Here is a 115,343-nt window from a genome sequence, read left to right as displayed (position 1 = left end):
GTTGCACATTTTCCGATGTGGTTAAGACGACCGTTTTCCTTGCCGATATGGCTTATTTCGCAGAGATGAATGAAGTCTATGGCAAGTACTTCCAAGCTCCGTACCCTGCACGCTCGGCTGTGGCAGTGAAGACATTGCCAAAGAACGGACTTGTGGAAATAGAGGTGATCGTCGTTAAAGCATAGCTCATGCTATCTTGATTATTAAATAGCTTTTCTATTATTACTATGACCTGCAAGACGAATACTTTAGGAGGCTTTGGGGTGGCTCTTGTTACTCCATTTACTTCTGACTATGAGGTGGACTATTCAGCTCTTGAGAAATTGATAGAGTTTCAGATTGCAGGAGGAGTAGACTTTTTGGTGACGTTGGGAACAACGGCTGAGACACCTACTCTTACAGAAGAAGAGCAGATCAAGATAGTTGCATTTGTACAGAAGGTAGTGGACAAGAGAGTCCCTATCGTTGTCGGTATGGGAGGGAATGCCACAAGAGAGCTTTGCAAGAAAATACGTCGTTTTCCTATGGAGGGCATTTCTGCAATACTCTCAGTGGCACCCTACTATAACAAACCGTCTCAAGAGGGGCTGTATGCACACTTCTCGGAGGTAGTAGAAGCATCTTCTAAACCTGTGATTCTGTACAATATCCCCGGTCGTACGGGTGTCAATATGCAGGTGGAAACTGTCTTACGACTCTCACAAGCGTTCCCTGACAAAGTCATTGGAATAAAAGAGGCTTCGGGATCTATTACCCAGATAGAGAGAATACTTAAACAACGACCGTCAAACTTTGCTCTTTTTAGTGGGGATGACAGCTCGACCCTCAGCTATATCTCTATGGGAGGAGACGGAGTGATATCTGTTATTGGGAATGCTCTTCCGAAAGAGTTTGGAGGATTGGTTTCTCTCTGTCGTCAAGGGAAGTTTGCCGAAGCTGCTCATGTGCAGCGGTCGTTGGTCGAGCTTTATGAACTCCTGTTCGTGGAAGGGAACCCAAGTGGTATCAAGAGTGCTTTACACTGCATGGATCTTATTGAGAATGTCCTTCGTTTGCCTCTTGTCCCTTGTACTCCGGTTGTTTATTCTCGTATTCGTCAGTTCTTGTCCCGGATGGGATATTGTAGAATAGACAATCCTTAGCTTCAAGTTGCGAGGCATCCTGTTTGAAACAAATGTGATGTAAAGCTCTTTTCATGTCGTGGGAAAGAGCTTTTTCTGCTGTTTTGTGATGATTTTACGTATGATTCCGGGGTTTTATTGCTTTTTTGTATCCATTGTTTCCCACTTGTAGAAAATTTGAGAATCGTCACTTTTTAGGGGCTCTTAAACAAATAGTTTTATCTATATTTGCACAGAAGCATCATCAATAGATAAATCCTCGCAATGCAGCAATGAATAAGAAGTTAGAACATTCCTTACAGTCAAGTGGAAAGAATCTTTTGCAGAAAAGAGAAATATTGGCATACCTGTTACGGGTAGGAAACTCTACCTTGACCAGTATCGCAAAGAATTTAGGATTGAGTCTGCCCACTACCAACAAGATTGTTATGGAGCTTTGCAAATCCGGCTGGATTGGGGATTGTGGAAAACTTGAAGCTGGTGGAGGAGGAAGACACCCGTTCCTATATGGCGTGAATGCGGATTGTGCGCATTTTTTGGGGATTGATTTCGGAGTCAATACCATCAACATTGCTTTGATGAACTTTGCCGGAGAGATTGTGGAGACATCCATGGAGATGCCTTTTCGCTTTGAGAATACAATGGAGTGTCTCCAGAATATTGTTGCGGAGATAAAGATATTTTTGGCTCGCCCGACTGTGGATCGAGATAAGATATTCAGTGTCGAGATCAATATGTTTGGTCGGGTAAATCCGGAGACCGGATATAGTTATAGCTACTTTAACTTCTTCAATGAGCCTTTGACTAACTATTTTAATGAGCACCTTGGCATAGAGACCTATATTGATAATGACTCAAGGGCGTGTGCTTATGGTGAATACATCACTCATTATGCTCCGATGGAGTCTAATATGCTTTTCGTAAATGCTGCTTGGGGATTGGGTCTCGGAGTTATCGTCAATGGTAAGCCCTACAATGGTAAGAGCGGATTTGCCGGAGAGTTTGGACACATCCACGCCTATGATAATGAAATCATTTGTCGTTGCGGGAAAAAAGGCTGTCTTGAAACAGAGGCTTCCGGAAGTGCCATACATCGAAAGTTTATAAACAGAATTCAGAACGGAAGTAGCTCTATTCTGCTTGCAGAAAAGAACTATTCTTCTGAGACAATAGAAAATGTATCGCTCGAAGAAATCTTGGAGGCAACTATAAAAGAGGATATCCTCTGCATAGAGATTCTTGAAGAGATCGGACAGGAGTTGGGAAAACATATTTCCGGATTGATCAATCTCTTTAATCCGAATGTTGTTGTTCTTGGGGGACTACTTTGTAAGACAGGAGACTATATCATACAACCTCTTAGAACAGCCATCCGAAAGTACTCTCTTAATATGGTCAACCAGGATACCACGCTCCGGAATTCACAACTCGGAGATATGGCAGGAGTCGTAGGAGCTTGTATGCTAGCAAGGCATAAAATTTTTACAGAAGGATTTTAAGGAGGTGCACACGTGTTAGGGCTTCTTCCCTATAATATCCGTAGAAGCAATGAGTCAGTATATTGTATCGGCAAGAAAATATAGACCTGCTACATTTAGAAGTGTGGTAGGACAGGATGCCTTATCAACCACTTTGAAGAATGCCATTACGGAAGATAAGCTTGCACATGCTTATCTATTCTGTGGTCCTCGTGGAGTGGGAAAGACTTCTTGTGCTCGGATATTTGCGAAAACAATAAACTGTACTAATAGGACTTCAGAGGGTGAGGCTTGTAACGCTTGTGAGAGCTGTAAGATGTTCAATGAACAGAGCTCTTACAACGTTATAGAGTTGGATGCAGCATCCAATAACTCTGTGGATGAGATGCGAAATCTTATAGATCAGGTACAAGTCCGTCCCATGACCGGAAGATATAAGGTCTATATCATTGATGAGGTACACATGCTTTCTTCATCGGCATTTAATGCTTTTCTTAAGACCTTGGAGGAGCCACCGGCTCACGCAGTATTTATTCTTGCTACAACAGAAAAATACAAAGTCCTGCCTACGATACTTTCGCGTTGCCAGACTTTTGACTTTAATCGTATTTCTGTTCCGGATATTGCTAACCATCTTGCTTATGTCGCCTCACAAGAGGGAGTATCTGCAGAGCCCGAAGCATTACAGACAATAGCCGTACATGCCGATGGTGGGATGAGAGATGCTCTTAGCATATTTGACCAAATAGCGGGCTTTACACAAGGAAATATCACGTACCAATCTGTTCTGGAAAATCTTAGGAAGTTGGATGAGGCTCTTTATTTTAGATTCTTGGCCTATGTCTTAAGAGGGGACTATCATCAATGCCTGCTTTTATTGGAGGAGGTTCTTGTCAAAGGTTTTGATCCTCTTCAGGTTATGACAGGACTCTCGGCGTTCTTCCGTAATGTATTATTGGCTCAAGACCCTAGAACGGCCTCCATGCTTGAAGTAATAGATAGTGTAAGAGGACGCTATATAAAAGCTGCACAGACTTGCTCCAAAGCCATGATTTGGAATTGTCTGAAAGTCTCTGTCGGCTATGAGGAGAAGTATAGACAGCTTTCCAGTAAAAGACTTTCTGCGGAAGTTGCTCTCATCAATATGTGTGCACAGAATAGTTCGGAACTAAATTCTTCTACAAACACACCTCCTCAGACAGATCAGAGAGAACCTTCCGGACGAGATACCTCGAGGAGTAATGTAGAACCAAATCCTGCACTGTCAACTTCCATATTGAGGGAGTCTCCTTCTCTTACATATAATACTCCCGTAACTCCTCCGCAAAAGCTTCAGAGGGAAGCCTATAAGAGCAAGTTTAGCTTCTCTATTTCTCATGCCAATCATAATGAAGAAAAGGAGCAGGAAAGTACATTGGAAACGGATCTGAGAGACAACACTTTTACAGAGGAACAGCTTATTAAGGCTTGGCAGAAGTTCGCAGGAATGCAGGATGGACGTATAATCCTTAAGAGAACTCTTATGGATTGTAGACCGAGTATCGGAAGTACTACCAAAGATGTCTGTGCTCTAACGTATAATCTTCAAAGCAAAATAGAAATAGAGCGAGTAAAAGATGAGCTTCTCATATTTTTACGGGAAGAGTTGTCCAATGACTATATCACTCTTTCCACGCTGCTATTGGATGGTCATAAGGATGCTATCCCGACGAAGATAGAAGATAAGTTGGAGTATTTTAGAAATATCGACTCGCGCTTTTCGGAAATAGAGGAATTGTGGAAGCTTGTGTTGGTGAGATAGAGCTTAGATGAATACTCTTACTATCCTTTATCTGCACGGTTTAACTTCTTCATATATGAGTTCTCGTGGTCGATTCTTGAGGGATCTTCTTCCTAAAGATCACATCCTTACACCGGACATCCCTCTTGATGCTCATGAAGCTCTGCATTTCCTTTCGGATATTGTGAATCGAGAGGAACCGGATGTGATTATAGGAAGTTCAATGGGAGGTTTTTTTGCTCATCAACTTCCGGCAAAGAAGAAGATCCTTATCAATCCTGCGTTTACAACATCTGAAGTGATGGGGCGTTATAAAGGACTTCGCTTGAGATTTTATCACGAGAGGTTTGATCCGGATGAGGAAGATTTTGAGGTAACAGAAGATTTATTGCTCTCGTACGTAGAGGTTGAGTCTGAGCAGTGGAAAAGAATTTCCGAAAAGGATATAGAAGCAACTTTCGGAATATTTTCCTTGCAGGATGAAGTTATAAAGCAAGACGATCTGTTTGATAAGTATTACAGAAACAAGATTTACATAGAAGCCATGCATCAGCTTTCTTATGAAGAGGTGGAGGCTTATGTTATTCCTGAGATTGAACATTTTAGATTATGCCAGAAATAGATATTCAACGAGCAACAAAAATTGTTCAGAAGATTTCCGGAAAAATTACTCCCGGACGACTCTTTGCCATACTGATTGCACTATTCTTACTTTGGCCCAGTGATGATAATTTGTACAATCAGATGAAGTACTATGACCAAATCAATGAGTTGGAGAGAGAGAAAGCAGAGTTACAAAAGCAGATTGCAACAGAGAAAGAGATGTTGGAGGAGCTACAGTTCGATAAGTCTGAGTTGGAGAGATTTGCTCGTGAGACATTTTTAATGAAGGCCCCCAATGAAGATCTTTACATCATAGACAGAGAGAAAGTGAAGAACTTATCAGGCTCGTAGATAACAATATAAATAATAGAGATATTCATGTCATCGGAAAAAAGAATGCCCAAAGGCTATATTGCCGTACTTTTAGGGACGTTCATTACAATGGGAGGAACGTTCCTTGTTTTTCTTGGATCTCAAAGCGGTTTTTTTATTTACACTTTTGGGGTGCTGTTACTATTGTTGTACTATTTTCTGTCCATTCCTAAGAGAGATAAAGATGTCTCTCCGACTAAACGACGTTTGCATCGTATAGGTTTTTTGGGGGCTGTGGCAATGGCTGTGGCTGCGTACTTTGTTTACACTGCATCGAATTTGTGGATGCTTTTATTCTGTATCGGTTCTGCGCTACATGCGTGGTATATATTTAGGGATGGCGTTAGAAGCTAAGCATATAAGATAGATTTCTTACCTTTGCAATGGTTGGTATTATTATTCTTTAATTCCTATTGAGCCATGAGTAGATCTGCAGATATTATATTTACAACAGAAAATGACAATATAAAAGTTCCGGGATTCAGGCGCCGTGTCATTACAAATTGGATTAGAGAAGTTGCGGAGTTGAAAGGTAAGCGTGTCGGGGAGATCACTTACGTTTTTTGTGATGATCGCTTCATAAGAAGACTCAACAAAAAAAGTCTCAACCATGACTATGAGACAGATATTCTAACATTTGACAACTGTGTAGACGATCTTCTCTTTGCTGATATTGTCATCAGTCTTGAAACGATTGATAGTAATGCCTCAATCTTTGGCGAACCTTCTTACCGGGAGCTTCTTCGTGTGATGATTCATGGAGTATTGCATCTTTGTGGGTATAGAGATGCCACAGAGGAAGAACAACAAACTATGAGACAGGAAGAAGATGCGGCTCTTGCCCTTCTTCCGGAAAAGTACGAAGATATCTGGACTAGGCGTTCTTGATATTAAAACGTTGCACGTTTTCGTGAACTTTCCCTCTTTCCCGATTCAATTTCAAGGAGAGGCTCCTGAACCTCCCGGATATGACAGCACATTTTTTGTGTTTTCTCTTGTCTTTCTATTGCTTCTTTTCGCCGTGATGTATGCGGTTCATCCCAACTACTCTCTTGGGAGTATCAAAGGAGCTTTAAGACTTAAGCCGCAAGATGCGCTGGGGGAAAATATATATGGCTTCTCCTTTGGGATGAAATTCTTTTTGGGCTTGCAAGGTTTTCTGCTGGCTTCTTTAGTCCTGTTTCTCTCCGTAGAGTCTTATCTTTCCGATCCTTTCTTCTCTACGTCTCGGTTCTTATTGATAGCCGCAGGGGCTGTCCTTATTTTTATAGTTTTTCATTGGATTATCAGGTCTGTTATAGGGGCTATCTTTATGACAGCAGAGACAAAGAGACTATGGCAGTTCCAGGAGTTTGTTCTGTTTACAACATGGGGAGCATTTCTATATTTGCCTTTTGCCTTATTCTTGAGCTGGAGTAGCAACAAAAGCAGTGCTATATGGCTCTTTTTAGCTCTATTTCTTCTTTACCGACTAACCTCCTTTTATAAGTCTTGGAAGTTAATAGAGTTTAATCTTCGTTATTCATTACATCTAATTTTGTACCTTTGCGCCTTGGAAATACTACCCTTTGTTGCTGTGTGGCAATTTATTCGTAGTATGAGTGTGTGATAATCCTAATCTTAAAAGAACAGGATACGACTTTAATGAGCGCAAAAATAAAAAGAATATTGGTGTCTCAGCCGGCACCGGTAACAGGAAAGTCCCCATATATAACATTGTCTGAGCAGTATGGTTTTGAGGTGGACTTTAAGCCGTTTTTCTCTATCCAAACGCTTGGAACAAGGGAGTTTCGTGATCAGAAAGTTAATATCTTAGATCATACAGCGATCATTTTTACCTCCAGAACAGCGATAGACCATTTCTTCAAGCTTACTCAAGAGTTGCGTTTGACAATGCCGGAAGATATGAAGTATTTTTGCCATAGTGCGGCTATTGCATCTTATTTGCAGAAGTATATTGTGTATCGCAAGCGCAAAGTGTTTTATCACGAAAGCGGGCAGGCGGCTCAGTTTCATGCTCTCTTGCTTAAGCACAATAAGGAGACTTACTTCATTCCCGGAATAGAAGGACTAAAGGAAGATATTGTTGCAGTATTGGATAGTAAAAAGATTCCTTATTCTACCAGTGCGATATACCGCTCTGTTCCTAATGGCTTTACAAAAGAAGAGATAGATGGGTATGATCTTCTCATATTCTTCAGCCCCAATGGCGTAACCTCTCTAAGGAGCAACTATCCTGAGTATAAGCAAAACAAACAGCTTCTTGCTTGTTTCGGGGAAGCTACTGCTTTGGCTCTTAGAGAAAATGGACTTGAAGTGAACATTGAAGCTCCGTCTCCAGAGTTCCCTTCAATGACTGCTGCTCTTGAGCACTACATTAAGAAGCATAAGTAAAACAGGTGTCCAAAGCTACATTCCCAAAGTCGCAACGTCTTTATCTTAATTCTCATAAAGAAAGGGTATTCTCTTCTCGTACCGGATTTGTAGCTTATCCTTTCAAGGTTGTTTATGCCTGTGGAAAAGAGATGGACATGCTTGCTCCCGTGGAACTGTTGGTAAGTGTTCCGAAAAAGCGGCTCAAGCATGCGGTAGACAGGAATCTTGTAAAAAGAAGAACCAAAGAAGCTTATCGTCTTCACAAGAACGAGTTGCTGGCTCAAGCCGAAAAGAGTTTCGGCCTTCTTGTTGCTTTTCTTTATATAGGAGATGGCATTTCCTCCTATTCTGCGATAGAGCAGGGAGTGAAGAAGGCTCTGCGGAAACTCACTGAGGTTTGTCGCTCTTTGGAACGAAAGGAGGAAACAGAATGATAAAGAAACTATTGGTGCAGATACTGCTTTTACCGATCTACTTCTATCGGAAGTGTATTTCTCCATATACTCCTCCGAGTTGTAGATTCTCGCCAACTTGCAGCACCTATGCCGTTCAGGCTCTTCGGAAGCATGGTCCGTTCAAGGGTTTATATCTTACCGTTCGACGCATCTTAAGGTGTCATCCGTGGGGTGGAAGCGGATACGACCCCGTACCATAGTCTTTTCAGGCGATAAAGATAATGCAATACATAGACAGCCATACACATCTATCGCATCTGCGACAATATGCAGATCGACCGGATTGTATGGCTCTTTTTGTAGTAGATCCCATACAAGAAGAGCTGCCTTCCGGCTCCAATTTCCTTACCATAGGCATACATCCGATGTCTCTTAGGCACGATTTGACCATAGAAGAGGGAGAATCCATTCTGCGTGAATACTTGCAGAATCCTAAGGGAAACAGTGTTGTGGCGATTGGAGAGATTGGTTGGGATAAACGCTCATCCATCTCTCTTGACGAGCAGACCGCATGGGTCGAAATGCAGTTGCGTATAGCGTCCGAGTATTGCCTGCCCTGCCTCTTTCACATGGTAGGTGGTTGGGACAGGCTGTTGTCTCTTGCATCCGTGAGAGGGCTCTTGCCCGATCCTCCTGCTTGGATTGTGCATGGGTTCAGAGGCAAGCAGATGCTTTTGGAGCAGCTTTATCGGGCGAGCATTATAGTCTCTCTCCGGGTCGTTCCAAGTGATCCCGGTATTCTATCATGGCTGAAAGAGAAGCCGTTCCTCTTGGAAAGCGATGAGAGCAGTCAGGACATCACGGATGTTTATAGTGTATTTGCCGAGGCTTTGGGCATCTCGATAGGGGATCTCAAGGCTCACATTTATAAAGCATTCCTTGCTAATATCCATATTTAACCTTAACTTTGTCCGAGTAAATACCTTATTGTGAATATTTTCATGTTTTTAGATCGAGGCGAAAGTCTTGGTCTAAATATTTTTTATACCTCATCCTTGTGGCGTGAGGTCTCAATATTTTGAAACAAACTTTATATTATGGCAGGATATACACTCCTTACGGAAGAAGGATACAACAAGCTTGTAGAGGAGATAAAGAAGCTCGAATCGGTGGACAGGCTTGATGTGATTAACCAGATTGCAGAAGCGAGAGACAAGGGAGACCTTTCCGAAAATGCAGAATACTCTGCTGCGAAAGAGGCTCAAGGGCTATTGGAAGCACGTATAGCTCAGTTGCGCTCCAAGTTGATGAATGCACGTATTGTGGATACATCTAAGATTGGTACGGACATAGTGCACATGCTGAATAAGGTAACCATAAAGAACAAAGCCAACAATGCTGTCATGACTTATACTCTGGTTTCGGACACAGAGAGCGACCTGCGTGCCGGTAAGATCTCCATATCCACTCCCATTGCTCAAGGTCTTGTAGGAAAGAAGGTCGGGGATGTAGTTGAGATAAAAGTGCCGAGCGGTACTGTAACATTCGAGATCATGAAGATTGAAATTTAAGCATACATATACATTAAGCCATATATACCAAGATGATAAATTTTGTTGAAGAACTCCGCTGGAGAGGTATGATCCATGACATGATGCCCGGTACGGAAGAACTCCTGATGAAGGAGATGACTTCTGCTTATGTGGGTATAGACCCTACGGCGGACTCTCTACACATAGGACACCTTGTGGGTGTCATGATGCTTCGCCACTTTCAGAGAGCGGGACACCGCCCCATAGCTCTTGTTGGAGGAGCTACCGGAATGATTGGAGACCCATCCATGAAAAGTGCCGAAAGAAAGTTGATAGACGAGGATACCTTGCGTCATAACCAGGAGGCAATACGCAAACAGCTGGCAAAATTCCTCGATTTTGAGAGCGATGCCCCTAATGCAGCCAAGTTGGTGAACAACTACGACTGGATGAAAGAGTTCAGCTTCTTGGACTTTATCCGGGATGTCGGCAAGCATATCACTGTAAACTACATGATGGCAAAGGACTCTGTAAAGAAGAGAATTTCCGGAGAGAGTGGAGAAGGGCTTTCATTTACCGAGTTTTCTTACCAGCTGATACAAGGCTACGACTTTACCTATCTTTACCAGCATGAAGGTTGTCGTTTGCAGATGGGAGGATCCGACCAGTGGGGTAATATTACCACCGGTACGGAACTCATTCGCCGGACATTGGGAGGCGAAGCATACGCTCTCACTTGTCCGCTTATCACCAAGGCTGATGGTGGTAAATTCGGGAAAACAGAGAGTGGAAACATCTGGCTGGATCCGAAATACACCTCACCGTATAAGTTCTATCAGTTCTGGCTCAATGTCTCGGATGCAGATGCCGCCAAGTATATCAAGATCTTTACATCGCTCACCAAAGAGGAGATAATGGCATTGGAAGAAGAGCAAGCGGCTGCACCTCATCTGCGTCCTTTGCAAAAGAGACTTGCGGAAGAGGTTACCTGTATGGTGCATTCGAGAGAAGCCTACGAGTCTGCCGTGGAAGCGTCTGCCATCCTTTTTGGAAATGCAACCAGAGAAGCACTTACCAAGCTGGACGAAGATACACTTCTTGCACTCTTTGAAGGTGTCCCATCTGCTACACTGCCCATGGATAAGATCAACGGGGAGGGTATCAACATATTGGATCTATTAGCCGATGAGGTTGCAATGTTCCCCTCTCGTGGAGAGCTTCGTAAGCTTCTAAAGAGTGGAGGAGTGAGTATAAACAAAGAGAAAGTAGAGAGTGAAGGGATGGTATTGACCTCTTCGGATCTTCTTGCCGGGAAGTATATCCTTGCACAGAAAGGCAAGAAAAACTACTTCCTTATCACTTTCGCTTAAACCATAAAGTAGAGGAGTCATGAATTATAAGAGAGTTATAGCAGCACTATTTGTGGTATCCGCTCTTGCTGTTGCTGCCTTGTTCGTCGGTTGCAAGAGTTCCTCTCCGCAAGAGACAGTCCAAACAATTACAAATGTGGAAGTATCACAGCTGGACAAACTATTGGAAGCAAATCCCAATATGCAGATTGTCGATGTTCGGACTAAAGCCGAGTATGATGCCGGCTTTATATCGGGAGCCATTCTGATAGATGTTACTCAGAACGACTTCCTGGAGAGAGCATTGAAGGTTCTTGATCCGAAAAAGCCCGTTCTTGTTTACTGCAGATCCGGAGGTCGTTCGCTCAGAGCTGCAAAGATGCTTTCTGCAAAAAACTTTACCATTTATAATCTGAATGGTGGCTATACGGCTTATGTCGCATATAAGAAGGGATAATAGCCGGATATTTTACGAGAAAATAAAACAGAGAATCGGGATTGTAATCTTTACGATCCCGATTCTTTTTTATCTCCTCTCTTGAATATCTGCCTCCTTCCAAGAACTATGCTAATAATACATTTACTGCTTTTATAAAATATCTATATTTGCAAAAAAGATAAAGCTTAATAACGAGGGCTGATTTCCAAACAATAGATGCTCTATACGTGCCGGTGTTGAAATTCCGACCGGAGAAATCGCCCCTTTAGTCTGATATTGCAGTATGAAAAAACTTCTTCTTTTACTTCTTTTCTGCCCCATGCTCTCCTTGATGGCACAGCACAACAGCTACAAGGTTTCGGGTCATCTCAAAGATCAGGCAGGAGAATCGCTGACCAATGCCATTGTTGTTTTCAAGAACATTCGGGATACAACACAGCTCTATCCGGCAGTATGTGATATTAAAGGATATTTTCGCCAGGAATTGCCACAAGGCAGATACCGCTTTCTGGTCTCTTATTTAGGGGAGCGTTACTATCCTCAAAACAATGCGGTAACCGTTTCAGAAAAAGAGGTAGAGCTGCCTCCGATCGTCATAAATTTGAGGTCGCAACAGTTGGACGAAGTGGTTGTTGTGAGCCGACGCCCGTTTGTGTCTTACAAAGGAAGCAATGCCGTATATAATCTGTCCGCCAATCCTGCTGCCGTGGGCGGAACTCTCTTGGATGGTATAAAGCTCCTGCCGGGTGTACAAGTGAATGAAAACAACAGCCTATCCATCTTCGGGTTTTACAATCTGACCGTTGCCGTCAATGGTCAGATACTTCGATTGTCAAATAATGAAGTGCATACCTATCTTGCTTCTCTCGGTATAGCCGATGTGGAATCCGTGGAACTCATCCGAAATCCAGGTCCTGAGTACGGCACACGTGTAGATGCAGTATTGAATATTATCACCAAGAAAAAGCCGAACGAAGGCTTTAACGCTTTTCTTTCTGCGGATATATCCTATCAGGCATTGCTGTCCGGCAACAGTCGTGTACGCCTTAATTATAACAAAGGAAATACAAGAAACTATCTTGCTTACCAATATTTCGACAATCGCCGAAAAGAGACACTGACAACATCCATAGGAGCCGATACAACCTCTGTAAATCCTTATCGGGGGCATGGTATCCAAATAGGATCGGAGTGGCAGGTATCTCCTCGGCATCTGATCGGGGTGAGAAGTTATCTTACCCTCTCTGACGAAAGATTGGAATACAATACCTCCAACAGGATAGATATGGATAGAAAAGTGGGAACGGTAAATCTTTTCCACTCTTCATCCGGGAAAAGGTGGAGCTGGAACAACTATGCGGACTACACTTTCAGCCTTAACCGTCGAGACTATTTTCACAACTCCGCCATCAACGGCGCATTGGAAGACCGGTATCATTACTTCAGGATCGCAACGGACTTCCTTTTCCGCTTCACCTCTACCATTAGTACTCAGTTTGGCGGTATCCGAAACGACAGCAGGTTTGACACCATGCCCCAAGACTCTCCCGATGGTAAGAGCAATGGCTATAAGGAGAGCAGCACTTCCGCTTATCTCTCTCTACGCTATCGCAAAGAGGCTGTAGATACTTATGCAGGGGTGCAACTCAACTATGACCAACGGGATAACCACTGGATCGGAATGGAAAAGAGCAAGGCGGATGCTTTCTTAAACTGGCAGCCTTACCTCTCTTTCTCTTACGACTTCTCCCGTAAGCATCGTTTTTCGACCATGTTGCAGACCTATTACAAACGCCCATCTTTCCGAGACCTCATGCCTTATGTCTCGTCCTCTTCGGGCTTTCTGTCGCGTGAAGGAAACCCTGATTTGAAAAACAGCACAAGATACAATCTCTCCCTCAGCTATACCTATTTGAGGGCGGCTATGCTGGAAGTGAGCCTGTCGGATGAGAAAAATCCGATCATCGAATACCTGAAGCCTCATAAAGGGGGCTATACTTTGGCTAAAACAAACCTTGAAAACAGCCGTTACTTGCGCTTTGTTGCCGGAGCACCGATACCTCTCATTTACCGGGAGAATGGTTTGCAGTGGTTTGCTTCAATCTATCTGGCATATCATCTTCAGCAGGATAGAGGTGTTGTGAACGCTGCGGATTACAATCGTCTGTTCAATGCCTACTATGTCCAACACAAGCAGTCTCTGAACCTGCCTGCCCAATGGTATTTCGATGCCGGGATTACCTATTACAGCCCTCTTTTTGTGGGAGTTTACAAGACAGAAAAACAGTGGTGGGTAGACTTTACTCTCAGCAAACGTATGGGCAGCTGGAAATTCTCCTTAACGGGATACGACCTTTTCAATACCAATATTGCCAGGGGAGAGATAGTGGGAATGAATACCCCGATCTCCTTTTCCAAAAACTGGCATAGCCCTAAGCTCACGTTCGGTGTGAGCTATACGTTCGGCAACAAAGAGCTTAAATCTTCTACCCGAAAGAGTGTCAATGGGGAATCTCGTCTGAATCAATCGGCAGACGAAGGTATAAGTGTCGGTTCCGGCAAATAGTAGAAGCACTATTCCGAAACAGGATAAAAAGAGATCTCAAGGCGGCTCCGACAGTGGAGTTGCCTTGAGATTTTTCTTTCTCCACTCTATTCGCTTCTTCTGCTATTATTAGCCCTGATGGCTGTGATGGCAGTGCTTCAAGCCGTAATCGGATGATAAAACAGTCGTAAACCGGTTAATATTTTTGTTTGTAAGTATATAGAAGTTGCTCCAAACCTTTTTGGGGTTCTTTTTCAAGTCTTGATGTGTAGCAATCGGAGTTTGAAGAGTGGAAGTCAGGGCTTGAATGATGGCAATCGTGCTTTGGTTTGGAGATGTGAATGCGTTGAGCGGAGAAAATGAATACGATAAAGAGAACTTTTGTACGCATTTATCCTCTTTTATGTCCGCACAGAAGAGAAAAAGGGGGAGGGGTGAGAGTGTGAGTATGGCTCTTTGCTTGTGATAAATATTCGTTATCTTTGTGAAAGGCAATGGCAGAAGAGCTAAAGCCTTGCAGGATAGAATTTAATTCACATACATAATCCATAGAAGATATCAGACATGAAAAGACTTGTCCTTATTCGCCACGGGGAAAGCCAGTGGAACAAAGAGAACAGATTTACAGGCTGGACAGACGTTGATCTTTCCGAGAAAGGCATAGAAGAAGCAATCAAAGCAGGTAAGGAGATGAAAGCTGCCGGATTCCGTTTCGGTAAGGCTTACACTTCATACTTGAAGAGAGCGGTGAAGACCCTTAACAATGTATTGGATCAGATGGATCTGGACTGGATCCCGGTAGAGAAGCATTGGGTGCTGAACGAAAAGCACTACGGTATGTTGCAAGGGCTTAATAAGGCGGAGACTGCAGAGAAGTACGGCGATGAGCAAGTACATATCTGGCGTCGCAGCTACGATATTCCTCCCACACCTCTTGACGAAAGAGATGAGCGTGCACCGCACAATGATCCTCGCTATGCAGGGGTAGACAGAAAGCTGCTTCCGCTTACAGAGTCGCTCAAAGATACCGTGGCTCGTATATTGCCATACTGGGAGGGTACTATCTTCCCGACTCTTAAAGAGCATGACGATGTTCTTGTGGCAGCGCATGGCAATAGCCTTCGTGGTATTATCAAGGTGTTGAAGAACATTTCGGACGAAGATATCGTAAGCCTTAACCTGCCAACGGCTGTGCCTTACGTGTTCGAGTTCGACGACAACTACAATCTGGTAAAAGATTATTTCATAGGCGATCCGGAAGAGATCAAGAAGCTTATGGATGCCGTAGCAAATCAGGGCAAGAAGAAGTAAAGATACTTTTATAGCTATCCGAAGCCATCGCAGAGCTGTTGCTTTGCGATGGCTTTTCTTATCTTTGTGTGGCTGTTTGTCGGCACTATCCGAAAAACCGAGTAGATGGAGAAAAAAAGTATAGTATCTGTGTTGGGGGCGTTGGGCAGAAGCTCTCGTACTCCTTTGGTGGTGTGGGGAGCCGTCTTGCTGTTTGCCTGCTTTAAGAAAATAGCAAGGGGGAAGTTTAACAACTATCGGATTTTCGAGAGGAGTTGGGACCACTTCCTGCAACATCAAGACCTGTATGCCTACTATCCGGCAGAGTATCACGACCGCTTCTTGTACGGTCCGCTCTTCACGTTGGTGATAGCTCCTTTCTCCATGTTACCGCCTGTTGCGGGTGTCGTGCTGTGGCTCATCGTGAGTACAGCCATGCTTTTCTATGCCATCAAGAGCATTCCCGGTCTCTCCATGTCCGGCAGGGCGGTGATCTTTTGGGTTACAGCCAATGAGCTGTTGCTGGGTCTTCTGATGGAGCAGTACAATGTCCTCATTGCCGCACTGCTGATTTTCTCCTATGTTTTCACTGTCAAGGAGAAGCCTTGGGCTGCTACGTTTTTCATCGCTTTGGGCTTTCTGACCAAGATATACGGCATTGCGGGGCTGTGCTTCTGGCTCTTCTCCAAGAAGAAAAAGAGCTTCCTGCTCTCCTTCTTCTTTTGGACGCTTCTACTCGGACTGCTTCCGATGCTTGGCGGATGGGATTATGCCGTGGAGCAGTACCGAAACTGGTTCTCGGCTTTGGGGGGAAAGAATACGCAGAATATGTTTGCTCTGATGCAGAACATGGGTCTGGTGGGAATGATTCGCAAGCTGTCGGGAGTCGAACAGTATAGCGACCTGCTGGTGATAGTGCCGGGGATGTTGCTTTTCCTCCTTCCGCTTCTTCGCTTCAAGGCTTATGAGAGTGCGCTGTTCAGGCGCTCGGTCTTGGCATCACTGCTGCTGTTTATTGTGCTGTTCAGCTCCGGAACGGAGTCCAACACCTATATAATAGCCTATCTCGGCATTGCGTTGTGGTGGATAGACAGAGACCGGAACAGCCGGTACCGTATATGGGATGCCGTACTGCTTACGGGAGCGATGATTTTCAGCTTTACCACCAGCGATCTGATGCCGAAAACGCTTAAAAATGAGATACTCCTTCCTTATGCCATAAAGGCTCTCTTCCCTTCGCTGATATGGTTGAGGTTGCAGCTCTCCCTGCTCTTCTCCTCTCGTTATCTGCTGAAAGAGAGAGCCTGATAGGGGTAAAGTGACGGCAAGAATATGAAAAAGGCACGTACCGGAGAGGTACGTGCCTTTTCTCTTATGTATCGGATGTTCCGAATGTTACTCGTTGTTGTTTCTGCGAGGTCTGTGTACGAATCGCTCTTGTCGTTCCGGTCTCTCTTGACGAGGAGGTCTGTTGTTGCCTTCGGGTGCTTTGTAACCTTCGGGTTTCTCCAACAACGCCTTTCTCGAAAGCTTGAACTTTCCGGTCTTTGGATCTATTTCGATCAACTTCACTTCTATTTCCGCTCCTTGTTGCAAACCGGTTTCTTCGATTGTTTCAAAGCGTTTCCAGTCTATTTCGGAGATGTGAAGAAGTCCGTCTTTACCCGGCAAGAACTCTACGAATGCACCGTAAGGCATCAGTGAGCTTATCTTTCCGGTGTAGACTTTATCCACTTCCGGAACGGCAGCAATAGAGTTGATCATCGCCAAAGCCTTGTCGATGCTCTCTTTGTTTGTACCGCTCACTTCGATGAGACCCATTCCGTCCACCTCTTCAATATTGACATTGGCTCCGGATTTCTCTTGTATGCCTTGGATGATCTTGCCTCCGGGGCCTATCACAGCACCGATAAGCTCTTTCGGTATGCGTAGATTGACGATGCGTGGAGCGTGTGGCTTGAGATCTTCTCTCGGTTCGGTGATCGTCTCCATGATCTTACCCAAAATGTGCATACGTCCCTCACGTGCCTGTGCCAGCGCATTTTCGAGGATCTCATAGGATAGACCGTCCACCTTGATGTCCATCTGTGTTGCGGTGATACCTTTCTCCGTACCGGTTACCTTGAAGTCCATGTCTCCCAAGTGGTCTTCATCGCCAAGGATATCCGAGAGTATCGCATAGTTTTGACCCTTGTTCTCGGAGATAAGTCCCATGGCAATACCACTGACAGGGCGAGTAATGTTTACCCCTGCATCCATAAGAGCAAGCGTTCCGGCACATACGGTAGCCATGGAGCTGGATCCGTTACTTTCAAGGATATCGCTCATCACACGCACGACGTAAGGATAGTCTTTCGGTATCATGCGTTTGAGTGCACGGTGAGCAAGGTTTCCGTGTCCGATTTCTCTGCGTCCCACTCCGCGTTGAGGGCGAGCCTCTCCTGTGGAGAACGGAGGGAAGTTGTAGTGTAGCAAGAATCTTTCCTTGCCGTGGAAGAGTACATCGTCCACCAGTTTCTCATCACTCTTTGTTCCGAGCGTTACCGTTGTAAGCGATTGGGTCTCTCCACGTGTGAAGATAGAGCTGCCATGAGGTCCGGGAAGGCAGTCCACCTCCGACCATATAGGACGAATGGTGCGCGTGTCTCTACCATCGAGACGCTTGCCTTCGTCAAGTATTGCACGGCGCATAGCCTCTTTCTCTACATCGTGATAGTAACGAGCGATGAGGGGAGCCTTTGTTTCGAGCTCTTCTTCTGTGTATTGAGCCTTGAACTCTTCCACTATCGCTTCAAATGCTGCTGCGCGTTCGTGCTTGGACGATCCGCTTACAGCCACGGCATAAACTTTGTCGTAAAGATCTGTTCGTACCTTTGAGCGCAACTCCTCATCGTGCTCTTCGTGGCAGTATGTACGCTTTTCGGTTGTGCCGCAAGCCTGCATAAGCTCTATCTGTGCCCGGCATTGCGCTTTGATCGCTTCGTGTGCAACCTTTATGGCATCCAGCATTTCTGCTTCGGATACTTCGTTCATTTCGCCTTCGACCATCATGATATTGTCGAGCGTTGCAGCCACTACCATGTCGATGTCTGCGCTTTCGAGCTGTTCAAAGGTCGGGTTGATAACAAACTTACCATCTATTCGTGCCACTCTCACTTCGGAGATCGGGCCGTTGAATGGTATGTCTGAAACGGCAAGAGCAGCAGATGCAGCCAATCCTGCAAGTGCGTCCGGCATATCTACGCCATCGGCTGAGAAGAGTATAACATTAACGAAGACTTCTGCGTGGTAATCGTCCGGGAATAGAGGACGAAGGGCACGGTCGATGAGTCTGGAAGTTAAGATTTCGTAGTCTGAAGCCTTACCTTCACGTTTGGTAAATCCTCCGGGAAAACGACCGAAAGCAGAAAACTTCTCTTTGTAATCTACTGAAAGGGGCATAAAATCAACGCCCGGATTGGCGTCTTTTGCAGCTGTCACGGTGGCCAACAATACGGTGTTGCCCATGCGCACCGTTACCGAACCATCTGCTTGCTTGGCGAGTTTGCCGGTTTCAATGACAATCTCTCTACCATCAGCCAGCGTGATGGTTTTTGAAATAGGTTGAATCATACTTGATTTGTTTATTTAATCTTTTATCCGCTGAATTATCGTACAAATGTAGCTAAATATTTGGTCTCCACCATGTATCGGTATCATTATTTCTGTTTTTGTACTCTGTTTCACGGTTTGTTGTGTACTATTTTTTGTGTTTCGGGGGAAAAAGGAAAAAACGAACCCGAAAATCTCCTCTCCGAATGGTGATTTTTATATATTCCATACCGATGTCTCCGGCTTATTTTTGCCCTTCTCTATTTTGATCGGAGGGGTCGTTTTCAGAGGGGTGCCGGATTTGTTAAATCAGCTCGTTTTATTAACACAAATTTCGATTTCTGTTAAGCCAAAACGCTAAACGAGCATATTCTTTCGGCTTAACGTGTTTAATTTTTCAACGAACACGTTTAGTGATTTCATTAAACACGTTNAAACGAGCATATTCTTTCGGCTTAACGTGTTTAATTTTTCAACGAACACGTTTAGTGATTTCATTAAACACGTTTACCGGATTCGATTAAAGTGTTTAGCTAAAACGATTAAAACACTAACAATCAATCGTCTACGTATTTTTGCCCTAAAATGCCCCTGAAAAGGCAAATTTCTTTATTAGGAAACGTTTACAGGAATAGATGTTAAAATTTACACCTATTGACGCGAAAAAGCCCCATCAAACGGACTGAGAAAAAATTTTTTGCGAATTCGCAATGGTTTGTAAGTGTCTTGTTTGTAGTGAGTTATGGGTTTTCGTCTGAAAGGAGAGTGTGAGCAAGAGAAATTTTGAGTGCTTCCGACGCAAAATTTTGGAACTCCGTTTTTATATAAAAGCTCCCGAAAAATGCCCCCTTTTTATGCTTCCCTTTATTCTTTTTGCTGTCACGGATTTTCACTTTATATAGCAAACACTATGGAAAACAAGAATTTTTGTTAGCTTTGCACATAAACCGTCTAAAAATGCCATTTGCATATGCATAAGATCTTTTACACTCTTTTCTTAATGCTTGCGCTATCTTTTTGGGGCGTGGAAGCACAGACAAAAGTGGAAAAACATACAGACACAGGCGGAAAAAAGTCGCCGGGAGTCGTCTATTCACTGCCTGAGACTAAGATTCGCCTGCATCTGCTGGTGGAGAAGAAAGTCTCTACTCCCGGAATCTACGCACGTTTCTCCAGACAACATTTAGGCTTAGAGGCTGTTTCGGTAGCCCGTACTCTGTACGAACTAAAGGGTATCCGGCTTGAAACCTATGGTGTACCCGATAGAGACAAGGTGTATCATGTTCAGTTCAAAGAGGGTAGCGTGGCTCCTTTTGTGATGCTGACGGAGGACGGATTGCTTTGTGCCATCAACACGGAGTACACTCCCAATGAGATACAACCGTTTGCAGAAGAGATTCGCAAGGCGGAAGAGGCAAATGTTCGTCGCTCCGAGCCATCGTTCTCTCCGGAATATCTGCAAGCCACATCCCCTCGAAAGCGAGCAGAGATTGTCGCTCGTGAGATACACACACTGAGAGAAGCGCGCACTTCTATCGTTAGTGGCGAAGCGGAACAGTCTTTTCCCGATGGGCAGGCATTGAAGTTGGCATTGGATAATATCAATGCTCAAGAGAGAGCGTTATCCGAGCTGTTTACAGGCTATACTACTTCGACGCTCGAACGGATCACCATAGATAACCTCTCCGGTGACTCTATATCCAACAGTGTGGCTTTCAGATTTTCCGAAATGGAGGGTGTACTGGATAAGGAAGATCTTTCCGGCGAACCGATCTATATGGGTGTGAAGATAGAAGATCAAGCTCCTGCTCTCACCCCGAAAGAGGCAGAAAAGGCGGAAAAATCGCTCAAAGGGATTGTCTATAATCGTCCCGGACGTGTGGAGATTACCCTTAGGAGAGATGGTAAGATACTGTTGCAAGAGAAGGTATATATCGCTCAGCTCGGAACGAAAGAGGCTTTGGCTCCGGCTCTTTTCAATAACAAAAAGCACGCTCCTGCCGTTATCCGCCTCACTTTCTTCCCTGCAACGGGAGCACTGGAAAGGATCTACGAGCAGTGATGCCCTCTTTCTTTCTCTTTCATAAATGAAAAAATCAATATTTATAAACTTATAATCCAATCACTTAATTTCAATGGGACAGAACGTAAAGCAAAAAACAAAGCATCCTAATGGGCTTATAGCGGCAGCTCTGGCGAACATGGGAGAACGCTTTGGTTTCTACACGATGATGGCTATCCTTGTACTCTTCTTGAGTGCAAAGTTTGGCTTGGCTGAAGATGAGGCAGGACTTATCTACTCTTTCTTCTATTTCGGAATCTACGCATTGGCTATAATCGGAGGACTTGTAGCAGACCGTACTCGTAACTACAAGAGAACGATCATCATGGGACTTGTCATGATGACTGTCGGATACGGTATGCTCTCTATTCCTACCACAATCACACAGGACTCGAAGACCATTATGCTCGTCTTTACCTGCGTGGCTCTTTTCGTGATAGCCCTTGGTAACGGTTTCTTCAAAGGTAACTTGCAGGCTCTTGTAGGGCAGATGTACGACAAGTCCGGCGTGGATAGCAAAACACGTGATGCGGGTTACACCATCTTCTACATGTTTATCAACATCGGTTCTATCTTTGCTCCTTGGGTGGCTCCTGCTGTTCGCTCCTGGTGGTTGAAGATTCACGGATTTACTTATAACGGTCAGCTTCCCGAGCTTTGCCACAAGTATCTCAACGGAGAAACGCTTTCGGACACTGCTGCTGCCAACTTTACAACATTGGCGGGAGAGGTATCTTTGAATGGTGCACCTGCCGATCTTGGTTCTTTTGCAGCGGAATACTTGCACGTTTTCAATACCGGATTCCACTACTCTTTCGGTGTTGCCATCGTGGCGATGCTTATTTCATTTGCCATCTTTATGCTTAACAAGAAGAAATTTCCGGATCCGGGAACTGCTGCGGTTAAGCATGACGGAAAACCTGCAGAGCCTGTTCAAGAGATGGATCCTGCAGAAGTACGTCAGCGTATAATGGCTCTTGGTGCTGTTATGCTCGTTGTTATCTTCTTCTGGTTCTCATTCCACCAAAACGGTTTGACGCTTACATTCTTTGCTCGTGACTTTACGAAGCTCGATCTGTTCGGCTTTGCCTTAGAGCCTGAAATGTTCCAGAGTGCGAATCCATTCTTCGTGGTTACTCTTGCACCTATGGTCTTGGCGTTCTTTGGCTTGTTGGCAAACAGTGGTTACAACGTAAGCACCCCGATGAAGATTGCCATCGGTATGGGACTTGCCGCTATCGGTTTCATACTTATGACCATGGGATCTTTCGATCTTCCATTGTTGTCAGAGATGAAAGAGATGAGCACCGAACAACAAAACTTGGTTAAGGTTACTCCTTGGTTGCTTATCGGTACATACTTTGTTCTTACTGTTGCAGAGTTGTTTATCTCTCCGCTTGGTTTGTCGTTCGTATCTCAAGTGGCTCCTCCAAAGCTTCAAGGTTTGATGCAAGGTATGTGGCTTCTTGCGACAGGACTTGGAAACCAACTCCTATTCATTGGTGCAATCCTCTACAAGAACGTTCCTCTATGGCTCACATGGTCGGTATTCGTTGTAGTATGTCTGATCTCCATGGTGATTATGTTCTCTATGGTAGGTTGGTTGAACCGAGTAACTTCTCAAAAGAAATAATTGATCATCCGGATAGATGCTTATCCTGACACATAACAGAGGCAGTAAAGCCTTACGGTTCCGTAGGTGGAGCCGTAAGGCTTACGCCGTTTTTATGAGTGTCGGCAGGGTTGTAACCATAGGAACTCTCCATTTGTCTGTTGCCGAAAGACTGTTGCAAAAGTCTCGGAACACCGTTTCGGCAGCTGTTCAAGAGTTCCTTCCCGCCATCAAAGAGCCTCTCTGTGAAGAAGAGGAACAGGAAAAGAGCATGGAGATACTCTGCACAGCATCTTTCGTAAACGAATCGGACTGTAGCACTGCTACCGTCTCATCATATCCATACCCACTTTTCGGCTTTTGTCGAAAGGTGGGTATTTTCTTATCCTATGTTTCACAATGACAAAGCAAGAGTATAGAGATTTCCCGGAGACCGCTTCCGAGTTGGCGCAAGAGATAGTTGCCGGTAGACGTCTTCGGAGTATAGAAGAAGTAGAAAAAGTAATAGAAAAGTATCCCATAGAGGAGCTTTATGAAGCGTGTCATACCATAACCCGGACGCTGCATGGGGACGGATTCGACACTTGTAGCATCATCAATGTAAAGAGCGGTAAATGTCCGGAAGATTGCAAGTGGTGCGCCCAGAGTGCGCACTACAATACCGGATGCAAGACATACCCTATACTCTCTCCCCAAGAGTGTTTGGAGCAGGCGCTGCATAATAGAAACAAGGGGATCAAAAGGTATTCACTCGTAGCAAGTGGCAGGCGTCCGAGCATGGTGGATACACTTCGGTATGCCGCCATATACAGGGAGATCCGAAAAGCCGAACCCTCTTTGCATCTTTGCGCATCGCTCGGATTGGCTACGGAAGATACCCTAAAGGTGCTTCATGAAGCCGGTGTTACCACTTATCATTGCAATATGGAGAGTGCGCCGTCCCACTTTATCACACTCTGTTCCACGCATACACAGCAGCAGAAAGAGGAGACCATTGCCGCAGCCCGAAAGGTCGGGATGAAAGTCTGTTCCGGAGGAATCATCGGCATGGGCGAGAGCAGACGACAGCGTATAGAGTTTGCTCTCTATCTCCAAACGCTTGGAGTGGAAAGCATACCCATCAATATGCTCCAGCCGATACCGGGAACACCGCTTGGAGATACCGCACTGCTCTCTGCCGACGAACTCCTTTTGGCGGTGGTGATTTTCCGTTTGGTCAATCCCACAGCCTACCTTCGCTTCTCCGGCGGACGTGCACAGATGGATAGAGAGACACAGAAAAAAGCACTCTATATCGGTATTAACTCCGCCATCACAGGCGATTTACTCACAACCACTGCATCTGTTACGGACGAAGACATGCTGCTCTTCCGGGAGATGAAGTACGATACTAAAGCAGAGACAACATGGGAACGATGAACCATTTATGGCAGGAAAGACTCCGCTGGGACAGGGATCATCTTTGGCATCCTTACACCTCAACCATAGACCCTTTGGAGGTTTATCCGGTGGTTTCAGCCAAAGGAGCTACCATTACGCTTGCGGATGGAACAGAGCTTACAGACGGTATGAGCTCCTGGTGGGCGGCTATACATGGCTACTCTCACCCGGTACTGGTGCAGGCTCTTCAGGGTCAGGCAGAGACGTTGAGCCATATCATGTTTGGCGGATTGACGCATGAGCCGGCTGTGGAGTTGGGCAAACTCCTGTGCGAGTCGGTATTGCCCAAAGGGATAGATACCATTTTCTATGCCGACTCAGGCTCCGTAGCCGTGGAGGTTGCCATGAAGATGGCATTACAGTATCAGCATGCCAAAGGGGAGCGACAGCGTACACGATTTGCGGCACTCTCTTCCGCTTATCATGGCGATACCTGGCACGCAATGTCCGTATGCGATCCGATCACCGGCATGCACGGGCTCTTTGCCGGAGCACTTACACCTCAATATTTCCTTCCGCAACCTTCCATCCCTTTCGGAGGAGCATGGAGCGAAGAAGCGATACGCCCTCTACAAAATCTCTTGGAAGAGAAAGGCGAAGAGATAGCCGCTCTTATCCTTGAACCGATAGTGCAGGGAGCAGGAGGGATGTACTTCTACCATCCCGAATACCTGAGACAGGCAAGAAGACTCTGCTCTCATTTCGGCGTACTGCTGATATTCGACGAAATCGCCACAGGCTTCGGGCGGACGGGCGAGATGCTTGCCGCTTATCATGCAGATGTGTTGCCCGATATTATCTGTATCGGCAAAGCCTTGACGGGAGGGTGCATGACGCTTTCCGCAACGGTAACCACCAAAGAGATAGCGGATATTATCTGTTCCGGAGAGGCGGGTTGTTTCATGCACGGGCCCACCTTTATGGCAAATCCTCTTGCCTGTTCGGTTGCTCTTGCATCTACCCGGCTGCTTCTCTCCAAACCATGGAGGGAGAGGGTCAAAGAGATAGAGCAGACACTCCGAAGCGAGCTATCCTCTCTTGCCGACCTTTCCACCGTGAAAGAGGTACGCTGTCTCGGTGCCATCGGAGTGGTAGAGATGAAACAGCCGGTAGATATGAAGCGGCTCATCCCGCAGTTTATCGAAGAGAAGATCTGGGTACGTCCGTTCGGCAGGCTCGTTTATCTCATGCCACCATTCATGGCGGTTACGGACGAGGAGCTGTTCAAACTGACCTCCGGACTCTCTAAAATAGTAAAGCAAAATGCAGTACAGCGATAGAATAGATGCCTTGAAAGCAGCAGGCACTTATCGTAAAATTCCTCAACTTAAAGTGGAGGGGAAATACGTATGGGCAGATGGTAAGAGGTATATCAATCTTGCCGGGAACGACTATCTCGGTATCTCCACCGATACAGACCTTAGAGATAAGTTCGGAAATCGGGTATTGGAGCTGCCTTTCTCCTCTTCATCTTCTCGTCTGCTCACGGGCAACTCTCCCGAACATGAGGCTTTGGAGGCGGAGTTGTCCCGGCTCTATGGCGGAAAATCCGCTCTGCTGTTCGACAGCGGATACCATGCCAATCTCGGCATTCTGCCTGCACTCTCCGATGATAAAATGCTCATCCTTGCGGACAGGCTGGTACACGCCAGCATCATAGACGGTATAAGGCTCTCCGGACGGGAGTTCCGCCGTTTCAAGCACAACAGTCTGCCCGACCTCGAAGCCCTTCTGCAACGCTTCGCTTCCGAGTTTGAGACCGTATGGATCGTGGTGGAGAGCCTTTACAGTATGGATGGAGACTTTGCTCCCTTGACCGATATTGTGGCTCTCAAACAGCACTACCCGCAGCTCCGTATCTATGTGGACGAAGCTCATGCCGTGGGTGCAACAGGCGAGAAAGGGCTTGGCTGTGTCGAGGATTTGGGGTTGTTGGATCAGGTGGATATTCTCATCGGAACCATGGGAAAGGCTCTCTGCAGTGTCGGAGCGTTTGCACTTTCCGGTGCGGAGGTGCGCGAGCTGTTGGTCTCTACCTGCCGACCGCTTATTTTCTCCACGGCTCTTCCTCCTGTCTGCACGGCATGGTCGCTTCATGTGGTGCGTCATCTCTCCGGTATGGATGCGCAGAGGGCGCATCTTCACCGCCTTGTTGCTCTGCTGAAAGAGCGTACCGGTCTGCCTCTCTCCTCTTATATCGTGCCGGTTCATGCCGGAAGCGAAGAGCGTGCAGTACGGATGGCAGAGGAGTTGAAAGCCGCCGGTTTCTTTGCTTTACCCATACGTAAACCGACTGTTCCTCCCGGTGGGGAGCGTGTCCGACTCTCTCTCTCGGCAGCTCTTACCGAGCAGGAAGTGGAGCTTTTGGCGCAAACTATTGTAAGGGTAATGCAGACCGCCTGATATATATCGCTTTAGAGAAAATGTTTTTGACACTATCACAAAATATTTTAATCACCTTAAAGAGTTTCGATGAAGCCGAACAGAGTTGTAAACCAAGCACCGGTTGGTGGAAATCACGCTTTGAAAAGAGCCAACCAAAGCTTGATTTCCACTCTTCAAAGTTCGACTTCAAGTTTTTAATCTGTTTAGAGAAGAAAACAGAGCCGTTCGGCACTTTTTCCGAACGGGCTCAAAGAAATTTATAAAAGGAACAGAAACAAGAGATCACAGAGATGAAGATAAAGCAGATCACGACTCCTCACTCCGGCAAAGCCCTTCTCTACTTCGGGGGATGGGGCTCTACGCCTGAATCAGTCGGGCATCTTTCCCTGCCGGACGGGACGGATTATTTTGCATTTTACGACTATCGGGAGGTCTCACCCGAAGAGCTGCCTCCGTTGGAGCGGTACGAAGAGATTGCCGTAGTAGGCTGGAGCATGGGGGTATGGGCTATCTCCGTCCTGCGAGAGTATCTGCCCGACAGAGCAAGGCTGATAGCCGTGTGCGGTACGCCTTATCCGATGCACGACGAATGGGGCATCCCGGATGAGATATTCCGCGCCACACTGACCAACTTGGACGAAATGAACAGAGAGCGATTCAATAGACGAATGTGCGGAGGGCGTTCTCTCACGGCTCTTTACAACAGCTTTGCTTCTCGCTCTACGGAAGATCTCAGAGAGGAGCTTACCTCTGTTTTCGAGCATCAATCCTCTCGTCTTGCCGGCATAGCTTCTCGATACGCTCCTGATAAAGCTCCCTCTCCGTTCCATCGGGCTTGGATTGCCGAGAAAGATCTTATCGTTCCCACCCCCAATCAGGTCAGATATTGGAGCCATGTAGGTGTGGATGCCAAGATTATCGAGGGCGTGGGGCACTATCCATTCCTCTCTTTCCGGAGTTGGAACGAACTTATTTATCCCTTGGCGGATACGAACCGATGAATAGCAGCAGTAACATAGACAAACAACTTGTGCAGAGACGCTTTGCCAACGCTCTGCACACCTACGATAAAGAGGCTTCCGTGCAGCAGCAGATTGTCCGGCACATTGCCGAACTGCTTCCTGCCTCTCTTCCGGACGGGGCTATCTTCGAGGTGGGATGCGGTACGGGATTTTTGAGCCGGGTATTGGCGGAGCGTTATCCTCTGCATCCGCTTCTGCTCAACGACCTCTGCCCGGAAGTGGAAGAGAGTCTGGAGGTGTACAGCGAGTTTATCCCCGGCGATGCGGAGCTTCTAAACTGGCACAACGATCTTGCAATGGTGGCATCGTCATCGTGTATCCAGTGGTGGCACCAGCCGTTGGGCTTTTTCTCCAAAGCATACGATGCGCTCAAGAGAGGCGGCGTGCTGCTCTTTTCGACTTTCGGACCGGAACAGATGCACGAGCTTAAATCCATCTTTCCCCCGGCTACACTCTCTTACGATACCGTTTCTGTTTTGCAGGAAGCCATGGAGCAGGCAGGGTTCAGGCATATCTCCATCCGTCGGGAGAAGACCACGCTCTACTTCGACTCTTTTCTTCTGCTCTTGAAACACCTCAAGCAGACAGGAGTAAACGGTATCCGGCAGGAGGAGAACCTTACCCCGGGAAAGATGCGAGAGATGGAGGAGGCGTACAGAAAGGCTTTTGCCAATGAGACAAACAACTTCAAGCTCCCCCTTACCTATGATGCAATATGGGGTAGAGCCGAAAAAATATAATCCGACCAGATGAAATATTTTAAGTGCAACGGCATAGACCGGCTTTCGGATCTCCTGACAGAGAAGGTCTATTTCGTTTCCGGCATAGATACAGACGCCGGGAAAAGTGTGGCAACCGGTTTGCTTTCCAAACAGCTGCTTTCGGAGGGCGTCAGGAGCCTTACTCAGAAAATGGTGCAGACCGGTGTAACCGCTCCGGTGGCAGAGGATATTGTTACCCATCGCCGTATAGAGGGGCGTCCCTTGCTGGATGAAGACCGGAATGGGAGTACCTGTCCGCTTCTGTTCAGCTACCCTTGCTCTCCGCACATGGCTGCTTCGAGGGACAGAAAACCTCCGATAGATACCGCTCTTATATCGGATGCAACGGCGAAGCTGACGGCTCTTTGCGACTGTCTTCTCCTTGAAGGAGCAGGCGGACTCATGGTTCCTCTCACGGAAGATCGCCTTACAATAGACTACATCGAAGAGCAGAAGATCCCTGTGATACTGGTTGCCACTGCCAAGTTGGGCAGTGTCAACCATACGCTTCTCAGCCTCGATGCTTTGAGACAAAGGGGGATAGCCGTGCCGCTATTGGTCTATAACAGACACATCGCAACAGATTGCGAGATCACGGAAGAGACACTCAGATGGCTCTCGCAATACCTTTCCCGGCACTATCCTGATACCATACTTCTGGAGATGGAGAGCATCGTTCTGTGAAACGGTATATTATAACTACTTTTGTATATAACATTACGTAAGAAATGAAACATAGGACAGAGTATAACAGAATGGGAGTCAGAGCAATCCTCGGCTCTGTTTTTCTCTTCTCCATAATCCTTTCCGGGTGTGTCAGTCATAAGAAAGCGTTGGAGCGGAAAGAGCAGCTGCATTACAAGAAAACCTATCACTCTCCCAAGCGAGAGATGCGTGCGGCATGGATTCAGACCGTTCACCAGGGGGAGTATGCACGCATGAGCGTGGAGGAGATGCAGCAAGACTTCTTGCGAAAGCTGGATAAGCTGCAAGAGCTTCGTTTCAATGCCGTCTTCTTTCAGGTTCGTCCGGAGAGCGATGCGTGGTATCGGAGCCGTCTGGAGCCTTGGAGCCGTTTCCTTACCGGCGCTCAGGGTGTTGCGCCTTCGCCTCTATGGGATCCGATGCGCTTTCTTATCGCGGAGTGTCATAAGAGAGGAATGGAGTTTCATGCGTGGATCAATCCTTATCGTGCCGCAGCCAATGCTTCTATTCCTCTTGCTCCGGAACATCCCTATTCCCGTAATCCGGAGTGGTTTGTGAGGTATGACAATCAGCTTTTGTACAATCCGGCTCTTGAGCAGTGCCGTCGGCACATCTGTTCGGTGGTGGATGACATTGTCTCCGAATACGATGTGGATGCCATTCATATGGATGACTATTTCTATCCATACCCTAAGCCTGGTCTTCCTTTAAGGGATGAAGCTTTTTTTCAAGCAGACCCAAGAGGTTTCGAGAACATCGCAGACTGGCGGAGGGATAATGTCAACAGGCTTATTAAAGAGATCAGCACCACCATTCGGACACGGAAACCATGGGTGAGATTCGGTATCAGTCCTTTCGGGATATTCCGAAACAAGCGCACGGCAAAGATGGGTAGCGAAACCAACGGACTGCAAAACTATGATGACCTTTATGCGGATATTCTGCTCTGGGATCATGAAGGCTGGGTGGACTATATCGTTCCGCAGATATATTGGGAAATGGGTCATTCGGCGGCTGACTATACTGAACTGGTTTACTGGTGGGGCAAGAACATCAAGCATGCTCACTATTACGTGGGACAAGATATAAAGCGTACCATGAACAAGCAACAGCTACACCCGAAGCTCTCAATGGCTGCGGAGGTGGCGCAAGGCAATGTAATGTGGCCAGCCAACGAGGTACTCTGGAATACCGGAGGGGTTCAAGATCTGCTCAAGAGGGAGTATTACAGCCACTATGCACTTATTCCGCCTTACACACACATTGCCGGTGATGCTCCGAAACAGATACGAGGCATCAAAGCACTCTGGACAGAGCAAGGCTATACCCTTACCTGGCTTCCGGACGAAAGCTGTGAGGGACTTCCTTCTGCACCTCACTATTATGTGGTTTATGCCTTTGCCGGAAAGGAGAAAATCAATACTTCCGATCCTGCACATATTGTGGCAGTCTGCCGAAGCCCTTACTACATTCTGCCATACAGGGATGGCAAAGAGAAGTTTACCTATGTGGTTACTCCGGTATCCCGTATGCACATTGAGGGTAAAGGGGTGAAGATTAAGGTTAAACTCTAACCCCGATCTTATTCAAAACTATGAGTAAAACATTACTGACCTATCAAAGAAGAGTCTCATCTCCCGTAAGAGTGGGAGATATTACTATAGGCGGCGATGCCGATATCGTTGTCCAATCCATGGCAAGCGTAGACACCATGGACACGGAGGCATCTGTCGCACAAGCCGGACGTATAGCGGATGCCGGCGGACAGCTTGTCCGTTTTACGGCACAAGGTGTACGCGAAGCCAATAATCTGAAAGCCATCCGTGACGGACTGCATGAGAGTGGCTACGATCTGCCTTTGGTGGCGGATATACACTTTAATCCGGCTGCCGCTTATGCTGCTGCCACCACGGTTCAGAAGGTTCGGATCAATCCCGGAAACTTTGTCGATCCTGCCCGAAAGTTTATCTCCGTCGAGTACAGCGAGGAAGAGTATGCGCGAGAGTTGGCTAAGATAGAAGAGGTATTCGGTAAATTCCTCGACATCTGCATTGCCAACGGAACGGCTATCCGCTTGGGAGTCAATCACGGATCACTTTCGGATCGTATCATGACCCGTTTCGGAAACACACCGGCAGGGATGGTAGAGAGCTGTATGGAGTATCTTCGTGTCTGTCAAAAGAAGTCGTTTCACGACGTGGTTATCTCCATCAAGTCGTCCAATACGGCAGAAATGACCACCACAGTGCGTCTCCTGGTAAAAAGAATGGATGCGGAAGATATGCACTACCCGTTACATCTTGGCGTTACAGAGGCCGGAGACGGAGAAGATGGCAGGGTAAAGAGTGCCGTAGGTATAGGTTCTCTGCTTGCCGATGGTATTGGCGATACGATCCGGGTATCTTTGAGCGAAGAGCCGGAAGAGGAAATCCCCGTGGCGGAAACGCTTGTCGCTTGCGCCAAAGCGATGGAGGAGGACAGCACACCCATATATATCTATGGAGAGGATGCGATGAGTTCCCCTCGCATAGCGTTGTTGCAAGGCAAGGTACACCCTGTTGTCGTGAGCCGTTGGCACCCTTCTCTTTTGACGCTTTCGGCTTCGGAGCAGCCCGACTATATTTTAACCGAAGGAGACATGGCAGATGTGCCGTCCGATTGGCAGGATAAAATCCTGAACCATAAGGATGGATACCGGGCGATGAACTGGGACGAACTCTTGAATATGCCGGATGAAGCCCTCTCCAGACTCTCTTCAAAGGATATACTTCTCGTTTCTTTCTATCCTCCGACAGTTGTCAGAGTACTCAAAGCAGCAGAGTCGCGTCTGAAAGAGCTGGCTCCGAACACTCCTCTCATCGCTCGTCTTGTGATGCCTAAGCAGGATCGGGGCAAACTCTATACGGAAGCAGGCTTCTATCTTGGCGGTTGGTTGCTCTCGCGTAACGGTGCCGGCTTGATGATGGATATAGCCGGAGAAGATCATACGCACCTCTCTTTCTCTCTTCTTCAAGCGAGTCGTCGCCGCATTACAAAGACCGAGTACATCTCCTGTCCGGGGTGCGGACGGACGCTGTTTGCATTGCAGTCCACCGTTGCGCGTGTAAAAGCTGCCACCGAACACCTTAAAGGACTGAAGATAGGAGTGATGGGCTGTATAGTGAACGGTCCCGGAGAGATGGCGGATGCCGATTACGGCTACGTTGGAGCCGGTCCCGGAAAGATAGACCTCTATAAGGAGAAAAACTGTGTGGCTAAAGGTATCCCTCAAGACGAGGCTGTGGAAAGACTTGTACAGCTCATTAAAGATTGTGGAGACTGGAAAGATCCCGACTAAACAGATGAAACAACAGACCATGAAACTGAACATAGAAAAGATAAGGGCAGACTTTCCTGCACTTGATACAACCGTTTACAACAAGCCGCTTGTCTATCTCGATAATGCAGCCACTACACACAAACCGAAGAGCGTCTTGGATGCCTTGACGGACTCTTATACCCACCGGAACGCCAACATTCATCGGGGAGTGCATCGCTTGAGTCAGGATGCCACAGAAGCGCACGAGGCGGCTCGTACCCATATTGCCTCTTTTCTCTCTGCACCTTCAAAAGATGAAGTGCTCTTTACTCGCGGAACGACCGAAGGTATCAATCTTGTCGCCTCTTGCTACTGCGAGAAGTTCTGTAAACCGGGTGATGAGATCCTTGTTTCCCGTATGGAGCATCACTCCAATATCGTTCCATGGCAGATGGCAGCGGAGAAAACGGGAGCGGTTGTCAAGGCTGTGAATGTTACGCCGGAGGGTTTACTCGATTTGGAACACCTTGCTTCTCTTCTCGGCGAACGCACCAAAGTGGTCTCTCTTTGCCATGCTTCCAATGTGTTGGGTACTATTAACCCCATCTCCCGAATAGCCCAAATGGTTCATGCCGCAGGTGCTATTCTCGTTGTGGATGGCGCACAAGCCGTTGCGCATACTGCGGTCAATGTGCAGGATTTAGGAGCAGACTTCTATGCCTTTAGCGGACATAAGATTTACGCTCCTACCGGTATCGGCATCCTTTGGGGCAGGTCGGATTTGTTGGAGAGTATGCCTCCGTATCAGGGAGGAGGCGAGATGATCCGTACCGTCTCCCTGGATCACGGCACCACTTACAACGACCTCCCTTTCAAGTATGAAGCCGGAACGCCCGACTTTATCTCCAGCGTTGCTCTCAGCGAAGCGGTCAGGTATGTCGAGGAGATAGGTTTTGCGGAGATAGCAGCATACGAAAAAGAGCTGTTGAACTATGCAACGGCACAACTCACAAGCGAGATTTCCGATGTTCGTCTCATAGGTACAGCTCCTCAAAAAGAGGCGGTACTCTCATTCCTTATAGGGGATCTTCACCCGTTCGATGTGGGGACTCTTCTTGATAGACAAGGCATTGCCATCCGCACCGGACACCATTGCGCACAACCTCTGATGCACCATCTCGGCATAGAGGGAACGATGCGAGCCAGCTTCTCGTTCTACAATACAAAAGAGGAGATAGATGTTTTCATCCACGCTCTTAAGCGTGCGGTGGATATGCTGAGGTAAGGAAGAAAAAAGGATTAAAAGAGCGAAAGAGATTGTCCGAAATATACTCCGGATAATCTCTTTTCTTTTGCTCTTTTGGGGTAAATAAAAAGCCTTTTTGGTGGGAGCTTTTATATAAAAACGGATAGCCTGAAAACGATTCCGAAATCCTCTTCTCCGAACCGATTTCAGACAGAAAAATTTTCTTTATACATCTAAGACGCTATATCTCAACCGGATAAGAAAAATCGAGAATTTGGAAAAATTTTTTTCTCAGTCCATTTCATGGGGCTTTTTCGCGTTAATTGGTGTAAATTTTAACGCCTATATCTGTAAATAAATCCTAATGCAATTTTGTGCTCAAAAACAGCAAAAAGAGGACAAAAAACCGCAAGAGGCTAATTGTCAGTATTATAAGTAAAAATTCTAAACACGTTAATCGAAACCGGTAAACGTATTAAATGAAATCGGTAAATACGTTTATCGATTTCGGTTAATACTTTAAGCCGACAAAATATACTGCTTTATCGTTTTGAGTGAACAGGTTTCGGAATTTGTGTTAATAAAATAGCCAAAATTTAACAGTTCGATCGTGCTCTGAAAACGACCCCTCCGATCAAAATAGAGAGCAAGAAAAAAGCGGGCATTTCTCGGTATGGAATATATAAAAATCACTTTCTTCCGCCGGCATAAAACGGGAGGATTTTTTCTCCACTCTGTTTCCCAAAACAGTCTCCTGCTTTTACCTTTTTTTCTTATCTTGCCACCATGTTAGGGCAGAGAGTGGAAAAGTGCTCTCCGATGCCTTTATATACACCACCTTTACAAGAATATTTTCCATGAAATCCAAGTTGATATTTTCTCTCGTTACAGCCATTCTCTATCCCGTACTCGCCGGAGGACTGGCTTATCTCTTAGCCTCGTTGGCTCGTGATCAGGGTGCGGACACTCCAAGTGCAGGTATGTTGCGAGGTTTTCTGCAGATATTCTTGTCGATATTCTTTTCTCTTGTTCTGTTTGTCGTGAGTCTGCTGCTTTCCAAACGCTGGTTGGATAGTTATGTTCCCGCTTTCATCGCACCGCTTATTATTCTTCTGATTTATTGGCTTGTCGGTACTGTTCGAGAGGTTATAAAGAGTAGGGGTACCCCTTATGTGGAGTATTATGAGAGCGGTGTCCTGAAAGAAGAGGGCAGGAAGAGAGGTCTTTATGGCGAAAGAATCGGAAAGATAAAGCAGTATAGACCGGACGGCTCTTTGGAAGCTGTGGAAACGTACAGAGAAGGTACGGTGGATGGAATGTGTCGTTACTATCATCCCAATGGGCAGCTGTGGGCAGAGGGGGACAAAATACCGGTGGATAAAGGGACCTATTGGGATCATATAGAAGTAGGAAAATGGCATTATTACAGAGAGAATGGCGAACCGGATGATGTTCGGAGCTATTCCCAGAAAGGTGTGCCCAAAAAGTCCAAAGCGTATAAGCTTTACAAAGATTCTGTCGGTCTGATACGCCGGATAGGAAGCAATGACTCTTTCTCCGGAGAGATGGATATGGTGCCTGTCGTCGAGAGCGGTATGTTCTTTCCGAGACACTACAAAGGGGCTGTGGTAAACGGAATGTTGAATGGCAATATTCGGATATACTGCAATACCGATGAGGGTTTTGTGCCGGTTTTTGAAGGCAGCTTCAAAGATGGAGAGCGGCATGGAAAAGTGAGACGATTCTATCTGGACGGACAGCTGGAAATGGATGGATACTATCTCAACGGGCTGTTGGAGGGAGAGTTGATCTATTACTATCAAGATCCGTCCGGTACTCAGCCTCACGGACAGATAGAGTACAGCTGCTATTACAATAATGGTGAAAGGAACGGCACAGCACGTTGGTACGAAGAGGATGGTACGCTCTCGGAAGAGGTTGAGTTCAGAAATGGTGTGCGTCACGGCATATCCCGTATTTACAATAAAGACGGATCTTTCGAGGAGTATATCTATGAAGAGGGCGAGCGGATAGAGGAGGAAGATTAGAGAAAGATTGTCGCGGAGTTGTCCTTGTGCCGGTCGGATATAGCCCGAACCGGATGGAACCGTATCGCAGATGTGTAAGATCTTCTTAAAGAAGAGCTATCCAACAGAGAATCAAAAAACTATTATTAACTTTGTACCATAATCTCTTGGAGGAGGATAGAAGAAAATCCGGCTCCGGGAAGCACCTTACGGAGAGACACTAACAGGGGTGCTGCTTTTAGATTTGGTATGAACAAAAACTATGGAAGTAGGAAGAGAATGAGGCTGGGGCATACACTTCCCAAACTTCTGCTTTTTATAATCTTTACAATCACGATCTCCATGCCGGCTCTCGCCATAAAAGTGACGGGAAGGGTATTAAGTGGCGAAGGAACAAAAGCTCCGCTCAAGAGAGCTTTACTCGTGATTAAGGGGTCTTCTTTGCGAACCATGACCGACGGCAACGGGGTGTACGAGATGGATCTCCCTGTCGGTCGTTACACTTTTGTGGTCTCTTATGTGGGGTTCAAGCCGGAAACACGTTTGGTTAATATCTCCGGAGAGTCCGCCGTAACACAGGATTTCATTCTCGAACCTCTGGATATCGAGATAGAGGAAGTGGTAGTAACCGGAACAGGGACAGAGCACAGACTCAGGAATGCACCGGTTCAGACGGAGGTAATGACCTCTCGAATGCTGAAGACATACGCCGGTAGGAGTTTGAGTGATCTGCTTTCGGGGTTGAGTGCTTCGTTCGACTTCTCTTCGTCGGATATGGGTTCGGGGATCTCTCTCGGCGGTTTGGGCAACGCTTACATCCTGATCCTCATAGACGGGAAACGCATTCACGGAGATACCGGAGGGCAGAACGACCTTTCGATGATCTCTGTTTCGGACATAGAGCGTATAGAGTTGGTCAAAGGTGCAAGCTCTTCTCTCTATGGCTCTGATGCCATGGCAGGCGTTATCAATATCATAACCAAAAAGAACTATCGAACAGCTCCGCTGATGCTTGAAAACAGCACCAGAGCAGGCTCTTATACCGATATACGGCAGAGCAATATGTTGTCTTTCAAGGTGGGTGCCCTTACTTCTGCCACACGCTATGCCTATCAACACACCGACGGATGGCAGAACAGCTCTCAAGAGCTTTACCGTAACAAACTCTATGAAGGCTCTACAACGCAGACGGTAAGCGAGTATTCCAATCACCGCATTCAGCAGGATTTCGAGTATCAATTCGGGAAAGATCTTCTGCTCTATGCTTCCGGGATGTACTATTATAAGAAGCTGCTTCATAAACCGGGCGCACCACGCTGGCGGACGTTCCACCCATTCTATCGGGATATGGCGGTAATGGCAGGAGCGCAGTATAGGTTGAACGACAAGAGTATGCTCTCTTTGGATGCCTCTTTTAACCGCCATGCCTACTTCTATTCTTACTACGAGCGGACGATGGATGAGTATTTCCGTAAAGAGATGATAGATGGCAAAGAGGTGCATGTACCGCATCACATCTTTTACTATCCCGGTCAGGAGAGTCGCGAGAGCGATCAACGCCGTTGGCTTGTACACCTTAAAGGGGTATTCGATCTATCTTCCAGGCATAAACTTTCCGCCGGTGCGGAGTATATCGGAGAGCATCTGATAGCTCCTCGAAGGCTTATCACAGACCGGGTTTGGACTTATACGCTCTCTGCTTATGCGCAAGACGAGTGGAATGTAATGCCGGATCTGAATGTAACGGCAGGTGTTCGGCTCGTGGGGCATCAGGCTTTCGGGATGACGGTTACACCCAAGATTTCGACCATGTATAAGATTGGCAATGTCAATCTTAGAGCTACATATTCCAATGGATTTAAGGCTCCCACACCGAAAGAGCTATATTACTTCTATGAGAGAGCCATGATGGGCAAGTTGCGTGTATATCTTGGAAATCAGGAGTTGAAGCCTCAACGCTCTCACTTTTTCTCCGGTGGGCTGGAGTACAGAACACCTAAAATCACGGCAGGAGCAACGCTTAGTCATAATCGGGTCAAGGATATGATTGCGCTTGTAAGGGTTCCGATTCCTCCTCAATACGGAAGCGATGAAGGCTCCGACTACGATGGCGCGATGCAGTATATCAATATGGAGAGTGCCGTGATTACAGATCTTGATCTCTCTTTCACCGTTCGTCCCATCCGCTCACTTGCCATAGGAGCAGGATACAACCTGCTTAGTGCACGGGCGCATCTCATCAACAACGAAGAGAGTGAGAAAGCAGGCAAACCCGTATTGGAGCATAGAACAATAGATGGAACGGCAACGCATCGTGCCAATATCCGTGCCACATGGGATAAGAAATGGGGAGACTATGCTCTCGGAGTGGGTCTGTATGGCAGAATACAATCGGAACGCTTCTATCGTGAGTACGGCAATGCTCCGGGCTATATGCTTTGGAGGCTCAACACGACGCATACATGGAAAAACGACCGAACAGGGCTGCTCTTTGAGGGATCCGTAGGTATAGATAACATATTGAACCATTACGAGCGTCATCCTTACGGCTATAACTATGGTACTACATCGCCCGGACGAACATTTTATGCCGGGCTGACCATAAGATGGGGCAAGGCTCAACGCAAGATGAGAAACTTGAACAGTATGATGGAAGAAGAGTAACACAATTACTTTATACCGAGAATAAATAGGAATACTAACATTTAACTTTTACACAGATCGTTATGAAACCATTACGTAATCTTTGGGCAGTGATGCTTTTACTATCTACAGCCCTCTTGTTTTCCTGTAAACAAGATGCTCCCGATGTGCCTCAATCTCCTGTTAAATATGAGAAGAAGCACAACACAGCCATTCTTCTTGTAACATTTGGCTCTACTTGGGACGATCCTCATACAACTTACAAGGCTCAGATCAACCAGTTCAAGAAGGAGTTTCCCAATACAGACATTTTCTTCTCTTTCACTTCAAAGACCTGTATCAACCGCTGGTATGCCGAAAAGAAAGAGCAGTTTATCACACCGGATCTCTATTTGAAGTCTTTCATTGACAAGAACTACGAAAATGTTTACGTGCAAAGTCTTCACGTCATACCGGGAGAAGAGTACATGCTTCTCAGGGACGGATATGTGAAGAGCCACTATAACTTCATCGTACAAGACCTTAAACCGGAAAGAAAACCTGCCGTTTGCGGTAAAGCTCTTCTGGTATCGGACGAAGATATTGAAAGTGTCGGAAAGATCCTTGTAGATGCTTTTGCCGAAGAGCTGAAAGCCGGTCATGCGGTGGCTTTCATGGGACACGGCAATCCGGTATCCGATTATGATCATGCCAATGCTTCTTATATCAAGATCGAAAAGAAGATGAAAGAGTATGCCAAGAAGACCTATAACAATGAAAATGTTTTCGTTGGAACGGTGGACTATCCGGCTATGCTTGTGGACTATGTTATGGATGGTCTGAAAGAGTCGAGCTGTAAAACAAAGACCGTTTACCTGCATCCTCTTATGTCTATTGCCGGTGATCATGCCAACAATGATATGCAAGGCGAGTACGATAAAGATGCTCCGGAAGACGAACAGAGCTGGAAAGTTCAGATAGAAAAGAAGCTTGGCTGGACCGTGAAGACCGTTACAAAAGGACTTGGAGACTATCCATCCATCAACGCTATCTGGATAGGTCATCTTAAAGATGCCATCAAAGACGCAGAAGAAGAGCAATAAGGCCTTTTTCTCACAACCGGTAATATAAATTACTTACAGGCAAAGCGGCCGCAGTGAAGAGGGTTACCTCTTACTGCTACCGCTTTGTCATGAAATACCAAATATGATGTTCAAGCAAATTGTTATAACACTAATCATTATTCTTTCCTGTGCAGCCACTGCTTTGGCACAGGATACTACGGCAAAAGGATACGTAATAGATGCCGATACGAAAAGGCCTGTCGAAGGCGTTGTCATACGTGTAAGCGGAACACTTGCCAGGGCAACAAGCAACAGCAAAGGCTATTTTGAGATACAGCGAGTCCCTTCGGATGCGGTATTGAAGTTTAGTCATGTCAGCTATCTGGCACGTACAATCTCGGCGGCAAAGCTATCCAAAGATCAAACCGTAGCCCTAACATCTTCAATGGTGAATATAGAACAAGTAACTGTTACAGGCACCGGAACACACAGACGAAACAAGGATGTTCCCATTCCGGTTACTGTTTTTACAGAAAAAGATCTGAAGAGACAAAACATCACCAATCTGAAAGAAGCTTTGCTCAAACTTATTCCATCCGTGACAGAAACACCTCTGGGAAGCATGGGATCCGTCATGACATTGAATGGTTTGGACGATAAATACATCCTTTTCTTAGTGAATGGGCAGAGACTCTTAGGCAGTGGATCTTCTGCTCCGGACCTTAGCAGAGTCAATCTTTCCAACGTTAAACGGATAGAAGTATTGGATGGAGCCGGTTCGATGATTCACGGATCGGATGCCATAGCAGGAGTAGTAAACATTATCACGAACGATATTCAGTCCGGAGTGGAGTTGGCTCTTAGCTCTTCGCTAAAAGATCACGGACGTCAGACCTATTCGGTTAATTTGGATGCAAAAGAGGGAAAATTCGGAAGCTATACTTCTTACAATAAACAGCTTACAGATGGTTGGATTCTTAATCCAATGGAAGAAGACAAAGAGGGTAAGCTTGTTCCCACGACCCGAATGGCGGTTATGGCATCCACAACTCACACGCTTTCTCAGCGTTTTACGTATGATTTCATGAGAGGAATGTCCCTGTATGCCGAAGGCTCTATTTCTCGTTTTATCCAAAACAGACCGGAGATGATCAATGGAACTAAAACGTCATACAACTACGATTTAGAGCATAAAAACGACTCTTATGCCTTTGGCGGACGATACGCAGTATCTCCAAAACTCTCTCTCTTTGCCGATTATTACAGAGATCACTACACCAGCTCTTACAACTACTTCCTTCCTGTGGGCAAAACAATCCGTCCGGGAGACAGTCAACTGCGTGTAGAGACTCGTTGGCACAAGGCATCCTTAAAAGGGATATACAATCTCAATCGCCAACACAAACTATCCTCCGGCATGGAGTACACCCTCGATGCGCTGGACAACTACTTCTCCACTTCGGACAAACTGAGAGAACCCGTAAGTACCGGAGCATTCTCTTTCTATGCTCAAGACGAAATGCGTTTTTCAAGAGCCTTTCAAGCGGTTGTCGGAGCAAGGGTTACACGCCACGATGTTCTCGGAAGCTATGTTACTCCGAATGCGGCAGTGATGTACACATTAGGGGATTTGAAGTTTAGAGGATCGTATGCATCCGGATATAAGACACCTTCTCTGAATGCCATCTACACCTTCAACGTTAATAAAGATGGTACTCTGACCATTGGTGATGAGTCTTTACGCCCGGAACGCAGTCAGTTTTTCTCTGCCTCGATGGAGTACGCAACTAATCGTCTTGCTCTATCTCTCGGAGCGTATGCCAACTATCTCAGAGATAAAATAGAGCTTGTGGCTTTTGAAGTAACTCCGGAAGAGTTGGCGCAATATCAAGCCAAGTATGGACCGGAAGTTACTCAAAACGTGGTGCGAAAGCGCAGTAACATAGACCGTGCAAGGGTTATGGGGCTCAAGGTTGGAGCAAAAGCATACCTCGGAGCCGGATTCATGTTGCAGGGCGACTACTCTCTTGTCGATGGCAAGAATCTGTCTGCGAAAGAGGGTGAAGACGACAGGCTGGACAAAACAATCCGTCATGCCGGAAATGTCTCCGCACAATGGACGCACTCTTGGGGTGGATACCATCTGAACGTAAACCTTACGGGAGAGTTGAGAGGACCTCGTTTCTCTTCTATTTATTCTCCAAGGATAGGGGATGCACCGGGTTATTCGCTTTGGAATATCAATACAACCCATACTTTTGAACTGGGTAAGCTGATACTGATGCCAACGGTAGGTATAGAGAATATCTTCAACTATGTGGACAATCGTCCCGGTTATCGTCATTATCTTAACGATAAAGGCAAAGGAGCCACAACGATGTCTCCTTATGCGACCATTACTCCGGGACGGACTTACTACCTCTCTCTCAGTGTAAGATTCAAGCAGTAAGGGAGGCATAGAGATTTAGACCATTCTCGGAATGGATCGGAGCGGGGATCGGATATGTATGGGGCATATATATTTCGATATCCGCTCTTTTTTTATTTCCATTACTCCCGGGTGTCTCTGCTTATGATCCACTCGGAGAGTGTAAGAGAAGGATGAAATGAATAGGTAAAAAAAGCAGACTGAACGCTTATATTGTTTCATCCGAACAGGTTAAGAGGTTAAAGTCAGGGTTTGATTTGTGGAAATCAAGCTTTAGGATTTGCAAATCAAGACTTGAATGGTGCCGTTCAAGGTTCGGTTTTTGGCAATTGGGTCTTGATTTCCAAGATTGTACGTATTTAAGACAATTTTTTAGAGTGATAAGCCGATTTTGTGAATGGGTTTAAGTTTTAGTCGGACTTGGCAGAAGCAAAAGAAGTCCGATATTGTGCATATTTTTGTAACCTTTTAATTTATAATTGTTTAGTGTCTGTTTTGGAAGATAGAAATGGGCAAAATCTGCCCTTAAACAATCATCCGGCAGGCTTGTTTCTTTCTTTCGTTATTGTTAAATTTGCGTAGACCTTCGCAGGGATGGGTTACCCTGCGTTCTAATATTGATGGCTATGCATAATAAACAAACTTATTGCGTCATACTTGCGGGAGGAGAGGGAAACCGATTCTGGCCTTATAGTCGCAAGAGTATGCCCAAACAGTTTTTGGACTTCTTTGGTTTGGGTGAGACACTTCTTCAGATGACTTATCGTCGCGTTTCAAAATCTTTTTCAACGGAACGGATTTTGGTTTCTACCAATATCAACTATGTGCAGATCGTGCAGGAGCAGCTCCCCGAACTGCCTCTCGAAAATATCATCGTAGAGCCGTGCCGCAGAAATACCACAGCCACGTGTGCGCTGGCAACTCTTCATCTGTTGAGTAGAGATAGAGATGCGAAGATCTGCTTTGCTCCATCGGACCACTTGGTATTGGATCACGACCTGTTCATAAAGACGATGAGGCAGGCATCTGCATACATTCACGAAAACGATAATGCACTACTTACGATAGGCATTGCACCCTCTCGTCCGGATGTCGGATACGGCTATATCCAAGTGGATGGTAAGGGAATGCCGGAAGATCCACTGGGTCATGTCTTCAAGGCAAAGACATTTACCGAGAAGCCCAAGGCAGAGATAGCGAGAATCTTTATCGAGAGCGGAGAGTTTTTCTGGAACTCCGGGATGCTGTTCGCAACCGGAACAGTCCTCCTCCAATCCCTTAGAGAGTATGCGCCCGAACTGATGGAGCGTCTAGAAGGACCGGACAAAGAGAGTCTGGCGCCCTATGGCACTCCCGATGAAAATGCCCATGTGGCAGAGACCTATCCCTATTGCCCCAATGTCTCCATAGACTACACGGTATTGGAGAAAGCGGAAAATGTACACGTCTTGGTGGCAGACTTCGGATGGGCAGACCTGGGTACATGGGGATCTGTCTACGAGATCGGGGAGAAGGATGCACGGGAAAATATGACACTGCATGCTTCTGTGCTGGAAAATGAGAGTCGTCGCAACCTCGTGGTGAGCGATACTCCGGGTCGTCTTGTGGTGATGCAAGGTGTGGAAGATCTGTTCATCGTGGAGAAAGATGAGGTTCTGCTCATCTGCAAACGAGGCGAAGAGCAGAAGTTGAAGCAGCTTCACTTGGCGGCGATGTCGAAAGGAAAAGAGTATGTATAACCTTATATAGAGAAGGAGAAGCTATGAAAAGGCTGTTTTTGACCGCATTGGTCGTTCTGCTTGCCGTTGCAGGCTTGTCTGCACAAGAGAGTATGGAAGTGATGAAGAGCTATGAAGGGGTCTACTCTTCCCCTCAGATTCCGATACAGCTCCATGTCTCCGTACGAGGAGAGCAGCTCACCGCTCAAGGTACGGGGCAACCCTCTTTCGAGCTGACCTATATCTCTCCTGCCCGATACGAGAACAGGCAGGCCGGGATCGTGATAGAGTTTGTTACGAAGGAGAATAAGCTCATCATGGAACAGAGTGGTATGCGCATAGAAATGACCCGATCCGCTGCCGGTTCTGCTACAAAAGTGGTGGTAAAGCCCGAAGTGCTCGACACTTATGTAGGGGTATATGGTTCGCCGAACTTCCCTGCAAAGATTACGATAAAGCGTACCGGCAACGACCTTACGGCTCAAGTGACATCGCAACCCACGGTGGCTCTCGACTGTAAGAGCGAACGTCTGTTCGTGAATGCCGCTTTGGGACTTGAGATAGAGTTCTTCCCGAAAGAGAAGAAGCTCGTTTTGAGACAGATGGGACAGACTTTGGAGATGAAAAGAGAAGAATAGCAAGGTACAAGCATGAGATATATCATGATGGTTGTGGCTGTTGCAGCCACATTTTATTCCCTTACTGTTCAGGCGCAGGATACTACTATCCTCCGCCTGAACAGGTTTTTGGAGATGGTGGAGCAGGAGGAGATGGTGATGGGAAATATTTCTGTCTTCCATTCTGGAAAGGAGATCTGCTCCAAGGCAATGGGGTTCAGAGATGTGGAGCATGGGGTAAGGGCAGATTTGGAAACACGTTATCGTGTCGGCTCTGTAAGCAAAACCTTCTGTGCGGTGGTGATACTGCGCCTTGTGGAAGAGGGCAAACTCTCTCTGCAAGACAAGTTGAGCCGTTTCTTTCCTGCTGTTCAAGGCTCCGAAAATATCTCCATAGAGCAGATGATGAGGCATAGAAGCGGTCTGAAAAACTTCCTTGAAACTCCCGACTATATCCACTGGAAGCAGCAGGTGCACACGAGAGAACAGCTGTTGGATCGCGTTAAGAGTGTCGGCTTGTCGTTCGATACGCCCGATGCAAAAGTGGAGTACTCCAACAGCAACTATGCCCTTTTGGCAATGATAGCCGAGCAGGTCTCCGGAAAGAGCTATTCCGCACTGGTGCGAGAGTATATCACTGATCCGCTGGGGCTTTCCGCTACTCGTGCAGAGGGAAACATCGAGCCGAAAGAGAATGAAGCGCTCTCTTACCGTAGAAGTTCGGAGTGGAGCTTTGCCGGCTATACCGACAGCTCCATTCTGCTTGGTGCCGGAGATGTGATCTCCACGCCAACGGAGCTGAACAAGTTCATTTCTGCCTTGATGAGCGGCAAGCTTCTATCTTCAGCCTCTTTGGTAAAGATGTTGGAGCTGAAAGAGAAATACGGCATGGGGATATTACCGCTCTATTTTAACGATAAAGTGGCTTACGGACATACGGGAGGTATAGATGGTTATGCCTCTGCGCTCTTCCATTTCCCGGACTCCGGCTATTCGTATGCCTATACATTCAACGGCGTGCAAGAGGATCTTTCGGTCGTTGTTGCTGGTCTGGTGAGTGCCATATACGATATGCCGTGGCAAAAGCCGCAGCCTGACGATCCTTCTACCTACTATCGCTACGAGGGGATATATGCTTCGTCCGACTTCCCTCTGCCCATATTCATTGGTGTACAAGAGGGTAAGCTCATGGCACAAGCACTCGGACAGTCCTCTTTCCCTTTAAAAGGTGCCGGCAAAGGGGTATTTGTCTTTGTCCCGGCTGCAATAAGAGTTATCTTTGAACTGGAGAAAGATGAAATGCTATTCCTGCAAGGAGGTTTCCAAATCAGGATGAAAAAGATGTCTAAATAACCATAAAAACAGAGCTGCTGTATGAAAAAGAAGAAGATTGTGTTCTTAACCGGAGCCGGAATGAGCGTAGAGAGCGGTCTTGAAACATTTCGAGATGCCGACGGACTCTGGGCAAAATATAGAATAGAAGATGTATGTACTCCGGAAGCACTGCGCCGAAACCCCGATCTTGTCCGTGAGTTTTATAACATGAGACGGGAGGAGATCGCGAAAGTAAAGCCTAACGGAGGTCATCTTGCCATAGCTGCGTTGGAAGAAGAGTACGATGTCGTTGTGGTTACTCAGAATATAGACGACCTGCATGAACGTGCCGGCTCCACGCAAATAGTACATTTGCATGGCGAAGCAATGAAGTGCGCCTCTCTCTCCGATCCTCATAACCCTCTTCCGTTACCGGAAGGACGGCTTGCGCTCACTGCCGATGATGTCGATGCCCGCGGTCTTCCCCTCAGACCTTTTGTGGTATTCTTCGGGGAGTCTGTGCCTATGTTGGATGAGGGTATTCGCCATGTTTCGGAAGCGGATATATTTGTCATCGTCGGAACAAGCCTGAATGTCTATCCTGCCGCAGGGCTTATACACTATGCCAAACCGGATACACCTATCTTTCTGATAGACCCGAAGGAGGTTGCGATGAGTGGATTGGAGTTTACTCATTTCCGTTGCGGAAGCAGTGAAGGCATGCAACTCCTAACCGCCAAACTCGAACAACTAAAACAACATTCGTAATATGATGAGATGGGAACAGCTCCTGCAAGATACGCGTCTGGGTATGGAGGACTATCATGTCAAGTCTGTAGGACGGACAGACTTTCAGAGAGACTATGACAGACTGATCTTTTCCGCTCCTTTTCGCCGTTTGCAGAACAAGACACAGGTATTCCCTCTACCGGGAAAAGTGTTTGTTCACAACAGGCTTACGCACAGCCTTGAAGTTGCTTGCGTCGGACGCTCGCTGGGTAACAATGTAGGACGTATTCTGAGGGAGAAATATCCTCAAAGCGAAGCTACATTCGAGGAGATCGGAAGCATTGTCGCTGCTGCCTGTTTGGCGCATGATATGGGAAATCCTCCCTTTGGACACTCCGGGGAGAGGGCTATATCTGCCTATTTCAACGAGGGGCACGGCGCAAAGTATAGGGAGGAAGTGATCAGTGAAGGCGGCAGATGGTCGGACTTTGGACATTTTGAAGGCAATGCCAACGCTTTCCGCCTGCTCACTCACAGCTTCAAAGGACGTCGCAGCGGCGGTTTCGCTCTCACGTACAGCACACTTGCATCCATCGTCAAGTATCCTTACCCTTCGCACTGTGCCCTTGCGTTGAGAAAGAAGAAGTACGGATACTTTCAGACAGAAGAGCAGACTTATGCCAATATAGCCGACCGGCTCGGCATCCCAATAGTGGAGGAAGATAACGGCATCCTGCTTCATGCCCGATACCCTCTTGTTTATCTGGTGGAAGCTGCCGATGATATATGCTACCAAATCATGGATATGGAGGATGCTTTTAAGCTGAAGCTGATAGACGAAAAGGAGGTCAAAGATATTATGTCCCGCTTCCTCAGCCCGGAGAAAACCGATAACGTGCAAAAAACAATGGACCGGGTGACGGACAAGAACGAGCAGATTGCTTACATCAGATCGGTTGTAATAGGCACTTTGGTAGAGGAGTGTACTCGTGTATTTGCGGAAAATGAAGAAGCTATCCTTGGCGGAACATTCAAGGGAGCACTTACCGATAACCTTTCGACCCAGGTACAGGCTGCTTTTAAGTATTGTGCCGAAACAGCAAAAACAAAAGTCTACTGTGCCAGAGAGGTTAAGGATATAGAGATGGCAGGTTTTACCATTTTTGCAGACCTCCTCGAACGGCTTATCATTGCTCAGAAATATCCTCAAAGAGCCTATTCTCAGCTTTGGTTTGGTCGTGTCCCTGAACAGTACAACCTCAAACACGCCACACTTTATGGCAAGATCCAGACAGCTCTGGATTATATTTCCGGTATGACCGATATATATGCACTGGATCTTTACAGGACATTGACCGGAATGAGTCTTCCTGCCGTTTAGACGAACTATGAGAGAATAGATGAAAAACCACATATTTATTCTGATACTGTTGCTCCCTTTCTTTTGTGAAAGAGTTCTCGGAGCTACTCCTCCGCAGTCTCAATGGAGTGGAGATGTCGAAGCATTTTCATGGCAGGGCGGACGGCTTTCGATAAGTCCCGAAACGCCTTTGAGCCAAGCATCAATATCTCACGACTTCTCCTGGAAAGGAAATGAAACTACATGGGTGATGCAGACTGCTTTTACGGGAGCACCTACCGGCAGAAACGGTTTTCGCTGGACGCTGTTTGCTTTGAAGAGTAACCGGAAGATGCTATCCTATCTCATTACATCGGAAGAGAACGGATCTGTTTTGTTGTTACAAGAGAGGAGCCGTTGGGTGTCAGGTGTGGATCAAAACGATGTCTCTATCCGAAGCCTGCTTCGAGTATCTCTCTCGCCGGCACAGATGGCTTGGCAGGAGCTGAAGATTGTGGTGCGCTATTCCGACTCTCGCCTCAACCTTTCCCTTTCCGGCGGTAATGTCGCCGAGCAGAAAGATGTCGAAATACCCGATGTGTCCGATTGGGAGATCGTCTCTACCATGACACTCGAAGCCTTTTATACGAAGATAAAACGCTCCATGCTTGTTTGGGATAATATCGAAGCGGGAGGAGACGAAGTATTGGATGCAGATCCTAAAATCGTGGATATGGGTTACGATCCGGAGGAGAGTGTCGCAAGACTCACTTTTACCGAATCTGTCGATCACTCTTCCGCCATGGCAAAGATTTCCGATGAGTCTGTTGCCGTATCTCTACGTGAAGGGGCAAAGCCGGAAGAGCTGCTGCTTCATTTTTCTCCAGCACTACTTCTTAGCCATACCTATACTTTAAGTATCGAAAATCTTCGAACAATAAAAAGTTCAAAGGTTTTTAATGTCAGTTTCACATTCTCTTTGGAAGATACGGAGGCCGTTTCATCTCTTCTCCTTTCAGAGTTTCTCACAAAACCTTTACCCGGCAAGGCGGAGTATATAGAGCTTTTTAATAGCTCTCATTCCGAGCTTCCTCTCTCCTCTTACACGCTATACTATAATAACACAGCCTATGAACTGCCGGATGTAAAAGTGCCTGCTCGCAGCTTTGTCGTACTTTATAAAGAGGGATTGCCGGCTCCTATTCCCGAAGCGATCCCTCTCAAGCGGTTTCCGACACTCGCCAACACACGTTTCTCCCTCTCTTTATTCTTGGAGGAAGAAGTGGATAGAGTGGTTTATGGAGACAATATAGCCGGGAAAGATGGGCAGAGCGTGGAGCGGTTGGATATTCTCAACCCACACAAGACATTGGCACAGTGGAGACCTACAAACTCTCCATCCGGAGGAACACCCGGTATGCCTCCGGCACAGCAACCTTTTGAAGAGATTGCCGTTTCCGATATTGTCATCAACGAAGTATTGGCACACCCTGTATCGGGAGGGGATGAGTTTATAGAGCTGTACAACCGTTCCGACAAAGAGATGGATCTGAAAGATTTGGCACTTGAGATACGCACCGGAACGGAGCTTAAAAACATCAAGAGCTTTGCGCTTTCCGATACCTCCTATATCCTCCCGGCTTCCGGTTTCATTGTTCTTACTCGCTATAAAAAGTCTGTCTCATCTTTCTATCCGCAGACAGATCCGAAAACATTGTACGAGAAGATGCACCTGCCTACACTGCCCAATACCATCTTCTCTCTGCATCTGCGTTCTCAAGCAACGGGTCAAGTCATAGACGAGATGCTCTACAGACGTCAGTACCTTGGTGTCTCGCCCAAGCCTCAAGCCGGAACATCTTTGGAGAGAACAAGTCCGGATGCATCCGGAATGGAGCCGACATCGTGGCGTGCTGCCCTTCTTTCTGCCGGGAAAGCCACTCCGGGTCTTCCGAACTCCGTATTGGGACTGCCGGCCGATTCCGATGACGGAAAGGAGCAAGCGTGGCCGAAAGAGGAGGTAATTCCTTTTGACGATATTGTGCGTCTGGTTCAAGCCTATCCGCAGAATGCTTCCGGCACTGTTTTCAGCCTTAGAGGCGTACCGGTTTTGAATATCCGGAAGGAGGCATTGCTTCTTTTTGTCGAACAGATAAAGCAGGGTGAAAACAAACACCATCTGCCGTCCGGCATTTACATCCTCCACATTCATTTGGATGGTCCGGAGGGGAAACATCCTGTCCGTAGCAGTCTTAAATGGCTCTCTCCATTCTCTTGATTTATCGTACGAAAAGGTAAAATCTCTATCCCTATCCGTTCTTCCCGTTCCGTTTCCCTAAATACAAGCCAATTTCAATGCAGCAACCTTTTCCGATATAATGGTATAAAGGCTTTGTCGATGCCGTTGGGGAGAAGAGTTGTTCACTCTCAAACGAGTTATTTTTCCTGTTCGTGAGAACCTCTTTCCCGATCTCTGCTGTGGATGATAGCTCTTAGTCCCATGAAATTAGGCATATTGACACCGTACTTTTCTCCGCTTGCTATCACATCTTCCAGCATTTGACGGATTTCATCAGGGGAGTGATTGATGTGTCCGTCAAATATAGACTGCAAAGCTTTGCCGGAATAAACTTTCTGCGCAAGAGGGATGAGAAGAAGCAGAGGTAGCTTTTGGAGTCTGTTAGTAGGCTCCACACCAAGATCCACGCCCCTTTTCACACAAATCTCAAAACCTTCTCGAATGCAGAATATTGTCTTTTTCAAGATCTCTCTATCCCGTACAAACCTTTCTGCACTTCCTGCACAAAGTACACCTGCAGAGAGTCCGGCAGCTACGGCATAATGGGAAATCAGCCAATCTGATATACATTTGTAGATGCGAGGTTTCAGGTTTGCTCTTTCGAGGATCTCTGCAAAGAGCCTGACCCTACCGCTTATCGTGCCATCTGCTTCCCCTATCGGTGTGTGTGAGAAAGTCATTCCGGAGATCGTTGTCCGTATTTCATTTTTGTTGCGTCCTCCTCCGACCATGAACGGGAAGCTGAAGAAATACTGCTCCGGACGCAGATAGGAGGCAATCTCATCGAAAGAGTCCCACAGGTTTAGAAAGAAGACGATGTTGGCTCTCCCCGAACGCTCTTTCAGTATGGGAAGTACTTTGGAGATTTGTAGCTTGTTGGTGGCTACGATGATGTAATCAAAGTCGTTGTCCGGAGAGAGTTCGTCTATCACATGAGGCTTGAAGATGACATCTGAAATCTTTTTCTCTCTTCGTCTGAAGTCTTCACAGATGATGTGTATGCCCTGTTTGGAGTAGAGCTTATGCTTCTCTTTGCGAACAAGGACCGAGATGTCGTGCCCTTGTAAATGGAGTTGCCAGCCGTACGTGCTACCTACAACTCCCGGTCCGTAGATGAGTATTTTCATGGAAAGGCCTGTCAGTGTCGTTCGATATGAACAAATGTACCCCAATAATAGGGCAGTTACAATCGCTAAGAATAGGGATTTTGGTAACATTTCAGGTAGATGACGAGGTGAATAAAAGCCTTTTCCTCCGAAAAGGGGAATATTCGGCACGCTTTTCAGAGCTTTTCACAACGCTCTCGCTATGCCTTTTCCCTTCACGGAATGAGTGAACGAATTAAGGCACAAAGCCATAGATTATATAGGCAGAGTCCGAAAGGTTTTGTACATTTGCAGTAAATACTAAAGAAAACAAACCATATCATGGAACTTTTACAATCATTTGTACAGCGTGCGAGCGGTAATAAGCAACGTATAGTGCTACCTGAAGGAACAGAAGAGAGAACGCTAAAAGCAGCGGACCGACTAATAAAAGATGGTGTAGCAAATATTATTCTTATCGGAGATGAAAAGGAGATTGCTGCGAAAGCAGCGGAGCTGTCTCTGAGCCATATTGCTCAAGCAGAAATCGTTAATCCTGATACTCACGCAGAGATGGAGAAGTACACCAACCTCTTATTCGAGCTTAGAAAGAGCAAGGGAATGACTATCGAAGAGGCTCAAAAGAAGGCTAAAGATCCGCTATATCTATCTTGTTTGATGATCAAAGCCGGAGATGCCGATGGAGAAGTAGCCGGAGCGAAAAACTTTACAGGCGATGTGCTTCGTCCTGCACTGCAGATCATCAAGACCGTTCCGGGTGTAAACACCGTATCGGGCGCATTCATCATGATCACTCCAGCCAAAGAGTATGGTAAGGAAGGCGTACTCCTCTTTGCCGATTGTGCCGTAACTCCAAATCCGGATGCACAGCAGTTGGCTCAGATTGCGGTATCTTCTGCTCACACCGCAAAGGATCTTTTGGACATGGAAGCCAAGGTGGCTATCTTGAGTTTTTCTACCAAAGGAAGTGCTAAGAACGAACTTGTGGACAAGGTGATAGATGCAACACGCATTGCAAACGAGATAGCTCCTCAGTTGAATATTGACGGAGAGTTGCAGGCAGATGCTGCTCTTGTGCCTAAAGTGGGTGAAATGAAAGCTCCAAACAGCAAGATAGCAGGACATGCCAATGTTCTTGTATTCCCTTCTCTTGAAGTGGGAAATATTGCATACAAGTTGGTTCAACGTCTTGCAGGCGCAGAGGCCGTGGGGCCGGTACTTCAAGGTATCGCTGCACCGGTGAACGACCTGAGCCGTGGATGCTCTGTGGATGACATCTATTACATGGTGGCTATTACGGCATTGCAGTCTATCGGCCTAAAGAGTGCCAAGTAAGCAGTTTCGCAATAGAAGAAATACATTACAATAATAGCGATATGAAAATCCTCGTATTAAATTGTGGCAGCTCGTCTGTAAAGTACAAGTTGTTCAACATGACCTCTAAGGAGGTATTGGCAGAGGGTGGAGTAGAAAAACTCGGCCTGCCGGGATCATTCCTTAAGTTCGTTGGGAAAGACGGCAAAAAGGTAATTCTGGAAAAAGATCTCCCTGAGCATACTGCCGCGGTGGAGTTTATTTTGTCTGTGCTTAAAGATAAGGAGCACGGTTGTATCTCCTCCTATGATGAGATAGAAGCTGTGGGACACCGTCTTGTTCACGGAGGAGAGAAATTCTCCAAGAGTGTCCTCATCACGGACGAAGTGATCAAGCAAGTTGAAGAGTGCATAGAGCTTGCTCCTCTTCATAATCCACCCAACATCAAAGGAGTGGATGCAATAAAGGCTCTTCTGCCTAAAGTTCCTCAGGTAGGTGTGTTCGACACAGCATTCCATCAGACTATGGAGCCGTTTGCATATATGTATGCTCTGCCATACGAACTGTATGAGAAGTACGGTATTCGCCGTTACGGATTCCATGGAACAAGCCACAGATATGTGAGCCAACGTGCTTGCGAGGTGCTTGGGCTGGATATCAACAAGACAAAGATTATTACCGCACACATTGGTAACGGAGCTTCTATCGCGGCCATAAAGGATGGTAAAGTGATGGATACCTCTATGGGACTTACTCCTACCGAGGGTCTTATCATGGGAACACGCTGTGGAGATGTTGATCCGGGTGCGCTTGCGTTCTTGGTCGAAAAGCTTGGCTTGGATGGTGAAGGCCTTAGCAATCTTATCAATAAAAAGTCCGGTGTTCTCGGTGTTACGCAGATCTCTTCCGACATGAGAGAGGTAGAAGCCGGTATCGAAAGAGGTGATAAGAAAGCGATATTGGCTATGGAAATGTACGACTATCGCATTAAGAAGTACATCGGAGCCTATGCTGCCGCAATGGGAGGTGTGGATCTTCTCATCTTTACAGGCGGTGTGGGAGAAAATCAATGGACTACTCGTGAAACCGTATGCGAGGGTCTCGGCTTCCTCGGATTGGAGATAGACAAAGAACTCAATACCAACATGAGAGGCAAGGAGATGGTTATCTCCAAGAAGGGATCAAAGGCAACCATCATGGTAGTGCCTACGGACGAAGAGCTCATGATCGCAAAAGACGTTCAAGCATTGGTATGATTTGCTCTCGTGTAAGCGAGAAGAGATAAAGATAAAGACCGGTATCTGTTTTGAGATACCGGTCTTTTTTTGTGCTGATGCTGCAATTTCCCAACAATTAGGTACGATCTCTTCCGCCCCAAATACCTAAAATTCGGGAGTCCGGCATGTATCTGAAATCTTTAAGTTTGCATTCCGTAAACAGTACACTAAAACATAATCTTTATGAAAAACAATCTCAAATTTATTTTCATGCTGCTTGCTCTTGTGAGCTTGCAGTCTTGCGACAAAAAAGGAAAAGGTCCGGATGGACCGGAAACAGGTCCATTCAATGTAGAGATAAAGACTCCTAATAGCTCTTTGCAAGAAGGAACCGTAGGCGAGTTCGTTTACTTCTCGTTTGTGAATAATAAAACAGTAGAGGTAAAGGCTGCCGATGTTGCATCGAGCAGTGAATGGGATATTGCATTTCTCGGTTTGGAAGGTCGTACAAATAGCGGAGAGAGCGGAAAAGGAAAAGGCTCCGTTTATATGACCAATACGAATGACTTTGACGGAATAGAGAGTGCAGAGCCATTTTTGAAAGAGACGGTTCTTTGGGAAGAAGACATCCGTCGCGAGATAGCACCCTCTGTAGTTATTTCTACCAATCCTCTTCTTGCCCAAGGTGGATGGTACACCAAGGATGCCGAAAGTGCTGCTTTTAAGGTGTCTGACCGAGTATTCATTATTCGTATAGCGAAAGAAAATCGCTACGTTAAGCTACAGCTCATAGAGGCAAAGGGTAAAGATGGTGCAGTAGAAAGTGTTCGTTTCAGATACGACTTCATCAAAGATAAAGGAGACAATAGCAAGCTGAAAATAGTACCACGTGAAAATGAGAAGGTTGTTACCGGAGAGGGTCGTCTTTCTGAGAAGATTTCAGAGCAAGAAGCCGGTACGATAAAGTATCTTGTCGTAAAGAATATGGCAATAAGGCAGGTCGACTTCTCTTTCATAAAGAATAAAATGAAAACATTGGAAGAGATAGACATGGCAGATGCAACATTTGATTTGGACTATGACGACTCTGTTTTGAAAGACAATAAGACCGTAAAGAAGTTCATTGCTCCACGCAATCTTGAGAGTGTCGGCAGGGGCTGGTTTGGCTATTGCAATCTTGAGACTATCGTCTTCCCTGGTACTTCTCTCAAACGAATAGGGGATGGAGCCTTCTGTGCTTCTCAAAAACTAAAGAATATTAAGCTTCCATCATCTGTGGAGAGTATCGAAAATAATGCTTTCTGGGCAGATATGGCATTGGAGCATATCATTATTCCTGCGGGAGTGGAACTAATACCGGAGGGAATGTTTCTTTCTTGTAGAAACTTGAAGAGTGTAACTTTCCTCGGTAAGATTAGAAGCATCGGGTACGATGCGTTCTCCGGATGTTCCAGTCTTCGTTCCATAAGATTTCTCACTTCTACTCCTCCTGCGTACGAAGGCTTCCCCTTTGAAGGTGTTCCATTTGTAAAAGATGGCAAGCAGTATTTCCGTTTTTATGTGCCTAAAGGATCGGCTCAAGCTTATCTTAAGTCGTTCAATGGCTTCAAGAAGGATGAGCTTATCGTTTTCTTCCAAGAAGATGAGAAGTAACAGTGTGTCAAAGGCCGGTTTCGCTCTTCTGCTGTTCGGAGCACTGCTCTTATCTCCCGGTTGTAGGGCGGATAAGCCGGAGGCAGAGGACGAAGGAGCGAAACGAGAGGAGTTTATCTCCAACGATCGCATTGTATCCTTTCTCAAGCAGCAGCTCGATAAGGAGGATATTGTATTTGCTCCGGTAGCGATGTACAGAGAGTACATCACACCGGACGAACTGAAATCCGAAAGAGATCAGATATGGATGCTTTGGAAAGAAGCCAATAAAGAGCGACTCGAAAAGTCCGGTCTGGCGGTCGAGCTTCCAAGTAAAGAGATCATCTGGAGTATCCCTCAGCAGGAGCGCATGAAGATCAAGTGCTTCCCGAAAGGGGATATGCCCGGCGGAGGATACCCTATGGTCATCAATCTTCATGGTGGTGGATCGTATCCCCAAACACCTTCGGAGTGGGGCTCTACCATCAATGAAGACGAGTGGAATGCGGCACTCTCGCTGAGCCGTCAGTACGACGATGCGCCATCTTTTTACTTTGTACCCCGTATGTCGGACGACCGTAAAGGTCGCTGGTACTACCAACCGCAGAGAGCTGCATTCCTAAGAGCTTATCAGCTGGCAGTGTTGAGCGGAATAGCCGATCCCGATAGAGTCTATCTGACGGGTATCTCTGAGGGCGGATACGGAACGCTTCGTCTGGCTCTGTTCATGCCCGACTACTTCGCAGCCGCAGGTGTTCTTGCCGCAGCGGAGAAGCCCTCTACGGAAGCTGTAAACCTTAGAAATCTTCCGTTCCGTATGGAAGTGGGCGCCAACGATTTCGGTTTCAGCAGAAACCTCTACGCATACAAGTGGAAAGACAGGCACGAGGAGCTTCAGAGAGAAAACCCTGCGGACTATGAGGGGATGGTGATCATCCAACCCAGCAGAGACCATCTGGGTACACGCTATTTCGATATGGCTCCTTGGTTTATCAAGCAGAGACGCCGGAGTAATCCTCGCCACGTTACCTACGAATACTACAACATATTCCCCGGAGGTAAGGTCGGCACGGGAGGTTATGCCAATGCCGTTTACAACTTGGACTTTCGTTCGCTCAAGCGTTCGTCGGATACAGACCGGATTCTATTCGATCTCGTGAAAGAGGGAAACAAGATAGAGCTGAAAACCAAAGAGATTGCCGGAAAGGTTACGGGCACACTCTCCATCTATGTAGACGATATAAACTTTGCCTTACCGGTGCAAGTCTATCTGAATGGAGCGTTGGTCAAAGAGACCAAGCTCAAACCTTCAAGAGGCGTTATGGCTGAAACGATGGCTCTCTTCGGGGATCCCAAGAGAATATATCCGAGCAAAGTGGAGATACCGCTCTGATAGAGCGCATCCCTTTTGCCCGATAATAGAACAGGCTACTTCGGAAAGGTTTCCGGAGTAGCCTGTTTGCTTCTATTTTACTCTTGAAAAAGGGGAAATGGGAGAGGCTGTTTTTATATATTCCATCCCGAAAAATGCTTCCTTTTTTCGGTCTCTCTATTTTGATCGGAGGGGTCGTTTTCAGAGCATGACCGAATTTGTTAAATCAGCTCATTTTATTAACACAAATTTCGATAGCTGTTAAGCGAAAATGGTAAACGAGCATATTTTGTCGGCTTAACGTGTTTAATTTTTCAATGAACACGTTTACTGATTTCATTAAACACGTTTACCGGATTCGATTAACGTGTTTAACCAAAATCATTAAAGTGCTAACAATCAACCGACTACGTATTTTCACCCTAAAATACCCCTGAAAAGGCAAATTTCTCTATTAGGAAACGTTTACAGAGAAGGGTGTTAAAATTTATACTAATTAACGCGAAAAAGCCCCATCAAACGGACTGAAGAAAAATTTTTTCCAAATTCGCACTGATTTATATTCTGCTCTATTTCAATCTCTTACGGCTATAGGCAAAAATCTCCACTCCCCAAAGAGAGGGAGCGGAGTAGTTTTGGAGCAGAATGTGAGCACTCCGTTTTTATATAAAAATACCGGCAAAAAGCCCCTTTTTTCGGGTCGTTTCGGAGCAGTTTTCGGAGACGATTTATACCGTTTTTATTCTGATTCGGAAGCGTGTCTTGCCATCCTCTTCCGTCCGAAGCGAATAGGTGAAGTGGTGTCTGTCCAACACCTCCATGATGAAGAGCAGTCCGATGCCCTGCCCATTGGGTTTGGTGGAGAAGAAGGGGTTGAATATCTTGTCCGAAAGCTCCTTTGATATGCCCGGCCCATCGTCGGTAATGACAATCTCCGGAGCAGGAGAGAGCGAGGAGGATAGCGTGATATTGCCATCGGTGCCTATGCTCTCCATGCTGTTTTTGAGGATATTGAGGATGACCTGCTCTATGAGTCCGTCGTCGAAAGAGGTGTTGAGCGGTTCGGGGGACAGCTCCAGATGGAGGGCAATGCGGTTCTCGCTGAACTGATGCTCCATGAATAGAGCACACCGTTTCAGCAGAAGATTGATGTCCGAAGTGGCAAACTGTGGTTGCGGAATGCGGACAACATCGGCAAACTGCGTGATGAAACGGCTCATCTGCCTTGAGCGGTGATTGCAGCTGTCGAGTACCTCCACGAGGTCTGCCTTGTCCGGCTCTTCCTGCAAAATGTCATGCAGGCTTTGGAGAGTGGATGTGAGTCCGGCAGTGGTATTGTTTACCTCATGGGCTATCATGCGTATCACTTTGGAGTAAGCCTCTTTTTCCGCTTTTCTCACCTCGTCCGTGAGACTCTCTATGAGGAAGAAAGGCTGCTTGAATCCCTGATTCTGAAAGGTAAGATGAGAGCATCGCAGGATGGCAGAGCCGGATGGCTGTGCCGTAATGGAAGATCCCTGCGGAATGTCGGACAGGGTCAGCGTGAAGAGCCGTTCGGCTTCTTGCAGCTTCTTGCCCAGTATCTCCGTCTCCGTCTCTATGCCGAGCAGGGAGAGCGAAGCCGGATTTACACTCTTGATATTGTGATCCAGATCCAGTATGATCACCCCCATGGGAGAGGCGTTGATGAGCAGATCGAGCAGTGAATTGGCTTCTCTTACTTGCAACCGCTCTTTGCGCAGCTGCTCTATCATTTCATTGAATATCGCAACAAGGTTATCGGCATCGTTTTGCCCCACCGTGGCAAGTCTTGAGGAGAAGTCTTGCGAGCGCAGAAGGTTCATCCCGCTGTCCAGAATGTGCAGAGGCATCACGATGCGTCTGAAAAAGAAGATGAGCAGAACCAGCAAGAGCAGACCGTTGATACCGAGAGCAATGAGCGACCATGGTGTTCGGGTCTCGGCATAGAGGGCTGTAAAGAGAATGGTGCCCATGACCAACAGAACCAACAGATAGTAAGAGAGTCTGTAACTCATAAGGAAAGGAGGAGGTAAGATTCGGTTAGTACTTGATGCCGTAGCGGTCGAGCCTTCTGTATAGTGCGCCTCTGCTTATGCCGAGAGCCTTTGCCACACGGGAGAGATTGCCGTTGTATTCCGTAATTTTCTGTCTTATGGTTTCGGCTTCTATCTCTTCGAGTGTCTGCTCGGAAAGCGGTGGGGTGTCCGGCAGATACTGCTCCTCTCTGTGCTGAATGTCTCCTTTGTCCAGAACGGACTTGCCGGAGATGAGGATGGAGCGTTCGATGAGGTTTTTCAACTCCCGAACATTGCCGGAGTAGTGCAGGGAGGAGAGAAAGCTTTCTGCTTCCGGAGTAAAAGATACAGCCGGCAGACCATTGGCTTTGCATAGCTTCTGCGCAAAATGTTTTGCCAGAAGAGGGATGTCCTCTCTGCGTTCTCTCAAAGGCGGTACACGGAGTACGATGAGGTTGATACGGTAGTAGAGATCTTCTCTGAATGTGCCGGCGGCAACCATCGAAGCAAGATCGGCATTCGTGGCACTCACTACACGTATATCCACTTTGGTGGGTGAGCTTTCGCCCAAAACCTCAAAAGTCTGGTCTTGCAACACTCTCAGCAGTTTCACTTGAGAAGCCAAGTCCAGCTCTCCGATCTCGTCCAGAAAAATAGTTCCCTTGTCTGCAAGAGCAAACCTGCCGGTACGGCTTGCCACGGCATCCGTAAAAGCGCCTTTCTTGTGTCCGAACATTTCGCTCTCAAACAGCGATGCCGAGATCCCTCCAAGGTTTACCTTGACAAAAGATTCGGAACGTCGCTTGCTGTTGAGGTGTATAGCTTCGGCTATCAGCTCTTTCCCCGTGCCGCTTTCTCCCGTTATGAGGACAGAAGCAGTGGTAGGAGCTATGCGTGCAACGGTCTGAAGCAGTTCGATGATAGCAGGCGAGTGTCCGATGATATGGTCGAAGCTGTGTTTTTTGTCGAGCTGCTGTCTGGAGGAAATCTCTTTCTCTCCCGTTTCCGGTCTGTTCAGCTCCAAAGCGTTACGTACAGACTCCAAGAGCTTATAGTTGTCCCACGGTTTCGTTACAAAGTCGAACGCTCCTGCTTGCATCCCTTTCACTGCCAGTTCTATGGATCCCCATGCGGTCATCAGTATGACCGGTATCTCTTCCCATCTCTTTTTGACCTGACTCAAAAGGAATAGCCCCTCGTCTCCGGTTGTGGAGAGAGAGAAGTTCATATCCATTAAGATAAGGTGAGGAGGCTGTTCTTCTATGCAAGAGAGAGCAGCACGTGGAGACTCTGCCACAGATACATTGTAGCCGGCTCGCTTGAGAAGCAGGGATAGAGAGGATCGAATGGCACTGTCATCGTCCACAACGAGTAGGTGAGCGGTTTCCATGAAAAGGGAAGATATTTTTGTTTTAGGAGAGATTGCCGTCCGACTCCGAGCGGTGAAGTCTCTTTTTGTAGCGTAAAGCACAGTCGCGGATGAAACTTTCTACGTGTCGCCTTAGTTTCTCTTCGTTTATGCCGGCGAAGGGGAGCAGTATGGCACTCTCTTCGACGTCTGAAAAGTGTCTGTTGATAGCCGTGCCGTAAAACACCAGCTGCTTTGCGATCTGTACGTAAGAGTTGATGAGCGGAGGGATGTTTATGCCGTATTCTCGAACGAGACGGTTCACGGCTTTGTAGTTTTCCTCAAAAGTGTCGTAGTGAAGTATCTCGGACAACGCTTCTACCGGTGTCGTGTAAGGAACTTCTTCTATCGGGCGGACAAGCTGTTTGGGGTCGGAGTAGTATTTGGACAGGAGGAAGATGATGATGTCACGGCAATATCTGTTGTACCCTTTGTACATGGTAACCTTGCCGAAGAAGTATCGGTATTCGGGGTAAAGCAGTGGAAGAGCACCCACACCGTCCCATAGGTTGTCCAACGCAAATATTCCTTTTGAGGAGGAAACAGAGCTGTCGGGATGAGTGCTCTGGCATGAGAGGGAGACGAAAGAGCGTCCCAGCTCTATGGTATAGGGCAGATAGTCCGTGATGAACTCTTGTGAGAAAGAGAACATGTGCGCACTGGCAAGATCCGGAACACCATCGTTTGTCGGGACATGCTCTCCACAGATGAATCTGTACCCGCCGAGTATCTTCTCTTCTTCCGGATCCCAGACGATGATCTGCTTATATCCCCCTTCGTAATCGAATCTGTCTGTATCCGTTTCCAGTCCGCTCCCTCCGCCGTAATACCGGAAAGCCTCCTCTCTTAACCTGCCCACTTCTCGCATCAGATTGGGAGCTTCGTGAGCTTGAAAGATATAGATCTCGTTGTCTGCCCTGTTGGTCTTTCTGAGCAACATCTCCGGCCTCAGCTCCGAACGGAGAACGGACTTTTCGATAGGGGGAATGATTGGTTGCATCTTTATTTAGAGATAGAAGGTAAGCGGTAGATACTCTCTTTGATCTGATCGGAAAAGGCTTGATGTTTGCTCTTTTCGGAAGGGATCTGTTCGGGGAATATCGGAGGAGCCACATAGATATTGAATGTCTTGTGTCGCCCTTTGAACATCTCGTCGGGAAGCAACACCATTTCGATATTCAGCTTAATGCCCAGCCCTTGACGCCATCGGGCATACCTGTAAAAGCGTGGAGAGTTGGCGGCATCGAAGAATAGCGGAACAATGGTAAGGTTGTGCTGCTGCGCCAATCGTAGGAAAGAGCTTTTCCATTCCGTATCTCGAATCTCTCCTTTACCATTTTGTCTCGAACAGAAACCGGCAGGAAAAGTGAGCCCATGCCTTTTCTCTTCGAGAGCTTGAACCATCATTTCTCCAAGTTTTCTGTTCTGAACACCATGTTTGTTTACGGGAAGGAAGATGTCTCCAAACTGAGGAATGGACATCAGAAGGTCGTTTACCGGAACGAATAATCTACCTTCAAGCAGCTTGCCCAACCAGGCAGTCAGAGCGATTCCATCCAGTCCGCCAAGCGGATGATTGGATACAAAGAGCAGCTGTCTCCCTTTAAGTGCCGTTATCTGCTCTTCTCCCGAAATGTTGAGAGATATATCGAATGCTTTCAAGAGCCTGTTGGCATACTCCACGCCCCCGATATGGCCTTGGAGTTGGAGCATCTCATTGATCTCCTGTTGGTGTATGAGCCTCCGGAGAAAAGAGATAAGCGATTTGGGAATCCAGCCTTTATACTTACTCCTTATTATGTCTTTGATCTCTATTTGAGGCGTCTTCATGATGGGATTTATTCGGCATGAAGATTTTTCAGAAATGCACGAGAGTCGATCTCATCTTTACGTAGCTGCTCCGCCAATGCGTCCAAAGAGTAAAATTTGATGTCTGCTCTCAGGTAGTGATAGAATAAAATCTCTACCTCTTTGCCGTAAAGATCTCCGGAGAAGTCGAATAGAAAAACCTCCATACGGGCATTCTCGTCGTGCCCCAACGTGGGTCGCTGTCCGTAGTAAGACATTCCGCCATATCTCGTACCCTCTACAATCACCTCGGATACAAAGATGCCTTGAGCCGGCACAAGCTCATGCTCCGGATCTATTTCGATATTTGCGGTGGGATATTCTAAGCTTCGTCCTATCTTGCTGCCATGTTGTACAATCCCTTTGACGCTGTATGGTCTTCCCAAGAGACTCCATGCTTTTGCAAAGTCTCCCGACTGAACGGCAGAGCGAATCACCGATGAAGATACCTTTATATCGTCTTTGTAGAGAGCTTCATGCCGGATAACCGGAATTGCCCAGCTGTCTATATAAGCCTGTGTCTCCTCTTGAGTGCTGAAACGTTTAGAGCCGAAATGATTGTCATAACCCATTACCAAAGCTGTCGTATTGCATTTGTCATGGAGTGTTTGTGCGAAATCTTTACCCGTTATAGCTGCAAGTTCGGGCGTGAAATGGAGCATCAGAATAAAGTCCATCCCTTGTTGGGAGAGGAGCATTTCCTTATCTCTCCTGTCGCATAACAGTAGCGGCTTTTTCCTGGAAGCGCTTCCGACTACGGTGAGAGGATGCTCCGCAAAAGTTATCACCACACTCTTTGCTCCCATTTTTCCGGCTTCCGTGCGAACTCTTTGGAGAAGATCCTGATGTCCTAAGTGGACACCATCAAAGAAACCCACTGTCGCAACGCTTTTTGATCCTTGCAAGCATTGCGATAGTTCTTCTATGCTTTGTGCTATTATTGTATTTTCAATCTGTTTCATTCCTATATACTATCTGGACAACCAGTGTAGAGGATTTTGTTTGCTGCGCTCTTTCCAAAGCTGGAAATGGAGTTGGCAGGCTCCTCCTAACTCAGGATCAGAATATACCGAACCTATTTTCTGTCCCGTGGTCACATGATCTCCTGCTTTTACGTAGACATTCTTGATGTTGCTGTAAACAGTGAGATAGTTCCCATGCCGTATTATGATGGTGTTGTTATAGCCATCGACCACAAAAACCTTCGAGACTGTACCATTGAATATCGCACGAGCTTCTGCCCCTTGAGGTGATTCTATGTCTATGCCGTTGTTGTTTATCTGTATGGATTTAAGTTCACTGTGATTTTGCTGACCGAACTGACCCACTATCTTATACTGCCCTGTAACCGGCATCGGTAGTTTTCCTTTATTGCCGGCAAAGGAGTTGGAGAGCAGACGTTCATCTTTTGTCATCGCATATCCTCCCGATACTTCTGCCCTGCGTTCCTCTGTCACAGGAACGGTAGCGGTAGTCCCTTTCTTGGGAGACTGTTGTTGTCTCTTTTTTGCTTCTGCTGCTTTTCTCGCTTTTTCTTGTGCAGCGGCAACTTCTTTCGCTATCTGATTTTGAATCTGGCGGTCTAAAGTCTGAGCCTGCTGCTTCTTCTTTTTCAGATTAGCCTGAATATCTTTCTGTTTCTTTTGGAGACGACTTACCTCTTTCTTGCTCTCCTCCTGGTTGGCAAGCAGACGTTCTTTTTCTTGTTCGCGTGTAGAGAGCAACGAAGCCTTTTCTGCCCGTTGGGTGTCCAGCTCTTCCTTTTTCTTTTGCACCGAAAGCTGTATGGACTTCAGCTTTTCTGCCTCCTCTTTCTGCCAGTTGGCATAGGTTGCCAAATATCTCAACCGTCTGAACGACTGCCTTATATCCTTTGCAGAGAGCAGGTAGAGCAGCTGGTCTTTAGCCCCTCTCCGACGGCTCATAGCCTGAAGACTTTTGACGTAAGCCTGCTGCCTGTGCGAGTGTTGGGTGGTCAGCGTGTCTATCTGACCGGTCAGGAGGATCAGGTTTTTATCTGCTTCGTCTATCTCTTGCGTTAGTGTCTCTATCATTTGTTTCCTTGTCTCTATCTGCCGATTGAGTAAAGCCAAACGATTCTGACTGCTCTTTGTATCTTTCGATGCTTTCTTCAGCTCCTTGTTCAGTGTATTGATCTCTTCCTGCATCTTCTTACGCTGCGATTCCAACTTTCGCACCGTAGCCGATTTCCTCTGATTTTGTGCCGACATTCCGATAGGAGACAGCACAACTAATAGAGCTAAAAAGAGTTTGAAAAGCCCTCGAAACATACTCTGGTCTATTTTTGGAGTTCTTTTATCATGGATATTACTTCTGCCCAACTCACACTTCTGTACCCTTTAGGAATATCTGTGCTTGGTGCTTCAGCCGGAAGTTTTTCCAAAGTCTTGTCTAAAGTGAGTGTTACCAAGCTTTGCTCTTTGACATCTCTATCCGGATAGGTTTTCAGTGTGATGATTTTAGGGAAGAAGATGTCGCTTTGTCCCACCGGTTGGTAACGCTCATAGAAGCAAGAGAGAACCCGTTCTACTTTTGAGCCGTAGTAGATATGTGCTTCACGTAATCTTGGTGCCGGTAGAGGAGAATAGTCCAAACGGACAATGATCTTGCCCTCTTTCTTTGTCAGGGTAAAGCCTGAAGAGTTTGGGACATACTCCATACCGTCTATCGCTTCCGCACCCTGCTTGCTTGGCGTAAACGGTTGGGCGAGGAGCATACACTGCAAAGCCGCAAGATCCCAACCTGCAAAAATCTGGGAAAAGATATTGGTAGCCACTCCCACACTTGTTCGGAATGCCTGTTTATTGAATCTGTCCACCACCAGAAGCTTTTTCGGTGTGATGGTGAGCCTTCCCACCTCAATCAGTCCAAGAGGTCTCACCGACAGGGAAGCATATTCATCTTTGGAGACGTGCAGTACACAGCGAGAGGATACATTGTTTTTGTCGGTCTTGATGGCTATTCCGCCTCTCCCCTCCAGCTTTTCAACCTTGGGTTGATTATTGATTGCGTCTATTGCCATCTGCCTGTCCGTGATGAACGGAGAGGTGAGTGGTTTATCTCCGGACAACTTCCGGAATATACCGCAACTGCTTAGAAGAGTTACTGCTAACAGTACGCTGCTCCAGCGTATCATGCTATTTTGCTTCATATTGTTCTTAAGAGTATTACAATGCAGCCTGTTCTATCTTTTTCTTGATCTTCTCACCATCTTCCGCCCCGGCTTTCAACGCATCCTGCCAAGCTTTTACGGCATTCCCCTTGTCGTTGAGCTTCCATAAAATATCCCCATAATGATCCAGCAACACACTGCTTACTTCCTCCTTGCTGTTCCTTATGGCACTTTCGATATAGTACTTCGCCAAGCCATAATTTTCGCGTAAGTAGAGTATCCAGGCGTATGTATCCAAGAAAGAGGCATTGGATGAGTCTATCCGTATAGCTTCACTTGCGAGAGCCTCTGCCCGTTCGATGTTTCTGTTGGAAGTGGCAAGGGCATAAGCATAGTTGTTCAGCAGCAACGCATCTTTGGGCAGATAGCCCAATGCCTGCTCGTATCGTCTCAGAGCTTCATCCGTTTCGCCTTTCTCATTGAGTAGATCGGCGGAGACAAAGAGCAGATGACCGTAGAGGAAAGAGCCTTTGTCTGCCACTTCCAGCCCTTTGTTGGCTACTGCCAAAGCCTCATCCGGCTTCTCCTGTTCGCCAAGAGCCAGTACGTTGTAGATGTAGAAGTCCGGTCTTGTAGGGTGTGCGGCTCTTCCCTTTTCCGCTATGCGTATCATTTCCGCCGCATTCGAGGCGGTCATTGCTTTCTGAATCATGTAGCTGTAAGGCTTCATGTCAGATGCTCCGCGCTCGATGAGTTCGGAATATATCGCCTCTGCCTTTTCCGTCTTATCCTGAGCGATGTACATGTCGGCAAGGAAGAGCGCGATGGAGGAGGTCTGCTCGTACTCCTGCTTTATCTCTTCAAAAAACGGAACAAACTCCTGCAGAAAAGAGACATTCTCTTTCGATACATAAGGGGCGAGCATAGAGATAAGCTCGTCAATGGCTTGAGGATCTATGCCATCCGTTCTGAGCAGTGCTCCGAACTCTTTCTTTGCCTCCTTATAGTTGCCATCTTTCAGCGCAAGTCTCGCTCTTGTGAGGATTATTTCCGGGCTCTTTCTCAGCTCTTTCGGGATCTGTCCGAGGTACTTTACAGCCTCTTCCTCCCGTCCTATCATGTTCAGATACGCCATCATGGAGAGATAACCCCTCAGCTCCATAGGGTGTTCCGAAATGTACCGGCTTATCTCTTTGAGCCCCTCATCCTCTTGCTTGTTCAGGGCAAAGTTTTGAGCAATGCGGAAGGTAATGGTTATCTCATCCGACAGAATGCCGTTCATCTTCCGGAGATAGAAGATACTCTTTTCCGGCATCCTTTTCTGTTCGTAGAGCCGAGCCATTGAGTCCAACACCTCCAAGTCTTCCGGCGAATTTTGCAGCAGCTCTTCGCCCACCTTCAAGACCAGCTTCTCGTTCTGCATAGCCATGGCAATCCTCAGGAGTGTCTGTCCCAAGAAAGGATCTTTATTGCTCAAGTCATAGCTTTTCAGCAGGTATTCCGATGCAAGGTTGATGTTGTTGGTGCGGAGTGCAATGTTTCCAAGCTCCACGTATGCCGCGAGATTGGTGCTGTCCAGCTCTATTGCCCAGTGCAGGTGATTGATTTTAGCTCCAAGGTCTTCCTCGTCCAGCAGGAGAACCGCACGGTTTGCAAAGATTCTGCTGTCTGCCTCCTCCGCTGTGATTACTGCTCCGCTTTGAGCCGCAGAGTGGGAGACCGCTCCGAAGAAACAGAGCAACCCCAAGAGCAGTGTAGTGATATATGATAATGTGAGCTTATAGATCATATCTGTGTGTTGTAGTCCAACCCTCTCTTGTTCTTGTTTCGGAAAGAGAGGGAGCACTCTTGTTGAGAACAACCAAAGTTAGTCAAAATCGCGCTATTAGCCAACGCCTCTCTCTTACGATCCACTCTCTCCGGAGTAGAGAGCGTTTTCTCCTTTTTCGGGAGGAAAGAAAAAAGAGTCTGTACGGCTATTTCTTCGGACTGCCCGTTACGGAAATTTTTTGTTTTTCACGGTCATTCGGACATCATAAAAAGGAATGATTTTTTCCCTCTTTGTTGCCCCATTTTTCCCTCAAAATGATCGAGCTGTTGTCTGGAGGTTTTATATAAAAATGGAGGGACAAAAAAGGGCTGAGGGAGGAGCGGTTTTTCTTTCTCTTTTTTGTCGTTCGGCTCGAAAATATGGCTCAATGATTTGGGCGTCAAATGGATATGCAAAATCGTGAGTTTGCGATTTTTTCTCCTCTCGATCGGTTTTAGGGGCTGTTTTTACGTTAATAAAGTTGAAATTTTGAAAGGTTGAGAGTGAAGATTTCTTAATGTTAAATTGCGCCCAAAACGCCTCCAAAAGTATCATATTTTCGGAAAATGCTGATAATCAATGTGGAAGCTGTTTTGGCTAAACACGTTAATCGAATCCGGTAAACGTGTTTAATGAAATCGGTAAACGTGTTCATTGAAAAATTAAACACGTTAAGCCGACAAAANTAAACACGTTAATCGAATCCGGTAAACGTGTTTAATGAAATCGGTAAACGTGTTCATTGAAAAATTAAACACGTTAAGCCGACAAAATATGCTCGTTTAGTGTTTTTGCTTAACAGGTATCGGAAATTATGTTAATAAAATAGGGTGAATTTAACAGTTTGGTCGCGCTCTGAAAACGACCCCTCCGGAGCAAATAGAGAGAGGCTAAAAAAGTGAGCATTTTTCGGTATGGAATATATAAAAATGAGTGTCGGAGAAGGGGCTGTTTCGCAAGAAATTTTTGGCTCTCCCGCTTCCTGTTTTTAGCGAAAGAAGAGAGGCAAAACCGGGAGCACAAGCGGACAACTGTCCGTTCGGAGTGTCCGTTTTCGGAGCAAAGTGTCCGATAATGGACACTCCCTATTTGTTGTTTGTTTTGTATATCAGTTGGTTAGCTGTTTTGGCATACCCATTGCTCCTATTTTGGCAAAGTGAAACAAACAGAAACAACGAACAGAATATGGATCGTGTAATATCAAAGACAGAGCGCCAAAAGGTGCAGAGAAAAAAGTGGTTGAAGTACGGCATCATTGCAGTGCCTGTGGTTGTGGTCATTGTGCTGTTGGGCATTTGGATGAAACCCTCCGTGGATATGAAAGATATTCTTATGGCTACGGCAGACAAAGGTAACATAGAGGTCTCCGTAAATGGTTCGGGCAGAGTGGTGCCGTCCATAGAGGAGGTGATCGTAACTCCCATTTCGAGCCGGATATTGGAAGTCTACAAGAGAGGAGGAGATTCGCTCGATGTGGGTACTCCTATCTTGAAACTGGATCTTGCCAGTACGGAGACGGAGTACAACAAGATGTTGGATCAGCTTGAGATGAAGAAGTATGAGATCGAACAGCTCAAGGCTCGCTCTCACAGCAGTCTGAGCGACTTGGAGATGCGTGTAAAGGTGGGAGAGATGCAGACTCGCCGCAAACAGGTAGAGATGCGGAACGAAAAATATCTGGACAGCATCGGAGCCGGTACACAGGATAGAGTGAGAGAGATAGAGCTAAGCTACAATGTCTCTACCCTCGAACAGGAACAGCTCCAAAAGCAACTTGCCAACAGCCGAACCGTAGCCGAAGCAGAGCTTAAAGTGAAGATGTTGGAGCTGCGAATCTTTCAAAAGAGTGTGGCAGAGATGAAGCGCGTCTTGGATGATGCCCAGATCCGTTCGCCCCGTAAGGCTGTGCTCACTTTCATCAACACTCAGGTGGGAACACAAGTACCTGCCGGAACGCAGGTGGCAATCATATCGGATCTTTCTCATTTCAAGGTCGAGTGCGAGATTGCAGACGCTTACAGCGACAGAGTACGCACGGGATCCAAAGTGATAGTACGTGTCGGCAAGACATCGCTGACCGGTATCGTGGGCAGTGTAACCCCGATGTCCAAGAACGGTGTAATCTCTTTCATGGTTCAGCTGGACGAGGATGCCCACTCCGTTTTGCGCTCCGGTCTTAGAGCGGATGTGCATGTGCTCACTTCGGAGAAAGAGGATGTGGTGCGCATTGCTAACGGTACTTACTACGCCGGTGCAGGTATATACAATCTTTTCGTGCTGGATGGCAAGAACACTCTTGTACGTCGGGAGGTCAAGCTTGGAGAGAGCAACTTTAGTCATGTAGAGGTTGTTTCCGGGCTTCAACCGGGGGACAAAGTGGTGGTGAGCGATATGAAGCAGTACGAAAACAGGAGTTCACTCTCTCTAAAACAGTAAGAAGATGAAGCAGCTGATAAGAAACATCAAACAGAACAGAGTGCTTTACGGCATACTCATAGCGAGTTTTTCTATTTCGATAGCCTTCTCTATGGTGGTTTACATGATCTATTTCTTCAGCACAGGAGATATAGGGATAGAGAACAATAGAAGTCGTATGCTTTTCTCAGATGCAGGTAGAACATATAAGAAAGAACCGAGATCGGATATCAATACGGGTATATCTCTTGATCTTGCAAAGGTATTGTACGAAGATCTACCCGGAGTGGAGATGGTGGCATACAACAGTTGGGCGCTTTCGGAAACAACGAAACAGGCAGAGCAATGTATATCCAGATCGCACGTTTCGGGGGTAGCGGGCAACGAAACCAGCGCTATGGTAAAGCTGGTAGATCCAACCTTTTTCCGAATGTATGAGTTCATATTTTTGAGCGGAAAGCCTTTTGATGCAGAGCGCAATAAGGACGAAGATAACGATGCTGTGATCTCCGATAAGTTGGCAAAGCATCTGTTCGGTTCGGAAGATGCTGTTGGGAAATATATCCGACTCAATATGGGAAAAGAGATTAAGGTCTCCGGCGTAGTAGAGCAAGTTGGTGCACTCTTCTCCAATGCTTATGCAGAGGTTTATTTGCCTGCGGTTCATCGGCGGTTCAGTCCCGAAAGAAGTGCAGAAGGGACACGTGGTCGTTGTTTGGCAGTGCTACTTCTGGAAAAGGGGGCATCTATCAAGCAGGTAACGGATATTGTTGAAGATCGTTTGGCAAAGCATAATGCGACTCTTTCCGAGTATGCTGTGGAAGTGGGACTGAAAGATATCAAGGGAAAGATGTTGTCTTTCGGAGAAAATGGTACAGCCAGACTGATAGTAGCGCTACTGCTGGGTATTCTTGTGCTTGTCCCTGCTCTGACAATGAGCAGTATGGTTTCCACGCTGGTGGAGAAGCGCAGGGGAGAGATCGGTGTGCGTAAAACCTACGGCGCAACAGTGGTGAAAATCGTGAAGATGCTCATTTGGGAAAATCTCCTGATGACCATGTTTGCCGGCATTATAGGCATCATCCTCTCTTTTATTTTGGTCTATCTTTCCAAAAACTGGCTTTTGGCAGGTATGGCAGGTACGATGGATGTCGATGCTTTACAGATTCCGGTAAGTGCCATTTTGAGTCCGAGCGTGTTGCTGGTCCTCTTTGGGGTTTGCCTTCTGTTGAGCTTACTCTCCGTGGTATATCCGGCATATCGTTATGCTAAAGCCGAAATCATACAAACCATCAAATAGAAATCTGACACAGTTATGAGACAACTGATACATAAAATGTGGAATGAGCGTCGCTCCAATGTGGCTCCGGTCGCAGGGTTGTTTATTACATTCATTCTGATGTGGTACTGTATGGACATATTTTATGTCTCGATGAACTCCCTGCTTAAAAGTAGCGGATACAATATAGATCACGTATACAGAGTGGAGATGAGAGCCAATAGGACATTCTCTTATGAGGGAATGGATATGGAGCAGATCAATGAGATAAACCGTAAGAATGCGGAAAGAATACTCTCCAGACTGCAAGACATCAATGGCGTAGAGGCTGCAACGCTCATAATGGGGACTACTCCTTATACGGGAAATATGTTTCAAGCCTATGCTTTGGAGCAGGATACCATGCTTACGGAAGCTAAAGTGATCTATACGACAAAGGGCTACTTCGATACGTTCGGAGTAAAAGTGGATAAAGAGATGCTCGAACATTGGGGAGAAATAGCACCGAGATATGCTGCAGTAACTCCCGAACTGGCTCATGGTGTATGGGGAGAAGTGGATGTAAAAGGACGTCTATTCAAAGACTTTTACAGTGTGCAATACAGCCCTACAGACGAATATCGTGAGATGAACAAGTTTACGGTGGGAAGCGTGATCCCTTCGATGAGGCTGGAAGAGTTTGAACGTTTCGAGCCTTTTGTGATAGCACCCATGCCGCTGTATATGTATATGCCGTCTGCCGACTTCTTTATCCGAGTACGTTCAAAAGTGGACAGCGATCACTTTGTCGAGGACTTCATGAACGAGTACAGGCGTGAGTTGAGTCAGGGACCCTCTTATCTCAACAACGTGGAGGCACTGAAACAGACACGAGATACTTATAACCTCTCTAACGGGAACACGTTGGTGATGCGTGGGGTGCTGTCTGTGATGATCTTTTTCCTCCTCAACATATTTCTCGGAATAGGTGGAATCTTTTGGTTCCGTATGCAAGGACGAGTAAAGGAGATAGGTGTAAAGAAGGCGATGGGTGCTACCAATGTGAGCATTGTCCTTGAAGTGATGGCGGAGGTAGTGTATATACTGCTTTTCGCAGTCCTGCCTGCCATCGTGGTCTGTGCCTTTTTAGCTTACAACGATATTATTATCACCATAAACGATCTTATGGATAATAGCATCGGAAGATTCGGTATGGCTATCGTTCTGACCTTAGTGGCATTTTTGATTATTTCTATTATTGCCGCAGCTATCCCCGCTACAAGGGCGATGAGAATACTTCCGATAGATGCTCTTAAGGAGAAAGAGTAAATGTAAAACAAGAACAGAATAATAAACTATAAAACTAAAAACAACATGGAAACAAACACAATGATCCGTCTTACAGGCATCAACAAAATTTACAGAACAGAAGAGATTGAAACATTGGCACTGGACAATGTGAACTTGGAAATAGAAAAAGGAGAGTTTTTATCCATTATGGGACCTTCGGGATGCGGTAAGTCCACGCTTTTGAACGTGATAGGTCTGCTCGATAAACCTACTGCCGGTACGGTGGAACTGGTCGGAAAGAAAACCGACGGGCTTTCGGACAAAGAGCTTGCCCGCTTTCGCAACCAACATCTTGGCTTTGTCTTCCAAAGTTTTCACCTTATCAACTCCCTCAATGTGCTGGACAACGTAGAGCTTCCTCTCCTTTATCGTGGAGGCGTATCCGGTTCGGAACGCACACGATTGGCTAAAGAGGTTTTGGAGAGAGTGGGTCTCAGTAGCCGTATGAAGCATCTTCCAAGTCAGCTATCGGGCGGACAGTGTCAGCGTGTAGCAATAGCTCGTGCATTGATAGGCAACCCCACTATTTTACTTGCGGATGAGCCGACCGGTAATCTCGATTCCAAGATGGGTGCAGAGGTGATGTCGCTTCTTCAAGAGCTTAATAGAGAAGACGGACGTACTATTGTCATGGTAACGCACTCCGAAAAGCAGGCAGAACAAACCCATCGGATCGTTCGTTTCTTCGACGGTAGACAGATACAGTAAGCCTAACCATTAAACCCACAGACAATGATCAAGCAATATATTAAGCACGCTTTCCGCCTGATAAAAGAGGCTCCCGTGCTCAGCACCATCATGATTCTTGGAACGGCTCTTGCTGTTTGCATGCTCATGATAAAGTTTATGGTGCATAGCGTGGAGACCGGTTCGGTCTATCCCGAAGTGAATAGAGATCGCACACTATACATCTCTTATATTAAGTCTATCTACAAAGATCCGGAGGGTAAAAACGGAGGAGAGAGCAACGGAGGCATAGCAAGATTTTTCGTTGAAGAGATTCTCAAACCTGTCGAAAGTGCAGAGGTTGTGGCATCGTACCTGTTCAGACAGGACGGGACACCGTTCTCCGCTCCCGGTTCCAAGAATAATGCTCAAGGTGTAACACGGGGAACCGATGCGCAGTTCTGGGATGTTTTCCGCTTTAAGTTCATCAGCGGATCGCCCTTTACGCAAGAAGATTTCGACAGCAGGCTTGCTAAGGCGGTGATAGATGAAGATATGGCTCGTAAGGTGTTCCAGACTACCGATGTGGTCGGACGCGAAATCCTTATCAATTTTAGCCCTTACACTATTGTGGGAGTGGTGGAAAACGCATTCGAATTGGCGCAAGATGCGTATGCCAATGCCTGGTATCCCTACTCCGTAGAAGATTTCCCTGAGACAACAGAGCCTTCCGGAAATGTGATGGTTGCCGTTATGGCAAAGAGCAAAGCGGACTTTCCGGAGATAAGAGCAGAGGTAGAGAAACGGATAGAGCAGTTCAATGCCGACAAGAGTCGCACTCACAGAGTCAGTTTAATGGAGCAACCGGACGACTTTTGGGTACACTTCAACAGGTCTGCATCCAATATCCCGCCCGATATGAAGGAGGTAAACCGGACAAACATCGTATCCATCCTGATCTTTTTGCTTATTCCGGCGATCAATCTTGCGGCGATGACCTCTTCCCGTATGCAGAAACGATATGCGGAGTTAGGGCTTAGAAGATCTTTTGGAGCAACGAAAGGAGGATTGCTCAATCAGGTTCTTTCGGAGAGCTTTATACAGTCCCTTTTAGGCGGTATCCTTGGATTTCTCCTCGCCGTAATCTTTGTTTATCTCTCAAGCAATACATTGTTTCAAGGCAATTATTATACTTATTCCGATGGAGTGGCGCTACCTGTTTGGAACATCATATCCGTACAAGCATTCCTGATGGTACTGTTGTGCTGCTTTGTGATCAACTTCATTTCCACTTTCATACCGGCATGGAGAGCCACTAAGAAGCCTATTGTAGAATCCTTATCACTCAAGAAATAGTCATGATAAAGCATCAACTTAAAATAATGTGGAATGAGCGCAGACAGAATATTGCCATCTTCCTCGAACTTCTTCTGGTTCTACTCTGCTTTTGGGGCATTATGAATATATTTTACAACAGGATTTCGGAAGCACTAAAACCGACCGGATTCGATACTGCCCACACTTATCGCATTTTTCATAGCATCTTACCCAACACCTCTCCGCTTTATATCGCTCCGGAGAGCGATGGTTATCGCACCTATGCAGCCAGTATGCTGGAGGTGAAAAACCGCTTGAAGAAGTTGCCAGAAGTGGAAGCCGTTGCTATTTCGATGCACTCTACGCCTCACATGGGTAGTAACCGTATAACCACTTTATCTTCCGATTCTCTGCATGTACAAGATTGGGTTATGGTCCGTGGCGTGGAACCGGAGTTTTTGGACATCTTCAGGATTATGGACGAACAAGGCAGTACGGAAGCCTTCAAGAGAGCTCTTCGAGATAATAAGCTGGTCATCTCCAAAGGTCTGAACGAAGCTTTAGTTCCGAATAACGTCAATCCGATAGGTCTGGAGTTGAAAGAGAGCGATGGAAACATCTTTGGCATCGTCGGAGGAGTATCCGGAGACCTCAAGCAGAATACCTTTTATTGGTGGAACACCTCTCTCTTTCAGCTGCTTTATCCTACCGAAGAGGAGTTTATCTCCTATGGAGACCATCCGAATCTCCCGTATCTGGAGATCTCTATGCGCATCAAACCTTCTGCCGATCACGCTTTCAAGGAGCGTTTTCTCAAGGATATTGCTCCCACGCTGCACAACTGTAACCTGATCGTTTCCGATATAAGGAGTTTTGCAGAAATGAAAAGCAGCTTCGATGCTCCGTATATAAAGCAGATGAAAAACTATGCTTCCATCGTCATATTCTTTGCCATCAATGTTCTGCTTGGTGTTATCGGTGTCTTCTGGTACCGTACAGACCAGCGCAAACATGAGATGGGCGTTCGGATGGCACTCGGAGATCGTGCGGCGGCACTGCTTCGCCGCTATATCGGAGAAGGGCTTCTGCTTTTGCTTTTCACCATTCCTTTTGCTCTTCCACTCTCTTACGGCATCTCGAAGCTGGGGTTTGCCTTCTGGTGGGATACCATGACTTTAGAGCGTTTCCTATGGGGATTCGGGTCGGCTTACCTGCTCATGATGCTGATGGTAATACTTGGCATCTGGATTCCTGCCCGTAAAGCAGTAAACATTCCGCCATCCGTCGTGTTGAAAGAAGAGTAATAACAACCTCAAAATACGCAGTAATGAAACAATACTTCTATCATAACTTTTTCATTTGCGTTTGTATTGTGCTATGCGCCATCCTGCCTGCTTCCGGGCAGGATGTGCAAGCACAGTCGGACTCGATAGCGCAAACCCTCACACTCGAACAAGCCATAGAGATGGCACAAGCCCAAAGTGTGGATGCCGTAGTGGCGCTCGACCGTCTGCGTACAGCCTACTGGCAGTACCGCACATACCGTGCAGAGCTGCTGCCGGAAGTGAACTTTACGGGAGAACTGCCCAACTACAAGAGCGGCTATAACCTCTATCAGGAGGGAGACGGCAGCTACAAGTTCGTCCGCTCCCGCCTTTTGCAGGCAAGCGGATCGCTCTCCATAGATCAGAACATCCCTCTCACCGGCGGTCGCATCTCGGTGGTCTCCTCGCTGGAGTATGTCCGTCCGTTCACGAAAGCCAATCACTTCCTCACCATTCCGGCAACCATCACGCTGGTTCAGCCCATTCTCGGCTACAATGCACTCCGTTGGCAGACCAAGATACAGCCTGTAAAGTATGAAGAAGCCAAGGCTGCTTATCTCGAAGAACGGGAGAAAACCACGATGCGGACTATCAGCCACTTCTTCGAGTTGCTGCTTGCAGACGAAAATCTGCGCATCGCAATCCAAAACAGAGAGAACGCCAAAAAGCTGCACGAAGTGGCTAAAGCAAAACGGGAGATGGGGCAGATCTCGGAGAACGAACTGCTACAACTGGAGCTGAATCTGCTTCAAGCCAACGGGAAAGAGACGGAAGCACGCTCGCTCAGAAACGGCAAGCTGTTCCGCTTGAAGTCTTTTCTCGGCATCACCACAGACGGAGACATTCTCCCCGTAGTGCCTGCATCGGTAGATGCCAAGCGCATCCACTATGGCGATGTACTGGCTAAGGCTCACAAAAACAACTCTTTCGTGCATCGCATCCGCCGTAAACAGCTCGAAGTGGACAGCGAAGTGGCACGCGCCAAAGGCGAACGCTACAAAGTGGATCTCTTTGCTTCGCTCGGATATACCGGACAACACGAACAGTGGAGAGAGGCATACGGCAATCTTCAAGAGAATCAGATCGTACAGGTAGGCGTTAGGATACCTCTGCTGGACTGGGGCAAACGAAAAGCAAGAGTGAAGATGGCGGAGAGTGCCCGTGATGTGATGCGCTCGCAAATCAAGCAAGAGACTCAGCAGTTCGACCAAGATCTGTTCCTTTTGGTAGAACAGCTCAACAACCAAGCACAACAACTCCACATCGCACGCAGTGCCGACCGCATCGCCGAAAAGCGGTACAAGACCGGTATAGAGACCTTCATGATAGGTAAGATAAGCACTCTGGAGCTGAACGATGCACAGAAAGCCAGAGACGAAGCACGGCAGAAACATATCTCCGAACTCTTCTTCTACTGGTACTACTTCTATCAAGTGCGCAGCCTGACTCTCTTCGACTATATCAAAGAGAGCGAAATATCTTACGACGCAGACCTGTTTAAGCGTTTGTAGGAAAGTGGGGCAGAGAGATTTCTCCTTCTTCTACGGCATGGAACCTGTCCGCCAACATGGCAAGGAACAGAGAGATCTGCCTGATGGCTTCCATCGTAGAAGGGGAGACTTCGTCCCCTTTCAGCCGAAGGGTCATATATCCATAGACGGCGATATAAGCGGTCTCTATCTCTCCGACGGGCTTGGACGACTTCTGCTTTGTACGCAGATGAACCAAGTGGGGAAGGGTTTTGTAGAAGAGTGCGGAGTAGATACCTTGCGTGGGATCTTCCAGCAAAGCCTTATGGAGTAAGCCGAGATGTTCTATCAGTTTGGAGAGCTGAGGCAGGTGTCCTTCCGCAGTAGCTCCGGACGCTATAAGCTCATCGCGCAGAGAGAGATACCATTGGAGTGTCTCGGACTGTAACGGCTCTTCCAGCCGGTATTGGTTCTTGACGTAAGAGGTGATCGCCTCGGTGTCGAGCTTCAGTGCGCGCAGAATATCTTCTACCTGCCACATGTAGAGGATGTATTCGGAGATATTTTCTTTTCGTTTCTTTCGAGCTACTATCATGGGTATGGATAACGGTTGGTCTCGGTGCAAATGTAGAGAAAATATGTCAGAGATAAGAGCCGGTTTCAAGTGCACTTTTATATAAAAACGGAGTGCTCACGCTCTGCTCCGAAACTGCTCCGCTTTCTCTCTTTTTGGAGTGAAAATTTTTGTTTTGTGTTGTAATGGTTTGAAATAGAGTGAAATATAAATCAGCGCGAATTTGGAAAAATTTTTTTCTCAGTCCGTTTGATGGGGCTTTTTCGCGTTAATAGGTGTAAATTTTAACACCCGTGTCTGTAAACGTTTCCTAATGAAGAAATCTGTCTTTTCAGAGGCATTTGGGGGCAAAATGCGTAGAAAGCTGATTATTAGTATTTTAATAGTTTTGACTAAACACTTTAATCGAATCCGGTAAACATATTAAATGAAATCGGTAAACGTGTTCATTGAAAAATTAAACACGTTAAGCCGGAAGAATATGCTCGTTTAGCGTTTTTGCTTAACAGGTATCGAAAATAGTGTTAATAAAATGGGCTGATTTAACAAATCCGGTACCCCTCCGAAAACGACCCCTCCGATCAAAATAGAAAGCAAGAAAAAAGGGAGCATTTTTCGGTATGGAATATATAAAAACAACGTGTACGAAACGGTCTCCGTACACGCTGTTTTTATGGGTTGAATATGGCTCTCAAATCACCCTTAATATGACCGAAATGATTCCGATGATACCTATACAGAGTTTGATAATAGGCCATACAAAACGGGTATTTCTCTTTTTATTTCCGAGATTTTGCTTTTTGAGCCTGGAAATGTCCGAAATGGAAAGAATAACCAACAGAATGGCAATGATGAGTATGCCCGCCAAATAGAGTGTCATACCTGCAGAGTGTGAAGTGTGAGACTACTTGGTGGTTTGCACTTCCGGTGTCGACACTGCCGGCTTATAGCCTTGAGGGGTGGTGTCCGACATGATCTTCTTCTCTACCAACAAGCCGTCTTGGAAGATGAGATAGGTGTAGGTGATGAGTAGATTGGAACCCTCATACTGGGTGTGTCTGTACACCAATGTCTCTATCACTTTGCCCTCTTTATCTTTGTAGAACTCTGTGCCTTGAAGACTGCTCTTCATGGAGCGCAGCTGGCGCAGTACGTCATTCTTCTTGGCTCCGTAAGAGATGGCATCCATCTTGCTGGCGTAAGAGGGTCCAAATATTCCGCAACCGCTCAGACCCAACGTGCAGGCAAGCAGAGCCGCTGCAAAAAAAGTTTTTTTCTTCTTCATATATATAGTGTTTGTTTTCTCTTCTGTGCTTTGGGATTATCTCCTGCGGGGATGTGCGGGAGGCATCGGACGTCTTGGTATAAACATTCCGGGACGGGATACCTGCTTCTCCACAAGGATGTTGTTCTTGAAGATGAGATGTATATACTGCACGGAGAAGGGAGTATCTCCCTGATTGTCTTTATAAGTGAGTATCTCTATCATGTCTCCGTTATCGTCCCGGTAAAACTCCTGATTATCGAACATCATGCTTATGGGACGCAGACGCCTTTGAGCTTCTTGCTTGGTGATTCCGGGCGGTAGATCTTGAAGATCTCTGTATGCTCTCATCATGGAACAGCCGCTCAACAGAAGCGCAACAACGGCAATCAGTGCCATCAAAATAACTTTTCGGTTCATGGTTTGCTCCTCTCTGTGTCTTATGGTTTTTATTAAAATCCCCCATGTAAACAGGGGTCGAAGCAAATTTAGATAAAAGCAGACAGAGAAACAAGCCTTTTACTCTTCCGGCTGAGGCAGATATTGCTTATAAGGTTCTCCGAATGATGCCAACTCCCTAACGAGAGAGGAGCTGACGGAACAGAGTTCGGGGGCGGAGAGAAGCAGTACGGTTTCGAGGTTGAAGTGCTTGCGGTTGAACTCTGCCATGTTTCTCTCATACTCCATATCCGCTACGTTGCGTATTCCACGTATCAGCAGAGAAGCCCCATGCGCTTGGGCGAAAGCACCGGTAAGTCCTTCATAAGCCACGATAGAGATGGCCGGAACTTTTGCATAGATGCGGCGCAGGGTCTCGACCCTCTCTTCCACGGAAAGAAAAGGCTGCTTGTTGCGGTTGATACCTACGACAATGATGAGCCGGTCTACTATCTCCAGTGCCCGTAAGGCTATGTCGTGATGTCCGATGGTATAGGGGTCGAAGCTTCCGGCATATATCCCTGTTCGGGGATTCGGTGTAGAGAATGCTGTATCCATATCCGTTGGTTAAAAGTTATATTTGACATCCACAAGCGAAAGCCCTTCGGCAGGGGCGGACATCCCTGCTGCCGAGCGGTCTTTCTGTTCTAAAATATTTCGTATCCCTTCCGGAGCCATCTTTCCACGCCCTATCAAGAAGAGTGTACCCACGATGGCTCGTACCATATCCCTTAAAAAACGGTCTGCGGTAATCTCGAAACGATAGCCTTCGCCCTCTTCCCGTACCCACTCTGCACGTTTGACGGTGCAGATATTGGTCTTGACATCCGTGTGGAGCTTGCTGAAAGAGGTGAAATCCTGCTTTCCCAACAGAAACAGAGCCGCTCGGTTCATCGCTTCTATATCCAAAGGGTGGTGGACAAACGTGGAGAAGTGTCTCAGGAACGGGTCTCTGTTGAAGTGGATACGGTAGTGATAGGTGCGCTCGACGGCATCGAAGCGGGCGTGAGCGTCTGTGGCAACTTCGTATATCCGGTAGATTGTAATGGTTCTTGGGAGCAAGCGGTTGATCTTATGCGCATCGAACGGGAGGGTATCCCCCTCAAAGTCGAAGTGTACCACCATTCGGGCGGCATGAACTCCGGCATCCGTGCGTCCGGCACCAACGATGCTTACTGGCTTTCGTGCTATCGTGCTCATCGCTTTTTCGATGCTCTCCTGCACGGTGATACCGTTGGGCTGTATCTGCCAACCCGAAAAGGAGCTGCCGTCATAGCCCAACTCCATGAAGTATCGCTTTATAACCGGTTGCTCTTTCATCTTGTTATGCTTGTTCGCACTCTTCCCGGCGACGCTTTTCTTTCTCTTTTTCCTTTTTGCTTAAAGGCAAAATGAGGTTGAGCAGCACGGCAACCACGGCAGAAAGCCCGATGCCGGAGAGAGAGAAATCGCCATAAGAGAACACCGCACCGCCTATACCGATGGTGAGGGTAATGGAGATGATCACCACGTTACGGGTATTGGTCATGTCCAGTTTATGTTGCATCAGATTGACGATGCCGGCACTTGCAATGGTTCCAAAGAGTAACAGCATGATACCGCCCAGTACAGCCGGAGGAATGCTCTTGAGCAGCGCGCTCACTTTACCTATCATCGAGAAGACGATACCGGTAACAGCTGCTATGCGGATCACTACCGGGTCTGTTACTTTGGTCAATGACATCGCACCGGTAACCTCAGAATAGGTTGTTACGGGCGGGCCTCCGATAAAGCTTGCAGCTATACACGCCAGTCCGTCTCCGAGTAGAGTGCGGTGAAGTCCGGGGTTCTTGACGAAATCTTTACCGGTTACCGTATTCACTACATATACATCGCCGATGTGTTCGATAACGGGAGCTATCGCAACAGGAATCATAAACAGAATGGGTTCCCACGCAAAACCTTCGTAAGGAATGAATTGAGGAAGTCCGAACCATGGGGCTGTTGCAACGGCAGACAGATCCACTCTTCCGAGAGAGAGGGCTAAGAGGTAGCCGACAAGGATACCACAGAAGATAGGAATCAGCTTCAGAAGACCTCGTGTATAGATTGTAACAAACACCGCAACGGCTAAAGAGACTATTGCCAACAGCCAGTCCTGATTCGCCATATTCACTCCGGCAGAGGAGAGACTCAGTCCGATGAGAATGATTACCGGACCTATCACGACGGGAGGAAAGAGTCGGCGGATCACTTTAAGCCCTTGCCACTTGACCAGAGCACTCATAATGAGATAGACCGCTCCTACTCCGACGATGCCGGAAATGGTACCGCTCAATCCATAAAGCTCGGTGGCTTTGATAATGGGAGCGATAAAGGCAAAACTGCTACCGAGAAAAATTGGCACGACGCCCTTGGTAACGAGGTGGAAGATGAGTGTTCCTATCCCGGCAGAAAAGAGTGCCGTGGAGGGATCAAGCCCTACAAGAAGAGGAACTAAAACAGTAGCTCCGAAAGCTACGAATAGAAACTGAACACCGACAATGCACTTGCGCGGAGTGCTGAGTACGATGGGTTCTGTGGGTTGGTTCATTCTGTTTACAGGTTTTTAATATAGATGTTTACAAAATTAGTCAATTAGCCATACTCTGCAATATGACACTCGTTCAGCTCTGCCCTTGCAGTCGGGAGGCATAGAGCCGTAAGTGTTGTTCGGCGACCCTTGTGTAAGAGTAGCACGATACGGCTTTCTCTCTTGCGGCGGAACGCATTGCCAGATACTCCGAAGGTGGCAGCAGAAGCATCTGTTCTATCTTCTTTGCCAGATCCGAAGGGTTGGCATACTCTGCCAAAAAGCCATTCTTTCCCGGCTGTATCATTTCGGGTATTCCTCCGGTCTCGAATGCCACAACAGGTGTACCGCAACTCAGGCTCTCCATGACAGTGCAGGGGAGATTCTCAAACAGAGACGGAACCACCAGCATACAGGCAGAACGGTAGAGTTTGATCATCTCCTCTTCCGATCCGATGTACCCATGAAGAACCGCCGGAAAGGTTTCCAGAAGAGCAGAAGCGTGAGGAGAGAGCTTTCCAAAAACATCTACCACCACGTTCATCTCCTTTAGGGGCAGGCGATGAAGAGCAGAGAGCAGTTCGTCGAACCCTTTTCGGGGGTCGTCTGTCTGCACTGCGCCCACCACTATACGCTTCTGCTCCAAAGAGAAAGAGGCAGGAGGGGAGAAGCTGTCCGTGTCTATCGCATTCGGTATGGTGGTTATGTCGAGACCTTTTGTGAGTTCGGAAGCTCTTGCTTTCCCGGCAATCCATTCGCTGCAACAGATAAAAGAGGGACGGAGAACGGGGTATATCCTCTGCTTCCGGCGCCATACACGCTTCACGAAAGAGCTCTCCTTGCCGCTCCAAGGCGATTCGTAGCTGTTCGGATCGCCCAAATGTGGAGACACTGCGGTGAACGGCCACATGTCGTGAGTGGTCCAAAAAATCGGCTTTCCCGTACTCGCCAGCCGTTCCAATCCTTTCAGGGAGAGCATCCCATGGTTTATCCAGTGCAGATGAATTACATCCGCCCACTTCACCAAAGGGTGCGACGAAATGTCTCTACCCCATAAAGCCGTGGAGATATGGAAGATCTTATCTCTGCGGAAACCGTTGTGCAGATAGATCTCTGCACGTTCCGCCATAAAGTTGAACCGGTCTGCAACGCTTTTTTTCTCCAAAGAGAGAAACGCCACATCGACATCCGGCATCATAGAAAGAGCATCTCTCAGACGGCGTGCAGCTATTGCCGCTCCACCACCTGAGAGATGCGTATTTACGATGAGGATATTCACGGTCTCGAAGCGTCGTTACAGCTCTTCGCTTTTAGCCCTACTCTTCGATCCCAGATAGCCGCCATGATGACGCTTGGAATACTCCGAATATGAAAATCCGATGGCTTCCATCACGCCCACAACGAGAAGATCGCCCATGACGGTCATTACCGTTGTGCTGGTCGTAGGGGTCAGTCCGAGCGGACAGACCTCTTTAGGTGATCCCGTATGGAGGACGATGTTGGCATTTTGAGCCAATACGCTCTCCGTATCACTTGTAATACAGATGTACGGAATACCCGAAACAAGCCTGCGAGACAGCTCCACGAGTTCGAGTATCTCTCTTGTCTTGCCGGAGTTGGAGATAAGAAGCATCAGGTCATTTGGGCAGACTATTCCAAGATCCCCATGCTGTGCTTCGCTCGGATGCAGAAAAAAGGCGGGAGTACCGGTGCTGCTGAATGTCGTAGCCATGTTTGCCGCGATCTGTCCTGCCTTACCCATACCGGACGTAACCAGTTTACCTCCATTGGTATGCACATGTTTAAGTATAAGATCTATTGCCTCCTGATAGCACGAACCCAAAGGAATGTTTCGCACAGCACGAGCTTCCTGTTCGAGTATCTCGGAAAGGTTTTCTATTGTAAGCATAGCGGTTATTCTTCTATTGCATTTATTAACAAGAGTCAAAGATACGCCATTTTTCTCATAGCTTGTTTCCGCTTACGGCTCTTCCGTATTCGTTCGAGAAGGAGTAAGGCTTGTCTTCTTCCGTTGTTCCCCTTTCTCTGTTGGGTTTGTTGCTCATCTCGAAAGAGATCTCACCGCCTTTCAGCAGCTGCGAATAGGTCAGGAAGTTTTTGTTCCATACTTTCCCGTCCACCGTCATACCATATATATAAGGAGTGTCGGACGTGTTGCCTTTTGCATTCAGAAGCAGTCTCCTGCCATTGGGAAGAGCGATTTTCACTTTCGGGAAAATCGGAGAGCCCAATACGTATTGCTCGGATGCAGGAGCTACCGGATAGAATCCGAGTGCGGAGAAAACGTACCAGGCAGAAGTCTGACCATTGTCTTCATCACCGCAGTAACCGTCCGGTGTGGGCTTGTAAAGCTTATCCATCACTTCACGCAGACGGCTTTGCGCCTTCCACGGTTCGCCGATATAGTTGTAGAGATATATCATGTGTTGTATGGGCTGATTACCGTGCGCATAGTTGCCCATATTGGCTATCTGCATCTCCCGAATCTCATGAATCACAAAGCCATAATAGCTCTCATCGAAGACGGGAGGCGTAGAGAACACGGAGTCGAGCATAAGACTCATTTTCCTGTCTCCGCCCATCAGAGAGGCGAGACCTTTCGGATCATGAAACACAGACCATGTGTAGTGCCACGCATTCCCTTCCGTGAAAGCGTCTCCCCACTTCAAAGGAGAGAACGGTGTCTGAAAAGTACCGTCGCTGTTCCTGCCTCTCATAAGGGATGTTTCGGAGTCGAACAGATTGCGATAGTTCATGGCTCTCTGTGCAAACGTGTTCAGAAGAGACGCTTCCCACTTTAGTTTTCTTCCCAGCTGCCATATACACCAGTCATTGTACGCATATTCCAGCGTGCGTGCTGCACTCTCCTTTATCCCAATATCGCACGGCACGTATCCCAGCTCATTGTATGCTTCCCAACCTTTGCGCCCTGTGGACGACACGGATGGATGCACTGCATTGGCGCCGTGTAGCAGTCCGGCTCGGAGTGTGGCGGTATCTTTCACCATGACTCCCTTGAGATAGGCATCGGCAAGGACGGATGCAGAGTTGTTGCCCACCATGCAGTCTCTATGTCCGGGACTTGCCCACTCCGGAAAGAATCCGCTTTCGCGGTAGCTGTTGAGCAGACCTTCCTGTATCTTGATATTCTCTTCCGGATAGAGGAGATTAAGTAGCGGAAAGAGAGAACGGAATGTATCCCAAAAGCCGGTATCGGTGTAGAGATAGCCCGGAAGTACCTGTCCGTTGAACGGACTGTAATGGACGATCTTTCCTTTCGGGTCTATCTCGTAAAATCTTCGCGGAAAGAGGAGAGAGCGATAGAGTGCGGAGTAAAATGTGCGCCGCTGGTCGGTGCTGCCGCCCTCTATCTCTATGCGACCCAATAACCTGTTCCACTCCGCTCTGCCACTGTCTTGCACCTGCTCGAAGCTCTTGTCTGCCACTTCCAAAAGGTTCTGCGCCGCCTGCCGTGCGCTGATGAACGAGGAGGCTATCCTGATCTCCACCTCCGGAGACTCTATCTCCACAGCCACTTTGGCGTGTCCCGCGACATCCGGCTCTATCTTGCGAATGCTCTTTATCGGTGTGGAAAACTTCAAGGTAAAGTGGCAGGCAAAATTTTCGGGTACGCCTCCGCTGTTTTTTCGTGAGATTCCTTGCAGCGTGTAAGCATCTTTCTGCTCTATGAGAGAGCCGGAGTCGAAAGCATCCAACAGCAGCCAACGGAGCTGTTCTGCCCTGCTCTTTTTCGGATAAGCTACTCTGAATATCACGGCTCGTTCCGTTGGGGTCAGCTCCACAAAGGTGTCATGGGAGGCAAGATATACGCTATAATAATAGGGTGTAACGCTCTCTGCCTTGTGCGAAAACCATGAGGCGGAATGCTCGGTATCGAAAAGCGAGTACCACTTCTTCATATCTTCCGCCCCCTCTCCGTGTGGAGCAGGAGGAGCCATCAGGGGCATGATGAAAAACTGCCCGTAGTCGTTGATCCAGGGACTGGGTTGATGGGTCTGTTTGAAGCCTCTTATCTTGTGAGCCGTATAGGTGTACTGCCAGCCGTCTCCGGGCTTTCCGGTCATCGGTGTCCAGCTGTTCATGCCCCAAGGTCTGCCTATAACCGGATAGGTGTTCCCCGAACTGAGTTCAAAACTACTCTGTGTCCCGATGAGGGGAGATACATAGTCTACGGGAGATTGTGCCGAAAGATCGTAACCGGCTATGTGGAAAAGGAGAATTGCCAGAGTGGCAAAAAACACTTTGGAATGTTTCATGTCTGTAAAATATCTCCCCTAAAGGTAGAGGAGTTTGACGAAAAAAGCAATATCCAAGTTCTACTAATTTCTCTGTGAGTAAGCCGGTTACAAATGCTTACAGCCTTATCCCATATTTAAGGATGTGTATGCAATTTGCTTTTAAGCTGTTCAAGAGTTCTTTTTATCGTGTTAAAAAAGAGGATTGAAGTTTTATGAATCTTGAAATCAAGGCTTGATGTTTGCAAATCAAAACTTGAGTCCTGCTTCTCAAGGTTTGACTTTCAATATTCAGCTCCTGATTTGTAAATTTTAATGCGTTCAGAGGAAGAAACAGACAGGTTCGGAAGAACTTTTGAACGGCTTCATCAAAAGAGTTCAAGCCGTCTTATCGTGGCTCTTTCGGGCTATCGCTTTCTTTCCGGAAGGCTTCCGGCGGAGTGGTGCAAGAGAATTACCGAAAAGCAGGTATGTTTGTCTAACTTATTGTAATAGAGTGTTCTGTATCTTTGATACAAAGCGATGACCTCTCCATCGGTACAAAAACGGACAAAATGTTGTTTTTCTGAAATATTAGTACTAATTTTCGGAGAAAGTCGCAGAGTTTTGCCCGACAGAAGAGGGCATTTTGGCTCTGAGACATATAAAATAAGCTATTATAATTTCAAACCATCTTACATAAGGACGTTATGAAAGTGTACCAAACCGAAGAGATTAAAAATATCTCTATACTGGGCAGTTCAGGCTCAGGTAAAACCACGCTTGCGGAAGCAATGCTATTTGAAGGCGGTGTCATTAAGCGTAGAGGAACAGTGGAAGCAGGAAATACTGTTTCGGACTACTTCCCGGTAGAAAAAGACTATGGATATTCTGTGTTCTCTACGCTGTTTTCAGTAGAATGGCAAGGTAGAAAGCTCAACTTTCTCGACTGCCCCGGATCCGATGACTTCGTAGGTGCAGCGGTTTCTTCTCTTAGTGTTACAGATACGGCTCTGATGGTCGTAAATGCTCAGTATGGTATAGAAGTGGGGCTGATCAATCAGTTCCGTTATACAGAGCAGTTTAAGAAACCGGTGATCTTCATCATCAACCAGCTTGATCATGAAAAAGCCGACTTTGATAACAGCGTAGCCCAGCTGCAAGAAAGATACGGCTCCAAAGCCGTTCCGGTACAATATCCGGTAACCGTGGGTACAGGCTTTAACGAGATCGTGGACGTCCTTAAGATGAAAATGTACCGCTGGAAACCGGAAGGCGGTGTACCCGATGTGCTCGACATACCCGAACAGGAGCAGGAAAAGGCTATGGCTTATCACCAGGCATTGGTGGAAGCAGCAGCAGAAAACGATGATGCGTTGATGGAGAAGTTCTTCGATCAAGGCACACTATCGGAAGAGGAGATGAGAGAAGGTATCAGACTGGGGCTTGTATCTCGCAGCATCTTCCCGATATTCTGTGTAAGTGCTCTTAAAGATATGTGCGTGAGACGTACTTTGGAGTTTCTTGGAAATATCGTTCCATGTACAGACAAGATGGAACCAGCTATTACCAATGAAGGTGAAGAGGTAAAAGCAGACTCTTCAGGCCCTGTAAGCCTTCTGTTTTTCAAGAGTGCCATAGAGCCTCATATCGGAGAAGTGGACTACTTCAAGGTGATGAGCGGTACGGTGAAAGAGGGCGATGACCTCATCAACGCAAATAAAGAGAGCAAAGAACGCATCACTCAGCTTTATGTGGCAGCAGGAGCAACCCGCGAGAAAGTGGCAGAGATGAAAGCCGGAGATATTGGTGCTACCGTTAAACTGAAAGACGTGAAAGTGGGACACAGCTTGAACGAAAAGGGCTGCTCTTATACCTATCCCGAAGTTCAGTATCCGGAGCCGAAGTATCGCAGAGCAATCAAGGCTGTGAACAGCAGCGATGCGGAAAAACTTTCGGAAGCGCTCACTCGTATGCACTCTGAAGATCCGACATGGATAGTAGAACAGTCCAAAGAGTTGAAGCAACTTATCGTGCACGGACAGGGAGAGTTCCACTTGAGAACATTGAAGTGGAGACTCGAAAACAACGACAAAATTCCGGTAGAATTTTATGAGCCAAAGATTCCATACAGAGAAACCATCACCAAAGCCGCTCGCGCAGACTACAGACACAAGAAACAGTCGGGTGGAGCAGGTCAGTTTGGCGAAGTGCATCTTATCGTAGAGCCATACGAAGAGGGAACCCCTCTGCCTCAAAGCTATAAGTTCGGCGGTCAAGAGTTTAAGATCACTCCCAGAGATACTCAAGAGATTTCTTTGGACTGGGGTGGAAAGCTTGTCTTTGTGAACTCGATCGTTGGTGGAGCCATAGATGCGAGATTCCTTCCTGCCATATTAAAGGGTATCATGTCTCGCTTGGAGCAAGGCCCTCTTACCGGTTCTTATGCGCGCGATGTAAGGGTCGTGGTATATGATGGAAAGATGCACCCGGTGGATAGTAACGAAATATCCTTTATGCTTGCAGGACGTAACGCATTCAGTGAAGCGTTCCGCAATGCCAACCCGAAGGTATTGGAGCCGATCTATGACGTTACGGTCTCTGTTCCTGCAGACTATATGGGAGATGTTATGAGTGATCTTCAGACTCGGAGAGCCATCATCATGGGTATGAACAGTGCTGCCGGATATGAAAAGATCCAAGCGAAAGTTCCTCTTAAAGAGCTTTCCAGCTATTCGACATCGTTAAGCTCCATAACCGGAGGACGTGCAAGCTTCACAATGAAGTTCTCAGGATATGAGCTTGTTCCGACAGATGTACAAGAAAAACTTCTTGCAGATTATGCTGCAGAGAAGGAAAAAGACGAATAATAGAAGTTTGCTATGATTTTTGAGAGGGAGCTGCTCTGCGAAGAGCAGCTCTTTCTTTGTTTACGAAAGTGAATGTAAAGAAAGTCATAAAAATACGCTATCTTTGTCTTGTTGTGTTCGTTCCTATCGGAATACAGCAGTACCATGATCGAAATTTATCTAACACAGTAAATTGATATGACAAAAAGAATTATTCTATCTGTTACTACTCTTGCTGTAGTATCTCTTTTGGCTTCATCGTGTGCGAAGCTGAAGCCTCTTCAAGCTCAGTACGTCAATGTGGATCCACAACCACTGGAACTGACAGCCGGAAAGGTGCCTGCTCAGGTTAATATCTCTTTCCCAAAGAAATGGTTTGCAAAGAAAGCACAAGTGAGCATCATTCCTGTACTAAGGTATCAAGGAGGAGAGATGGCGGCGGCACCCGTAGCCTATCAAGGTGAAAAGGTGCGTGGCAATGCTACCGTAGTGCCTTACGCTTCTGCGGAAAGAGTGGTGTTCCATACGGAATTTGACTACAAGCCGGAGATGCAAAAGAGTGATCTTTTCCTTACATTCCGTGCAAAGGTAGGCAAGAAAGAGGTGCGTCTTCCGGATGTAAAAGTGGGCGAAGGCGTTATAGCAACAGAAGCATTGGCTTCTACGGAGTATGTTACTCCTGCCATCGCTCCCGATGGATTCCAACGCATCATCAAGGAAGCGCATAATGCAAACATCCTCTTCCTTATCCAACAAGCCGGTCTTCGCCCTACGGAGTTGGCAAAAGCGGAAATGAAGGAGTGGAAGAGCATCGTAAAGAATGCCAATGATGCAGCAAACAAGAATGTAAATGTAGAGGTACGTGCTTACGCTTCTCCTGATGGAGCTTTCGATTTGAACGAAAGACTTGCGGGTCAACGTGAGAAAAATACGACCAACTACCTTAACAGAGAGTTGAAGAAGCAACGCATCAATGCTCCGGTAGCTGCTCACTACACGGCTGAAGACTGGGAAGGCTTTAAGGAACTTGTAGAGAAGAGCGAAATTCAGGATAAAGATCTTGTCCTTCGTGTTCTTTCCATGTACACAGACCCTATCCAGCGCGAACAGGAAATCAAGAATATTTCTGCTGTATTCCGCCAACTTGCAGACGATATCCTGCCTCAACTTCGTCGTTCTCGCTTGATAGCGAATGTTGAGATTATCGGAAAGAGCGATGAGGAGATCCTTTCTCTTTCTCAAAAGAATCCGGCTGCTTTGAATGTGGAAGAGTTGCTTTACTCCGCTACTCTTGTTCCGACTGCTGCAGAAAAGATGAATATCTACAAAAAAGCTACTGAACTTTTCCCTAATGATGCTCGTGCATGGAATAATATAGGTACTATCCTGTATGCTTCTAAAGAGTATGCAAATGCTGCGGAATACTTCAACAGAGCATTGGCAGTGGCTAAAGTGAATGGAAAAGATCTTGCAGAAGCTCAGCTTAATACCGGTCTTCTTGCTTTGAGAAGCGGAAACGTGGATCAGGCAAACAGCTTGTTCAGTGCAGCAACCAATGTACCTGAAATGGCTGAAGTGATGGGGTTGATGCAGATCCGTCAAGGTAAGTATGCCGAAGCTGCCAAAACACTTTCGGGATACGCTACAAACAATGCAGTGGTAGCTCAAATCCTTGCAAACGACTACAATAAAGCAGCCGAACTTATCGCTAAGATTTCCAATCCGGATGCAAAGACTTTCTACTTGAAAGCTCTTGTTGCTGCTCGTACAGATAATGCTTCTGTTGTGGAAGAGGCTCTTAAGGAAGCTGTCAAGCTTGATCCTTCCATCGTGAAGACAATCGCAATGGATCGTGAGTTCTCTAAATATGCGGCTAATCCGTTCTTCAAGTCTATTCTCAGATAATAGGACAAGATAGGGAAACAGATTTCCCGATATACAGAATCGCCCCGATGTATTCATCAGATACATCGGGGCGATTTTTATTTGCTTTTCGCAATATTGGTGTTAAGGAAAAATGTACTTCTCGTACAGGTTTTATTTCTTAAGGTAAATGATGCGTTGATTCCTGCTTCCCCTAAAACGCAACGTGGGATCGAACTCCTCTTGGATAAAAGGCCCATCTACCAGTACATCTATATATTTCAGTGGAAGCGATAGCAGAGGATCATTGGTGAGCTGTTCCAATGTATATCCGGTATAAACCCAGATATTCATTCCTGTCTCCTCTTTCAGACGGGACAGGAGAGCCTCCAATCCGACCGGATTATAGAACGGATCTCCTCCGCTTATAGTGATACCGTCAAGGAGAGGATTCTCTTTGATCTCTGCAATAATATCGGTAAGAATGGAGTCTGTAAGCAGTACCCCATTGTTGGGATCCCAGCTCGCCGGATTGTGGCAGCCTTTACAGCGGTGAGAGCAGCCAGCCAAGTAGATAGAAAAACGAATACCTTCACCATCTGAAATAGTCTCTTTGTATCTATTCAGAAGGTGAAGGTTGTATTCTTCTATCGGACAAGGCATCTCTTCAGTCTTATAGTTATTTGGAGTGTTTCACTCTGTCGTGCTCTTCTGCCTGCTTGGCAGAGTTCCAGCTATCCAAAGATCCGGTAAGGTATCCCGTAATACGTCTTAGCCTTGCAATGTTCTCACCACTGCACACAGGGCATTTCGCATATATTACACCTTTATAGCCACACTTGTTGCATGTATCCACCGGGTGATTGATAGAGCCATAGCCGATACCCTCATCGTGCATTGCCTTGACGATCTTAAGAATGCCGGAAATGTTTTTCTTCGCTTCTCCGTCAAGCTCTACATAAGTAATGTGTCCTCCTCTCGTGATGGCATGGAAAGGTGCTTCTTTCTTTATCTTTTCAAAGATGGTTACAGGCTCTTTGACATCTATGTGGAAAGAGTTCACGTAATAGTCTCTGTCGTTCACGCCGGCTATTACCCCGTACTTCTTTTTATCCATACGAGTAAATCTACCGGAGAGTCCTTCTGCCGGAGTAGCCAGTACAGAATAGTTGAGTCCATACTTCTTTTTGTACTCTTCTACCACTTCATTCATCACCATGACAGCATCATATAGAGTCTGCCAAGCCTCCTGATTGTGCGCATGCCCCTCTCCATATATTGCGATCATTGCATTGTGTCCGCCAATGAACCCGATACCGAGAGTTCCGCTCTTTATTACCTCTCCTACCTCATCATTAGGGTCTAAACTGCCACCGCCTTTCCAGACATCATTACCCATCATGAACGGATACTGTCTTGCCAATGAGCTTTTTTGATATTTATATCTGTCGTACAGCTGTTCGGCTATCATTTCGGAAGTCTTTCGTACTCCTTCGAGGAATATCTCTTTTGCCTCTCTGCGGATGGTGTGTTTATCCGCTCCCGGATTATTTTCTTCCGCTTCCCTTATCGCCTCTATTGCCAAACGAGGCATATTGAGAGAAGTAAAAGATAGGTTCCCACGTCCGACGGAACTCTTCTCTCCATGGAGATTTTCAAATACTCTTGTTCGACATCCCATTGTTGCCACTTCGTAGAGATAGCGTTTGGGATCATCGGTATTCCATTTCTCATGTTTATTGAACGGAGCATCCAAAAATACAAAGTTGGGGAAGAGAGCCTTTGAAGTGGTACGACATGCCTCAATAAGCAGGTCAAAGTTCGGAGCTTCAAACTCCATTTCTCCGCTGAGAGCTTTTGGAAAGTCAGCCAAAGCCTTCGCGCAGTCTTTTTCAGAGTAAGAGACACCATCTTTAACCTTAAAGATCTGTATCGGGAATATCGGCACTTCTCCATGTCCAAGCCCTTCCATTGTTGCGGAGAGCAGTTCTCTCATCAGCAAACGCGCTTCCGGAGAGGTATCTGTACCGTAGTTGATGGAGCTGAAGACCACTTGATTTCCTCCACGAGAATGCATCGTGTTAAGGTTATGTATGAATGCCTCCATCGCTTGATGGGTTTCACGTATGGTCTTATCCATGGCATGTTGCCACGCTTTCCTTACACCTTTCTCATCTATACCCTCAATCATGGAAAGTATGGAGGCAATAGCTTTCTCTTGCTCCTCTTTCTTCTCCTGAACGGAAATGTGCTGTTCTGCAAGCTTTTGCTGTATCTCTTTGCGTTCGATCTCCTTCCCGCTTTCCAAAGAGACTATCAGCTTCAATGTCTCTGCAAGATGCTTTTGGAAAGACTTCCGTACTCCTGGTGCCATGAAATAGTCAAAAGCCGGGATGGATTGCCCTCCATGCTGTTCGTTTTGATTGGTTTGGAAGATGATTGTTGCAAGTGTTGCATAGCTTTGGATGCTTTGTGGAGTTCGGATACTGCCGTTTTTGGTTCGGAATCCTCTCTCATAGAGATCCTCCAAGTCGTACTGCAAGCATGTTGTGGTCTTGGTCGGGTAGTAGTCCAAGTCGTGAATATGAATGTCTCCATTCCTGTGAGCGCGTGCATATTTCACGCCCAACAGATATTTGTTGGTATAATCTTTGGTAACCTCAGAAGCAAAAGTCATCATCTGACCTGCGGGTGTATGAGCGGACATATTCGCATTGCTCAGATTGATATCGTTCTTCTCAATCTTAACAATGCCGTCCATGATTTGCTTCATTCCGGTTCGTTTATCGCGCTCGACATTTCTCCACTCGCGATAGATGATATATTTTTTAGCCACGAAAGGGTTATGTACCATCAGCTCATGCTCTACAAGGTCTTGTATCTCTTCTACTCCCGGATCCTCTTTAGTGATTTTCATACAGACCTGATCCACTATATTACGGATAAGATCTCTGTTTTCGCAGAGACCGCAAGCACGGTAGGCTTTTACTATTGCCTCCTCTATCTTTTGTGGTGAAAAGGGTTCCTTCTTTCCATCTCTCTTAGTGATGAACAATGTTGCAGATGCCATGTTATATTGGGTATAAGTACGTGATTTAATGAGAGAGCCGTTCATATAAATGCACGGACGCTCTTTTTGGTGTATGTAATAATTTTGTCTCTTTCGTTACAAAGGTTTTGCCCTCAGCCTTCGGATTTATTCTTTCTGAAGGCTTTCCAAATTTAGAAAAAATATTAGAGGAAAACAAGCCGTAAGTAAGGATAAAAATTCCTTTTCTGAGCCGTTATCAGAAATACCGGCATTATGGCTCTGGTATAAAAATATCTACTTCTATTTATAGCTGCTTTTATATGGATTATTTCCCTTTTTATAGATATGCGGAAAGATGAAAGCAGGATTATTTTCGGTCTTTTCTCTTTCGCCGGAAAAGCATAAAAGGGTTGTGATTTTTCTAAAATCTTTAGAGGAAAGAGTAGAGAAGAGGATTTTAGTTGGTTAATTGTGAAATAAATATTTGTCTATCCGGAATAAATCTTTAATTTTGGGGCCGGTGACCACACATATCCTTAAGTTTGAAAACGCGATTATAAATATTAATGTTTAACCTTTTTTATTCATGACAACAAAGAAAGCTATGAAAAGAATTCACATCAATGGTCTGTTGACTTTGGTTTTTTTGTCGATTTTTGCTCTTACATCATGTAAGAAAGATCCGATTTTGGTTACCAATGTTGCGTTGAACAAGACATCTCTCCAGCTCTTTAAGGGAGACACGGAACAGCTTACTGCAACCATCACTCCTGCGGATGCAGAAAACAAGGAGCTTACATGGACATCTTCAAAAACGGATATCGTATCTGTGGACAAGACCGGTAAGGTAACAGCCATTGGATTGGGTGAGGCAGAAGTGAAAGCAACAGCAGGTGGAAAGTTTGCGATATGTAAGGTCGTTGTGGCAGCAGTGCCTGTATCGGGTATTACCTTGGATAAGGAAAATCACGAGATGACTATTGGTGAGGAGGTGGTGCTTAAGGCTACCGTGACTCCGGATAACGCAGAAGACAAAACCGTAACATGGGATTCTTCCGACAAGGCGGTGGCTACCGTGGATAACAATGGTAAAGTGGTTGCAAAAGGAGAAGGAGAAGCCACTATTACAGCAAAGACCGGCGATAAGAGTGCTCAGTGCAGAGTCAAGGTCAATCCTATCTTAGTGGAGAGCGTTACTATCAGTAAGACCTCTCTAGAGTTGGTTGTAGGAGAAAGATTGAAACTTAGTGCAACGGTCCTACCGGAGAATGCAACGCACAAGACAGTTACTTGGACTTCTTCCAATAAGAGTGTTGCTACCGTTACAGAAGCAGGTCTTGTGACCGCAGTGGCAGCTGGTACTGCAGAGATTACAGCAGCAGCCGGAGGCAAGACAGCCAAGTGTATCGTTATCGTAGAGCTTCCGGTAAGACCTCCAAGAGTGGGAGACTTTTACTATGAAGACGGCTCTACATCCGATCAGATAGATAATGCCAAGAAGATTATCGGCATTGTATTCTGGATTGGTGATGCTACCAAGCAAGATAAAGCGATGAAGAGAGACTTCCCTAAGTGTACCAACGGGTTGGTTGTATCCCTAACAGAAATACTACAATGTCAATGGCAAGAGAATTACAAGACCTATAACAATACTGTGGGAGCTTGGGTCGAAGCAAATGCCAAGCAATATGAAACTCCCGTGACAGCAGAAGACGATGTTTCGACCAATCTTAATAAGACTGTTGGGTACAATAACTCTAAAGCTTTGGAAGCATTCAACAATGCTCCGGAAAATTCTGCATGGCCTGTAACAGCAATTGTTAGGCTCAAAGAATTTGCTGCGGCAAATCCTGTTCCTGCAACTACAACAGGATGGTATCTTCCATCTCCTAAAGAGCTTACTCTGATGTGTCACGGTCCATTCAGTGGAAATATCAGGTTCTTGGCCAATAAAGACAAAGAAGTAATGAAGAAGATCAATGCAGCTCTTGATAAAATTGGAGCAGTGGGAGTTCAAAAACTTACAGAGAATACTTATCGTTCCAGCGCAGAACGCAATAATAATATTTCTCAAGGCGTATTGTTCTACAACTCTTCCTTGCAGGGGCCTGCAAAGGATGCTCTTCTTAAGGCTCGTCCTATCTTTGCCTTCTAATGACAAACAGAATTTAATCTCTCTTTTCAGGAAAGAACACTTTTAATAATAGTTGTCCTGATTGGAAAGAAATATAAAAAGAGAATCGGCGGAAGATCTCCGGAATGGATCTTCTGCCGATTTCTTTTCCTTTTACTCTCCTTTCGTACTAAGGCTCCAATCCTCTGGGCAACACCTTTGCCTGCTCTATCCACTTGTTCACAACGGTAACAAGAGGAGTGCGTTTGACGATATTTTTTTTGTCGTTTACCTCTGCCATCTTCTGCACGATATATTCCGGATCTGCACTGCTTAGGTTTTTCATGGAACCGATGCCTATTATGACTAAAATAGAAACATAGTCTGCTCCTATGCCGTTCACGCGTAGGAGATCCACCATATTCGCCCATTTAAGGATGCGTCTCTCATCTATTTTGGTCTGTTCCGAGAGCTTTTTTCTCATTATTCTGGTTTTACTCGCCCTGGAGAGAGCCATAGTATTTTCGATGCCTGCCTTGATCAGTTTCTGTTTACAAGCAGGCTCTATGGCTTTAATCTGTTCCAACTTGTAGTTTACCATAGGATGCGGTTCTTTTTTGATTTGTTAATATTCAAGGGATTACAAATATAACTACTACTTGTCAATATTCAAACTATTATTTTCTCTTCTTTCTCAAATTATAGGAAACTAACTCGTTGAGAAATGTTTGGTTATGAGCATTATCCTCTCATCTTTGAATGAAAATCCGGATGGAGAATCAAAAACTCGTTTATAAGTATTCAAAAAAAGAGTTTATCGGTAATAAAAGAGTATCTTAACCTTTATAATATTAAAAATCAAGCCTCGATCCGTGCAAATCAAGGCTTGAAATGCAACAATCAAGGCTTGAACCGTGCAATTCCAACCTCGATTTTGAGTTGTGAATCTGTTCAGCGAGAAAAAAGATCGTGTTAAACCTAAGTTGTTAACGTGTTCATTTTATGATCTAAAATCATCTTGGATTTGGAAATAATAAATCTAATATATAATTTTGTGGTATTAGGTAGTGATATTGTATGGTTTAATCATAAAATTTACTTCATTTAATCACTACTATTTGTGGTTCAAAAAACTTAACGGCTTATGCGCAGCAAGCAATCTCTATCTTACCGAGTACGCTCTCTGATACAGAGTTTACTTCCTGCTTATGGCTCCAAGGTGGTGGCGATACTCCTTCTTGGCGTAACGTTTGGGTTGGGAGCATACCTGGTTTATGCTTCCAAAGCTTACAGCTACCTCTTAGACGACCCGAAGGTGTGCGTCAACTGCCACGTCATGGGCCCCTATTATGCTACATGGCAACACTCTTCGCACATGCTTGTGGCTACGTGTAACGACTGCCATGTCCCCCATAACAACGTTCTGAACAAATACTATTTCAAGGCGAAAGATGGCTTGAGGCACTCTTACGTGTTCACTATGAGACAAGAGCCGCAAGCTATGCAAGCCATCACCGCAAGCCGTGAAGTGATATATGACAACTGTATCCGCTGTCATACCCAACTCAATCAGGAGTTTGTCAAGACCGGACGGATGACCCGTAAAGAGCTGAACCATGGCGATGGCAGAGCTTGTTGGGACTGTCATAGAGACGTGCCTCACGGAGGGAAGAACAGTCTTTCATCTACCCCTTCAGCCCTTGTACCTTATCCGGAATCTCCTGTTCCGGAGTGGTTGAGAAGCAAGATGGACGAAGAGAAAAACAAGAGATAATAACAAACGGATAGAATAAGAAAAAAAGATACACCCATGAAAGAAAGAAAAAGACTGAAAAGCTGGCAGGGTTGGGTTCTGTTTATATCTGCCATGGTTGCGGTTTTCTGTTTAGGTTTATTGGCTGCATCCATTACGGAACGTCGTGCAGAGGTCCGGTCGATCTTTGCCAATAAGAAAGTGGAGATCGCTCCGATGGAAGCTCGGAATGCACTCTTCCAATCCAACTATCCTCGTGAGTACGAAACATGGTTGCAGACAGCAGATACATCGTTTGTTTCCGAGTTCAACGGAAATAAGTTTGTGGATGTGCTGGCACAACGTCCGGAGATGGTGGTATTTTGGGCAGGATACGCATTTTCAAGGGAGTACGGGAGTCCGCGAGGGCACTACTATGCCATCCATGATATGCTCCACACGTTGCGTACAGGTAGTCCGGGTGTAGACGGAATGGATGATATACAGCCGTCGACCTGCTGGGTATGTAAAAGTCCTGATGTTCCGAGAATGATGCAAGCGATAGGCATCGGGGAGTTTTACCAGAAGAAGTGGAGCGAGATGGGCAGTGAAATCGTCAATCCGATAGGCTGTGCCGACTGTCATGATACCGAAACAATGGATCTTCGTATCTCTCGCCCTGCACTCATAGAGGCTTTCGAGAGAATGGGAAAAGATATTACCAAAGCCACTCATCAGGAGATGCGCTCTTTGGTATGCGCACAGTGCCACGTGGAATACTACTTCTACAAGGAGAACAAATACCTCACTTTCCCTTGGGATAAAGGCACAACAATGGAAGATGTAGAGAAGTATTTCGACGAAATAGAGTACTACGACTACATCCATGCCATAAGTAAAGCTCCTATCTTGAAGGCTCAGCACCCCGACTATGAGATAGCGCAGCTCGGCATACACGCTCAAAGAGGTGTGGCTTGTGCCGACTGTCATATGCCGTATATGAGTCAGGGTGGTGTGAAGTTCAGCGACCACCACATACAGAGTCCGCTCAACTATATAGACAGAACGTGTCAGACCTGCCACCGTGAAAGCGAAGAGGTGCTTCGCCAAAATGTCTACGATCGTCAGCGTATGGCAAACGAAATCCGGAATAAGCTCGAAAAAGAGCTTGCCGCAGCTCATATAGAGGCGAAGTTTGCCTGGGATAAGGGAGCAACCGAAGAGATCATGAAACCGGTGTTGCAGTATATCCGTCAGGCGCAATGGCGTTGGGACTATGGTGTGGCTTCGCATGGTGCTTCGTTCCATGCGCCTCAAGAGGTAACCCGTATATTGTCCAACGGATTGGAGAGAGCGCTTCAAGCAAGGCTCGCAATCTCCAAAGTGCTTGCCAATCTCGGCTTTACCGGAGACGTTCCTATGCCTGACATCTCTACCAAAGAGAAAGCACAGCGTTATATAGGGCTTAATCCTGAAGAGCTTCATGCCAATAAGAAGAAGTTCTTGGACGTTGTGGCTCCTGAGTGGATAGAGAAAGCGAAGCAGCAAAAACGCATCTGAAAATAAGACAGATCCTCTCTCTCGCAAGAGCAAGATCTGTTTACAAAAAGTATAGAGTAGAGATCGTATGGCAGATGTAGCATCTTCTATGCGGTCTCTATCTGTTAGTATTACACACGGATACCTATATATATAATATTATGTGGAAACAACCTTGGGGATATCGTGAAGCATTTGCTATTTCTGTGGCTCTTGTTGTCATCGGTGTGCTGTTTCATTTCATACTCGGACCTATACCTGCTCAAGGCTTTGCCTATCCTTTCAATCTGATAGGAGGCATCTGGGTCTTTTTCCTCTCCGTTCTTCTTGCCGTTCTTGCACGTAAAAAGGTTCGGATAGCCACGTTTCTGACCGGATATAAAATGTCTATTGCCGCCATTGCAACCCTCATGGCAGTCTCTGTCATCATGGGTCTGACGAAGCAGATAGAGCTTTCGGCAGCCTCCGGAGAGGATTTGAAGATGCTGGTACACACTCTCGGCTTCAGCCATATACTCTCTACGTGGTACTTCCTGGTAAGCTATCTGCTTCTGCTGATACTGCTTGGAGGTGCTACCTTTGCATTTATCCTTAGAGGGCGGAAAAGGAATATGACATGGGGCAGATACGTCTCTTTCCTGCTGAATCACTTAGGACTCTACATAGCACTCCTTGCCGGAGTGTTGGGTGCTCATGATCTGAAAAGATACCGAATGCAGGTGGATACTTCTACCAATATGCCCGAATGGAGAGGAACAAAAGATTTCTCTTCCGAGCTTTACGAGCTTCCTCTGGCGATCGAGCTGGAAGCCTTCGAGCTGGAAGAGTATCCTCCCAAGCTGATGATCATAGACAGCAGAACCGGCGAGACGCTTCCTTCAGGTCATCCATGGCATCTGTCGGTGGAGGAGACACCATCTTCCGGAAGAACGGGAGCGTGGAAGGTGGAAGCGTTGGAGTATCTCCCTTACAGCTCACCCGTGGTCTCGAAAGACAGTATTCACTTTGTGGAGTTTGGCAGTACGGGAGCGGTGCATGGCGTTAAAGTACGCGCAACGAACAGCAGCACGGGTGAGGAGGTGAACGGATGGGTTACGTCCGGCAGTTATCTCATTCCGTTCAGAGGGCTATCCCTGCCGGACAGCTTGAGTATCGTTATGCCGGATCCGGAGCCAAAGCAGTTCCGCTCCAAAGTCTCTATTTACAGCCCCGGAGGCGGATATGTCAAAGGCGAGATTTCAGTGAATCATCCCATAAAGTTTGAAGGCTGGCACATCTATCAGCTAAGCTATGATCAAGAGATGGGAAGGTGGAGCAATGTTTCCGTATTCGAGCTTGTAAAAGATCCGTGGATGCCTTTTGTCTATGTCGGACTGCTATTGATGCTGCTGGGAGCGGTATGTCTCTTCATTCTGCCCCAACCCACTTATGTACCTTCAACTAAAGAGAACGAGCTATGACTACTTGGAACGATATGATATACTACGCTCTCCCGACCGTGTTGCTGGCTGCATGCGGTGCATGGATGGCTTTTAAGGAGAAAAGAAACGGAGCGCTTGCTCTTTCCATACTGGCTCTCATTCTGTTCGGAACCTATATCGGGCTTATGTGGCACTCCCTCGAACGTCCGCCTATGCGTACCATGGGGGAGACGCGTCTGTGGTATTCGTTCTTTGCACTGCTTGCCGGCATTATCGTTTACCTGCGATGGCACTACAAGTGGATATTGGGATTTTCCACCATTCTTGCTTCTGTTTTTATTGTGATCAATCTGGTTCGTCCGGAGATCCACAACAAGAGTATGATGCCGGCACTGGAAAGTCCGTTCTTTGTACCACATGTCATCTCCTATATGTTCTCTTACGGCATGCTGGGGGCGGGACTTCTGGTTGCTCTCTATGCCTTATGGATAGAGAAGAAAAAAGGAGAAGCGGATCACGCACTCCGACTGATGTCCGTATCGGACGGGTTGGCTTACACCGGGCTTGCCTTTCTGATGATCGGTCTTCTGTTAGGAGCTTTTTGGGCAAAGCTTGCATGGGGACACTATTGGAGTTGGGATCCGAAAGAGACATGGGCTGCCATAACGATGCTTGCCTATCTGCTCTATATCCATTACCGGCTTAGCAGACCTCGTAAACTGGCTACGGCTCTCTGGCTGCTGCTTTTCTCTTTCTTGTGTTTGCAGATCTGCTGGTATGGAGTCAACTTCCTCCCATCGGCACAAGGCATAAGCATTCACACCTATGGGTGATGACGGATTTATCCGGTACGGTGGATGCGATGCTTAGAACCATTCTTTATATCGGCTGTGGCAGCTTCATCGGGGGAGTGATGCGCTTTCTTCTTTCCCGATATGTGCAGGATGGCATCGCCGGAGCTTTCCCTTGGGGAACGCTGGCTGTCAATCTTATAGGATGTCTCCTGATGGGACTGCTCTACGGCACGATGGAGCGAGGGAATATAGGCGATGAGAATCTTCGCCTCTTCCTTACGGTGGGAGTGTGTGGCGGTTTCACCACATTTTCGACCTTTGCCATGGATGGTTTTATGCTGCTGAAGTGGGAGAGTCTGCTCCCTTTGCTCGGCTATCTTGCCGTGAGTGTGGTCGGAGGCATCCTGCTTTTCTTTTTGGGCTATACTCTTATAAGGCAGTTTTGAAATGGCGAGAGTGATTTTTGTCTGCCCGTTTCCGTCTTTCCTCTTTCTTGATTTTATATATTCCATCCCCAAAAATGCTCACTTTTTTTCGGCTCTCTATTTTGATCGGAGGGGGCGTTTTCGGAGGGGTGCCGGATTTGTTAAATCAGCCCGTTTTATTAACACAAATTTTGATTTCTGTTAAGCCAAAACGCTAAACGAGCATATTCTTTCGGCTTAACGTGTTTAATTTTTCAGTGAACACGTTTACCGATTTCATTAAACACGTTTACCGGATTCGATTAACGTGTTTAGCCGAAATCATTAAAGCGCTATTTGCCAGGTTTTTATGCTTTTTTGCTCCAAAACGTGCATTAAAAGGTAAATTTCTTTATTGGGAAATATTTACATATAGAGGTGTTAAAATTTGCATCTATTAACGCGAAAACAGCCCATGAAATGCACTGAGAAAAATTTTTCTTCGAGAATGAGATTTTATCGTATCGATTTTATTCTTAGCGTTTTACTCTAAAACGACTTGGCGAATTTACCCTCTCTACGCCAAAAATCTTCTCTCTTGCTCTCGATTTCCAGCTCTCCGTTTTTATATAAAAAGACCGATGTGCTCCTCTAAAAACACATCGGTCTTCTGCCTTTTTTCTAAAACAATTTTGCCAAACCCAACCGGTCTACAGACGTACGACTTTTAGTTCGGAATGGCATCGGAAGAAAGCCCGGTCCGCAACACTCTTGACAGACTTGGGAAGGTAGACCTTACGGAGATTGGGACACGCTTCCACCGCATAGTCTTCGATAGTTTCCGTTCCCTCTTCAAAGTATAGCTCTTCCATTCCTTCGTGTCCGAAGATAACGTTTTTACCGACACTCTTCATGGGTTTCATCTTAACCACTTTCAGACGATCCGGAATGAAAAAAGGCAGATTGGACTTGTCTCCTTTGATATAAATAGTGCCTTTATACTCCTCAAGGTGAGGGTTTTCCGGATCTACGAGTATCTTCTCTACATTTTTGCCGGACTCCTTGAGATTGAGTTGGTCTGAGGTGCCGAGCATTTTGATGTTGCGACCAAGGTAGATCTCTTTTACAGATTTCGGCAGATGGGTCGGATTGAAACTTCCTATCTGAAATCCTCCCACGCCATAAGGCACAACAAGTTTTTCTCCCGTAAATGAATCTTGAACGCTACTTATAGTAAGCTCCCTTTTTTCATAGGTACACACGAACTTCTCATCCCGGAAGAGAGGAAAGTCCAAGCGTTCCGGTAAAAGAAAGTCGAACCTTTTGGGATCGTTCGCATCGTAGAAAATGCCATTGGTTGCATCTGATACAAACCATTTGCCATCAAGCAAGACATAGTTCCACGCATGCCCCAATGGATTTCCGAGAGTGTTGAAGCGAGCCAGGCCGTTTACTATCGGGGCATAAATCTTCTGCGTATGACAGAACACTTTTAGGAGATTGGAGTATCCCTGACAGATAGCCACTTTGTGCTTGAAAGTGGTGTAGGCGCTGTTGTAATCCGGTATGGAGGGGTCGAAAGTGTTGCCATACTTGACGTTTTTCCGAATCCAACCGAACAGAAGATCGTGCATTTCTCTTTGGTTTTTAGGTTGCTTTTCTGCCACGAGCTTATCGGCAAAAGCCTTTATCTCGTTCAGCTGAGCCTCTGTAATCCGGGTCTCTCCGAGAGGAAGAGGCTCATCGAATGTCATATTTGAGAGCAGAGCAAAAACTCTCTCCGCCGGAGAACCCGTAAGAATGCGTGAACCATCCGGTTTTGGGAAGAGATCTGTCTGCGCCGGAGGGTCATTCTCTTTCGGTTTTTCCGGTTGCTCTACTTCCGGATCCTTCTTCTCGTTCGGGCGAAGGGGATCTTTCCGGCAGGCTGTAACAACAAGTGTGCCCAGTATCAGGAGTAAAAGTAGTCTTGTTTTGTGCATAAATGTCATATTATTTTTCTTTATCTTTTTGAGGAACAGTTCTTTATATATTGTTAAAGTCTTGTCTTCTTCAATCATGTGTGTTGTAGAAAAAGACAAGAATAATATCGGGTGCGAAAATAAAAATTATAGTTCATACACACAAGAATATCATTCGGGACACAACAATGCTTAAAGAGAGAAGTTTGAGAGCAAAAGCAAGCCGTAATACACTCTTCTTTAATAGATTTATTTCATATCTTTGGCGATCGGAGTCAAAAGTTAACCTTTTGCAAAAGTCTGAATCTATTAACATTGAAGTAAAATATTATTCACAGATCTTCGGATCTTAAATCTCCATGTTGGCATGAAGCATCGACACTTTCTCGGAACGGCTTTCGGTAAGAGAGGCATACTCTTTTCTCTAAGTCTGTTTCTTCTATCTCTGTGTTGCTTTGAACCCATCGCGGCACAGAGTAAAAACTGCAAACAGAGGATAAGCGGTTATGTTTATGAAAAGGGCTCGCAAGAGATCATCATCAGGGCAAGAATAAAAGAACCACAGCTAAAGACCGGAACATTGACCAATTCGTATGGTTTTTTCAGCCTGGAACTCCCTTGCAGTTCTCAAGAAGTAGAGGTTTATTCTGCCGGCTGTCAGCCTCAGACGATCCGACTGACGGGAAAAGATACCGTCATCAACGTCTATCTCGCACCACAAGAGCTGGATGAGGTTGTGGTGGTCGGAAGAAAAAACGACTCCGAACTGACCGGCTCACGAATGGGCAGTATGGAAGTGCCTCTTGAGATTATCCGCAGAGCTCCTGCGCTTCTCGGAGAGGCGGATCCCCTGAAAACTATACAGCTTCTACCGGGTGTACAAGCCGGGATAGACGGTAGTGCCGGCATCTTTGTACGTGGTGGCGGTCAGGACGAAAACCTTTTCTTGCTCGATGGAGTCCCGCTCTACAATGTGAATCACCTGCTTGGATTTTTCTCCGTATTCACTCCGGAAGCGATCAAGAGAGTGGATCTCTACAAGGGTAGTTTCCCATCGAGATTCGGGGGAAGGCTTTCGAGCGTTGTGGACATCAGAACAAATGATGGGAATATGAGAGAGTATCACGGTACGGCAAGCATCGGACTGATCTCCTCCAAGCTGCATTTTGAAGGGCCTATCGTCAAAGATAAAACCTCTATTCATGCTTCCTACCGCCGGACTTACGCGGATCTTTTGGCACGTCCATTCATGACTCAAGACGAGAAAGGCGGATACTACTTCCAGGACTTCACGTTGAAGCTGAACCATAGATTCGGAGACAGAGACCGGTTATTCCTAAGTCTGTATGGTGGAGACGATAATCTCTACACCCACTTCGAGCATAGCATGAACAGGTATCAGTCGAAGTCAGACAGTGAAATGTCTTGGGGAAATATCGTCTCTTCGCTTAGATGGAATCATATATTCTCTTCCCGACTCTTCTCCAATACCACAATAGCCTACTCCAGATACAAACTCAGGACGTCAAATAAAGAGAATGAGTATGTGATAACAGATGGGAAATCTGAGCTGACCAACGGATATCATCTGCAGTTTACTTCGGGTATAGAGGACCTTTCTGCCCGTATGGATATGGAGTATTACCCCGTGCATAACCACACCATTAAGTTTGGAGGGGAGTATATCTATCATACTTTCAAACCGGAGGCGTTGTCGTTTGACCCCGTAAAGCAACAAGACCCGGAAGATGCCGATGTTTTGAAAGCTCTTAATCAGAGTGCAAAGCCGATACGAGCGCACGATGTATCTCTCTATGCAGAGGATGAGATGAGACTGCTGTCATGGTTGGACGGTAATGTGGGCGTGCGTTACTCTATGTTTGGAGTGAACGGAAAGCTCTATCACTCCTTAGAACCTCGCGCTTCCGTGAGGATAACCCCTACAGATATCTTCGATGTCAAGCTCTCTTATACGAAGATGAGCCAGAACATTCACCTGCTAAGCTCTTTCGGTCTCAGCATGCCTACGGATCTTTGGGTGCCTGCCACGGAACGGATAAGCCCGATGAGTGCAGATCAATATGCTTTGGGTCTCTACTCTGATGCGATAAACGGATGGAGATTGTCTACCGAAGGGTATTACAAGACCATTGATAATGCAATAGAGTACAAGGATGGCGCAATGTTTATGGGCTTCTCTTCGGGATGGCAAGAGAAGGTAGAGCAAGGCGAGGGACGCTCTTATGGTGTCGAAGTAATGGCACAAAAAACAGAAGGAAATCTTACAGGCTGGGCAAGCTACACTTATGCCAAGAGTGAAAGAAGATTCAGTCCCAATGGAATAAACCAGGGAGCCTGGTTCCCGGTGCAGTTTGACCGCAGACACAATTTCAATATCGTTGCAACGTATGCTTTCTCGAAAGCTCTGGACTTAACGGCTACATGGGAGTATAGATCCGGTGGAAGAGCTACGGTAGGTATCGGTATGACGGAATATATAGCGAATCAATCCACCGGACATTACGGCGATTATTATATAAATCACTTGGACAACGGAGGAAATCGTATTACCCAAACACCTCTTGTAACATCAAGAAACAACTATCAAATGCCTTCGACTCACCTGTTGAACCTTTCGCTCAACTACTACGTTAAGCATAAGAGAGGCAAAAGTCAGTGGAATTTCTCTGTGTACAATGTCTATAACAGACGCAACCCAACCTTTTTATTGCTCCAAACAGGAGCAGGAAGAATAGAGAGAGAAAAGACTGCGGTTCCGATGTTAAAGAGAGTCTCCATTCTGCCAATTCTTCCATCCATATCTTATACGTATAAATTCTAATTCGTCATGAAAAGTATATATTATCATCTCAATAAGCTCAAAGTCGCGGCTCTAATCCTTCTTTCAGTAGTGCTATTCAGCAGATGCGTGGATGAAGTCCCTATGGATATTTCCGGTTATAAGGAAGAGCTGATAGTAAATGCCATATTCGATACTTCTTTGAGCAACCACTATATATATGTATCTCGTACGGGACTTTTGAATCCAATCCCGGAAAAAGAAGCAGATGTAAAGCTGTTCATTAACGATGTACGGGTGAAAGATCCGGTGCCACACACGGTTTATCGTTTGTTTCATAAGCAGGTGTATCGCCCTTGTTTCCTAAGTACAGAAAAGTTTAAGCCGGGAGATCGTATCAGATTGGAGGTAGCAACAAAGGATGGAAAGCATCAGACTGTGGCGGAAACCGCCATCCCGAAAAGCGTCGGCATAGATAAGATAAGTTGGGAAGAGCCGGTAGTAGGCAAGCAACATGGTACGCTGTACACCACAATGACGGATCCTAAAGACGAGAAAAACTTCTATCAGCTGCGTTTTGCCGAAGAGGGAGTCTTTGAAGACAAGCCTTATCGAAGGATTTTAAGTCTGAACCATTCGCAAGAACCGGTCATGAATGATGGGAAGAGCACCACAACCACAAGTGATGAAGACTCTTACTTTAGCTCTCCAAACAATAACATGGGTGTGTTTTACGATAAATGGCTGAACGGAACATACACTCTAAAGTCCGGAGTGAGAGTGGCACAGATCAGACCCGGAGCAGAATATTATGTGCTTTTATCCTCCATTACTGAAGGATTTTACTTTTACCTTAGGGCTATAAATACGTTGGAGTCGGAGGATTTTATCGAAGGACTCACTACACCTATCATATTGCCCAGCAATGTCAAAGGGGGAAAAGGATACGTAGCAGGGGTTGCCACCGAGCGCATTCAGTTTTCAAAAAAATAATGCGTATCTTTGGTATCTATATCATCCATCAAAAACATTAAAAGAAATAGAACGAATGAAAGGACGTGTTCTCATTATAGGTGCAGGCGGTGTCGGTACCGTTGTCGCCAAGAAAGTAGCAATGAACAGCGATGTCTTTACGGACATTATGCTGGCAAGTCGCACAAAATCGAAGTGTGATGCCATCGCTGCAAACATTAAAGAAGCAAAGATCAAAACGGCTCAGGTAGATGCGGATAGCGTAGAGGAGTTGGTAAAGCTGTTTAAGGAATTCCAGCCGGAGCTTGTCATCAATGTTGCTCTTCCTTATCAGGATCTCACCATTATGGATGCATGTCTTGAGTGTGGCGTGAACTATCTCGACACTGCAAACTATGAACCGATAGACGAAGCGAAGTTCGAGTATCACTGGCAATGGGCATACAAAGAGAGATTTGAGCAAGCAGGGCTTACCGCAATACTTGGTTGTGGTTTCGATCCGGGTGTTACCGGCGTATTCACAGCGTATGCAGCCAAGCACCATTTCGATGAAATCCATTACCTCGATATCGTAGACTGCAATGCCGGAGATCACAAACGCCCCTTTGCAACCAATTTCAACCCGGAGATCAACATTCGCGAAATCACTCAGAAAGGCAAATATTGGGAGAATGGTCAGTGGGTAGAGACCGAACCGCAAGAGATTCATCAGCCTATTACTTACCCTGAAGTGGGTCCGAGAGAGTCTTATCTTCTTTACCATGAAGAGCTGGAGTCTCTTACTAAAAACTTCCCGACCATTAAGCGAGCACGTTTCTGGATGACTTTCGGGCAGGAATATCTCACACACCTTCGCGTTATCCAAAACATCGGAATGGCGAGCATCGAACCCATCATGTACGAAGGTCGTGAAATCGTTCCGATTCAATTCCTTAAGGCAGTGCTTCCTGACCCGAAAGAGTTGGGTGAAAACTACACCGGACAGACCTCTATCGGCTGTCGCATAAGAGGTATAAAGGATGGTAAGGAACGCACTTACTACGTGTACAACAACTGTAGCCACGAAGCAGCATATAAGGAAACCGGAGCACAAGGAGTGAGCTATACCACCGGAGTACCTGCGACAATAGGTGCAATGATGTTCTTCAAAGGCATCTGGCGTAAACCGGGTGTATATAACGTAGAAGAGTTTGATCCGGATCCGTTCATGGAAGAGCTCAACAAGCAAGGCTTGCCATGGCACGAACAATTTGATATTGACTTGGAACTATGATAGCTGTCGGAGATAAAATACCCGAGTCTCTCGGATTGGATCAAGACGGAAAAGAGATCAAGGCTGCCGACCTGTTGGGGCAGCCTTCTCTTCTCTATTTCTACCCTAAAGACAATACTTCCGGCTGCACGGCACAGGCATGCAGTTTGAGAGACGGCATAGAAGAGCTGAAGAGAGTAGGTATCCGGGTTATCGGGATCAGCAAAGACTCTGCCAAGAGCCATAAATCCTTCATCGAAAAGTACGATCTCCCTTTCACCCTCATAGCAGATACCGAACATGTTCTACAAGAGACATTCGGTGTTTGGGTCGAGAAAAGCATGTATGGCAGAAAGTACATGGGTACCCAACGCACCTCTTTCATCATAGATGCAGAAGGCAGAGTAACACACATCATATCCGGTAAAGAGGTACGCACAAAGGATCATGCAGACCAGATATTGGAGATACTCAAGAACAATTAACACTCAAAACTTCTAAAAAATATGGCAAAAAAAAGCGATATAAATGACCCAACGGTAGAAGCAGGACAGAAATCGGACGAGAAAGCAACTCTTGAAGCCAACAAGAGAAAAGCCCTGCTCGCTGCCATGGAAAAGATACAGAAAGACTTCGGTAAGGGAGCTATTATGAACATGGCAGAGGATGTCGTGGACGATGTCGAGGCTATCCCATCCGGTTCTCTTACTCTCGACTTGGCACTTGGTATCGGTGGTTATCCTCGTGGACGTATAGTGGAAATCTACGGGCCGGAGTCTTCCGGTAAAACGACCCTTGCCATCTATGCCATTGCAGAGGCTCAAAAGCAGGGCGGACTGGCAGCCATCATTGACGCCGAACACGCTTTCGACAGATTTTATGCCGAAAAGCTGGGCGTTGACATCAATAACCTCTGGATCTCTCAACCCGATAACGGCGAGCAGGCACTCCAGATAGCGGAGCAGCTCATCCGCTCTTCTGCGGTAGACATTGTTGTCATCGACTCCGTAGCGGCACTTACCCCTAAAGCCGAAATAGACGGAGCAATGGGTGATGCCAAGATGGGGCTTCATGCCAGACTTATGTCTCAGGCGCTGAGAAAACTTACGGGAGCAATCTCTAAGAGCCGTACCTGCTGTATTTTCATCAATCAGCTCCGAGATAAGATCGGCGTGGTTTACGGACCAAGCGAGACCACAACCGGAGGTAATGCGTTGAAGTACTATGCTTCCGTGCGTTTGGAGATACGCAAAGGCACGCCATACAAAGATGGAGAAGAGGTCTATGGCTATCCTCTAAAGGTGAAGGTTGCCAAGAACAAAGTGGCTCCTCCATTCCGCAAAGCGGAGTTCGATGTCATCTTTGGCGAAGGAATAGACCGTGTGGGCGAACTCATCGACCTCGGTGTAGAGCATAACATCATTGCGAAAGCAGGTTCCTGGTTCAAGTACGAAGGTACCAACATCGGACAGGGAAGAGATGCAACGAAAGAGACACTCAAGAATGACCCGGATCTGCGAGAAGCGATAGAAGTTGCAGTATTAGAGGCCATAAACGGCACTGATAAGTAAAATTTGGGCGATTTCAGGTATTGAGACTTTAAAAGATTAAGGATATAGCGGTTAAAAATATGACGTACGACATATATACTAAATTGCTTCAAGAGGTAAAATGGACGAAATTTGCATTAGAAAGTAGAACCTAATCAATCTTTCTTACCTCATATCTAAATCTTTTGTGGAACATACGACAATAGTTGAACGTAGGCTGTGCGAGAGCACGGCCTGCGTTATTTTTTTATACTCTTTTCGGAAAACTTTTATTGAGGCATGTTTTTAGATAATAAGGTAAGATGATTCTTCATATTTCCCCATCCGGGAAACGCTTCTCGGTGATCTGCTTTAAGAGCCGGGCGATCTGTCTTTTTTTCTGCGTTATCTTTCCGGTAAACTTCTTTAAAGGTGTGCTTTAAGAGATTGGGCGGGACCTCCTTCTATCTCTACTGCTTGGGAAACCCCTGCTGAGGGGCTGCTTTAAGGTGGGGGGAGTGTGCCTTCCCTCTTTCTTTGTTCGGGAAACTTTTGCCGGAATTATACTTCAAGCGGACGGAAAAATCTTATGCTCTCTTTATTCTGTTCCATATTCTCTCGAAGACGGGAACAGCTATGGCTATTACAAGAGAAACTATAACATAAGAGGATGCTGTGTCTCTGCTCCACGTTGAAATGATGTAAAAGCTCAGCAGAACAGAGTAAAAGAAAGGTATCCTATACAGCAAATGACTCTTTTTCAGCTTCTGTATCTCTTTGCTCACCCTCTTCTTCTCCTCTTTTTCAACCTTCTTCTTTAGAAAGTGCTCAATGAGAGCGGCCATAAGCATCACGGCTAAAAGAACTCCCATGCAGATATAGTGGCTTTTTCTGTCCGGAAACAAGAAAAGGCATGCCGTAAAAGTGATGGCGTAAAATAGTGGATAGGATACAACTCGAAGCAGATTTCGATGATTTGTTTGCATGTTCATTCTTTTTTTGAGCTGCAAAATTACCTATTTTCTTCCTCAAAAGAAAGCAGAGAAAATAGGTAAAGTGCCGTTTAGAGCAGTATTTTTATACAAAAACGATCTTCCCAAAATTGCCCCTTAAAAGCCCACCGGAAACTTTTTTCTTTGAGTAAGAAAAAGGATGATAATCTCAACTTGCTGTATATAAGCGGATTAAAAATCAGGCGAAATTCTGAGAGAAAATTTTTTCAGAGCATTTCATGGGTTGTTTTCGCGTTAATAGGTGTGAATTTTAATAGGCGTTTGTGTGAATAAAATCTAATAAATAAAATTGGCTTTTCGTATGCTTTTTGGAGTAAAAATAGATAAAATGTTGATATTTAGCGCCTTGTTTGTTTTGGCTAAACACTTTAATTGAATCCGATAAACGTATTAAATGAAATCGGTAAACGTGTTCATTGAAAAATTAAATACGTTAAGCCGGAACGATATGCTCGTTTAGTGTTTTGGGTGAACCTGTATCGGAATTTGTGTTAATAAAACAGCCTCGATTTAACAATTTGGCCGTGCTCCGGAAATGACCTCTCCGATCAAAATAGAGAGAGAAAAAACCGGGAAGAGGTATCGGTATGGAATATATAAAAATGACTTTTTCTGCCGAAGCGAATCCGACTGAAAGTAGGGATACATTATCAGTATACATGGACAAGAACCATTAGGAGAAAGCAGAGAACTTTTTGACAAAATGCATATCCTTTTTTGGGGGCTGATAATAAGTGCATTAAATCTTGTTTCGGAGCATCTTTTCAGGGTGTTTTCTTCAAATATGTATATCTTTGAATATATAATGGTCTGCCTTTTAAAAAAGAATGTAGTATGAGAGAATATTTCTTTGATGACTTTCTTCGCTCTAATGTCCCACTAACCGATGAGCAGAGGAGTATGCTCTTCAAGCACAGTATGGTGAAAGAGTACGATCGAGGAGACTTTATCCTGAATGCCGGGGAGACTTGTGTCCATCGATTTTTTATCGAAAGAGGAGCGATACGAGAGTATTCGATAGACCCCAAAGGAAAGGAACACTTGCTGTTTTTTGCTGTCGAGGGATGGTTTTTGATGAATGTAGACAGTGTGTTTTTCAACCAGCCGTCTAATCACTTTATCCAAGCCATAGAGCCGACCCGACTGCTCTTGATCAATGAAAATCAACTCCAAAAGCTCGTCCGTGAGGATCCTGCTTTCGCAGAGCTTGACAGACAGTTGCTATACGAGCATATACAGATGCTTCATCGACGTATCACGCTTCTTCAGAGTGCTTCAGCGGAGGAGCGTTACTTGCGGTTCATCAAGGATTTCCCCGAAATCCCTATGAGGGTGCCTCAGACAATGATTGCATCATATCTGGGGATCACTCCGGAGAGCCTGAGCCGTGTCCGAAGAGCAATCGCAAAAGGGAGATAAGGGTCTCCATCGCTTCTTAACATAGGTCAATGTCGGAGAGATCAACAGGGACTAACTTTGCGATGTAAAATAAAGTTGATAGTAACAATAGCAAAGAAAGGACTAAAATTATGAGAACGAAAGATATTGCACTTGTGACAACGCCGCAATCTTCACACTGGGTAGGCGACGGCTTCTTTGTCCACAACTTTATCCCTTCTGTCAAAGGACTCTCCATGCAGGAGATGGATCCTTTCATCCTCCTTGACTATAATGCCCTTCGTGAGGTTGCTCCAACAGATCTACCCGGGGGAGTGGATGTCCATCCGCATAGAGGATTTGAGACGGTAACCATTGCCTATGAAGGTGAAGTTGAACACGCTGATAGTGCGGGACACGGTGGGCTCATAGGGCGTGGAGATGTACAGTGGATGACAGCTGCCAAGGGAGTCTTGCATCGAGAGTTTCACGGTACGGAATGGGCGAAAAAGGGTGGACCGTTTCAGATGGTGCAGCTTTGGACAAACCTTCCTGCCAAAGACAAAATGTCTCCTCCCAAGTATCAGTCCATAACCAACGCATCTATGGGTAAGCATATCCTTCCCGATGATGCCGGGATGGTCGAAGTGATCGCCGGCGAATATCAAGGGACAGTAGGACCTGCAACTACCCACTCCCCTATATATCTTATGAATGCCAAACTTAGAGAAGGTGGTCGGGCGGACTTTTCCTTCCCGGCTTCTCATAATACGGCACTTCTTGTGATCCGTGGAGCTATCCGCATAGGAGATCGAGATATAGACACAGATACCTTTATCAAGTTCGCTCACAATGGAGAGGATTTCGCCATCAAGGCTACTCGCCCCGATACGGTGGTTCTCTTGATGAGCGGCGAACCTCTTCGAGAACCGATAGCAGCCTATGGGCCATTTGTGATGAATTCCAAGGCTGAGCTTTTACAGGCTTTCGAGGACTTTAACAACGGTCGCTTCGGACACCTTGACACTAAACGATAATTTTCCTGTACACACACTTTTGCCAATTTCTGACAGTTCACTCGGAGGATATACTCCAAGTGGGCTGTTTTTTTTAGTCTTTGGTCGTTTAATGGAATAGCTTACTCCTCTATATAATGAATGAGAGCCAAAGTTATCAGTTTTGAACTCTATCTTGTGTTGTTTTGAACGTTTGTGTCGTGAGGTCCCCCCCCCCCAATAAACTTATTGTAACGATATGGAGAGATGTCTGGCTTCTTCTTAAATTCGGATGATAACAACGATTCCTATTACTCGTATTTAGAATTCTTTTTCGGAAAGTTCTTCTCAGGCTTTGTTGGAGAAAATCCAATGAGAAGTAAGTAAACTACGGTGTCCGATACAAAACTTCCGCTCTGCTCCATCGGATGTATTAGTGTACATGAAAAGAGGGTGTGTCAAAATGAAAGTTTTGACACACCCTCTTTTTTATTTTACTTTATTATTTTTCCAAACGTGCCAGAAGTGTACTGACAGCTTCGGAGCATTGAGCCTTTAGGGTATGGTCCGTGATGCTGAGACTCTCGACGTCGAAGTTGTGCCCGAAACTCGGAAGCGAAAAAGTAGCAACGACATCTGCTCCGTAGAGAGGAAATGTACTTTTGGCAGCAGCAAGGACATTTGCTCCGCCAAGTCGACCGGGTGAGGTACTCATGAGGAGCATGGGTTTCTGTGCAAATACCTCACGACGAACGCGAGAAGACCAGTCGAATATATTCTTGAAAGCAGCGCTATATGAGCCGTTGTGTTCAGCCAATGAGCATACTATGGCATCAGCTTCATCCATGGCTTCGAGAAATGCTTTTATTTGATAAGGATAGCCGGCTTTTTCTCTGTCTTCGGAGAAGATCGGCATCTCATAATCGTTGAGATCGAGAAACCGGACTTCGTGTCCGAACATCTGATTCAATACAGATGCAACGAGATGTCGGTTGATTGAAGTGCTTGAAGTGCTGCCGGAAAATGCAACAATCTTAATCGGTCTTTTTGTAGATACTTCATTCATAATAAAATCTTTTTTTGTGTTTGAACTGATTATAGAGAGGAAAGTGATATTTTGCTCTACGAGCTTACACATGGTCTATCCCCGAAGTCCTTTCCCACAACATCATTGGAGTCATAGAAAGAGGCTGTTCTTAAAACGAAAAGACATCGTCTTTGACGACATAAGTTGCTTTCAGTTGAGATTTGAGGCTTTTGATATGGTTGCTGAGTAGGGAGCCGAGAGCATCCGGCTCTATCGTATCCACATCCAAGAGAAGAGCTTCGGGCTGTTGGATCTCGAGCATTTTTCGGATGAGTGCACGATCAGAATTATTGATATCTGGATCTATGACAACGATGTCAAAGAGGATGCCCTGCATCTTTTCCACAGCTTCTTCGGCGGTTGAAGCAACAGTATACCTGACCTCTGTGATACGCTCCAAAAGACTAATATGGGCTTTAAAATCTTCTCCTACAAGTAGAACGTCAAATTTCATCATAATTTTTCCCTTTCTTGTTATTGTGATGCAAAGATACGGTACTGCCCAAAGGTGTACATTGATCTATGATAAGAAGATGAATTCTTCTTTGACGAACGTAATGGGCGGATATTATACCGATTTTAGGAAATGCTAAGAGATGAATGTATGGAAAGTCAGCCCCGGAAGAGATAGCGAGCTTCTTCCTCTAAGAGATCGACATAGCGTGTGAAGAAAGAGTTCGAGTCTTGGAATGCCGTGTGTTAGGGCTTTAATAACAGCTTGATGTGCCACTTTGACAGCAGGAAAGGAGCTGGAGAGACGAACAGTATGGTAACTTTTGGGGAAGCTATTATGAAAAGGGATGCCATAAGATTCAAACTTTTGAACTCAGCATTCAGATAAAGATAACCATCGGTAGTAATGAGGTCGATATGAGGTGTCGCAGGATTCATCGAAAGAAGATCCCCCCCCAGTTGTAATCGTTTCAACCGATGCAACCACAATGCTGATGATATAAGGGTGCTTGATACTCCCACGCTGAAAGAATCAATTCTGTATCTTTTGTTAGTAAAGTTTGGTAGAATGAAAAACTCTTTCTAACTTTGCACCCACGAAACGGGAGAGCAGATCTCCTGTGAGGAATACGAGATCATAGACATATCGGAAGAGAAGAATATAGTAGGATTTTCCTGTACTCAAGTATGGGATGATATAAAACTACAATAGCCGTATTGTACCGTTAGCGGTATGATATGCGAGAGCAAAAAAAATATAAGCAAAAGAAGGGCAGACGGTGGATGCCTTGGCTCTAAGAGGCGACGAAGGACGTGATAAGCTGCGAAAAGCTGTGGGGA

General features: G+C 46.3%; 96 protein-coding genes and 1 rRNA gene (1 of these 97 running past the window's edge). 69 read left to right on the top strand and 28 right to left on the bottom strand.

Going from position 1 to position 115,343, the window contains the following annotated elements:
- The 19 genes from HQ29_RS09080 to HQ29_RS08995 form a co-directional block, all read left to right on the top strand.
- Positions 1 to 185: the final stretch of a RidA family protein gene (locus HQ29_RS09080; RefSeq protein ID WP_036869359.1), read on the top strand. 199 nt of this gene lie to the left of the window's left edge; the window shows 185 of its 384 coding nt (coding positions 200-384); its start codon lies beyond the left edge, outside the window; the stop codon is at positions 183 to 185.
- A gap of 42 nt (positions 186 to 227) precedes the next feature.
- Positions 228 to 1,142, top strand: a complete 915-nt coding sequence (dapA, locus tag HQ29_RS09075) for a 4-hydroxy-tetrahydrodipicolinate synthase (RefSeq protein ID WP_036869357.1) — start codon at positions 228 to 230, stop codon at positions 1,140 to 1,142.
- Between the two features lie 251 nt (positions 1,143 to 1,393).
- Positions 1,394 to 2,620: an ROK family transcriptional regulator gene (locus HQ29_RS09070; protein WP_036869355.1), complete on the top strand. Its 1,227-nt coding sequence runs from the start codon at positions 1,394 to 1,396 to the stop codon at positions 2,618 to 2,620.
- 49 nt (positions 2,621 to 2,669) lie between these two features.
- Positions 2,670 to 4,400 (top strand): DNA polymerase III subunit gamma/tau, encoded by a 1,731-nt coding sequence (dnaX, locus tag HQ29_RS09065; RefSeq protein WP_036869353.1) that lies wholly within the window; start codon positions 2,670 to 2,672, stop codon positions 4,398 to 4,400.
- Positions 4,401 to 4,407: 7 nt separating this feature from the next.
- Positions 4,408 to 5,001, top strand: coding sequence for a YqiA/YcfP family alpha/beta fold hydrolase (locus HQ29_RS09060; protein WP_036869352.1), 594 nt, complete (start codon positions 4,408 to 4,410; stop codon positions 4,999 to 5,001).
- Positions 4,989 to 5,333, top strand: a complete 345-nt coding sequence (locus HQ29_RS09055) for an FtsB family cell division protein (RefSeq protein ID WP_052090051.1) — start codon at positions 4,989 to 4,991, stop codon at positions 5,331 to 5,333. Before HQ29_RS09060 ends, HQ29_RS09055 begins: the two co-directional genes overlap by 13 nt.
- A 27-nt stretch (positions 5,334 to 5,360) precedes the next feature.
- Positions 5,361 to 5,708 carry a hypothetical protein gene (locus HQ29_RS09050; RefSeq protein ID WP_152565544.1) on the top strand — a complete coding sequence of 116 codons (348 nt, stop codon included), beginning with the start codon at positions 5,361 to 5,363 and terminating at the stop codon, positions 5,706 to 5,708.
- Between the two features lie 66 nt (positions 5,709 to 5,774).
- Entirely contained in the window at positions 5,775 to 6,242 is a 468-nt protein-coding gene (ybeY, locus tag HQ29_RS09045) for an rRNA maturation RNase YbeY (protein WP_052090050.1), read from the top strand.
- Complete coding sequence (locus HQ29_RS10670; protein ID WP_082226871.1) at positions 6,184 to 6,963, top strand: DUF4271 domain-containing protein; 780 nt, start codon at positions 6,184 to 6,186, stop codon at positions 6,961 to 6,963. Before ybeY ends, HQ29_RS10670 begins: the two co-directional genes overlap by 59 nt.
- Positions 6,964 to 6,998: 35 nt before the next feature.
- Positions 6,999 to 7,748 carry a uroporphyrinogen-III synthase gene (locus HQ29_RS09035; protein WP_036869348.1) on the top strand — a complete coding sequence of 250 codons (750 nt, stop codon included), beginning with the start codon at positions 6,999 to 7,001 and terminating at the stop codon, positions 7,746 to 7,748.
- 5 nt (positions 7,749 to 7,753) lie between these two features.
- Complete coding sequence (locus HQ29_RS09030; protein ID WP_052090049.1) at positions 7,754 to 8,164, top strand: ribonuclease P protein component; 411 nt, start codon at positions 7,754 to 7,756, stop codon at positions 8,162 to 8,164.
- Positions 8,164 to 8,385 (top strand): membrane protein insertion efficiency factor YidD, encoded by a 222-nt coding sequence (gene yidD / locus HQ29_RS10225; RefSeq protein WP_081964498.1) that lies wholly within the window; start codon positions 8,164 to 8,166, stop codon positions 8,383 to 8,385. The genes HQ29_RS09030 and yidD overlap by 1 nt, the downstream gene beginning before the upstream one ends.
- 21 nt (positions 8,386 to 8,406) lie before the next feature.
- The gene (locus HQ29_RS10005; protein WP_082226870.1) at positions 8,407 to 9,084 is read left to right on the top strand and encodes a TatD family hydrolase; all 678 of its coding nucleotides are present in this window, start codon (positions 8,407 to 8,409) and stop codon (positions 9,082 to 9,084) included.
- 138 nt (positions 9,085 to 9,222) lie between these two features.
- Positions 9,223 to 9,696: a transcription elongation factor GreA gene (gene greA / locus HQ29_RS09020; protein WP_036788268.1), complete on the top strand. Its 474-nt coding sequence runs from the start codon at positions 9,223 to 9,225 to the stop codon at positions 9,694 to 9,696.
- Between the two features lie 35 nt (positions 9,697 to 9,731).
- Entirely contained in the window at positions 9,732 to 11,027 is a 1,296-nt protein-coding gene (tyrS, locus tag HQ29_RS09015) for a tyrosine--tRNA ligase (RefSeq protein ID WP_036788433.1), read from the top strand.
- Positions 11,028 to 11,046: 19 nt separating this feature from the next.
- Complete coding sequence (locus HQ29_RS09010; RefSeq protein WP_036865309.1) at positions 11,047 to 11,463, top strand: rhodanese-like domain-containing protein; 417 nt, start codon at positions 11,047 to 11,049, stop codon at positions 11,461 to 11,463.
- A gap of 265 nt (positions 11,464 to 11,728) precedes the next feature.
- Entirely contained in the window at positions 11,729 to 14,011 is a 2,283-nt protein-coding gene (locus HQ29_RS09005; protein ID WP_052090047.1) for a TonB-dependent receptor, read from the top strand.
- A gap of 543 nt (positions 14,012 to 14,554) precedes the next feature.
- Positions 14,555 to 15,301: a 2,3-diphosphoglycerate-dependent phosphoglycerate mutase gene (gene gpmA / locus HQ29_RS09000; protein WP_036788258.1), complete on the top strand. Its 747-nt coding sequence runs from the start codon at positions 14,555 to 14,557 to the stop codon at positions 15,299 to 15,301.
- A gap of 105 nt (positions 15,302 to 15,406) precedes the next feature.
- Positions 15,407 to 16,588, top strand: a complete 1,182-nt coding sequence (locus HQ29_RS08995; RefSeq protein WP_082226869.1) for a glycosyltransferase family 87 protein — start codon at positions 15,407 to 15,409, stop codon at positions 16,586 to 16,588.
- A gap of 87 nt (positions 16,589 to 16,675) precedes the next feature.
- On the opposite strand, the gene pnp is transcribed toward HQ29_RS08995, so the two are convergent.
- Positions 16,676 to 18,892, bottom strand: coding sequence for a polyribonucleotide nucleotidyltransferase (gene pnp / locus HQ29_RS08990; RefSeq protein ID WP_036847652.1), 2,217 nt, complete (start codon positions 18,890 to 18,892; stop codon positions 16,676 to 16,678).
- 949 nt (positions 18,893 to 19,841) lie between these two features.
- Between pnp and HQ29_RS08985 the strand changes: the two genes are divergently transcribed.
- The 22 genes from HQ29_RS08985 to HQ29_RS08880 all read left to right on the top strand — a co-directional run bounded on the left by HQ29_RS08985 (position 19,842) and on the right by HQ29_RS08880 (position 49,538).
- Positions 19,842 to 20,933: a DUF4831 family protein gene (locus HQ29_RS08985; protein ID WP_036869345.1), complete on the top strand. Its 1,092-nt coding sequence runs from the start codon at positions 19,842 to 19,844 to the stop codon at positions 20,931 to 20,933.
- A 73-nt stretch (positions 20,934 to 21,006) separates the two neighbouring features.
- Positions 21,007 to 22,566, top strand: a complete 1,560-nt coding sequence (locus HQ29_RS08980) for a peptide MFS transporter (protein WP_036788249.1) — start codon at positions 21,007 to 21,009, stop codon at positions 22,564 to 22,566.
- A 16-nt stretch (positions 22,567 to 22,582) separates the two neighbouring features.
- Positions 22,583 to 22,948, top strand: a complete 366-nt coding sequence (locus tag HQ29_RS10460) for a hypothetical protein (protein WP_036869343.1) — start codon at positions 22,583 to 22,585, stop codon at positions 22,946 to 22,948.
- Entirely contained in the window at positions 22,945 to 23,964 is a 1,020-nt protein-coding gene (bioB, locus tag HQ29_RS08970; protein ID WP_052090046.1) for a biotin synthase BioB, read from the top strand. Before HQ29_RS10460 ends, bioB begins: the two co-directional genes overlap by 4 nt.
- Positions 23,952 to 25,265, top strand: a complete 1,314-nt coding sequence (bioA, locus tag HQ29_RS08965) for an adenosylmethionine--8-amino-7-oxononanoate transaminase (RefSeq protein ID WP_394332371.1) — start codon at positions 23,952 to 23,954, stop codon at positions 25,263 to 25,265. The genes bioB and bioA overlap by 13 nt, the downstream gene beginning before the upstream one ends.
- Positions 25,249 to 26,388 (top strand): aminotransferase class I/II-fold pyridoxal phosphate-dependent enzyme, encoded by a 1,140-nt coding sequence (locus HQ29_RS08960; RefSeq protein WP_036869337.1) that lies wholly within the window; start codon positions 25,249 to 25,251, stop codon positions 26,386 to 26,388. Before bioA ends, HQ29_RS08960 begins: the two co-directional genes overlap by 17 nt.
- 272 nt (positions 26,389 to 26,660) lie before the next feature.
- Positions 26,661 to 27,371, top strand: a complete 711-nt coding sequence (locus HQ29_RS08955; RefSeq protein WP_036869335.1) for an alpha/beta fold hydrolase — start codon at positions 26,661 to 26,663, stop codon at positions 27,369 to 27,371.
- A complete protein-coding gene (locus tag HQ29_RS08950; RefSeq protein ID WP_036869334.1) occupies positions 27,368 to 28,132 on the top strand; it encodes a methyltransferase domain-containing protein in 765 nt (254 codons plus the stop codon). Before HQ29_RS08955 ends, HQ29_RS08950 begins: the two co-directional genes overlap by 4 nt.
- Before the next feature lie 9 nt (positions 28,133 to 28,141).
- The gene (bioD, locus tag HQ29_RS08945) at positions 28,142 to 28,837 is read left to right on the top strand and encodes a dethiobiotin synthase (RefSeq protein WP_052090045.1); all 696 of its coding nucleotides are present in this window, start codon (positions 28,142 to 28,144) and stop codon (positions 28,835 to 28,837) included.
- 44 nt (positions 28,838 to 28,881) lie between these two features.
- Positions 28,882 to 30,432 carry a glycoside hydrolase family 10 protein gene (locus HQ29_RS08940; protein ID WP_235318047.1) on the top strand — a complete coding sequence of 517 codons (1,551 nt, stop codon included), beginning with the start codon at positions 28,882 to 28,884 and terminating at the stop codon, positions 30,430 to 30,432.
- A gap of 20 nt (positions 30,433 to 30,452) precedes the next feature.
- The gene (gene ispG / locus HQ29_RS08935) at positions 30,453 to 32,195 is read left to right on the top strand and encodes a (E)-4-hydroxy-3-methylbut-2-enyl-diphosphate synthase (RefSeq protein WP_036869331.1); all 1,743 of its coding nucleotides are present in this window, start codon (positions 30,453 to 30,455) and stop codon (positions 32,193 to 32,195) included.
- Between the two features lie 4 nt (positions 32,196 to 32,199).
- Positions 32,200 to 33,441, top strand: coding sequence for an aminotransferase class V-fold PLP-dependent enzyme (locus HQ29_RS08930; protein WP_235318046.1), 1,242 nt, complete (start codon positions 32,200 to 32,202; stop codon positions 33,439 to 33,441).
- Positions 33,442 to 34,259: 818 nt separating this feature from the next.
- Positions 34,260 to 35,450 carry a toxin-antitoxin system YwqK family antitoxin gene (locus HQ29_RS08925; protein WP_152566527.1) on the top strand — a complete coding sequence of 397 codons (1,191 nt, stop codon included), beginning with the start codon at positions 34,260 to 34,262 and terminating at the stop codon, positions 35,448 to 35,450.
- 228 nt (positions 35,451 to 35,678) lie between these two features.
- Entirely contained in the window at positions 35,679 to 38,093 is a 2,415-nt protein-coding gene (locus tag HQ29_RS08920; RefSeq protein WP_082226868.1) for a TonB-dependent receptor, read from the top strand.
- A gap of 62 nt (positions 38,094 to 38,155) precedes the next feature.
- A complete protein-coding gene (locus tag HQ29_RS08915; protein ID WP_036788233.1) occupies positions 38,156 to 39,154 on the top strand; it encodes a sirohydrochlorin cobaltochelatase in 999 nt (332 codons plus the stop codon).
- Between the two features lie 103 nt (positions 39,155 to 39,257).
- Positions 39,258 to 41,564, top strand: coding sequence for a TonB-dependent receptor (locus HQ29_RS08910; RefSeq protein WP_082226867.1), 2,307 nt, complete (start codon positions 39,258 to 39,260; stop codon positions 41,562 to 41,564).
- A 605-nt stretch (positions 41,565 to 42,169) separates the two neighbouring features.
- Positions 42,170 to 43,282: a mannose-1-phosphate guanylyltransferase gene (locus tag HQ29_RS08905; RefSeq protein WP_036869423.1), complete on the top strand. Its 1,113-nt coding sequence runs from the start codon at positions 42,170 to 42,172 to the stop codon at positions 43,280 to 43,282.
- A 23-nt stretch (positions 43,283 to 43,305) separates the two neighbouring features.
- Positions 43,306 to 43,899, top strand: a complete 594-nt coding sequence (locus tag HQ29_RS08900) for a hypothetical protein (RefSeq protein ID WP_036869327.1) — start codon at positions 43,306 to 43,308, stop codon at positions 43,897 to 43,899.
- 12 nt (positions 43,900 to 43,911) lie between these two features.
- Positions 43,912 to 45,231, top strand: coding sequence for a serine hydrolase domain-containing protein (locus tag HQ29_RS08895; RefSeq protein WP_036869325.1), 1,320 nt, complete (start codon positions 43,912 to 43,914; stop codon positions 45,229 to 45,231).
- Between the two features lie 21 nt (positions 45,232 to 45,252).
- Positions 45,253 to 45,960: an SIR2 family NAD-dependent protein deacylase gene (locus tag HQ29_RS08890; RefSeq protein ID WP_036788229.1), complete on the top strand. Its 708-nt coding sequence runs from the start codon at positions 45,253 to 45,255 to the stop codon at positions 45,958 to 45,960.
- Between the two features lie 4 nt (positions 45,961 to 45,964).
- Positions 45,965 to 47,302 (top strand): dGTP triphosphohydrolase, encoded by a 1,338-nt coding sequence (gene dgt, locus HQ29_RS08885; protein WP_036869422.1) that lies wholly within the window; start codon positions 45,965 to 45,967, stop codon positions 47,300 to 47,302.
- A gap of 19 nt (positions 47,303 to 47,321) precedes the next feature.
- Positions 47,322 to 49,538, top strand: coding sequence for a lamin tail domain-containing protein (locus HQ29_RS08880; protein WP_036869322.1), 2,217 nt, complete (start codon positions 47,322 to 47,324; stop codon positions 49,536 to 49,538).
- Positions 49,539 to 49,696: 158 nt separating this feature from the next.
- On the opposite strand, the gene HQ29_RS08875 is transcribed toward HQ29_RS08880, so the two are convergent.
- On the bottom strand, positions 49,697 to 50,686 hold the full coding sequence (locus tag HQ29_RS08875) for a ketopantoate reductase family protein (protein WP_052090041.1): 990 nt from the start codon (positions 50,684 to 50,686) through the stop codon (positions 49,697 to 49,699).
- 300 nt (positions 50,687 to 50,986) lie between these two features.
- On the opposite strand from HQ29_RS08875, the gene pta reads away from it, so the two are divergent.
- The 4 genes from pta to HQ29_RS08855 all read left to right on the top strand — a co-directional run bounded on the left by pta (position 50,987) and on the right by HQ29_RS08855 (position 56,221).
- The gene (gene pta, locus HQ29_RS08870; RefSeq protein ID WP_036865355.1) at positions 50,987 to 52,000 is read left to right on the top strand and encodes a phosphate acetyltransferase; all 1,014 of its coding nucleotides are present in this window, start codon (positions 50,987 to 50,989) and stop codon (positions 51,998 to 52,000) included.
- 41 nt (positions 52,001 to 52,041) lie between these two features.
- Positions 52,042 to 53,235, top strand: coding sequence for an acetate/propionate family kinase (locus HQ29_RS08865; RefSeq protein WP_036788222.1), 1,194 nt, complete (start codon positions 52,042 to 52,044; stop codon positions 53,233 to 53,235).
- A gap of 204 nt (positions 53,236 to 53,439) precedes the next feature.
- Positions 53,440 to 54,849, top strand: coding sequence for a leucine-rich repeat protein (locus tag HQ29_RS08860; protein WP_036869320.1), 1,410 nt, complete (start codon positions 53,440 to 53,442; stop codon positions 54,847 to 54,849).
- Complete coding sequence (locus HQ29_RS08855; RefSeq protein ID WP_036869319.1) at positions 54,839 to 56,221, top strand: alpha/beta hydrolase-fold protein; 1,383 nt, start codon at positions 54,839 to 54,841, stop codon at positions 56,219 to 56,221. Before HQ29_RS08860 ends, HQ29_RS08855 begins: the two co-directional genes overlap by 11 nt.
- 707 nt (positions 56,222 to 56,928) lie before the next feature.
- Here the strand turns inward: HQ29_RS08855 and HQ29_RS08850 are convergent.
- Genes HQ29_RS08850 through HQ29_RS08815 form a run of 8 tightly spaced genes read right to left on the bottom strand, consistent with a single transcriptional unit; the run spans position 56,929 to position 66,414 of the window.
- Positions 56,929 to 58,236: a sensor histidine kinase gene (locus HQ29_RS08850; RefSeq protein ID WP_036869318.1), complete on the bottom strand. Its 1,308-nt coding sequence runs from the start codon at positions 58,234 to 58,236 to the stop codon at positions 56,929 to 56,931.
- Between the two features lie 25 nt (positions 58,237 to 58,261).
- Positions 58,262 to 59,626, bottom strand: a complete 1,365-nt coding sequence (locus tag HQ29_RS08845; protein WP_036788216.1) for a sigma-54-dependent transcriptional regulator — start codon at positions 59,624 to 59,626, stop codon at positions 58,262 to 58,264.
- A gap of 22 nt (positions 59,627 to 59,648) precedes the next feature.
- Positions 59,649 to 60,644, bottom strand: coding sequence for a GNAT family N-acyltransferase (locus HQ29_RS08840; protein WP_036869317.1), 996 nt, complete (start codon positions 60,642 to 60,644; stop codon positions 59,649 to 59,651).
- Between the two features lie 2 nt (positions 60,645 to 60,646).
- Positions 60,647 to 61,474 carry a 1-acyl-sn-glycerol-3-phosphate acyltransferase gene (locus tag HQ29_RS08835; RefSeq protein ID WP_036869316.1) on the bottom strand — a complete coding sequence of 276 codons (828 nt, stop codon included), beginning with the start codon at positions 61,472 to 61,474 and terminating at the stop codon, positions 60,647 to 60,649.
- Between the two features lie 8 nt (positions 61,475 to 61,482).
- Entirely contained in the window at positions 61,483 to 62,454 is a 972-nt protein-coding gene (ribF, locus tag HQ29_RS08830) for a riboflavin biosynthesis protein RibF (protein ID WP_052090040.1), read from the bottom strand.
- 9 nt (positions 62,455 to 62,463) lie between these two features.
- On the bottom strand, positions 62,464 to 63,783 hold the full coding sequence (locus HQ29_RS08825) for a murein hydrolase activator EnvC family protein (RefSeq protein WP_036869314.1): 1,320 nt from the start codon (positions 63,781 to 63,783) through the stop codon (positions 62,464 to 62,466).
- 8 nt (positions 63,784 to 63,791) lie between these two features.
- Positions 63,792 to 64,664, bottom strand: coding sequence for a DUF4292 domain-containing protein (locus tag HQ29_RS08820; protein WP_036869312.1), 873 nt, complete (start codon positions 64,662 to 64,664; stop codon positions 63,792 to 63,794).
- A 16-nt stretch (positions 64,665 to 64,680) separates the two neighbouring features.
- Positions 64,681 to 66,414 carry a tetratricopeptide repeat protein gene (locus HQ29_RS08815; RefSeq protein WP_036869311.1) on the bottom strand — a complete coding sequence of 578 codons (1,734 nt, stop codon included), beginning with the start codon at positions 66,412 to 66,414 and terminating at the stop codon, positions 64,681 to 64,683.
- A gap of 1,206 nt (positions 66,415 to 67,620) precedes the next feature.
- Here HQ29_RS08815 and HQ29_RS08805 point away from each other — a divergent pair.
- The 7 genes from HQ29_RS08805 to HQ29_RS08775 are packed head-to-tail and all read left to right on the top strand — an operon-like array spanning position 67,621 to position 76,277.
- Positions 67,621 to 68,871, top strand: coding sequence for an efflux RND transporter periplasmic adaptor subunit (locus tag HQ29_RS08805; RefSeq protein ID WP_036865434.1), 1,251 nt, complete (start codon positions 67,621 to 67,623; stop codon positions 68,869 to 68,871).
- A gap of 4 nt (positions 68,872 to 68,875) precedes the next feature.
- On the top strand, positions 68,876 to 70,150 hold the full coding sequence (locus tag HQ29_RS08800) for an ABC transporter permease (protein ID WP_036869306.1): 1,275 nt from the start codon (positions 68,876 to 68,878) through the stop codon (positions 70,148 to 70,150).
- Positions 70,151 to 70,165: 15 nt separating this feature from the next.
- Positions 70,166 to 71,437, top strand: coding sequence for an ABC transporter permease (locus HQ29_RS08795; RefSeq protein WP_036869305.1), 1,272 nt, complete (start codon positions 70,166 to 70,168; stop codon positions 71,435 to 71,437).
- Between the two features lie 60 nt (positions 71,438 to 71,497).
- Complete coding sequence (locus HQ29_RS08790; protein ID WP_036788401.1) at positions 71,498 to 72,166, top strand: ABC transporter ATP-binding protein; 669 nt, start codon at positions 71,498 to 71,500, stop codon at positions 72,164 to 72,166.
- A 24-nt stretch (positions 72,167 to 72,190) separates the two neighbouring features.
- Positions 72,191 to 73,480 (top strand): ABC transporter permease, encoded by a 1,290-nt coding sequence (locus tag HQ29_RS08785; RefSeq protein WP_036869301.1) that lies wholly within the window; start codon positions 72,191 to 72,193, stop codon positions 73,478 to 73,480.
- Between the two features lie 2 nt (positions 73,481 to 73,482).
- Positions 73,483 to 74,745: an FtsX-like permease family protein gene (locus HQ29_RS08780; protein WP_036869299.1), complete on the top strand. Its 1,263-nt coding sequence runs from the start codon at positions 73,483 to 73,485 to the stop codon at positions 74,743 to 74,745.
- A gap of 23 nt (positions 74,746 to 74,768) precedes the next feature.
- Positions 74,769 to 76,277 carry a TolC family protein gene (locus HQ29_RS08775; RefSeq protein ID WP_052079560.1) on the top strand — a complete coding sequence of 503 codons (1,509 nt, stop codon included), beginning with the start codon at positions 74,769 to 74,771 and terminating at the stop codon, positions 76,275 to 76,277.
- Here the strand turns inward: HQ29_RS08775 and HQ29_RS08770 are convergent.
- The 10 genes from HQ29_RS08770 to HQ29_RS08725 all read right to left on the bottom strand — a co-directional run bounded on the left by HQ29_RS08770 (position 76,264) and on the right by HQ29_RS08725 (position 85,360).
- A complete protein-coding gene (locus HQ29_RS08770; protein ID WP_036869419.1) occupies positions 76,264 to 76,830 on the bottom strand; it encodes a DUF4924 family protein in 567 nt (188 codons plus the stop codon). The genes HQ29_RS08775 and HQ29_RS08770 overlap by 14 nt on opposite strands.
- 670 nt (positions 76,831 to 77,500) lie before the next feature.
- A complete protein-coding gene (locus tag HQ29_RS08765) occupies positions 77,501 to 77,689 on the bottom strand; it encodes a hypothetical protein (RefSeq protein WP_036869297.1) in 189 nt (62 codons plus the stop codon).
- A gap of 24 nt (positions 77,690 to 77,713) precedes the next feature.
- Positions 77,714 to 78,094, bottom strand: coding sequence for a hypothetical protein (locus HQ29_RS08760; protein ID WP_036869295.1), 381 nt, complete (start codon positions 78,092 to 78,094; stop codon positions 77,714 to 77,716).
- 36 nt (positions 78,095 to 78,130) lie between these two features.
- Positions 78,131 to 78,493 carry a hypothetical protein gene (locus tag HQ29_RS08755; protein ID WP_036788187.1) on the bottom strand — a complete coding sequence of 121 codons (363 nt, stop codon included), beginning with the start codon at positions 78,491 to 78,493 and terminating at the stop codon, positions 78,131 to 78,133.
- A 99-nt stretch (positions 78,494 to 78,592) separates the two neighbouring features.
- Entirely contained in the window at positions 78,593 to 79,069 is a 477-nt protein-coding gene (gene coaD / locus HQ29_RS08750; RefSeq protein ID WP_036869293.1) for a pantetheine-phosphate adenylyltransferase, read from the bottom strand.
- Positions 79,070 to 79,078: 9 nt separating this feature from the next.
- The gene (gene truA, locus HQ29_RS08745) at positions 79,079 to 79,831 is read right to left on the bottom strand and encodes a tRNA pseudouridine(38-40) synthase TruA (protein WP_152566526.1); all 753 of its coding nucleotides are present in this window, start codon (positions 79,829 to 79,831) and stop codon (positions 79,079 to 79,081) included.
- A gap of 4 nt (positions 79,832 to 79,835) precedes the next feature.
- Positions 79,836 to 81,083, bottom strand: a complete 1,248-nt coding sequence (locus tag HQ29_RS08740; RefSeq protein ID WP_052090039.1) for a uracil-xanthine permease family protein — start codon at positions 81,081 to 81,083, stop codon at positions 79,836 to 79,838.
- Between the two features lie 73 nt (positions 81,084 to 81,156).
- Positions 81,157 to 82,341, bottom strand: coding sequence for a glycosyltransferase (locus tag HQ29_RS08735; protein ID WP_036869290.1), 1,185 nt, complete (start codon positions 82,339 to 82,341; stop codon positions 81,157 to 81,159).
- A 15-nt stretch (positions 82,342 to 82,356) separates the two neighbouring features.
- A complete protein-coding gene (locus HQ29_RS08730; protein WP_036869288.1) occupies positions 82,357 to 82,971 on the bottom strand; it encodes an SIS domain-containing protein in 615 nt (204 codons plus the stop codon).
- 55 nt (positions 82,972 to 83,026) lie between these two features.
- Positions 83,027 to 85,360, bottom strand: a complete 2,334-nt coding sequence (locus HQ29_RS08725; RefSeq protein ID WP_036869285.1) for a GH92 family glycosyl hydrolase — start codon at positions 85,358 to 85,360, stop codon at positions 83,027 to 83,029.
- 294 nt (positions 85,361 to 85,654) lie between these two features.
- Between HQ29_RS08725 and HQ29_RS10440 the strand changes: the two genes are divergently transcribed.
- The 3 genes from HQ29_RS10440 to HQ29_RS08715 all read left to right on the top strand — a co-directional run bounded on the left by HQ29_RS10440 (position 85,655) and on the right by HQ29_RS08715 (position 90,072).
- Entirely contained in the window at positions 85,655 to 85,831 is a 177-nt protein-coding gene (locus HQ29_RS10440) for a hypothetical protein (protein ID WP_161781577.1), read from the top strand.
- A gap of 197 nt (positions 85,832 to 86,028) precedes the next feature.
- Positions 86,029 to 88,188, top strand: coding sequence for an elongation factor G (locus HQ29_RS08720; RefSeq protein ID WP_036869283.1), 2,160 nt, complete (start codon positions 86,029 to 86,031; stop codon positions 88,186 to 88,188).
- Between the two features lie 177 nt (positions 88,189 to 88,365).
- Entirely contained in the window at positions 88,366 to 90,072 is a 1,707-nt protein-coding gene (locus tag HQ29_RS08715) for a tetratricopeptide repeat protein (RefSeq protein WP_036847519.1), read from the top strand.
- A gap of 132 nt (positions 90,073 to 90,204) precedes the next feature.
- On the opposite strand, the gene nrdG is transcribed toward HQ29_RS08715, so the two are convergent.
- Positions 90,205 to 90,693 (bottom strand): anaerobic ribonucleoside-triphosphate reductase activating protein, encoded by a 489-nt coding sequence (gene nrdG / locus HQ29_RS08710; protein WP_036869281.1) that lies wholly within the window; start codon positions 90,691 to 90,693, stop codon positions 90,205 to 90,207.
- A gap of 16 nt (positions 90,694 to 90,709) precedes the next feature.
- The gene (locus HQ29_RS08705) at positions 90,710 to 93,100 is read right to left on the bottom strand and encodes an anaerobic ribonucleoside triphosphate reductase (RefSeq protein ID WP_036869413.1); all 2,391 of its coding nucleotides are present in this window, start codon (positions 93,098 to 93,100) and stop codon (positions 90,710 to 90,712) included.
- A 565-nt stretch (positions 93,101 to 93,665) separates the two neighbouring features.
- Between HQ29_RS08705 and HQ29_RS10000 the strand changes: the two genes are divergently transcribed.
- Positions 93,666 to 95,216, top strand: coding sequence for an Ig-like domain-containing protein (locus HQ29_RS10000; protein ID WP_052079562.1), 1,551 nt, complete (start codon positions 93,666 to 93,668; stop codon positions 95,214 to 95,216).
- Positions 95,217 to 95,364: 148 nt separating this feature from the next.
- Here the strand turns inward: HQ29_RS10000 and HQ29_RS08690 are convergent, their stop codons facing one another.
- Positions 95,365 to 95,775, bottom strand: a complete 411-nt coding sequence (locus HQ29_RS08690) for a DUF4332 domain-containing protein (RefSeq protein WP_036869280.1) — start codon at positions 95,773 to 95,775, stop codon at positions 95,365 to 95,367.
- Between the two features lie 543 nt (positions 95,776 to 96,318).
- Here HQ29_RS08690 and nrfH point away from each other — a divergent pair.
- The 5 genes from nrfH to crcB all read left to right on the top strand — a co-directional run bounded on the left by nrfH (position 96,319) and on the right by crcB (position 101,106).
- The gene (gene nrfH / locus HQ29_RS08685) at positions 96,319 to 96,948 is read left to right on the top strand and encodes a cytochrome c nitrite reductase small subunit (RefSeq protein ID WP_036869278.1); all 630 of its coding nucleotides are present in this window, start codon (positions 96,319 to 96,321) and stop codon (positions 96,946 to 96,948) included.
- Positions 96,949 to 96,984: 36 nt separating this feature from the next.
- Positions 96,985 to 98,466, top strand: coding sequence for an ammonia-forming cytochrome c nitrite reductase (gene nrfA, locus HQ29_RS08680; protein WP_036869276.1), 1,482 nt, complete (start codon positions 96,985 to 96,987; stop codon positions 98,464 to 98,466).
- A gap of 140 nt (positions 98,467 to 98,606) precedes the next feature.
- The gene (locus HQ29_RS08675) at positions 98,607 to 99,905 is read left to right on the top strand and encodes a cytochrome c biogenesis protein ResB (RefSeq protein WP_036869274.1); all 1,299 of its coding nucleotides are present in this window, start codon (positions 98,607 to 98,609) and stop codon (positions 99,903 to 99,905) included.
- Positions 99,902 to 100,699, top strand: a complete 798-nt coding sequence (locus HQ29_RS08670) for a cytochrome c biogenesis protein (protein ID WP_036869273.1) — start codon at positions 99,902 to 99,904, stop codon at positions 100,697 to 100,699. The genes HQ29_RS08675 and HQ29_RS08670 overlap by 4 nt, the downstream gene beginning before the upstream one ends.
- Positions 100,699 to 101,106 (top strand): fluoride efflux transporter CrcB, encoded by a 408-nt coding sequence (crcB, locus tag HQ29_RS08665; RefSeq protein WP_235318045.1) that lies wholly within the window; start codon positions 100,699 to 100,701, stop codon positions 101,104 to 101,106. The genes HQ29_RS08670 and crcB overlap by 1 nt, the downstream gene beginning before the upstream one ends.
- A 668-nt stretch (positions 101,107 to 101,774) precedes the next feature.
- On the opposite strand, the gene HQ29_RS08660 is transcribed toward crcB, so the two are convergent.
- Positions 101,775 to 103,055, bottom strand: a complete 1,281-nt coding sequence (locus HQ29_RS08660; protein WP_161781576.1) for a transglutaminase domain-containing protein — start codon at positions 103,053 to 103,055, stop codon at positions 101,775 to 101,777.
- A gap of 337 nt (positions 103,056 to 103,392) precedes the next feature.
- Here HQ29_RS08660 and HQ29_RS08655 point away from each other — a divergent pair, with 337 nt between their 5' ends.
- The 5 genes from HQ29_RS08655 to recA are packed head-to-tail and all read left to right on the top strand — an operon-like array spanning position 103,393 to position 109,620.
- Entirely contained in the window at positions 103,393 to 105,867 is a 2,475-nt protein-coding gene (locus HQ29_RS08655; protein WP_052090038.1) for a TonB-dependent receptor, read from the top strand.
- A gap of 6 nt (positions 105,868 to 105,873) precedes the next feature.
- Positions 105,874 to 106,818, top strand: coding sequence for a DUF4249 domain-containing protein (locus HQ29_RS08650; protein ID WP_082226866.1), 945 nt, complete (start codon positions 105,874 to 105,876; stop codon positions 106,816 to 106,818).
- 55 nt (positions 106,819 to 106,873) lie between these two features.
- Complete coding sequence (locus HQ29_RS08645; RefSeq protein ID WP_036788151.1) at positions 106,874 to 108,070, top strand: saccharopine dehydrogenase family protein; 1,197 nt, start codon at positions 106,874 to 106,876, stop codon at positions 108,068 to 108,070.
- Positions 108,067 to 108,534: a thioredoxin-dependent thiol peroxidase gene (gene bcp, locus HQ29_RS08640; RefSeq protein WP_036869269.1), complete on the top strand. Its 468-nt coding sequence runs from the start codon at positions 108,067 to 108,069 to the stop codon at positions 108,532 to 108,534. Before HQ29_RS08645 ends, bcp begins: the two co-directional genes overlap by 4 nt.
- A gap of 21 nt (positions 108,535 to 108,555) precedes the next feature.
- Positions 108,556 to 109,620, top strand: a complete 1,065-nt coding sequence (gene recA / locus HQ29_RS08635; RefSeq protein WP_036788147.1) for a recombinase RecA — start codon at positions 108,556 to 108,558, stop codon at positions 109,618 to 109,620.
- A gap of 545 nt (positions 109,621 to 110,165) precedes the next feature.
- On the opposite strand, the gene HQ29_RS08630 is transcribed toward recA, so the two are convergent.
- Positions 110,166 to 110,570 (bottom strand): hypothetical protein, encoded by a 405-nt coding sequence (locus HQ29_RS08630; protein WP_152566525.1) that lies wholly within the window; start codon positions 110,568 to 110,570, stop codon positions 110,166 to 110,168.
- A gap of 855 nt (positions 110,571 to 111,425) precedes the next feature.
- Between HQ29_RS08630 and HQ29_RS08625 the strand changes: the two genes are divergently transcribed.
- Together HQ29_RS08625 and HQ29_RS08620 are read left to right on the top strand one after the other, a co-directional pair.
- The gene (locus tag HQ29_RS08625) at positions 111,426 to 112,010 is read left to right on the top strand and encodes a Crp/Fnr family transcriptional regulator (RefSeq protein WP_036788143.1); all 585 of its coding nucleotides are present in this window, start codon (positions 111,426 to 111,428) and stop codon (positions 112,008 to 112,010) included.
- 110 nt (positions 112,011 to 112,120) lie between these two features.
- Complete coding sequence (locus HQ29_RS08620) at positions 112,121 to 113,005, top strand: pirin family protein (RefSeq protein WP_036788141.1); 885 nt, start codon at positions 112,121 to 112,123, stop codon at positions 113,003 to 113,005.
- Between the two features lie 460 nt (positions 113,006 to 113,465).
- Here the strand turns inward: HQ29_RS08620 and HQ29_RS08615 are convergent, their stop codons facing one another.
- The 3 genes from HQ29_RS08615 to HQ29_RS08605 form a co-directional block, all read right to left on the bottom strand.
- On the bottom strand, positions 113,466 to 114,029 hold the full coding sequence (locus tag HQ29_RS08615; protein ID WP_200878526.1) for an NADPH-dependent FMN reductase: 564 nt from the start codon (positions 114,027 to 114,029) through the stop codon (positions 113,466 to 113,468).
- A 130-nt stretch (positions 114,030 to 114,159) separates the two neighbouring features.
- A complete protein-coding gene (locus tag HQ29_RS08610) occupies positions 114,160 to 114,507 on the bottom strand; it encodes a hypothetical protein (RefSeq protein ID WP_036865406.1) in 348 nt (115 codons plus the stop codon).
- Positions 114,508 to 114,749: 242 nt separating this feature from the next.
- On the bottom strand, positions 114,750 to 114,977 hold the full coding sequence (locus HQ29_RS08605) for a hypothetical protein (RefSeq protein WP_152565548.1): 228 nt from the start codon (positions 114,975 to 114,977) through the stop codon (positions 114,750 to 114,752).
- 282 nt (positions 114,978 to 115,259) lie between these two features.
- Here HQ29_RS08605 and HQ29_RS08600 point away from each other — a divergent pair.
- Positions 115,260 to 115,343, top strand: a 23S ribosomal RNA gene (locus HQ29_RS08600); the annotation flags it as partial.

Origin of the sequence: Porphyromonas canoris, assembly GCF_000765975.1 — a bacterium.
GTDB lineage: Bacteria > Bacteroidota > Bacteroidia > Bacteroidales > Porphyromonadaceae > Porphyromonas_A > Porphyromonas_A canoris.
This window is presented reverse-complemented; position numbering and strand designations above follow the sequence as displayed.

Bases quoted from the DNA above. Each gene is read 5' to 3' on its own strand.
- dapA (WP_036869357.1), top strand. From the start codon at position 228: ATGACCTGCAAGACGAATACTTTAGGAGGCTTTGGGGTGGCTCTTGTT.
- HQ29_RS09070 (WP_036869355.1), top strand. From the start codon at position 1,394: ATGAATAAGAAGTTAGAACATTCCTTACAGTCAAGTGGAAAGAATCTT.
- dnaX (WP_036869353.1), top strand. From the start codon at position 2,670: ATGAGTCAGTATATTGTATCGGCAAGAAAATATAGACCTGCTACATTT.
- HQ29_RS09060 (WP_036869352.1), top strand. From the start codon at position 4,408: ATGAATACTCTTACTATCCTTTATCTGCACGGTTTAACTTCTTCATAT.
- HQ29_RS09055 (WP_052090051.1), top strand. From the start codon at position 4,989: ATGCCAGAAATAGATATTCAACGAGCAACAAAAATTGTTCAGAAGATT.
- HQ29_RS09050 (WP_152565544.1), top strand. From the start codon at position 5,361: ATGTCATCGGAAAAAAGAATGCCCAAAGGCTATATTGCCGTACTTTTA.
- ybeY (WP_052090050.1), top strand. From the start codon at position 5,775: ATGAGTAGATCTGCAGATATTATATTTACAACAGAAAATGACAATATA.
- HQ29_RS10670 (WP_082226871.1), top strand. From the start codon at position 6,184: ATGCGGCTCTTGCCCTTCTTCCGGAAAAGTACGAAGATATCTGGACTA.
- HQ29_RS09035 (WP_036869348.1), top strand. From the start codon at position 6,999: ATGAGCGCAAAAATAAAAAGAATATTGGTGTCTCAGCCGGCACCGGTA.
- HQ29_RS10005 (WP_082226870.1), top strand. From the start codon at position 8,407: ATGCAATACATAGACAGCCATACACATCTATCGCATCTGCGACAATAT.
- greA (WP_036788268.1), top strand. From the start codon at position 9,223: ATGGCAGGATATACACTCCTTACGGAAGAAGGATACAACAAGCTTGTA.
- HQ29_RS09010 (WP_036865309.1), top strand. From the start codon at position 11,047: ATGAATTATAAGAGAGTTATAGCAGCACTATTTGTGGTATCCGCTCTT.
- HQ29_RS09005 (WP_052090047.1), top strand. From the start codon at position 11,729: ATGAAAAAACTTCTTCTTTTACTTCTTTTCTGCCCCATGCTCTCCTTG.
- gpmA (WP_036788258.1), top strand. From the start codon at position 14,555: ATGAAAAGACTTGTCCTTATTCGCCACGGGGAAAGCCAGTGGAACAAA.
- HQ29_RS08995 (WP_082226869.1), top strand. From the start codon at position 15,407: ATGGAGAAAAAAAGTATAGTATCTGTGTTGGGGGCGTTGGGCAGAAGC.
- pnp (WP_036847652.1), bottom strand. From the start codon at position 18,892: ATGATTCAACCTATTTCAAAAACCATCACGCTGGCTGATGGTAGAGAG.
- HQ29_RS08985 (WP_036869345.1), top strand. From the start codon at position 19,842: ATGCATAAGATCTTTTACACTCTTTTCTTAATGCTTGCGCTATCTTTT.
- HQ29_RS08980 (WP_036788249.1), top strand. From the start codon at position 21,007: ATGGGACAGAACGTAAAGCAAAAAACAAAGCATCCTAATGGGCTTATA.
- HQ29_RS10460 (WP_036869343.1), top strand. From the start codon at position 22,583: ATGCTTATCCTGACACATAACAGAGGCAGTAAAGCCTTACGGTTCCGT.
- bioB (WP_052090046.1), top strand. From the start codon at position 22,945: ATGACAAAGCAAGAGTATAGAGATTTCCCGGAGACCGCTTCCGAGTTG.
- bioA (WP_394332371.1), top strand. From the start codon at position 23,952: ATGGGAACGATGAACCATTTATGGCAGGAAAGACTCCGCTGGGACAGG.
- HQ29_RS08960 (WP_036869337.1), top strand. From the start codon at position 25,249: ATGCAGTACAGCGATAGAATAGATGCCTTGAAAGCAGCAGGCACTTAT.
- HQ29_RS08955 (WP_036869335.1), top strand. From the start codon at position 26,661: ATGAAGATAAAGCAGATCACGACTCCTCACTCCGGCAAAGCCCTTCTC.
- HQ29_RS08950 (WP_036869334.1), top strand. From the start codon at position 27,368: ATGAATAGCAGCAGTAACATAGACAAACAACTTGTGCAGAGACGCTTT.
- bioD (WP_052090045.1), top strand. From the start codon at position 28,142: ATGAAATATTTTAAGTGCAACGGCATAGACCGGCTTTCGGATCTCCTG.
- HQ29_RS08940 (WP_235318047.1), top strand. From the start codon at position 28,882: ATGAAACATAGGACAGAGTATAACAGAATGGGAGTCAGAGCAATCCTC.
- ispG (WP_036869331.1), top strand. From the start codon at position 30,453: ATGAGTAAAACATTACTGACCTATCAAAGAAGAGTCTCATCTCCCGTA.
- HQ29_RS08930 (WP_235318046.1), top strand. From the start codon at position 32,200: ATGAAACAACAGACCATGAAACTGAACATAGAAAAGATAAGGGCAGAC.
- HQ29_RS08925 (WP_152566527.1), top strand. From the start codon at position 34,260: ATGAAATCCAAGTTGATATTTTCTCTCGTTACAGCCATTCTCTATCCC.
- HQ29_RS08920 (WP_082226868.1), top strand. From the start codon at position 35,679: ATGAACAAAAACTATGGAAGTAGGAAGAGAATGAGGCTGGGGCATACA.
- HQ29_RS08915 (WP_036788233.1), top strand. From the start codon at position 38,156: ATGAAACCATTACGTAATCTTTGGGCAGTGATGCTTTTACTATCTACA.
- HQ29_RS08910 (WP_082226867.1), top strand. From the start codon at position 39,258: ATGATGTTCAAGCAAATTGTTATAACACTAATCATTATTCTTTCCTGT.
- HQ29_RS08905 (WP_036869423.1), top strand. From the start codon at position 42,170: ATGCATAATAAACAAACTTATTGCGTCATACTTGCGGGAGGAGAGGGA.
- HQ29_RS08900 (WP_036869327.1), top strand. From the start codon at position 43,306: ATGAAAAGGCTGTTTTTGACCGCATTGGTCGTTCTGCTTGCCGTTGCA.
- HQ29_RS08895 (WP_036869325.1), top strand. From the start codon at position 43,912: ATGAGATATATCATGATGGTTGTGGCTGTTGCAGCCACATTTTATTCC.
- HQ29_RS08890 (WP_036788229.1), top strand. From the start codon at position 45,253: ATGAAAAAGAAGAAGATTGTGTTCTTAACCGGAGCCGGAATGAGCGTA.
- dgt (WP_036869422.1), top strand. From the start codon at position 45,965: ATGAGATGGGAACAGCTCCTGCAAGATACGCGTCTGGGTATGGAGGAC.
- HQ29_RS08880 (WP_036869322.1), top strand. From the start codon at position 47,322: ATGAAAAACCACATATTTATTCTGATACTGTTGCTCCCTTTCTTTTGT.
- HQ29_RS08875 (WP_052090041.1), bottom strand. From the start codon at position 50,686: ATGAAAATACTCATCTACGGACCGGGAGTTGTAGGTAGCACGTACGGC.
- pta (WP_036865355.1), top strand. From the start codon at position 50,987: ATGGAACTTTTACAATCATTTGTACAGCGTGCGAGCGGTAATAAGCAA.
- HQ29_RS08865 (WP_036788222.1), top strand. From the start codon at position 52,042: ATGAAAATCCTCGTATTAAATTGTGGCAGCTCGTCTGTAAAGTACAAG.
- HQ29_RS08860 (WP_036869320.1), top strand. From the start codon at position 53,440: ATGAAAAACAATCTCAAATTTATTTTCATGCTGCTTGCTCTTGTGAGC.
- HQ29_RS08855 (WP_036869319.1), top strand. From the start codon at position 54,839: ATGAGAAGTAACAGTGTGTCAAAGGCCGGTTTCGCTCTTCTGCTGTTC.
- HQ29_RS08850 (WP_036869318.1), bottom strand. From the start codon at position 58,236: ATGAGTTACAGACTCTCTTACTATCTGTTGGTTCTGTTGGTCATGGGC.
- HQ29_RS08845 (WP_036788216.1), bottom strand. From the start codon at position 59,626: ATGGAAACCGCTCACCTACTCGTTGTGGACGATGACAGTGCCATTCGA.
- HQ29_RS08840 (WP_036869317.1), bottom strand. From the start codon at position 60,644: ATGCAACCAATCATTCCCCCTATCGAAAAGTCCGTTCTCCGTTCGGAG.
- HQ29_RS08835 (WP_036869316.1), bottom strand. From the start codon at position 61,474: ATGAAGACGCCTCAAATAGAGATCAAAGACATAATAAGGAGTAAGTAT.
- ribF (WP_052090040.1), bottom strand. From the start codon at position 62,454: ATGAAACAGATTGAAAATACAATAATAGCACAAAGCATAGAAGAACTA.
- HQ29_RS08825 (WP_036869314.1), bottom strand. From the start codon at position 63,783: ATGTTTCGAGGGCTTTTCAAACTCTTTTTAGCTCTATTAGTTGTGCTG.
- HQ29_RS08820 (WP_036869312.1), bottom strand. From the start codon at position 64,664: ATGAAGCAAAATAGCATGATACGCTGGAGCAGCGTACTGTTAGCAGTA.
- HQ29_RS08815 (WP_036869311.1), bottom strand. From the start codon at position 66,414: ATGATCTATAAGCTCACATTATCATATATCACTACACTGCTCTTGGGG.
- HQ29_RS08805 (WP_036865434.1), top strand. From the start codon at position 67,621: ATGGATCGTGTAATATCAAAGACAGAGCGCCAAAAGGTGCAGAGAAAA.
- HQ29_RS08800 (WP_036869306.1), top strand. From the start codon at position 68,876: ATGAAGCAGCTGATAAGAAACATCAAACAGAACAGAGTGCTTTACGGC.
- HQ29_RS08795 (WP_036869305.1), top strand. From the start codon at position 70,166: ATGAGACAACTGATACATAAAATGTGGAATGAGCGTCGCTCCAATGTG.
- HQ29_RS08790 (WP_036788401.1), top strand. From the start codon at position 71,498: ATGATCCGTCTTACAGGCATCAACAAAATTTACAGAACAGAAGAGATT.
- HQ29_RS08785 (WP_036869301.1), top strand. From the start codon at position 72,191: ATGATCAAGCAATATATTAAGCACGCTTTCCGCCTGATAAAAGAGGCT.
- HQ29_RS08780 (WP_036869299.1), top strand. From the start codon at position 73,483: ATGATAAAGCATCAACTTAAAATAATGTGGAATGAGCGCAGACAGAAT.
- HQ29_RS08775 (WP_052079560.1), top strand. From the start codon at position 74,769: ATGAAACAATACTTCTATCATAACTTTTTCATTTGCGTTTGTATTGTG.
- HQ29_RS08770 (WP_036869419.1), bottom strand. From the start codon at position 76,830: ATGATAGTAGCTCGAAAGAAACGAAAAGAAAATATCTCCGAATACATC.
- HQ29_RS08765 (WP_036869297.1), bottom strand. From the start codon at position 77,689: ATGACACTCTATTTGGCGGGCATACTCATCATTGCCATTCTGTTGGTT.
- HQ29_RS08760 (WP_036869295.1), bottom strand. From the start codon at position 78,094: ATGAAGAAGAAAAAAACTTTTTTTGCAGCGGCTCTGCTTGCCTGCACG.
- HQ29_RS08755 (WP_036788187.1), bottom strand. From the start codon at position 78,493: ATGAACCGAAAAGTTATTTTGATGGCACTGATTGCCGTTGTTGCGCTT.
- coaD (WP_036869293.1), bottom strand. From the start codon at position 79,069: ATGGATACAGCATTCTCTACACCGAATCCCCGAACAGGGATATATGCC.
- truA (WP_152566526.1), bottom strand. From the start codon at position 79,831: ATGAAAGAGCAACCGGTTATAAAGCGATACTTCATGGAGTTGGGCTAT.
- HQ29_RS08740 (WP_052090039.1), bottom strand. From the start codon at position 81,083: ATGAACCAACCCACAGAACCCATCGTACTCAGCACTCCGCGCAAGTGC.
- HQ29_RS08730 (WP_036869288.1), bottom strand. From the start codon at position 82,971: ATGCTTACAATAGAAAACCTTTCCGAGATACTCGAACAGGAAGCTCGT.
- HQ29_RS08725 (WP_036869285.1), bottom strand. From the start codon at position 85,360: ATGAAACATTCCAAAGTGTTTTTTGCCACTCTGGCAATTCTCCTTTTC.
- HQ29_RS10440 (WP_161781577.1), top strand. From the start codon at position 85,655: ATGCGTTCAGAGGAAGAAACAGACAGGTTCGGAAGAACTTTTGAACGG.
- HQ29_RS08720 (WP_036869283.1), top strand. From the start codon at position 86,029: ATGAAAGTGTACCAAACCGAAGAGATTAAAAATATCTCTATACTGGGC.
- HQ29_RS08715 (WP_036847519.1), top strand. From the start codon at position 88,366: ATGACAAAAAGAATTATTCTATCTGTTACTACTCTTGCTGTAGTATCT.
- nrdG (WP_036869281.1), bottom strand. From the start codon at position 90,693: ATGCCTTGTCCGATAGAAGAATACAACCTTCACCTTCTGAATAGATAC.
- HQ29_RS08705 (WP_036869413.1), bottom strand. From the start codon at position 93,100: ATGGCATCTGCAACATTGTTCATCACTAAGAGAGATGGAAAGAAGGAA.
- HQ29_RS10000 (WP_052079562.1), top strand. From the start codon at position 93,666: ATGAAAAGAATTCACATCAATGGTCTGTTGACTTTGGTTTTTTTGTCG.
- HQ29_RS08690 (WP_036869280.1), bottom strand. From the start codon at position 95,775: ATGGTAAACTACAAGTTGGAACAGATTAAAGCCATAGAGCCTGCTTGT.
- nrfH (WP_036869278.1), top strand. From the start codon at position 96,319: ATGCGCAGCAAGCAATCTCTATCTTACCGAGTACGCTCTCTGATACAG.
- nrfA (WP_036869276.1), top strand. From the start codon at position 96,985: ATGAAAGAAAGAAAAAGACTGAAAAGCTGGCAGGGTTGGGTTCTGTTT.
- HQ29_RS08675 (WP_036869274.1), top strand. From the start codon at position 98,607: ATGTGGAAACAACCTTGGGGATATCGTGAAGCATTTGCTATTTCTGTG.
- HQ29_RS08670 (WP_036869273.1), top strand. From the start codon at position 99,902: ATGACTACTTGGAACGATATGATATACTACGCTCTCCCGACCGTGTTG.
- crcB (WP_235318045.1), top strand. From the start codon at position 100,699: ATGACGGATTTATCCGGTACGGTGGATGCGATGCTTAGAACCATTCTT.
- HQ29_RS08660 (WP_161781576.1), bottom strand. From the start codon at position 103,055: ATGACATTTATGCACAAAACAAGACTACTTTTACTCCTGATACTGGGC.
- HQ29_RS08655 (WP_052090038.1), top strand. From the start codon at position 103,393: ATGAAGCATCGACACTTTCTCGGAACGGCTTTCGGTAAGAGAGGCATA.
- HQ29_RS08650 (WP_082226866.1), top strand. From the start codon at position 105,874: ATGAAAAGTATATATTATCATCTCAATAAGCTCAAAGTCGCGGCTCTA.
- HQ29_RS08645 (WP_036788151.1), top strand. From the start codon at position 106,874: ATGAAAGGACGTGTTCTCATTATAGGTGCAGGCGGTGTCGGTACCGTT.
- bcp (WP_036869269.1), top strand. From the start codon at position 108,067: ATGATAGCTGTCGGAGATAAAATACCCGAGTCTCTCGGATTGGATCAA.
- recA (WP_036788147.1), top strand. From the start codon at position 108,556: ATGGCAAAAAAAAGCGATATAAATGACCCAACGGTAGAAGCAGGACAG.
- HQ29_RS08630 (WP_152566525.1), bottom strand. From the start codon at position 110,570: ATGAACATGCAAACAAATCATCGAAATCTGCTTCGAGTTGTATCCTAT.
- HQ29_RS08625 (WP_036788143.1), top strand. From the start codon at position 111,426: ATGAGAGAATATTTCTTTGATGACTTTCTTCGCTCTAATGTCCCACTA.
- HQ29_RS08620 (WP_036788141.1), top strand. From the start codon at position 112,121: ATGAGAACGAAAGATATTGCACTTGTGACAACGCCGCAATCTTCACAC.
- HQ29_RS08615 (WP_200878526.1), bottom strand. From the start codon at position 114,029: ATGAATGAAGTATCTACAAAAAGACCGATTAAGATTGTTGCATTTTCC.
- HQ29_RS08610 (WP_036865406.1), bottom strand. From the start codon at position 114,507: ATGATGAAATTTGACGTTCTACTTGTAGGAGAAGATTTTAAAGCCCAT.